This is a genomic window from Pseudomonas sp. Pmew2 (genome assembly GCF_058129885.1).
In genome coordinates this window covers 3,765,001-3,879,088 of sequence record NZ_CM176702.1, presented here as the reverse complement: position 1 = coordinate 3,879,088, position 114,088 = coordinate 3,765,001, and the positions used below count along the sequence as shown (strand labels likewise).

The following is a 114,088-nucleotide window of genomic DNA, read 5'->3' as shown; positions in this document are numbered from 1 at the left end:
GCCGGCAGCGCTCATCCGTTGGCGCGGCAACAGCAGGTTTCACTGGGGGAGCTGCAAAACGCTGAATGGCTGTTGCGTGAGCAGGGTTCGGGGACCCGGGAGGAGGTCGAGCACTTGTTGCTCAGGCATTTGCACGATCTGCAGGACATGCGCCAGATAGGCAGTTCTGAAGCGATAATGCGCACCCTTGCTCAAGGCATTGGCATCAGTTGTCTGTCCCGGCGTATCGTCGCCGATCTGCTGGTGAGCGGGGAGTTGCGCACACTCGCCAGCCCGCTGCCGCCGCTCAATCGTCGGTTCTTCATGATCACTCACCGCGACAAGTTCGTCTCACCGAGCCTGGAGCTGTTCAGGGAGGCCTGTCGGCAGTCTGCCGATCAGGCAGGCACGTTGCGCCATGGTTTGAGCCACAACGTCAGCCCGAGCAGCAAAGCGCCGTAAACACAGCTCAGGCCCAATTGCAGCCAGGTGTCGTGAAGCGGGTGCAGGAGCAGGGCGGCGAAGATCATCAGCAGGCTGGCCAGCAGCCAGTGACTGCGCCACGGCAAAACGCCGAGCAACGCCTGACGGCGCATCAGCAGCACGCCTGTGACCAGCGCGCCGCCCAGCGCCGCGATGGCGATACCGGTCAGGCCGAAGGCAAAGGGCAGCGTCGCCAGCAGCAGCGCGTTACACAGACTGCCGATCAACTCGCAGTTGAGCGGCAGGCGAGTGTCACCGGCGGCGTAGGCGTAGCGCGCCAGCAAGGCGTTCCAGGCACCAAACATCAGCGGCACGGCAAACCAGGCCAGCAGCTCAGGCAACGGACCCTCATGGCTCTGATTGGGCAGCAACAGGGTCACCAGCGCACCGGCCGCACCGATCAGCCCGGCTACGGCCGGCAGGGTCAGTAATGTGGCGCTGCCCAGCCCGCGTCTGAGTAGCGACAAACGCTGCTCGCCCGCGCTGCCGCTCATCAACCCGAGCAGTACCTGGTTCAGGCTCATCAATGCAATGAGCGGCAGGTTGATCAGTTTGCGCGCCAGATTGACCCAGGTTACCGCGCCTTCACCGAGCAACGACGCGACCATTCGCTCAAGCAAGGCAAGGCCCTGGCTGGCCAGGTTGCTGCTCAGCAGTGGACCAATGCGTTGCAGCAGTTCGCGCACGGCACCGGCTTCTGATTGCCACTGCCAGGGTCGCCATCCCGAACGATACAGGGCAGGCAACAACACGCCCGGCATAAGCACGCTGCCCAGTACGCACGCGCTGGCCAACCCGGTCGATGTTGCGGCGTGGCTGAACGTGGCGAGGTAGATAACGGGTGGCAGGTTGAACAGCAGCGAGCCGAGCCCGGCCAGTACGAAGCGCGAACGGGCCTGCAAAGGTACGCAGAACAGCGCGTGAAGCATGAAGCCGGGTGCGCACCAGGCCAGCCAGCGCAGGCCGCTGGCTGCCTGTGCATAGCCGTCGGCGTCCAGCCCCGGACCGATAAGACGCACCAGAAACCCGGCACCGATCGCCAGCACTGCGCTCAATGCCACCCCGGTCAATAACAAACGCGGTGCCATGCCGCCCAGCCAGCGTTGTTGCCGGTCAGCCGGACGTTGCTGATAAAGGGGCAGGGCGGCAGCGCTGAGCAGTCCTGCGGCCAGTGACATGCGCAGCGCTTCGGGCAAAAACATTGAGACCAGAAAGGCATCGCTCTGACTGCCGGCACCCCAGGCTGCTACCAACAGCCATTCACGGGCAAAACCGGCTGCCAGACCGGTGAGGGTGGCCAGTGTCAGCCAAAGTGTCGAGCCCAGCATCGCGCGCCCTGCCGATCAGTGAAACAGGGTGAACAGGCCTTTGCCGCCCACCTTGTAGTTGAGGCCGCGGGCGCGCTCACCCTTGACCTCGGCATTCGGCCCGCTGACGATCGCATACGGCGCGACAGGTTTGGACACCCCACTGTTGCCGCCCACTACCGCGCCTTCACCGATGTCTGCACCGAACGAGAGCAGCGCGCGGCTGCAGATCCATGCGTAGTCGCCGATGAACACCGGCCCGCCGACCGCCCAGAATTCGGGCTCGGCGAGGTCGTGTCCACCCGCAATAATCAGCACGTGTGAAGCGATGGTGACGTGATCGCCAATCACCAGCCCGCCACGGGCGTCAAGCTGGCAGTGCCAGCCCACGGTGGTGTCGTTGCCGATGCGCAGGCTGTCGACGCCCAGCACCTCGGTATTGCGCCACACAGTCGAACCCTTGCCGATTTTCGCTCCACCGATGCGCAACCACAGCAGGCGCAGGGTATGGCTGGGGATCTTGCAGATCAGGATGTTGTAAGCCTGTTCCCAGGTCCGCAACATGCGGTCACGCAGGGTCGGCCAGTTGATTCCGTACAAAGGAATCAGCGCACCCAGGGTTTCGCTGGACAGCAGCTTGTAGAAGCGCCGCGCCAGCGGGTTTTCGATTCTTGGTTCGATATTCAGGTAGCAGATGAACGACAGGGTGCGATCCTTGATACGTGTTTCAAAGCACACTTCGTTGTCCAGCATCCACTGGTAGGCGGCTTCCAGCTCTTCGAGCGGCACCGCCATCTTGCGCGCGTAGTCGGGCAGTGCCTCTCTGAGATTATGAGAATGCATCATGCGGTGTTTCATGAGGAGGCTCCCGGCTCGTGTGAGGCGTCAGGGTGTTGAGGAGTCGTTTCGGCCTTGGCGCGAAGGCGTCTGGTTTCGTGCAGGCTGATGCCGACAAATAGCCAGAACAAGGCAACCAGCACGCTGGTGAAACTGAAGTAGTGGTCAAACAGGCCGCTGAACAAAGCAGACAGCACGCCCGTGGTGCAGCCCAGCGCAATGGCGTTTTCCCGAGTCAGCACTACCCGGTCGCTGCCTGGGCGAACTTCTTTCCACCAACTGATGGTCACGGCGATGAACAGCAACATGCCCGGCAGGCCGATCTTGTAGATGAAGTTCAGCCACAGGTTGGAAATACCGAATTTTGTATAGCCCAGTACCGGCGGGTCGACCTTGAAGCCGATGCCGAACGGGAAGGTGGCGACTGCGTCGGGAAAATGACTGTATTCCAGGAAGCGAATCGCGGTACTGGCGTCGTCGGAGGTGAACAACCCCATCAGTCGGTCCTGCAGCGGCGGGTAGAACGCCAGCAGGAAAATACCGGCGACCAGTCCGCCCATCAACAGCCGTCCCAGATGCGGAATGCGTCGCCGGGCCATCAACAGCATCACGGCGATCAGGCTCAGCAGCGCGCCGCGTGAGCCGGTCAGCAACAGACCGATGGCACCCAGTGCCGCCACCGTCAGGCCCAGCCTGCGCGCCGAGCCGGTGCGCGTCATACCGAAGCAGAATGCCAGCGGCAGCAACATGGCCAGAGCACCGCCTGCCACGTTGGGGTGCATCCACGGTGAGCCCATGCGGCTGGCAAGCGAAAGCAGGCTCTCGCTCAAGATGTCTGCACCGCTGTAGCCCAGGCTGCCGAGGATCGGAATGATGGCAGTTGCCGAGCCTTTGGTCACATACACCGAGATCGACAGCACCAAAAGCAGCAAAGTCCCGCCGAGCAGCGCCATGACCGCCTTTTCCAGGGTCTTGAGGTCAGTCAGCAAGCGCGGTACCAGAAACAGGGTAGACAGGTTGAACAGCCAGCGAACCCAGTTGATCGGGCCGTTGCCGTCGGCGACGACGGTCAACTGGCCGACCAGAAACGGGAACGCACTGAACAGCATCAATGCCACCAGCAATTTTTCGGTGCTCAGCATTTTGGGCACAGTGTTGCGTTCCTGAAAGACTGCATGCAGCAGGTAGCTGGCCCAGGTCAGCATGATCAGCGCTTCGGACACCGTGGTACGAACGCCAATCTGAATTGTAGAGTAGGGCAGGAAGGTCCCGATCAGGCAGAACAGCACGAGCCCACGGACCGGGCGGCGAATGATCGTGGCCGCCGCTGCCAGACCGATTGCTGCCGCCACGACGAACGGTGCAGGCAGCATGCAGATCATCACACCGAATATCAGGCTGAACATCAGCCCCAGGGGTAAGGCCAGTGGCATCAGCGCAATTCCTCCAGTGTCGCGTGCACGCGTTCGCAAAAGGCTTTCAACTGGTAGCGTTCTGTCCATTCCCTGGCAACTGCGGGGTCCTCTTCGGGCGCATGCGACAACGTGCCCATCAGTCTGATCAGGTTGCCACTGTCGACAGGTGAAAAGCGCGGGCTGTCGGGCGGAGCGATTTCATCCAGCGAAGAGCCTGTGGCCACGGCAACCGGCGTGCCTGTGTTCAGTGCTTCGATCACCGGTAGCCCGAAGCCTTCGCTTCTGGACGGCTGCCAGAGTCGCTCGGCATTTTGGTAGACCGCGTGCAGTTCTGCATCGCTCAGGCCGCTGAGCACGTGCAGGCCCGGTAACTGGCGCTGGGCTTCGGTCAGCGGATCGTCGCCACCGACCAGTACCAGTTCCGGGGTGTCGACAAATTGCATGCGTGCGGTCTGCCAGGCATCCACGAACCACTTGATGTTCTTGCGCGGTTCGCGTGTGCCCACGCATAGCCAGTAACGCAGGGGCATTCGCAGTTGGCTGATATCAGCCGGCTCACCCTTGAAACCTTCTACCAGCAACGGCACCACGCGCAGCTTGCCTTTGACCTTGGGAAACAGGCGCGCGACTTCGTTGGCAGTGAATTGCGACGGCACCCAGATCTGGTCGGCCACTTTCAGCGACCAGGCAATCGAAAGGTAGTCGGTCAGCCGGTAAATCCTGGCTTTCAGTCGTGAGCCGTGACTGTTGTGCTGAGTGATCTGAAACAGATCGTGCAGCTGTAATACGTAGCGCATGTCAGCCGGTTTGCGCCCCAGCGGCAGGCCCATGTTGATGTTGGCGAAGTAGATCTGCACCCCGGCATCACGCAGGGCACCCGGCAGGAACATGCCTTCGAAGCGCAAGCGATCCGGCAGGCGATGCACCGAGTCCAGTGGTGCCGCCCAGCGTGGAGTGTGCATCAAACGGCGTACCGGGTGATCGTAGGGTGCCACGCCGAACAGCTGCAATTGCACGTCCGGATGTTCACGAAACGCCTGTTCCAGCGCGAAATTCTGGCGACCGATGCCGCTGATGGGGTAACCGGCTGCCGCGCGGTAGTCGAGTCCTATACGCATGAGCGCGATCCTTGCTTGGGGAGCGAAAAGCGGGTGTAGATCACTTCCAGCTGGGCGGCCGAAACGGACCAGTCGTGCCGGGCACGCACATAAACGCGGCCGGCTTCGCCAATCTGGTCGAGCCGTAACGGTTTATCGGTGTATTCAATGATCAGGGTTGCCAGCCCGGACGCGTCTTCGCTGCCCAGGTAATGTTCGCCATTGGTGACCGACAACCCGGAAACGCCTTGCGCGGTGGTGACTACCGGCAGTCCGGCGGCCATGGCTTCCAGCGTCTTGAGCTTGGAGCCGCCGCCCTGGCGCAGGGGCGCGAAGAACATTGAGGCACTGGCCTGCAAGACGCGCAGGTCAGGTACGAAACCCAGCCATTCGATACGCGGGTCAGGCCAGCGTTCACGCCAGGCTTCAGGCAGCCCGAAGCCGCCGATGGCAAAGCGCACAGCAGGTGCCTGAGCCCAGACCAGCGGCATGATTTCGTCCAGCGCCCATTCGATGGCATCGATATTGGGGCCATATTCGTAGTTGCCGATGAACAGCAGGCGATGGCTGTTTCGGTCCGCATGAACGCTGGCGTAGTAAGCGCAGTCGACGCTGTTGACGACATAAGACGTGGCCCTGCCGCTCAAGCGCGACAGCACCTTGGCGTCGTCTTCGGTGACCGCGATCAACTCGCCGGTCTGGCGAAATACCCGGGTTTCCCAACGCCGGTAGCGCCAGCGGTCATACACGGCGAAGGCATTGGCCCAGCGTGGCAGGCGGTCGTAACTGGCGGCGCCAAGGTCTGATTCAACATTATGTTCGGTCAGCACGAACGGTTTGCCTGAACGCTTGAGTACGCGTTCGAATGGCTGAAAGAAATAGGTGTGCTGCAACTGGATGATGTCCCAGTCCTCTTCAAGCAATTGCTCGAAGACTTTTTCCAGTTTCGGGGCGTAGCCGTTGACGCTGGCGAGCATCGGCGCAGGTGCAAACGCCACGGCCAGCAACGTGCGCAGGCTTAACAGCGGGCGTCGATCGATCACGATCAAGCGCTCCAGCCAGGGTTCCAGTGCCGAACGAGCGCTATCGTCCAGCGCGTTCTTGGACTGCACCAGCAGGGTGATGCGATGGCCGCGCGCTGCCAGATTGCGCAGCAAATGGTATTCCCGGGTTTTGCCGCCGCTTGTGGTAGGCCAGGGCAGGTAAGGGAGCGTCCATAGAATTCGCATACTTAGGGCTTCCATTCCAGAATTTGCAGAGTCGGCTTCAGCAGCAGAGTGACACCCTGGCTTGCGGACAATGGAGTGCGGCTGCCGCTCAGCGGGTCATGCACGACCGCGTCGGTGATGTTCGGGAAATTCAGCGAGGTGCCGGTCGCACTCCAGAACATCAGTAGATGAGTGCCATCGTCACGGGTCCACGGCACTGCGTAAAGATCGTCCGGTACACGGCTCACTGCGGGCGGCTCGGCGGGTTGCAGGCGCGGGCCGGTGATCTTGAGAAAATTCTGCAGTGCGGTGTAGACCGGTTTGGGGCTGGCTTGCAGGTCAAGCAGGCCGTAACCCTGATCGCGGGCCGAGGCGCGCTCATCCAGATCACTGAGATTGAACAGGAAGATGCGCTGGAAATCCATCGCACTCATCAGTGCCAGACGGCGCAGGGTGTAGTCGGCCTGACCTGAAGTGCCAATCAAATGTTGCATCTCCACTGGGCCTGCATAGCTTGACCAGCCCCATTCAGTGGCCCACACCTGCTTGACGCCATTGTTGTGCAGCAACTGGTTCATGGCATTGGCGCGCACCAGAAAATCGCGGTCCGGTAGCGAATCGCCTTCGGGGTACTCGGAATACGGATGGTATGCCGCCACGATGTTCTGCTGGCTCAGGCCATTATCGAGCAGGGCCTGCAGCATGTAGCCAGAGGTACTGTGCATCTGACTGTAATAAGCCATGCCCGCAGTGACGATGGTCTTGTCCGGCAGGGCGGCGCGAATCGCGCTGGCAGTGGTGGTCAGCAGGCGTCCATAGGCGGTCGGGTCCTCCTTGGGCAGCCAGACAATGTTCGGCTCGTTCCAGACCTGCCAGTTGTTCACCTGTGGATAGCGCTGGGCCAGGGCGGTCATGCGTGCGGCAAATACGTTGAAATCCGTGGGCGGATACTGATCGCGGCTTTTCGCACCGGCCGGTGCGCTGCTAGCGAAAGGTGCCGAGCCCACCAGATAAGCCACCGTGTTGTAGCTGTGCGCCTTGATTGCGGCCATGGCGGCATCCAGCTCGGTCAGTGCGTAGTGATCCTTTTGCGGCTCTATCACCGGCCAGTGAATGGTCAGGCGCACCCAGTTGAGGCCCAGTTCGTCCAGGCGGCTCATCTGTTGTTGATAGATATCAGGCGCAAAATACTGAAACTGCACGTTGACGCCCAGAAAGTCCGCCCAGACCACCTCGCGAGGTGCCTTGAGGACCGTTGCTGCCTGGGCCGCGCCAGTCATTGATGCGCTGAGCAGTGCGCTCGCGACGATTTGCCGGAATCTGGATGGACGCTGCATGTCACTTCTCCTCGCACGCCTGGCGGAATACATCCCGAAAATGCTCTGCGGTGTGGCTCCAGACTCTGGCCTTGCCCATGTGCGAGGCGTTTTCGGCCCATTTTTTGACCAGCTCCGGATCCGCGCAAGCTTGCGTCAGAGCCTTTGCCAGTCCGTCCACATCGCCTTGCGGATAGATCATGCCGTTGCCGTGCGAGACTTCTTCGGCAAACGAGCGTGCATTAGAAGTAATCACGCCCCTGCCACACGCCACCGCCCATGACAGCGCGCCGCTGGTGCCGCGCAGTTTGCCCAGAAGCTTCAGTTTGCTCGATTCGCGATAAGGCAGGACCATCACGTGATGGGCCTGGATTACCTGCGGGATCTGCTCGGCAGGCAGGTCCAGTTGCCAGTCGATCAGATCGACAAGGCCCAGTTGGCGGATACGCAGGCGCAGTTGCTCCAGGTAGCTGCCGGACGGGCCGAAGGCCATTTCCGGCTCGCTGCCGCCTGCCAGGGTCAGGCGTACGGTCGACCTCAACGCAGGCTGCGCGGTGAAAACGCTGGCCAGCGCATCAAGCAGGTCTTCGATTCCCTTGCCGCGATAAATGAAGCCGAAATACAGCAGGCGCAATGGCTTCAGAGGTGGTAGCGGGGCGGGAGCGATGGCGACGTTGCCGTGACTGATCACCGCCATCTGTGCGGTTTTCAGCCCCATGCGCTGACGCAGGCTCTGGCTGCCCGCCTGGGTCAGTGTCACCAGACGGGTCATGTGCTGCGCCAATTGCCGTTCTTCACGCAGGCACAGCGGGTCGGCCAGCACCGTCGCCATTTCCGGCAGCGGTGAGCGCATGCCGCTGGCGATCGATAAGGGCCACGGCAGTTTTTCGCGCCGCCACACCAGCCGCTCGGGATCGTGCACTGTCGCGGTCAGCGGCAGCTTCGGGAAGCGTCGACGCAAGGCACGCAGGGCCTGAAACTCTGCCAGCCGTCCGCCACCCAGTTCGGCATGGACCAGATCGATTTCGCTCCAGTCCGTTTCGGCCACGCGCCGTTCTGCGGCACGTGGATCGTTGCCGACACCCAGCAGCGGTGTACTGACCTGCAGGCCGAGGCTTTCGAGCGCATGCCGCAGGTGACCGGCATAATCGGCGATGCCGGTCTGCTCGGGTGGCAGCGGCGCAAGCAGGGCAATGCGCATCAGCCTCGGCTCCCGATCCGCTTGAGGAAGTTAAGTACCTGCTCCGGTACCTCGAAACGACGGCGGTTGATAATGATGCCGTCGACTTTCTTGAATGCGGTATTGAGGTTATTCAAGGTGTCTTCCAGCATCGGCACGGTGGTGTCTTCGGCACGCACCACCAACACGATCAGGTCAGCCTTGCGTAGCAGCACAAAAGCATCCTGATTGGCGGAAAGTGCCGAAGCGTTGATCAACACGATTTCGCCAGGGCTGGCCGGCCCGCGGCCTTCGGTGCGGACCTGATGACCCTGTTCGATCAGCAAGGTGCTGAGCCGCTCGATCACGAACGACACGCCAGCGCCGGACTTGACCGAGGTGAAGCCGATGGTCAGGCCGCGCTCGTCTACCTGATCGAGCGGCAGAATGCCGTATACCCGGTGCAAATTGGAGGTGAAGGCTGCACTGCGTTCCTGAGCGCGTTCCAGGTCGGGCAGGCTGGTCCAGACCGGGACGCCGAAGCTGCTCTCGATCTTGTCGCCGTCGTGGATGCGCTGGTCCAGCAGGTAGAAGAAGTACAGCGCCACGGCACCAACCACAATACTCAGCGGGAATGCCAGAAACAGCATCAGCAGGCTTTTCGGGAACACCCGGCTGGGGTTGAAGGTGGCGTCTTCGATGGTCGCGATATTGCTGATCTGGCTGTTGTCCAGCTCACGGTCAATACGCGATTTTTCCAGGCTGTCCTTGTACAGCGCATAGCTTTTCTCTGCCGCATCCAGTTCGTTCTGCAGGCGCGAAAGCTCCGGCTCCAGATTCAGTGCCTGCTGGCGGTCGCTTTCCAGCTGCGCGATCTGCGCATTTTGCTGAACGAGCTGGGTTTGCAGGCGCGCGTAGCTGGTCTGCTGATCGGCGTACACGTTCTGCATGCGGTTGTAGATGGGGTTGGGAGTGATGCTTTCAGAGCGCTGGACGGTGGCTTCCTGTTCCTTGAGCAGCTTCTTGAGGTTGTTGACCTCCTCATTGATCGCCCGGATTGGCGGCGCCTCTTCCTTGAACGAGCGGAGCATTTCCTGACGCTCCACTTCCTTGCCGTTGATGCGGTTCTGCAAGTCCTGGCGATTGGGGTTCAACGCCAGTTCGCGACCTGCCGAGACTGTCTTGGGCTGCTCTGCCAACTGCTTTTTCAGCAGGTCCAGGCCGGCCTTGGTAGACGCAATGGAACGGGTTGTATTGTTACGCTCGGTACGCAGATCGTTGAGCCCCTGCGAGGTATCTGCCAGGCGCTGGGAAATACTCACTGCGCTCAACTGGTTCAGGTAATTCTGGATTTGCTTCTTGTACTCGATGATGTTCGCGCCAGTCGTTTTCACTTCCGATTCATAGAACGCGTACAGGCTGACCCGGCCCAGTGTCTTGGTACGTTGCAATTGATACTCGGTGATCCAGGTCCTGAGCACGGTCTGGGCGATGTCCGGGTCGTTCCAGGTAAATCTCAGCTCCATCACCGACGAGCCCGGTTCGTGGCTGACCTTGAAGTTTTTCTCCAGATCCTCGGCCAGACGTTCGGCCTGCGAGCGGTGCTCCACCAGACCGATAAATTGCAGAACGTTGCGCACGCCGTTGACGACTGCCCCGACGACTGCCTTGAGGCCGTTCTTCACCGACGCCAGAATGCCGGTTTCGGGCGGCACCATAGACAGCTCGGCGAGGTATTTCTCGGACACTGCACGCATGATCGGCCGTCCGCTGAGCATGCGCTCTTCATCGAGCAGCGGATCACGCAGGCCGCTCGGTATCACGATGGCCTGACGGTCTGACAGCTCGATAGGCACAGTGCTGCTGTCGCGGCCGGGCTTGACTAACAGCAAAGCCGTGGACTCGTAGCGGTTGGGGAGCAGAAACGCGCCCAGAAGGATGATGACGAAGGTCGCCACCACGGTGATCCTGACTTCGCGCTTGAAAATGAACAGCAGGCGCAGCAGGTCGCGGAATGAGCGGATGTTGATCATGTCTGTTTCCCTGACAATTAATTGTTGTTGCGCAGCTCGTAGTTCATGCCCAGTCCGATCGACTTCGCGAAGGGGATCAGCTGGTTGAAATACAGGGATACGCCGTCAACCTTGTTGCCGACCGATGATTTGGGAACGAACACGATATCGCCACGTTTCAGCAGTACCGGCGCTGTAGGGCCACCCGCACCACCCGCCCAGAGAAACTTGCTGTAATCAAAGAAGTAGGTCTTGTAGAGCCCGTTTTCTTCCTGACGCAGCAGCGCGACCTGGCCGGCATCGGCATCCAGCGCTACACCGCCCGCGCCGACAATCGCCTGATCGAGATTGGTGGCGACATTGACCGGCAATGTCACCGAGTTGCGCACGGCACCGCCGACAAATACGGTATTGCCCGGTGACTGGGAAATGTTGATGGTCAGTGCAGTCTCGCGGTAGACATTCTGCAGCTTGCTTTCCAGCAGGTCATTCAACTGCTGGAGTGTCAGGCCCGCAGCCTTGATAGTGCCGATGTAAGGGTAGGAAAAGGTGCCGTCGTTGAGCACCTGAAACAGGGTCAGCTCGTAGATGGAGTTGGCGGTAAACGCCGAAATCGACGGTGCCTCGCCGCTGTTGCGCACGATTCGCAGGGTATCGCCAGGGCGGATTCTTTCCGGCGGCAGCGGTTTGCCCGCCAGTGCGCGACCTGCTGCCTGACCGGCTTCAATTTGCGCACGGTCATCCGGTAAGCCCACCCTGGACGGGGTGTTACATGCACTCAACAGCAATAAGCTTGCGATCAGCATCATGCTTTTCATTGGTCCTGAACTCCTGTCGAGCACAAATACGGCTCCCTTGCGGGTAATAAATTCATGTTGGCGGGTACTGCCTGTTCCGGTTGCTATCAATTGAAAACCGAGTGAATCAAGCGGCGTTTGCCGCTCGTGGATCAGCTCTTCACAGTCTTGTCGGGAACACGTCCGTAAATATCGGTGAAACGCACGATATCGTCTTCGCCCAGGTACTCACCGCTCTGCACCTCGATCATCACCAGGTCGATGACGCCCGGATTGACCAGCCGGTGCGTGAACCCCGGTTTGATGAACGTCGACTCGTTGGTATCAAGCATGAATTCACGCTCGCCGTTGGTGACGGTGGCCATGCCGCTGACCACGATCCAGTGCTCGCTGCGGTGATGGTGCATCTGCAATGAGAGTGATGCCTGCGGGCGAACCACAATGCGCTTGATCTTGAAACGCTTGCCTTCTTCGAGCACCGTGTAGGTGCCCCACGGACGCGTGACGGTGCGGTGCAGACGGTAGGCATCATGGCCCTGGCTCTTGAGCTCCTGAGCGATGACCTTGACGTCCTGACTGCGGCGTCCGTCTGCGATCAGCAAGGCGTCGGGGGTGTCGATGATGATCAGGTTGTCGAGGCCGATAGCGCCCACCAGACGTTTGGGTGAGTCGATGTAGCAATTGCTGACGTCATGCAGCACGGCTTCGCCATTGCAGTAATTGCCTTGAGCGTCGACGGGAGACAGCTCACGCACGGCCTGCCAGGAACCGATGTCACTCCAGCCGAGTTGGCAGGGCACTACGGCGACCTTTTCGGATCGCTCCATCAGCGCGTAGTCGATGGAAATGTCCGGGGTCAGGGCAAACGATTCGCTGTCCAGCTCGACTTGCAGTTCACGATTGCCTTCCTTTCGCGGGCTCGATGCCAGGCAACTGCTGACCGCATTCAGCACGTCAGGCGCGTGAGTACGCAGCTCTTGAAGCACGGCATCGGCACGCATGCAGAACATCCCGGCATTCCAGAAATGCAGACCACCGTCCACATAGCCCTGGGCGGTGACTGCATCGGGTTTTTCGACAAAACGGGCGACCTGACAGGCATCGGCGTCAAGTGCCGGGCCTTTTTCGATATAGCCAAAACCGGTTTCCGCTGCGGTCGGCACGATGCCGAACGTCACCATCCAACCCTCAGTGGCCAGCTTCTGCGCGGCCGTCACTGCTCTGGAGAATTCCTCGACATTGGTAATCAGGTGATCAGCAGGCAAAACCAGCAACTGCGCGTCATCGCCATACAGCTGGCTGACATGCAGCGCAGCGGCAGCGACCGCCGCTGCGGTATTACGCCCGAAGGGCTCGAGGATGAAATCCAGACGCGCATTGCCTTTGTTCAACTGGCGATAGTCGTCCACCGTGCGGAAGTACACTTCCCGGTTGGTAACCGTCAGCAGGCGGTCAACTCCGGGCAGACCGACCGCCCGCAGGAAGGTCTTCTGCAGCAGGCTCTGGCCGTCGGGAAGGCGCATGAACGGCTTGGGCATGGCTTCTCGCGAGACCGGCCACAGACGGGTGCCGGAGCCACCGGCGATGATGCAGGGAATAAGCGTGCTCATCAGTAAGCCTCGCGAGTGAATAGCACTGCAGGCACAGTGCGCATAAGGATGTACAGGTCGAACCAGACAGACCAGTTTTCGATGTACTCGAGATCGAACTCGACGCGTTTTTCGATTTTTTCCACGGTGTCGGTTTCACCACGATAGCCGTTAATCTGCGCCAGCCCGGTGATCCCCGGTTTGACGCGATGCCGCGACGTGTATTCTTTCACCGCCTGCTCGAACAAAATCCCTGCAGCCTTGGTGGCCGTCGCATGTGGGCGTGGCCCGACCATTGACATGCTGCCTGCCGCTACATTGAACAGCTGTGGCAGTTCATCCAGGCTGGTCTTGCGAATGAAGCGCCCGACCCGTGTGATTCTGGCATCGCCACGGGTGGTCTGGCGCTCGGCCGTTGCATCGGCCTGGTGCTGATGCATGGAGCGGAACTTGAATACTTCGATCAGGCGATTGTTGTAACCGTAGCGCTTCTGGCGGAAAAACACCGGGCCTGGGGAGTCGAGCTTGATCGCCAGCGCAACCAGCAGCATTACCGGTGACAACACCAGCAAAGCGAGCGACGACAGAACGATATCTTCGGCGCGCTTGATGAATGGAGACCAGCCACTGAGCGGCAGATCCGACGCATTGAACATCGGCAGCCGGGCCACTTCGGTAATGCGGTTGTGGGTATGCCGGAAGGCAATCATGTCCGGCACCAGCAACACGTTGACCGGTAGCCTGCGCAGTTCGCGAATGATGTAATCCATGCGGTTTTCCGCCGTCCAGGGCAGGGCGACCAGCACCTGGGTCACTTTCTCTTCGCGAATCAGCCGTTCCAGGTCGCTGGTATTGCCCAGCAGAGGCAGGTTGGCTACGGTCTTGGGCATGCGACCGATCCGGTCGTCGATAAAGCCGGTGACACCCGAACGGATGTCCTGATGCTCAAGCAGGTACTCGGCCAGGCGCAGGCCATTTTCTGTCGCGCCCAGAATCACAGCGTGTTGCAGGAATACACCCTTGCGCATCTGCCGCTTGAACAGCATCAACAGCAGCAGGCGAATGATGCCGAACAGCGCCAGGCTGGTCAGGTACCAGATCAGCGATTCTTCGGGAGAGAGATAGCCGAACAGCCCCATTGCCTGTTGCATGAACAGCAATAGCCCGAAGGCTGCGGTCCAGGCAACTGCCAGCGCGCCCATGCGCAGATCGTTGCTGAACAACGCTTCGGAATAGACGCCCATGGCCTGAAACACCAACACGCCGACAAAGCCGAAAAACAGCAGCATGGTCAGATAACCCTGCTGTGTTTCCGGGCCGTCATGCTTGATAAGCAGCATGATTGCAAGGCCGGGCAGAATGCAGGCAATGCCATGGGCCAGGCGAATACCGAAAAGAAAGTATTCGACCAGACTGGTGCGGGTGAGCGAAAGACTGTCGACCGGCTGCAACCTCATAGAACTCCCTTACTCCCTGTATGCGTCTGGATCCTGCTGATCCCAGGCGATTTGCAATGACGCGTTTGCAGCTTCAAATAGGCATCTGTTCACAGATAGTGTCCAAGCGTAGCCAGTTACGTGTCGAGGTCATGACGAATCTGGACTGTCTTTTGTGAATATCACTTTATATATGTCGTCCTGTTCCGAATTTTATTTAAGACTTTTCAACCATTTGTAGATGAAACTTCCCCCAAGTGAGGGACCTGCTGTCAGTAAAGCTCATGAAACAAATAGCGTCAGTACAAAGGTGTGCCAACTCTGATGCAATCGTTGCTCCAGAGCTTCTGCTTCCGGGTTTTGCCCAGTATTGGCGGGGGTTGATCTGTTCTTGATGACGTGAAAAAAATTTCTGTGACGGGTGGGCCTTTTTGACATGTGCGGGGTCACAGTCATGCGTCGTGCGAAATGTATGCGGGCGCTGATTACAGAAAGAGCGTCGCTCGCAGGCTTCAATTCGTAGGGTTCGTCAGAGGAGGTGTCATGACACAACGCAGGGCAATGCTCATTCTTCACGGTAAACAGGCGCTCAACGAAGACGTACGTGATGCCGTTGCAGACAAGCGCAAGCAGGGCTGGGAGCTGGACGTGAGGCTCACCTGGGAAGCTGGCGATGCCCAGCGCCTGGTTGGCGAAGCGCTGGCCGCCGGGCATCGGCATATCGTGGCGGGCGGTGGTGATGGTACCTTGCGAGATATCGCCGAGGCCCTGGCGCTGGCCGAAACACAAGCCAGCCTGACTATTTTGCCGCTGGGCACTGCCAACGATTTTGCCCGCGCAGCCGGGGTGCCTCTTGAGGTCTCCAAGGCTCTGCAACTGATGGACGTAGCACCGCGTGCCGTCGATCTGGGTGAAGTCGGCGGCAAACTGTTCCTCAACATGGCTACCGGCGGCTTTGGCAGTCAGGTAACGGCCAACACATCCGAAGACCTGAAAAAGGTATTGGGCGGCGCGGCCTATCTGTTTACCGGCCTGACAAGGTTCAGCGAATTGCATGCTGCCCACGGCGAACTCACCGGGCCGGATTTCCACTGGCGTGGAGACCTGCTGGCGCTGGGTATCGGCAATGGCCGGCAGGCAGGCGGTGGACACGAGCTGTGCCCGACCGCACTGGCCGATGACGGTCTGCTCGACATCAGTATCCTGCCCGCGCCTCAGGAAGTGGTCGGCACGCTGAGGAGTCTGCTGGAAGGCGGGCTGGGCATCGACAACATGTTCATTCGCGCGCGTTTGCCTTGGGTAGAACTCAAGTCGGCTCAGGGGCTGGACATCAACCTCGATGGTGAGCCGTTGTCTGGCGAGGACTTGCGCTTCGAAGCTCGGCCGGGCGCGCTTCAGGTGCATTTGCCGGCGGATTCTCCGGTGCTGAGCCGTGCACCGATGCTCAATCGTCCAGACTGATAATCCGCTCGCGAACGCAAAATAGTACCAGCCCGGCGACGTCGAATATCTGTAGCCGCTTCATGACCTGGGAGCGGTGGGTCTCGATGGTCTTGATGCTCAGTCCCAGGCCGACGGCAATCTCACGTGTGGACTTGCCGCGCACGATCAGACGCAGGATTTCCAGCTGGCGAGCGGTCAGGTGATACCGCTCCTTGGTCGCCTGGGCCCTGTCCGAGCGTGTTCCGCGCAGGGCGCGCTCGATAACGGTATGAGCGATGGCCGGGCTCAGGTAGCGTTCGTTGTTGCGCAGCGCTTCCAGTGCCTGTTCCAGTTCGGTCGCGGTGGTGTCCTTGAGCAGATAGCCGCGAGCCCCGATGTCGAGCGCACGCATGATCATGTCCGGATCGGTGTGCATCGACAGGATCAAGACCTTGCAATGTGGCTGTACTTTAAATAGTTGTTCAAGCGCCTCAAGGCCGTCGACGCTCTTCATCCAGATATCGAGCAGGATGATGTCGGGTTTGAGTCGCTGCGCCAGGCTCGACAACTGCGCGCCGTCCGCCGTTTCACCGATAATGGCGTAGCCCGGCATTTCTGCAACCAGCGCTCGCACGCCGGCTCTGATCAGGGAGTGGTCGTCGACCAGTAACAGATTGCAGGTCATTGTGGCTTCTTGTGTAAATGGGACCGCCGAGGCGTGCTTTCAGTCCCTGGTCAACCTTTAAGACGATTTGAAAGCAGTGAAGACAATAGGACGGAAAACCCTGACGTGACAACATCACTTCAATGACATTGCGTGTGTGATGCTCGACAGTCGAGCGTTATCGTTGGGTTGCATCCTTCACCGCTGCCGATTGCGAGGAAGCGCTGGCCAGCTTTTCCAACAGCTCCAGCTGTTCGTTGTTGTCCATCGTCAACTCACCCGTTTGCGGATCGAGAAGCTCGACCTGCCAGGACATCAGCATCAGGCAGTTTTTGACGGTCAGCAGGGTTTCCTGTGAGAGTTCATTGGCCTGGTCGCCGCTTTTCAATAATTGACACAGCTGACGTGAAAACTCGGCAATACAAGGCACAGGCGCGGCTTCCGCCTCCTGGGCCAGCGTGCGCAGGGTGGTCAGAAGGCAGCCGGTGGCGTCCTCGTCGTTGGGGATCAACTCCAGGTGCGAAAGACATTCTTCCGACTTGTACAGAAGTGCCTGAGAGGTGCTCAGGAACTGGTCGTGCTTATGCTGCCAATCGTTGTTGCTCAGCATCCTTTGTCTCCACTGATCATGGATAGCGAACTTCCGCCCGCGGCGAATGGCTGACAGTTAATGTCGATTTCAAACAAAAGTATGTAGGGCATTTCTGAATGTTGCCAGCGCCGCTTGATTACAAGGTTTGAAAAGCGGACACGAACCTGACGCCATTCTTGTATTGAGAATGGCGTCACAATAGTGGCAATTAGATGTCGATCATATCAGGTTATCCCCGATTGACTTTTTGTGCTTCTTTGATTTTTACCTTGAGCGACTGGGTATGTTCAGGCTTTTCCAGGACGCGCTCATCGTCGTATTTGTCTGGCAGGAAAGCGACACCAGTAAATCATGATGGTAAAGTGATATCAATACTGAGAATGGCCTTTCATCGCCATTAAGGTCCGGCTGGTTTCAGCCGATACAGGCTCAACAGACTCATCGTGACCATTGCTTCAGGAGCTAATAATGGCAGGCATTCTCGACACAGTAGATCAGCGCACACAACTGGTGGGCGAGAATCGCCTGGAAATCCTCATGTTTCGCCTTGCCGGTCGGCAATTGTTTGCGATCAACGTGTTCAAGGTCCAGGAAGTATTGCAGCTACCCAAGCTGACCCTCATGCCGCAACGCCACTCGTTCGTCTGTGGCGTAGTCAACCTGCGTGGCCAGACCCTGCCGGTGATCGACCTTTCCCAGGCCATTGGTATGCGGCCGCTGGTGCCGGGGCCTGGCAGCACGATCATCGTCACCGAGTACAATCGCTCGGTTCAGGCCTTCCTGGTCGGTGGTGTGGATCGCATCGTCAACATGAACTGGGACGCGATCATGCCGCCGCCGGCCAGCGCCGGTCGTCAGCATTACCTGACGGCGATCAGCAAGGTCGATGACCAACTGGTAGAAATCATCGACGTCGAAAAAGTACTTGCCGAGATCGTGCCGTACAACGCCAAGGTGTCCCGCGAGAAGCTCGAAGACCCGGTACTGGAAAATGCCCGTGGTCGTGAGGTGTTGCTGGTCGATGACTCCAAGGTGGCACTGGCGCAGTTGCGCGACACGCTGTCTCAATTGGGCCTCAAGCTGCACGTGGCCAGTGATGGTCTCAAGGCGTTGAACATGCTCAAGGGTTGGGCGGACGCGGGCGAGAACGTCCATGAAAAGCTGCTGATGGTATTCACCGATGCCGAAATGCCGGAAATGGACGGTTATCGCCTGACCACCGAGATTCGCAACGATCCGCGTTTGCGCAGTCTGTACATCGTTCTGCACACCTCGTTGTCCGGCAGCTTCAACGAATCGATGGTCAAGAAGGTCGGTTGCGACAACTTCCTCTCCAAATTCCAGCCCGACAAGCTGGTCGAAGTAGTGCGCGAACGTCTTTTGATGATTGGCTGATACCTCGCGCGATTGTTGATCGCGGATGCCTGCCGCTCCGGCTTCGGATAAGCTTCGATGTCTTCGTCAAAGCTTATCCCGCCATCAAAGGAACCGGCTCTCATGTTGCGTCTCAGCTCTCTCTATCGTTTCCCTCTCAAATCCTGCAAGGCGGAGACGCTGCAACGCGCGTCGTTCGACCAGTTGGGGTTGGCGGGGGACCGACGCTGGATGCTGGTCGACGAAAGCAACGGTCGGTTCTTCACTCAGCGCGCCCTGTCGCACATGTCCCAACTGACGGTGTTGTGGAATGCCCGCGGCGGTGTAACCCTTTCGGCACCCGGTTTCGAGCCTCTGGACGTCGCGGTTCCGCTGGATATCGAGTCAAACCTGCGCGGTGTGACAGTCTGGCGTGATTCGTTGCAGGTGCCGGACGCTGGCGATGTGGCAGCCGAATGGGTCAGCCGGTTTATTGGCAAGCCCACCCGCATGGTTTATCTGCCGGCAGAGCGTGCGCGCTGGCTGCCCGGGGGCTATCAGACGATTAACGATCGGGTGAGTTTTGCCGATGGCTTCCCGTTGCTGCTGATTGGTCAGGGCTCGCTCGATGACCTGTCGACCCGCCTGGGCAGGCCATTGGAAATGCTGCGCTTCAGACCCAATCTGGTGGTTGAAGGGGCCGAGGCCTTTGCCGAGGATGGCTGGAAGCGCATCCGTATCGGCGACATCGAATTCCAGCTACTCAAGCCTTGCGCGCGCTGCATTCTCACCACTATCGATCCCGCTACCGGCGAGCGCAGCCCGGATCGCGAACCCTTCGCCACGCTCAAGACCTATCGGGAAGTGGAGGGTAACGTGCTGTTTGGCCAGAACGTGGTCAACGAGGGGCTGGGCGAGCTTGAAGTGGGTATGCCGGTCGAAGTGCTGGAATAGGCGTTGCGTGGCGGCAGGAGTGCTCTGAGAAGCACTCCTGCCGACCGGTCACTGATCGTCGAAAAACCGCTCGTGCCAGTCAACCAGCGGCTGAGGCGAGTTGAGTTTCTGGCCATAGATCACCGAATAGGACAACACGTTCTGCACGTACTGGCGGGTTTCATCGAACGGTATGCTCTCTACCCAGACATCGAAGGCCAGGTGATTGGCACCTTTCAGCCATTGGCGTACGCGGCCTGGCCCGGCGTTGTAGGCGGCTGAAGCAAGCACGCGGTTGCCGTTGAACTGGGCATGCACCGAACTCAGGTAGGCGGCGCCCAGCTGAATGTTGGTGTCCGGGTCCAGCACCTGCTGCGGCGAGGCCAGCGGGATGCTGAACTTGCGGGCAGTTTCCTTGGCGGTGGCAGGCATCAACTGCATCAGCCCGCTGGCACCGACGCCCGAGCGAGCGTCATCCATGAAGGCGCTCTCCTGGCGCGTAATGGCGAATACCCAGCTTGAGTGCAGCCCACGCACCTTGGCTTCGCGTACCAGTGTGTCGCGATGGGCCATCGGGAAGCGGATGTCCAGATCATCCCAGTATTGCGCCTGGCTGATCGTGCGAATGGCCGGGAAATACCATTTCAGGTCGTAGGCCAGTTTGGCCTGGGCAACCATTTCGTCACGGTTGAACTGGCGGCTGACGTGATACCACTCGCGTCGTCCATCGACGATTTCGCCGCGATCATGAAACTCCAGCGCACGACGCACTCCAGGGGTATTGCGTACCTTGTTGATCAGCGCCTGGCTGAGCACCAGGGGCTTGTTGTTGAGCTGATAGGGGCTTTGTGTGCGATCGGCCGCCAGAAAACCGTAGAAGTCGCGTTCTTTGGCCACGTCCTTGTACAGAGCGGCAATCAGCGGGCTGTTGGGCTGCGCCAGTTCCAGAGAGCGGGCTTCCCAGTAACGCCAGCGATTGGTTGCAGCAAGGTCCTTGGGCAGTCGACGTGCCAGTTCGTAGGCATCTTCCCAGCGACCCAGCCGCAGCAGCAGACGCATACGCCACTCGGTAACCGTATTGTCGCGCAGCTCCGGGTCGTACCGGGTCATGACCTCCAGGGCGCGGTCGTCGTAGCGACGTGCCAGGGTCAGGCCGATTTCCTTGGCAATTTCCACCTGCTCTTCACGGGAGAAGTGCATGGTTGCCGCGTAGCCATCGAGCATCGACAGGGCTTTCTGCGGATCCTCCTTGGCCAGTCTGCGCAGGCCAAGGCCGACCACATCGGACATGGCTTCATCCACCGGCGCAAACTGCGCGGGGTTGTTGACCATTTCCGGCTTCTGGGCGACGGCCAGCAGCAGGCGTCCTTGCGGGGCCAGCGAGTTGAGACTGTTGACCAGTGTGTTGGCCAGGCTGTAATTGCGTGCCTGAGCGGCCAGTTTGGCCCGTTGCCAGCGTTTCTGCTCTGTCAACTGGCCTGCGGCTGCCCATTGCGCGAAAAAGCCGTCACAGGCGGCTGGCAGTGTCTTGCCGGTCATCCACAGTTTTTCTGCGCTGGCATAGCCTTCGGCACGCTTGTTGTTGCTCAACTGGTATTGGCCGTACAGGCAATCCAGTTCGACGAAATTCATTTTCGGGTCGTAGTACTTGACGAACGGTTGCCAGTCACCGCGTTCCGCCAGCCAGCGCAACCAGCGCAACTTCATCCAGTTGGCCTGTGGCAGGTCTCCATGCTCGGCAAGAAACTTCTCGATTTCCGCGTTGCTGGCAGTCTTCAGGCGCGCCGTCAGCTCGTCGTATTCGAGGTAGGGCTCCAGCGGATAATCGGCCAGCGCCGTGCTGTACATCTGATACGGGCCTGAATCGCCCTTGGCCAGCGCACGCTTGGCTTCGTCGTAATACTTGCGTTGTTGGTTGAGGTCTACCGCATGAGCAGTCTGGATGGCGGTGGTGGAGAGGAGCAGGCACGATAAAAAGCTGAACAAACGACTGCGCATGAGACTTCCGAGCAGATGAGTCGTGAAAAGTATTGCTAGCTTAGCCTTTTGCCAGCTCATGGTGAAAGCATTGCCGACGAGCTTGTCTCATATGGAAATAATTGTCGGTTATGAAGGGTATGTGGAAGTTGTCACGGGTGCCACGATTCCCGACATCCGCCGGTTATCTCAGGTAGAATGCGCGCCCGGTTTTTGGAGAAGCTCATGACCCTGCTCAAATTCAGCGATGTGTCCCTTGCTTTCGGCGCCATGCCGTTATTGGACAAGGTGTCCTGGCAGATCGCCCGTGGTGAGCGGGTGTGCATCATCGGCCGTAACGGCACAGGCAAATCCAGCATGTTGAAGCTGGTAAAAGGCGTTCAGAAGCCTGATGACGGGGCTGTCTGGCGTGCGCCCGGCCTCAAGATCGGCGAATTGCCCCAGGAATTGCCGGTAGCCGACGGACGGACTGTCTTCGACGTGGTGGCCGAAGGTCTGGATGGCGTCGGTGCGTTGCTGGCCGAATACCACCATCTGGCGCAGAACTGCGTCACCGAGGAAGACCTGAACAAGCTGATGCATGTTCAGCAGGACCTCGAAGCCCGTGATGGCTGGCGCCTGCAGCAACTGGTCGAGAGCACTCTCAGCCGCTTGCAGTTGCCTGCCGACAAGACCCTGGCCGAGTTGTCAGGTGGCTGGCGTCGCCGTGTTCTGCTGGCTCAGGCGCTGGTTTCCGAGCCGGATCTGCTGCTGCTCGACGAGCCGACCAACCACCTGGATATTGGCGCTATCGCCTGGCTTGAAGAAGCCCTCAAGGATTTCCAGGGTGCGGTGCTGTTCATCACGCACGACCGGGCATTCCTGCAAAACCTTGCGACCCGTATTCTTGAGCTGGACCGCGGTGGCCTGATCGACTGGGACGGCGATTACGCCAGTTTTCTGGTCCACAAGGAAGCCGCACTGGCAGCCGAAGAGACTGCCAACGCACTGTTCGACAAGCGTCTGGCTCAGGAAGAGGTCTGGATCCGGCAGGGCATCAAGGCTCGTCGTACCCGTAACGAAGGCCGCGTGCGTGCCCTGAAGGAGCTGCGTGTAGAGCGTAGCGAGCGCCGTGAGCGTACCGGCAAGGCCAATATCCAGCTCGATACTGCCGAAAAGTCCGGCAAGCAGGTCATGGTTCTCGACAACGTCAGCTTTGCCCATCCGGGTGGCCCGATGTTGATCAAGGATTTCTCCATGGTCCTGCAGCGCGAAGACCGTATCGGTCTGCTCGGCGCGAACGGCACCGGCAAGACCACATTGCTCAAGCTGATGCTCGACAACCTGCAGCCGACCGGTGGCAAGGTTGAAGTCGGTACGCGTCTCGATGTGGCCTATTTCGACCAGTTGCGTCACCAGCTCGACCTGGAAAAGACCGTGATCGACAACGTTGCCGAGGGGCGTGACTTCATCGACATCGATGGCCAGAGCCGTCATGTCCTGAGTTACCTGGGTGACTTCCTGTTCAGCCCGCAACGTGCCCGCACGCCAGTCAAGGCGCTGTCCGGTGGCGAGCGTGCCCGTCTGTTGCTGGCCAAGCTGTTCAGCAAGCCTGCCAACCTGCTGGTGCTCGACGAACCGACCAACGACCTGGACGTCGAAACTCTGGAGCTGCTCGAAGAGGTCTTGCTGACCTTCAAGGGCACCGTGCTGATGGTCAGTCACGACCGGGCATTCCTGGACAACGTCGTCACCAGCACGCTGGTGTTCGAAGGTGAAGGCAAGGTTCGCGAATACGTCGGTGGTTATCAGGACTGGCTGCGTCAGGGCGGTTCGCCGCGTCTTCTGGGTGTTGCCGACACCAAGTCGGGCAAGGCCGAACTGGCCAGCGCTGTGGTGCAGGCCGCACCGGTTGCCGCGCAGGACATGCCGGTCGCCAAGAAGAAGCTTAGCTACAAACTTCAGCGCGAGCTGGAGGCGCTGCCTGCACAGATCGATGAGGTTGAAGGCAAGATGGCCGTCCTGACTGCAGAAATGGCCGAGCCGGGCTTTTACCAGCGTTCTGCGGAACAGACTGCTGCCGTGCTGGCGCAGCTGGAAAACCTGCAGGCCGAGCTGGACAAGCTGCTGGAGCGCTGGGCCGAACTGGACGAGTGATCGCTGACGCGTTCGTGTGATGCAAAAAAGCCCGGGTAACCGGGCTTTTCGATGTAGCAGGTCAGATTACTCGGGCTTTTTAAGGCTCACTGCCAGCACATCGCACGGAGCACCGTGCAGGACGTCGTTGGCGGTGGAGCCAAGCAACAAGGCCAGGCCATGGCGGCCATGGCTGCCGACAACGATCAGGTCGCAAGCTTCGCTCTTGGCCAGCTTGTGGATTTCCTGTCGTGGCTGACCAAACACCATATGGCTTTCACTGTTTTCCAGCTGCGGGTACTTGAGTTTGAGCTTTCCGAGCTTTTCCCTGGCCTGATCGATCTGTTGTTGTTGCAATTGCGAAAGGTCCATCGGGACATCACCGCCAAATGCCATGGCGATTGGCTCGACGATGTGCACCACTGACAGTTTTGCTTCGCTGGCCTTGGCCAGCAAGCTGGCGCGACGGATGACCGGGTCACACTCATCGGTGAGGTCGATGGCAACCAGAATGTGTTCGTACGGCATGAGGGTGTCCTCCGGGAACATTGCGATGGTGGGAGTATGGCTCTTTCGTTCGCATCTGGGCAGACCCTTGTGCAAGCCATTGTTTTCAAAAATGTTGTGAGAAGTCCGAAATCGGCTTGGGGGCAAGAAATATGACGGTCTGGATAGTCCTGTCAATCATTGGTGTGATGCTGAGCCCGCTTGTGTGGTTGCGCCCGTCGCGTCATCAGAGCGGCAGGATGGCATTGCGCATGGAGGCGCGCCGTCTGGGAATGGGTATGCAGCTTGCCCCGCAAGAGTGGCCGCACTGGCTGACGAAAGAGCCGCCAAGCCCTTGCGCGCAGTACCATCGCCCGCGGCTGGGCTCGCATGCAGATGCCTGGGTTTACTGGCAGAGCGAGCCGGGCGTCTGGCGCAACCGCTGGCGTGAGGTCTGCGAAGATCCAAAGCTGCTGCCTCATCTGCAGACGTTGCCCGCAGATGCCTACAAGGTCGAAGCTGACGGGCAGATGGTTGCCGTGTACTGGGCGGAGCGGGGCGAGGCAGAAGTGTTGCAGCGTATTGATAAGCTGCTCAGGGAATTGGCCTGAGCCTGACTCTCAGGCATTAAATCGCAGGCATTAAAAAGCCCGATAACAACATCGGGCCGGGGTTGGCCAGGCAGGCCGATAATTCGTCGCGTGCCGACAGGCTTTCACCGCCATGTCGGCCTTCGCTGTTGCGCACCCGCAAATCAGCTGCATTGCGAGCCTCTTGTGGCGCAGTGTTGCGACTCTAGCCCTTTTGCTCCATTTTGTCGCGATTCCTGCAAATATTTTTTGTATGTGCCCTCAGGCGGTGCGTCCGCACCTGATTTTCCTGGCCTACAGCTGTCTCGTGTCACGCTCTCTAGATCAGGCTACAGCACCTGAGTTCGGCTACTATCACGCTGGCGAATGATGGCGGATCGCACACAGGCGTGGGCATTATGGAGTGCCTGCATATTCCCGCGAAAACGAATATTTTCGAGTGTTTAGTCGAATTGACAATCTCTCGGTTATGCCTGATGGTGTGCGTACCCAAATCAAACGGGCGTATGAAATGATCGTTTGGTCGTCAGAAGGCTCTGACAGAATCCTGGCTACCACGTCGCGGCGGGTAAACGTGTGATTTGGCGAGTTCATCGACGGCGACGTCGTAGCCCCGTCGGACATTAATGTCCGGCGGGTATTGTTCAGCTTCCATATTGTGGAGATCAGTTGATGATTTACGAAGGTAAAGCCATCACGGTTAAGGCTCTTGAAAGTGGCATCGTCGAATTGAATTTCGATCTCAAGGGTGAGTCCGTCAACAAGTTCAACCGCCTCACCCTCAATGAATTGCGTCAGGCAGTCGATGCAATCAAGGCCGATGCCTCGGTCAAGGGCGTGATCGTCAGCAGTGGCAAGGACGTGTTCATCGTCGGTGCCGACATCACCGAGTTCGTCGACAACTTCAAGTTGCCGGAAGCCGAACTGGTTGCGGGCAATCTGCAAGCCAACAGGATTTTCAGCGATTTCGAAGATCTGGGCGTGCCCACCGTTGTCGCTATCAACGGCATTGCGCTGGGCGGCGGTCTGGAAATGTGCCTGGCCGCAGACTATCGGGTCATCTCCAGCAGTGCTCGCATCGGTCTGCCCGAAGTCAAGCTGGGCCTATACCCTGGTTTCGGCGGTACTGTGCGTTTGCCGCGCATCATCGGTGCTGACAACGCAATCGAATGGATCGCGTCAGGCAAGGAAAGCTCCGCAGAGGATGCTCTGAAGGTTGGTGCCGTTGATGCGGTAGTTGCACCCGAGAAGCTTCAGGCCGCGGCCCTTGACCTGATTCAGCGCGCCATTTCCGGCGAGCTCGACTACAAGGCCAAGCGCCAGCCCAAGCTGGACAAGCTCAAGCTCAATGCCATCGAGCAAATGATGGCATTCGAAACCGCCAAAGGTTTTGTCGCAGGTCAGGCCGGACCGAACTATCCGGCACCGGTCGAGGCCATCAAGACCATCCAGAAAGCCGCCAATTTCGGTCGTGACAAGGCGCTGGAAATCGAAGCCGCCGGTTTCGTGAAAATGGCCAAGACATCTGCTGCGCAGAGCCTTATCGGCCTGTTTCTGAACGATCAGGAACTGAAAAAGAAAGCCAAGGGCTACGACGCAGTCGCCAAGGAAGTGAAACAGGCCGCCGTACTGGGCGCCGGGATCATGGGCGGCGGCATTGCCTATCAGTCGGCAGTCAAGGGCACGCCCATCCTGATGAAGGACATCCGCGAAGAAGCCATTCAGCTGGGTCTGAACGAAGCCTCCAAACTGCTTGGCGGCCGTCTGGAAAAAGGCCGTCTGACTGCGGCGAAGATGGCCGAAGCGCTTAACGCGATTCGTCCTACGCTTTCCTACGGCGATTTCGGCAACGTCGACCTGGTGGTCGAAGCGGTTGTCGAAAACCCGAAGGTCAAGCAGGCGGTACTGGCGGAAGTCGAAGCCAACGTGGGTGAGCACACCATTCTGGCGTCCAACACTTCGACCATCTCGATCAGCTTGCTGGCCAAGGCCCTCAAGCGTCCGGAAAACTTCGTCGGCATGCACTTCTTCAACCCGGTGCACATGATGCCGCTGGTGGAAGTGATCCGTGGCGAGAAGTCCAGCGAAGAAGCGGTCGCCACGACCGTTGCCTACGCCAGGAAAATGGGCAAGAACCCGATTGTGGTCAACGACTGCCCGGGCTTTCTGGTCAACCGCGTACTGTTTCCGTACTTCGGCGGTTTTGCCAGGCTGGTCAGCGCAGGCGTGGATTTCGTGCGCATCGACAAGGTCATGGAGAAATTCGGCTGGCCGATGGGGCCTGCCTACCTGATGGACGTTGTCGGTATCGACACCGGCCACCATGGCCGTGATGTCATGGCCGAAGGTTTCCCTGACCGGATGAAGGATGATCGCCGCTCTGTGGTTGACGCGCTGTATGAAGCCAAACGTCTGGGACAGAAGAACGGCAAGGGCTTCTACGCCTACGAGACCGACAAGAAGGGCAAGCCCAAGAAGGTCAATGACCCGGCTGTGCTGGATGTGCTCAAGCCGATCGTCTACGAACAGCGTGAAGTGAGCGATGAAGACATCATCAACTGGATGATGATCCCGTTGTGCCTGGAAACGGTTCGCTGCCTGGAAGACGGCATCGTCGAAACCGCTGCCGAAGCCGACATGGGCCTGATCTACGGTATTGGTTTCCCTCCATTCCGTGGCGGTGCGCTGCGCTACATCGACTCCATCGGTGTTGCCGAATTCGTTGCCCTGGCTGACCAATACGCCGAGCTGGGTGCCCTGTATCAACCGACCGCGAAGCTGCGTGAAATGGCCAGTAAAGGCCAGAGCTTCTTCGGTCAAGCGTCTTCCGAGGAATGAACGAATGAGCCTTAATCCAAGAGACGTCGTGATTGTCGACTTCGGTCGTACCCCGATGGGTCGCTCCAAGGGCGGCATGCACCGTAACACCCGTGCTGAAGACATGTCCGCGCATTTGATCAGCAAATTGCTCGAGCGCAACAACAAGGTTGATCCGGCTGAAGTCGAGGACGTGATCTGGGGCTGTGTCAACCAGACCCTGGAGCAGGGTTGGAACATCGCGCGCATGGCGTCATTGCTGACCCAGATCCCGCACACTTCGGCTGCGCAGACAGTAAGCCGTCTGTGTGGTTCGTCCATGAGCGCGCTGCACACCGCTGCGCAGGCGATCATGACCAACAACGGTGACGTGTTCGTCATCGGTGGTGTGGAGCACATGGGCCACGTCAGCATGATGCATGGCGTGGACCCGAACCCGCACATGTCCCTGCACGCTGCCAAAGCCTCCGGAATGATGGGCCTGACCGCTGAAATGCTCGGCAAAATGCATGGCATCACCCGCGAGCAGCAGGATGCCTTCGGCCTGCGTTCCCACCAGTTGGCCCACAAGGCGACGCTGGAAGGCAAGTTCAAGGATGAGATCATCCCGATGCAGGGGTATGACGAGAACGGCTTCCTCAAGGTCTTTGACTACGATGAGACCATTCGTCCGGACACCACCCTGGAAAGTCTCGCCGCGCTCAAGCCGGCGTTCAATCCAAAAGGTGGCACCGTGACTGCCGGTACGTCCTCGCAGATCACTGACGGTGCGTCGTGCATGATTGTCATGTCGGCGCAGCGCGCCCAGGACCTCGGTATCCAGCCTCTGGCGGTGATTCGCTCGATGGCCGTGGCCGGTGTCGACCCAGCGATCATGGGCTATGGTCCGGTTCCGGCAACTCAGAAAGCGCTCAAGCGTGCAGGCCTGACGATCGCCGATATCGACTTCATCGAGCTCAACGAAGCCTTCGCTGCACAGGCCTTGCCGGTGTTGAAAGATTTGAAAGTGCTCGACAAGATGAACGAGAAGGTTAACCTGCACGGCGGCGCCATCGCTCTGGGTCATCCGTTTGGGTGTTCCGGCGCGCGCATCTCCGGCACCTTGCTCAATGTCATGAAGCAAAATCGCGGCACCTTCGGTGTGTCTACCATGTGTATTGGTCTGGGGCAGGGCATCGCGACCGTTTTCGAACGCGTCTGATTCCTGTGTGTGATGCGAGCCGGGGCTTGGTGCCCCGGCTTTTGTTTTTTGAAAAAAATGAACCGCCCCGGGTTTCTCGGAGACCCTTTTGTTTGAGTCATGCCACCTGGGCAGACTCGGTGAGTTGCTGATAATAGATTGCTTCTGCTTCGACCGGTGGAATATGACCGATTGGCTCCAGCAGGCGGCGGTGATTGAACCAGTCCACCCATTTCAGGGTTTCCAGCTCCACCGCCCCCCGTGTGGGCCAAGAGCGTCGATGAATCACTTCAGCCTTGTAAAGACCATTGATGGTCTCAGCCAAAGCATTGTCGTAAGAGTCACCGACACTCCCGACCGATGGCTCAATACCGGCTTCGACAAGACGCTCGGTATAGCGAATGGACACGTACTGCACGCCACGGTCACTGTGGTGAATGAGTCCACCCTGCTTGACTGGGCGACGGGCGTAAAGGGCTTGCTCCAGTGCATCGAGTACAAAATCGGTACGCGCTGAACTGGACACCTTCCAACCGACGATGAATCGGGCAAAGACATCAATGATGAAGGCCACGTAAACAAAACCCTGCCAGGTACTGACGTAGGTAAAGTCCGATACCCATAGGGCGTTCGGGCACTCAGCCACAAACTGACGGTTGACATGATCCTGCGGGCACGGCCTGGCTTGGTCGCTGACCGTCGTCTTGACGGGCTTGCCGCGTACCACGCCTTGCAGGCCCAGCTCTCCCATCAGACGTTGCACCGTACAGCGGGCGACTTGCAGTCCGTCACGCAGCAATTGTCGCCAGACCTTGCGCACGCCATATACCTGGAAGTGCTCATCCCAGACTCGCTGGATGTGCTCACCCAGTTCCTGGTCACGCTGCGCACGCGCTGACTGCTGGCTGGGGTCAGCCTGCTGAGCAGCGTACCGGTAGTACGTCGACGGGGCGATTGGCAACACCTTGCAAATCGGCTCGACCCCGTAAGACTGGCGGTTTTCATCAATAAACGTCTTCATCGTTTGAATGGGCGGTCGAGCTCCGCCTGGGCAAAATAGGCTGAGGCCTTACGCAAGATCTCGTTAGCTTGACGCAACTGACGGTTCTCACGCTCCAAGAGCTTGACTCGCTCACGTTCGACTGTGCTCAGCCCATCACGCTGGCCGCTGTTGCGCTCAGATTGGCGAACCCACAGCCGTAATGTCTCGGGCGTGCAGCCGATCTTGGGGGCAATGGCACTGATGGTGGCCCACTGCGACTCGTACTCAGGAAGGTGTTCGAAAACCATCCTGATGGCCCGCTCACGGACCTCTGGGGAATACTTCGGTAGTTTTTTCATCGCTCCATCCTCTCAAAGGTTGGAGTCTCCGAGAAACCCGGGGCGGTTCAAAAGGTTTCTTCAGCCAAATTTTTTGAACGTGTTTACAAGAGGACCGCAGCATGCAACTGCAACCAGGGCTCTATCGCCATTACAAAGGCCCGCAGTACCGGGTTTTCAGTGTTGCCAGGCATTCCGAAACCGAAGAGGAAGTCGTGTTCTATCAGGCTCTGTACGGCGATTTCGGGATGTGGGTGCGTCCCTTGAGCATGTTTCTGGAGTCGGTCGAGGTTGACGGCGAGCACGTCCCGCGCTTTGCTCTGGTTGAGGCTGAACCCAGCCTGTTTCACCAACGTGAGAAGGAATTGCACAACAGGCTGTGCTTGACCTCACCTTGTAGCCACTATATATAGCGTGGCCTTTACAAGCTCCTCACTGTCTTTCATCTAGTTATTCAGGAATTTTCTGATCCATGGGCAAATCGCTGGTCATCGTGGAATCCCCGGCTAAGGCCAAGACCATCAACAAGTATTTGGGCAACCAGTACGTGGTGAAGTCGAGTATCGGCCATATCCGAGACCTGCCCACCAGCGGTTCGGCTAGTGCCGCCAAAGACCCTGCCGCCAAGCGTGGCAAGGCTGCTGCGGGCGAGGGCCCGGTACTGACGCCTAAAGAAAAGGCGCAGCGCCAGCTGGTCTCGCGCATGGGAGTCGATCCGGAACATGGCTGGAAGGCCAAGTACGAGATCCTTCCTGGCAAGGAAAAGGTCATTGAAGAGCTGCGCAAGCTCGCCAAGGATGCCGACACCATCTATCTCGCGACGGACTTGGACCGCGAAGGGGAAGCCATTGCCTGGCACCTGCGCGAAGCCATCGGCGGGGATGACAGCCGCTACAAGCGCGTGGTGTTCAACGAGATCACCAAGAAAGCCATTCAGGAAGCGTTTTCCAAGCCAGGCGAGCTGGACATTGCCCGGGTCAACGCTCAGCAGGCGCGTCGTTTCCTTGACCGCGTCGTAGGCTACATGGTCTCGCCGCTGCTCTGGCAGAAAGTGGCCCGTGGTTTGTCTGCCGGTCGTGTGCAGTCGGTTGCGGTGAAGCTGGTGGTGGAGCGTGAGCGTGAAATTCGCGCGTTCAACCCTGAAGAATACTGGGAAATCCACGCCGATCTGGGCACCGCCAAAGGCGCCAATGGGCGGTTCGAAGTGGCGCGTGAAAACGGCGAAGCGTTCAAACCGCTGAACGAAACCCAGGCCATGGTAGCCCTTGAAAAGCTCAAGGCGTCCAGCTACAGCATCGTCAAGCGTGAAGACAAGCCGACCAGCAGCAAGCCCTCGGCGCCGTTCATCACCTCGACCCTGCAGCAGGCGGCGAGCAATCGCCTGGGCTTCGGCGTCAAGAAGACCATGATGATGGCACAGCGCTTGTATGAGGCTGGCTACATCACTTATATGCGTACCGACTCGACCAATCTATCGGCCGACGCGGTAAGCATGGCGCGTGACTACATCGAAACCGAGTTCGGCAAGAAGTACCTGCCGGAATCGCCTAACGTCTACAGCAGCAAGGAAGGCGCGCAAGAGGCTCACGAAGCGATTCGACCTTCCGACGTCAACACCCACCCGAGCAAGCTTGCCGGGATGGAGCGTGACGCCGAGCGCCTTTACGAGTTGATCTGGCGTCAGTTCGTGGCTTGCCAGATGCTGCCTGCACAATACCTGTCGACCACTGTCACGGTCGCCGCAAGCGACTTCGAGCTGCGCGCCAAGGGCCGCATCCTCAAGTTCGACGGCTATACCCGTGCGTTGCCACAGATGGCCAAGCCGGGCGATGACGACGTTTTGCCGGACATGGCGCAGGGCGAAGCGCTGAAGCTGAACAAGCTCGACCCCAGCCAGCACTTCACCAAGCCGCCAGCGCGTTATTCCGAAGCCAGTCTGGTCAAGGAAATGGAAAAGCGCGGTATCGGTCGCCCGTCGACCTACGCCGCGATCATTTCGACCATTCAGGACCGTGGCTACGTGGCGCTGCACAATCGCCGCTTTTACTCGGAAAAAATGGGTGACATCGTCACCGGACGTCTGTCCGAAAGCTTTTCCAACCTGATGGACTATGGCTTTACCGCCGGGATGGAAGAAAACCTCGACGACGTGGCTCAGGGTGAGCGCGACTGGAAAAGCGTCCTGGACGAGTTCTACGGTGATTTCCGTAAAAAGCTCGACGTGGCCGAGGCCGCTGATGGCGGCATGCGTGCCAACCAGCCGGTGATGACCGATATCCCGTGCAAGGTATGCGGCCGCCCGATGCAGATTCGCACCGCCTCGACGGGTGTGTTTCTGGGGTGCTCCGGCTACAGCCTGCCGCCCAAGGAACGCTGCAAGGCGACTGTCAATCTGACCCCCGGCGACGAAATTGCCGACGATGACGAGGGCGAGTCCGAGTCGCGGGTTCTGCGCGGGAAACATCGCTGCCCGATCTGTAGCACGGCGATGGACGCGTATCTGCTCGACGAAAAGCACAAACTGCACATATGCGGCAACAACCCCGATTGCACAGGTTACGAGATCGAGGAAGGCACTTACCGGATCAAAGGCTACGAAGGCCCGAGTCTGGAATGCGACAAGTGCGGCAGCGAAATGCAGCTCAAGACCGGTCGTTTCGGCAAGTTCTTCGGCTGTACCAATCCGGAGTGCAAGAACACCCGCAAGCTGCTGAAAAGCGGCGACGCAGCACCACCGAAGATGGACCCGGTGAAGATGCCGGAGCTCAAGTGCGACAAGGTCGACGACACCTACATTCTGCGTGACGGCGCTTCGGGCCTGTTCCTGGCTGCCAGCCAGTTCCCGAAAAACCGTGAAACCCGTGCCCCGCTGGTTATCGAGATCGCGCCGCACAAGGACGAAATCGATCCCAAGTACCACTTCCTTTGCGAAGCGCCGAAGAAGGATCCGGACGGTCGTCCAACAGTGATCCGTTACAGTCGCAAGACCAAAGAGCAGTATGTCCAGACCGAAGTAGAGGGCAAGCCTACGGGCTGGCGTGCGTTCTACGACGGCAGCGCCTGGAAGGTTGAAGACAAGCGTTGATCGCAAGCGCCCGACGCAAACGTGTCGGGCGCTGTTTTCGACAGGCACGGCCTGCGGTGCCAGACTGATCCGGCGCCACAGGCTATGCTGTCCTCTATCCCATTGTTATGGAGAGTCTCGCCATGGCTCATGAGCTCTATACCCGTACCAACCAGAAGATCTATTTCGCAGGGCTTGCGCTCGACGCGTTGGGGAAGGCGGAGAAGGGGCAGGCGGTGAACGCGCCTGCATTGTTGCAGGCCGAGCGTGAGTCCGCCTTGTTTCATCTGTATGGCGCGCTGCTCGGCTTGTGCCACGAGATCGCGGGGTTCTACCGACTGCCGCAGGCCGGCTCGCGTCGTGCGGAGGACTTGTTGACTCAGGAAGTGCTGAACGCCATAGCAATTCCCGAAATGGCCGAGTTGGTTGAGCTTGCCCAGAACCGCCAGACATGGCTGGCTCAGTTGCTGACGGCCTATAACGCGTTGTATGAGCCGCCGCGTGCACCGAAAAAGCTCAAGGGTGACGTCACGCAGCCGATGATACAGGCTGTGAACCTGGACGCTGAGCCGGAGTCTGAACTGACACGTGAAGAGCTCGAAAACTGGCGTCAGCAACTCAAAGGGTTGGCCATCCGTTTTCGTGAAGGCCTGAGCGAGTGCTGAAAACCAATGAAGTGCAGGCTGGCAGGCTGTTACAATGCCCGCCTCTTGCGGAGTAACTGTAATGCCTACCTCTTTCCTGGAAATTGTCGAACTGCCTGACGGACGTATTGAACTGCGTCGTGCCGATGACGAGGGTTCTCTGGTGACGCTTGATTTCTCTGCGGATGCCAAAGCGTTCATGCAAGGTCAGCATGTTGAAGTCGCCAAGGCCATGTTGAGTGTGGGCGTACAGATGGCTGGCCGTCTGGCTGAGGGCGAAGTCGAGAAGGATGACGTGCCCCACGTCCTGCACTGATCGACGACCGGGCTTTTTAGCCCAGCCGGATGTTCAGGCTCTGTGCTTCCCCGATTTTTGCAGCACTGATCAATTGCTGACGCGCTGCGGTGCCAAGTGGATTGATCCAGCTCACAACCGTATGGCTACGGCCAAGTCTGAGTGCTTCGCGAGTCAGCTCCAGTACACTTTGTGTGCCGCGCGGCTCCAGTAGCAGAATCCGTTCCCTGTTGAGTCCTGCATCGCGCAACCAGGTCTGGGTCAGGCTTGAGGGTGGCGCAATCAGCGTCAGCCAGCGTGCGTCGATTTCTTCGCTCAGTTCCCGAAGGATAGGGGCCAGAAGGTTCAGGCAGTTCCCGGCGGCGCCGCGCAAAGACAGTTCACTGAAGAGTTCTGGCTCGTTGCCCCAGGGTGTTTCGACTGCATCGGCAAGCAGCGGGGCGATGGGCTGAGCCAGAAACGCCTCGAACAGTGGCAATTGTGAATGCGGTGCTTGATGGAACTGCATAACGCCTCCTTAGCGGCGAATGACGCCGACGCTCAAACCTTCGATCACCAGCTCCTGATCCTTGAGATCGACCTCGATAGGGGCGAAATCAGGGTTTTCAGCCAGCAGCCAGACTTTGCTGCCTTCACGCTTGAAACGCTTGACGGTGACTTCGTCGCCGATCCGGGCAACTACGATCTGGCCGTTACGTGCTTCGCGAGTGGTGTGCACCGCCAACAGGTCGCCATCCAGAATCCCGACGTCCTTCATACTCATACCGTGAACGCGCAGCAGGTAGTTGGCGCTGGGGTGGAAAAAGGAAGGGTTGATGTTGCAGGACTCTTCGATATGTTGCTGAGCCAGAATCGGCGCGCCAGCTGCTACGCGACCAATGACCGGCAGGCTGCTTTCATCCGGCCGTGCTTCAAAGCCGGGAATGCGGATGCCGCGTGAGGCACCAGGGGTCATTTCGATGGCGCCTTTGCGAGCCAATGCCTTAAGGTGTTCTTCCGCTGCGTTGGGCGATTTGAAACCCAGCTCCTGGGCTATTTCCGCACGTGTAGGTGGAAAGCCGTTGTCTTCCAGGCAGCGTTTGATGAAGCCCAGGATTTCAGCCTGGCGTGGCGTCAGTTTGATCATGATGGGCGCTCTGGCTTTTTATACAGTGACTGGGATTATATACAGTGAACGCGCGTTGGCAATCATCCTTTTTACTTTCGCTGCCAGGCGGTGCGATGTGTGGTTGCGAAGCCTTGCGTCAAAAAGCGCTGCATAAGCTGTCTGTTGTCATTTAACATCCAGTTTCGTGACTGTTCAGCCACAAAATGAACGGGTCCGCTTGACAAACGGGGCGCCTGATACGTATGTTTCAAACGTTCGTTTGTTAGGCAGAGAGCCATGGCCCAGTCGGAAACCGTTGAACGCATTCTTGATGCTGCCGAGCAGTTATTCGCAGAAAAGGGGTTTGCTGAAACCTCCTTGCGTCTCATCACCAGCAAGGCTTCGGTCAATCTGGCTGCGGTGAACTATCACTTCGGTTCGAAAAAGGCGCTGATTCAGGCGGTGTTCTCACGTTTTCTCGGCCCGTTCTGCATCAGTCTCGATCGCGAGCTGGAGCGTCGCCAGGCAAAACCCGAACACAAGCCGAGCCTGGAAGAACTGCTGGAGATCCTCGTCGAGCAGGCGCTTGTCGTGCAACCGCGAAGCGGTAACGACCTGTCGATCTTCATGCGTCTTTTAGGGCTTGCCTTCAGTCAGAGTCAGGGCCACCTGCGCCGTTATCTTGAAGACATGTACGGTAAGGTGTTCCGTCGTTACATGACGCTGGTCAACGAAGCCGCCCCCCGTATTCCGCCTATCGAGCTGTTCTGGCGCGTGCACTTCATGCTCGGTGCCGCTGCATTCAGCATGTCCGGCATCAAGGCCTTGCGCGCGATTGCCGAAACCGATTTTGGCGTCAATACCTCCATCGAGCAGGTCATGCGCCTGATGGTGCCATTTCTCGCCGCAGGTATGCGTGCCGACACCAGCGTCAGTGACCCGACAATGATCGCCGCTCAACTCAGGCCGCGCAGCAAGAGCAGCACCGGCACGCCTGCGGTCGCCAAGGCCTGACCCGCAAAGCCTTAATGTACCGGCGCATCGCATTGCGTCAGGCTTCAGGATCAAGCACCATGCCCGGATTGCAAATGGGCACTGGTGTGTAAGGGTTTTTTCTATGAGTTCTGGCCTGCAAGGCTCCCTGATGGTCGATGTCGCCGGCACCTGGCTGACCAGCGAAGACCGTCAGTTTCTGCGTCAGCCCGAAGTGGGCGGTTTGATTATCTTTGCCCGAAACATCGAGCATCCCCGTCAGGTTCGTGAACTGAGTGCGGCGATTCGCGCCGTTCGCCCGGACTTGCTGCTGGCAGTTGATCAGGAGGGCGGCAGGGTCCAGCGCCTGCGGCAGGGGTTCGTGCGTCTACCGCCGATGCGCGCCATTGCCGACAAGCCAGATGCTGTGCTGCTGGCCGAGCATTGCGGCTGGCTGATGGCCACCGAAGTATTGGCTGTCGGCCTGGACCTGAGTTTTGCTCCGGTGCTGGATCTGGACTACCAGCGCAGCGCGGTCGTCGGGACGCGTTCGTTTGAGGGCGACCCGGAGCGTGCTGCGCTGCTGGCAGGGGCGTTTATTCGTGGCATGAACGCGGCTGGCATGGCTGCGACCGGCAAGCATTTCCCTGGCCACGGCTGGGCCGAAGCCGACTCTCACGTGGCTATCCCGAATGACGAGCGCAGTCTGGAACAGATTCGCGCCAGCGATCTGGTGCCGTTCGCACGCCTGAGCCGACAGCTCGCTGCAGTGATGCCTGCTCATGTCATCTACCCGAAAGTCGATTCGCAGCCTGCCGGTTTCTCCAAGCGCTGGCTGCAAGACATCCTGCGCGATGAACTGAAATTTGACGGTGTTATTTTCAGCGATGATCTGTCGATGGCCGGTGCCCATGTGGTCGGTGATGCCGCCAGCCGTATCGAGGCTGCGCTGACGGCGGGTTGCGACATGGGGCTGGTATGCAACGACCGCGCTGCGGCAGAGCTGGCCCTCGGTGCGGCCCAGCGCCTGAAAGTCAGGCCTTCGCCGCGCATCGCGCGTATGCGCGGCCAGGCATCAGCCAGTACTGATTATCGGCAACACCCGCGCTGGCAGGCCGCGCTTCAGGCCCTGCGCGCTGCTCAACTGATCGATTAAGGATTTGCGATGACTGTTTACGCGATTATTGGTGGGACTGGCCTGACCCAGCTGGAAGGCCTGAACATTCGGCAGTCCTTGCCCATGAACACGCCTTATGGCGCACCTTCCGGCGAAATCCAGATTGGCGATTATGCCGGTCGCGAAGTGATGTTTTTGGCGCGGCATGGTCATCCGCACCGTTTGCCACCGCATCAGGTCAACTACCGGGCCAACATCTGGGCCTTGAAGCAGGCTGGTGCCGAAGCGATTCTGGCGGTCAATGCGGTAGGTGGCATACATCCTGCGATGGGCACCGGGCACTTTTGCGTGCCGCATGATCTGGTCGACTACACCAGCGGTCGCCAGCACACGTTCTTTGCCGATGATCTGGAAGAGGTCACGCACATTGACTTCAGCTATCCCTACAGCGAAGCGTTACGGGCGCGGCTGGTTGCAGCACTGGCCGCTGAAGGGTGCGAGTTCTCTGATCGGGGTGTCTATGCCTGTACTCAGGGGCCGCGCCTGGAGACGGTCGCCGAAATCATCCGCCTTGAGCGTGATGGCTGCGACATCGTCGGCATGACTGGTATGCCCGAGGCCGCTCTGGCCCGTGAGCTGGAGCTGGAATACGCCTGCCTGGCGCTGGTGGTCAATCCGGCAGCGGGCAAGTCGACCACTGTCATAACCATGGCAGAAATCGAACAGGCCCTGCGCGATGGTATGGGCAAGGTAAAAGCCACGCTCGCCCGGGTTCTGTCAGCCTCCTGACTTACAGCATGCGCTTGAGGGTATTGTCCTTGCGCAGAAGGTGATGCCAGAGCGCGGCGACTACGTGCAGGGCGATGACGTAATAGAAGATCGAGCCCAGCAGCTTGTGCACATCTTCGAACGTTTCGGCCCTGCGATCCGAGGTCGGCAGGGGCCAGGGTATCTGCAGGTCGGTGAGGGGAATGGGTAACGCGCCTTTTTCCACCATCACCGTCAGCAGACCCAATAAAGGCTGAGCGAACAGGAACGCATACAGCGCGTAATGCGTAAGTGTCGCGGCTAAGCGCAACGCGCCTTCAAGCGGCGGCGTTATGCCGGGCGGACGATGCCGTCGACGTTCGGCGACGCGGAAAAACGCCATGGCCAGAATCACAATCCCCACCCAGAAATGGCTCTGCACGACCAGTGTGCGGTATTCAGAACCCTTGCCAAACTGACTGCGGCTCAGAATCAGGGTATACGCCAGCACAATCAGTATGGCCATGACCCAGTGCAGCCATCTGGCTCGTGCGGTGTAGCGTTGAGAAGTCGGTGCATCCACGGTTGGATTCCTTGTCGCTTTTTTACAGGTCCCGTAAGCAGTTTAGGCAGTTGCCGGGATCCTGCGTTTCATTTGTACGCGTTTTTTTCAGCGTCAGATCAGTGCCATTGAATATGCCCGACTGAATATGGCAAATACGCAGCACAGGCGACACGGGACGGAACCTGTGCCGATGGGTGGCTTCATATGACGTGAATATTCACCCGGGAGCGAGTCTTGACCAGTGCCAATCCGCCTGTCGGCCCAGCAACGCCAGTGTCCGCCAGTGTTTCATTGAATGTACTGACCATGAACATGCACATGGGCTTTGGCATTTTCAATCGCCGCTTCATTTTGCCGGAGTTGCGTGAGGCTGTGCGTACTGTATCGGCCGATATCGTGTTTCTTCAGGAAGTGCACGGCGAGCACCAGAGCCATGCGCGCAGCGTCAAGGACTGGCCGACGATTTCCCAGTACGAGTTCCTCGCCGACAGCATGTGGAACGACTTTGCCTATGGTCGTAATGCGGTGTACCCGGATGGCGATCACGGTAACGCGCTGCTGTCCAAGTACCCGATCATCCAGCACGAGAACCTCGACATTTCCATTCATGGCACCGAGCAGCGCGGTTTGCTGCACTGCATCCTGGAGGTGCCATACGCCGGTCGGGTGCATGCGGTGTGTGTTCACTTGGGCTTGCGTGAAAGCCATCGGCGTCAGCAGCTCAACCTGCTCGCCGAACTGATGGAGCGTCTTCCCGAGGGTGAGCCGGTGATCGTTGCCGGTGATTTCAATGACTGGCGTCAGCGCGCCGATGCTTTGCTGGAGGGCACCGGGTTGCACGAGGTTTTTGTCGAGCGCTTCGGCGCGCCGGCCAAAAGCTTTCCGGCCCGCTGGCCGTTGCTCCGGCTGGACCGGATCTATGTCCGCAACGCGACTTCCCACAGGCCGAAAGTATTGTCCAGCCGCCCGTGGTCTCATCTTTCCGATCATGCACCGCTGGCGGTGGAGTTGACCTTATGAGTAATACGACAGGGCAGTGGTGTGATGGCAACTCGGTAGAGCTGCTGATCAACGGTGAAGACTTCTACGCCCGGGTGTTCGAGTGCATACGGGCCGCGCGCAAAGAGGTGTTGATCGAGACTTTCATCATCTTTGAAGACCGGATTGGCGAGGGCTTGCAACAGGCGTTGCTCCAAGCTGCGGCCAACGGCGCGAAAGTGGTTGTCACGGTAGATGACTACGGGACATCGGACCTGAGTTCGGTGTTTGTCAAAACCATGATCGATGCCGGTATTCAGATTCAGCTGTTCGACCCGCGTCCGCGATTCATGGGTATGCGCACCAACCTATTCCGCCGTCTGCACCGCAAGGTGGTCGTCATTGATGGCGAACTGGGCTTTATCGGCGGCATCAACTACAGCGTCGATCACATGACTGACACGGGGGTGACGGCCAAACAGGACTATGCCGTTCTGGTCCGTGGCCCGATTGTTGGCGATATTCACCACAGCGCGTTGAACATGCTCAGCAAGGTCGTTCGTGACAAATTGCCGCCCATTGCACTGAAGCTGGACCGCGCCGGTGACGCCAGCATGCTGCTCGCCGAGCGCGACAATGACGAGCACAGTACCGATATCGAAGAGCAGTACCTTGAGGCGATTCGCGCTGCGAAGCAACGGATCACCCTGGCCAACGCGTATTTTTATCCCAGCTACCGCTTTCTGCGTGAGCTGCGCAATGCATCACGGCGGGGCGTCAAGGTCACCCTGATTTTGCAAGGTCAGCCCGACATGCCGTTCGTGCGGGTCTGCTCGCGGCTGACCTACACCTACCTGCTGCGCGACGGCGTGGTCATTCACGAGTACAAGCAACGTGCATTGCACGGCAAGGTCGCGCTGATCGATCAGGACTGGTCCACCGTGGGCTCCAGCAATCTAGACCCGCTGAGCTTGGCGCTGAACCTGGAGGCCAATCTGTTCATCCGTGATCGCGGGCTCAATGAGCATCTGCAAAACCATCTGATGGAGCTTGCCGCTGCCCACAGCAAGCAGATGAGCCTCAAGGGCGCGGCGCGCGGCCAGTGGTGGCGTGCGCCGATGATCGTTTTAAGCTTCTTTTTCCTGCGGCGTTTTCCGGCCATTGCCGGCCTGTTCCCGGTTCACGGTGTGCGCCTCAAGCCGTTACGGGCCGGTGACGTGGTGCCGGAAGCGAAAGTCATCGAACAGCAACAGAACAACCACGAGATGGACCAGGAGAAAACTTCATGACTCAGGCCGCAAATGCAGCGCCGCGAAGTGCGCAGGGAGCCAAATGGAAATGGGCAAAGCGGATATTCAATCTGTTTTTCTTCATTGCTGTCCCGGTCCTGTTGTTTCTGCTGGTCAAGAACCTTGACTGGCAAGAGGTCAAGCAGGCGCTGTCGTCCTACAAGGCCAGCACTCTGGCCATTGCCGCTGTTGTGGCCTTTGCCAGTTATGCAACCTATTGCGGTTTTGACGTACTGGCGCGGTATTACACCCGCCACACATTGTCGATCAAACAGATCGTGCCTGTGACCTTTGTCTGCTACGCATTCAACCTCAATCTCAGTTCATGGGTTGGCGGCATCGCCTTGCGTTACCGGTTGTATTCCCGGTTGGGGCTGGACGTGTCGACCATCACCCGGATTCTGAGCCTCAGCCTGATTACCAACTGGCTGGGCTACATGCTGCTGGCCGGTTTCGTGTTTTCGATGCGTTTTCTGGAGTTGCCAGAGGAATGGTCGATCGGCACCACGACCCTGCAATTGATCGGTTTCGGACTGTTGGCCGTGTGTGTTGCCTACCTGTTGGCCTGCCGGTTTTCCAAAAAGCGCTCATGGACCGTTCGTGATCAGGAATTCAATCTACCGTCGATGAAGCAGGCCTTGATGCAGGCCAGCCTGGGGGCTCTGAACTGGTCGCTGATGGCTGCGGTGATTTACACGCTGCTGCCCGACAAGGCGTTTTACCCGGCGATTCTCGGTGTGTTGCTGATCAGCAGCATCGCGGGTGTCATTACTCACATTCCAGCCGGGCTGGGCGTGCTTGAGACTGTATTCATTACCTTGCTGGCTCACCAGTTCTCCAAGGGCAGTCTGCTGGCAGCTCTGATCGGCTACCGCGCCATTTACTTCCTGCTGCCGCTGTTGATTGCATTGGTGGTGTATCTGGTGCTGGAAAAACGCGCGAAGAAAATGGGTGAGAAGAACCAGCAGCGAATGGGGCAGGAAGCTAAGACCTGAGGGCCAGGAATCTCAGCCCTCAATCATCAAACCCGACCTGCTCGTGGATCTCGTCGACTTTCAGCTCCAGCCGATACGCCACTGCAATGAACAGTGCTTGGCACAGGCACAGGGTGGCGCTCAGCGAGCGGAAGGCGAACGAGCTGCCTTCATTGACCAGCAACACCGAGTTAGCACGCTTGGCCAGCGGCGACAGATTGCTGTCGGTGATGATCAGCGTCTTGGCCTGATGATGCTGGGCGATGCGTAGGCAATGCTGGGTTTCCTTGCCGTAGGGCGTGAAGCTGATGGCAATCACCAGATCGTTGGCACGCACGCTGCGCATCTGCTCTCGATAGCTGCCCCCCAGGCCCGATATCAAGTGAATACGCTTGTTGGTGTGTTGCAGGTTGTAGACCAGATAATCCGCCACAGCAAATGAGCGGCGCACACCCACCACGTAGATATTGTCGGCGTTGACCACCAGGTCTACAGCCTTTTCGAACTCATCGTCGTCCAGCTCTGCACTCAAACGCTCCAGCCCGGAGAGTGTTGCGCTCACGCATTCGCGTGCCAGATCACCCGAGTGGGCCTTCTGAGACTTATTGGCGATCATGCTGCGGATGCGTTGCTGGTAGTTCTGCACCGGCGTGGTCTTGTGCGTGTAAGCCTCGCGAAACAACGCCTGCATCTCACTGAAGCCGCTAAACCCGAAACGCTGGGAAAAGCGCACGATGGCCGACGGGTGGACTTCGCACTCGCGGGCAATGTCACTGATCCGGTCAACCATGATCCGGTCGCTCTGCTGGCTCATATAGCTGGCGATGCGCTTGAGCTGACGCGGTAAACCGTCGTACTCATCAGTGATCAGCCTTAGCAGGCCTTCGGCATTGGTCGGCGGCATGTCGACGCTCGTCTCGGGCAGAGTGGGCTGATCGGCGCGGGTCATATTCAAATCCTTTCTACCTGTTCTTTCAGGGCAATTTCTTACAGGGCAACATCTTTCAAGGTAACGCAGTTGTGTGCCCGACGATGGAGGCTGCCTTGGGCCGGGACGACTATAGCTTACCCGTCTGTGCATTGTGCCAGCACTTGAATAGCGGTATGGAAAAAATATTCCACTAAAAATAATTATAGAATAAATATTGATTGATGAGGCTCGACGTTTTACGCTGCATTCACAAAGCAGCGTGTACACATGATGCAGGCGCTGCAGGCTGATAAAAATAACAGGAGCCACCATGGGCCAGACACGCTTTGCCACTGGGCGTCAGTTGGATCTGATCTGCCTCGGACGCCTGGGCGTCGATCTTTATGCGCAACAAGTAGGTGCGCGGCTGGAAGACGTTTCCAGTTTCGCCAAATACCTGGGCGGCTCATCGGCCAATATCGCATTCGGTACTGCCAGGCTGGGGCTCAGGTCGGCCATGCTTAGCAGGGTAGGTGATGACCATATGGGTCGCTTCCTGGTCGAGTCGCTGGCCCGCGAAGGCTGTGATGTCAGCGCTATCAAGCGCGATCCCGAGCGCCTGACCGCCATGGTGCTGCTGGGGCTGAAAGACCGCGAAACGTTCCCCTTGGTGTTCTACCGCGAAAATTGCGCCGACATGGCTTTGCGCGCCGAGGACATCGACGAACAGCAGATCGCGTCGAGCAAGGCGCTGCTGATCACCGGCACGCATTTTTCTACCGATCAAGTGTTCAAGGCCAGCAGCCAGGCGCTCGACTACGCCGAAAAGCACGACGTCAAACGCGTGCTGGATATTGATTATCGCCCAGTGCTCTGGGGCCTGGCGGCCAAGGCTGATGGCGAGACACGTTTTGTCGCCGATCAGAAGGTCAGCCAGCATGTGCAGCGCATCCTGCCGCGTTTTGACCTGATTGTCGGTACTGAAGAAGAATTTCAGATTGCCGGCGGCTCTACCGATTTGCTCACGGCCCTGCGTACCGTGCGCGAACTGACGGCAGCAACGCTTGTGGTCAAGCTCGGCCCGCAAGGTTGCACGGTGATTCACGGTGCCATTCCTGAGCGGCTTGAAGACGGCGCAATCTACCCCGGCGTGCGGGTGGAAGTGCTCAACGTGCTGGGCGCTGGCGATGCGTTCATGTCCGGTTTTCTCAGCGGCTGGCTCAAGGATGCCAGTGACGAGCGCTGCTGCCAGCTGGCCAATGCCTGTGGCGGTCTGGTGGTATCGCGCCATGCCTGCGCGCCTGCGATGCCGACGCCTGCCGAACTGGATTACCTGTTCAGCAGCCCGCACCCCATTACCCGGCCTGATCAGGATGTTGTCCTGCAACGGCTGCATCAGGTCAGTGTGCCACGCAAGCAGTGGCGGCAGTTGTTCATCTTCGCCTTCGATCATCGCGGCCAACTGGTCGAGCTGGCCCAACAGGCCGGGCGCGACCTGAGCAGCATCAGCCAGCTCAAGCAACTGTTCGTGCAGGCGGTTGAGCGGGTCGAAGCCGGCCTGCGCCAGCGTGGCATCGAAGCCGATGTCGGGCTGCTCGCCGATCAGCGCTTCGGTCAGGATTCACTTAACGCTGCGACCGGTCGCGGTTGGTGGGTGGCGCGTCCGGTGGAAGTGCAGGGTTCAAGACCCCTGGCGTTCGAGCATGGCCGCTCCATCGGCAGCAATCTGCTCGCCTGGCCGCAAGAGCAGATCATCAAGTGCCTGGTGCAATATCACCCCGATGACGAGCCCATGCTGCGTCTGGAACAGGAAGCGCAGATCAAGGCGCTCTACGACGCGTCGAAAGTCAGTGGTCACGAACTGCTGCTGGAAATCATTCCACCCAAGGATCACCCCTCGTCTCATCCTGACGTGATGGTCCGGTCGCTGAAGCGTTTGTACAACCTGGGCATCTACCCGGCGTGGTGGAAGATCGAGGCGCAGAGCGCGCAGGTCTGGCAGCAGCTGGACGAGTTGATCCAGCAGCGCGATCCGTATTGCCGTGGCGTGGTACTGCTCGGGCTCAATGCGCCTGTCGAAGACCTCGCTGCCGGTTTTGCCGAAGCACGACACAGCCGCGTCTGCCAGGGTTTTGCCGTCGGTCGGACCATATTTCGCGAGCCAAGCCGGGCCTGGATGGCCGGGGAAATAGACGATGCGGCGCTGGTCAGTCGGGTGCAGAGCACCTTCAACTGGTTGATCGAGTCCTGGCGCGAAAGCCGCGCCTGACTCTTTCTTGATCTGACGTCGCGATAACAACAAAAAAGGTGCAGCCATGCCCGTTTCCATTTCCACACCCAGGATCCGCATCGGCATCAACCCGATCTCCTGGAGCAACGATGACTTGCCGGCCCTCGGCGGAGAGACGCCACTGAGCACCGCCTTGAGCGAAGGCAAAGCCATTGGTTACGAGGGCTTTGAGCTCAACGGCAAATTTCCGAAAGATGCCAAGGGGGTCGGCGATGTGCTGCGGCCCTATGATCTGGCGCTGGTTTCCGGCTGGTATTCAAGCCATTTGGCGCGGCGCTCGGTGGCCGAAGAAATCGAAGCCATTACCCCGCATGTGCAATTGCTCGCCGAGAATGGCGCTTCGGTACTGGTGTACGGTGAAGTGGCTGACTCGATTCAGGGGCAGCGCATTCCGTTGGTTGAACGACCGCGTTTTCACACCGATGCAGCCTGGCTTGAATATGCCGAAAAACTCACCGAACCGGCGCGTTTCACCCTGTCCCGAGGGGTACGCCTGGCGTATCACCACCACATGGGCGCTTACGTCGAGTCGCCACAGGATATTGATCGGCTGATGACACTGACCGGCAAGGAAGTCGGACTGCTGTTCGATTCGGGGCATTGTTACATGGGCGGCGGCGAGCCTTTGCAGGTGCTGAGCAAGCACATCGAGCGCGTCTGCCATGTGCATTTCAAGGATGTGCGCAAACCTGTGGTGCAACTGGCACGCAACAATCTCTGGAGCTTTCCGGACTGCATCATCAATGGCACGTTCACGGTGCCAGGCGACGGTGATATCGACTTTTCTGCGCTGCTCAAGGTGTTGTTGCAAGCCAGCTACAGCGGCTGGCTGGTGGTCGAGGCCGAACAGGACCCAGCGGTAGCGCCGAGTTATGTGTATGCCAAAAAGGGCTATGACACCTTGCGCCAACTGCTGGCCGATGCGCAATAAGGAGGATTGAACCATGAATCTGCTGACCAAGAGCAAACCCCAGGGCCGTGACATCGTGACGCTGGCGCCCGGCTCGCTCGAGTACGTGAACTTTGCCGCCTACCGACTGGAGGGCGGAGAGCGCCTGCCTCTCGCTGCAGAAGAAAACGAACTGTGCGTGGTCTTGCTGGCCGGGCACGCCAGCGTGAATGGCGAAGCACCGGGGCAGGGCGCTTTCAGTTGGGAAAACATCGGCGACCGGCAATCGGTGTTCGAGGAAAAATCGCCGTTTGCGGTCTACCTGCCACCGCATAGTCAGGCAGAGTTCGTTGCGCGTGGTCCGCTGCATCTGGCCGTATGCACGGCGCCGGGCGATGCGGGCAAACAGCTTGCGGCGCGGCTGATCATGCCGGGCAGCATGAAACGCAGCGTACGCGGCAAAGGGGCCAACACCCGTTACGTGTGCGACATTCTGCCGGACAGTGAACCGGCGCATTCGCTGCTGGTGGTCGAGGTACGGACTCCTTCGGGACATTCGTCCAGCTACCCGCCGCACAAGCACGACCGGGACAATCTGCCCCACGAGAGCTTTCTCGAAGAGACCTACTACCACCAGGTCAACCCGCCGCAGGGTTTCGTTTTCCAGCGGGTTTACACCGACGACCGCAGTATCGATCAGGCCATGGCCGTGGAAAACAATGATCTGGTGACAGTGCCCAAAGGTTATCACCCGGTGTCTGTGCCCTACGGTTACGAATCGTATTACCTGAACGTGATGGCCGGTCCGACACGCGCCTGGCAGTTCCACAACGACCCGCAGCACAGCTGGCTGCTGGATCTTTGATTTCCCCTTTTTACTCTGGAGGCATGAGATGAACGAGTCACCGGTAATCGGCCATTACATCAACGGACACCTGAATGACGGCGATGGTGAGCGTTACAGCGATGTCTTCAACCCGGCAATCGGCACTGTTCAAGCGCGCGTTGCGCTGGCCAGCGTGAAAACCGTGGATGAAGCGGTCGCTTCGGCCAAGGCTGCTTTTCCCGGCTGGGCCGATCAGTCCTCGCTGCGCCGGGCGCGGGTCATGTTCAAGTTCAAGGACTTGCTGGACCGGCACCACGACGAGCTGGCGCAGATCATTTGCCGCGAGCACGGCAAGGTGCTGTCCGATGCGCGTGGTGAAGTGGTGCGCGGTATCGAGATTGTCGAATTTGCCTGCGGTGCGCCCAGCCTGCTGAAAAGTGATTTCAGCGACAACATTGGCGGTGGTATCGATAACTGGAACCTGCGTCAGCCACTGGGCGTCTGCGCCGGGGTCACGCCGTTCAACTTTCCGGTCATGGTGCCACTGTGGATGATCCCTATGGCATTGGTGACCGGCAACTGCTTCATCCTCAAACCTTCCGAGCGCGATCCGTCGGCCAGCCTGCTGATGGCGCGCCTGCTCAAGGAGGCCGGTCTGCCTGATGGTGTATTCAACGTGGTGCAGGGCGACAAGGTCGCGGTCGATGCCTTGCTGCAGCACCCTGACATCGAGGCCATTTCGTTCGTCGGTTCGACGCCGATTGCCGAGTACATCCACCAGCAGGGCACGGCCCACGGCAAGCGCGTGCAGGCGCTGGGCGGGGCCAAGAATCACATGATCGTGATGCCCGATGCGGACCTGGATCAAGCCGCCGATGCCTTGATCGGGGCGGCGTATGGTTCGGCGGGTGAGCGCTGCATGGCGATTTCCATTGCAGTGGTGGTAGGCGATGTCGGCCAGCAACTGATCGACAAGCTGCTGCCGCGCATCGATCAGCTCAAGGTCGGCAATGGCATGCAGGCCGATTCGGACATGGGGCCGTTGGTCACCGCCGTGCACAAGGCCAAGGTAGAGGGTTTCATCGATCAGGGCGTCAACGAGGGGGCGAAGCTGATTGTCGATGGTCGCCACTTCAAGGTGCCGGGTGCCGAGCAGGGCTTTTTCGTCGGGGCGACGCTGTTCGACCACGTCACGCCGCAGATGCAGATCTACAAGGAAGAAATCTTCGGCCCGGTGCTGGGCATCGTCCACGTTGCGGATTTCGCCAGTGCCGTCGAGCTGATCAACGCACACGAATTCGGCAACGGTGTGTCGTGCTTTACCAGCGATGGTGGTGTGGCCCGTGCGTTTGCGCGGACCATCAAGGTCGGCATGGTCGGTATCAACGTGCCTATCCCGGTGCCCATGGCCTGGCATTCGTTTGGCGGCTGGAAACGTTCACTGTTTGGCGATCACCACGCGTATGGCGAAGAAGGCCTGCGCTTTTACAGTCGCTACAAGAGTGTCATGCAGCGCTGGCCGGACAGCATCGCCAAAGGCCCCGAGTTCAGTATGCCGACTGCCAAATAGCCTTCATCAATGGAATGTTGCGGAGAACAAGAACAATGAACCAACCTCTGCGTTTCGCCCTTAATCGAATGGTCGCGCCGCGCCTGTCTCTGGAAGGTTTCGTCGATCTGGCGGTGAAGCTGGGTGCCGATGCCATCGAGATTCGCAACGACCTCAAGGGTATCGAGATCGAGGACGGCACTGCACCCCAGGTCGTTCGTGACCTTTGCGCTGCCCGGGGGGTAAAGGTGCTGTCCATCAACGCCCTGTACCCATTCGATGTCTGGAATGAAGAGCGCGCAGCCCAGGCGACGAAGCTTGCGCAGTACGCTCGCGACTGCGGTGCGCGCGGTCTGGTGCTATGTCCGCTCAATGACCGTGCAGATCCGCGTAACGGCGCGCAGCGCGCTTCGGGGTTGCGCACCGCGTTGACTGCGTTGGCACCTATTCTTCGTGAGCACGGCATTCTCGGCTTCGTCGAACCGCTGGGCTTCGAGGAGTGCTCGTTGCGCCTCAAACGTCAGGCGGTGGACGCAATCAGGGCGGTGGGTGGGCTGGACGTTTATCGGCTGGTTCATGACACCTTTCACCACCACCTGGCCGGTGAGGTCGAGCTGTTTCCAGAGTTGACCGGGCTGGTGCATATCTCCGGTGTCGAGGATGCGCAGGCACCGCTCAACAGCATTCGCGATGGCCATCGCGTGCTGGTCGGCGAAGCTGACATTCTGGGTAATGCATCGCAGATCGAGCGTTTGCTGGACAGCGGCTATGAGGGCCATCTGTCGTTCGAACCATTCGCCGAAAGCGTCCATGCGCTGGCCGACATCCCTCAGGCGATAGCGGCGAGCATGACGCACTTGTCACGAGCCGTTTCGCAGCGTCACTGACGTCAGCCGTCAGGCCGCCTCAAACCCTGGCCACCTCAAACAACAACAAGGTGCGAACATGAGTACAACCCGACTGACCATGGCCCAGGCCCTGGTGAAGTTTCTCGATAATCAGTACGTCGAAGTCGACGGCGTGCAGAGCAAATTCGTCGCTGGCATCTTCACCATTTTCGGGCATGGCAACGTGCTGGGTCTTGGGCAGGCGCTGGAACAGGACAGCGGCGACCTGATGGTTCATCAAGGCCGTAACGAGCAGGGCATGTGCCACGCCGCCATCGGTTTTGCCAAGCAGCACCTGCGGCGCAAGATCTACGCGTGCAGCTCTTCGGTCGGGCCAGGCGCGGCGAACATGATCACCGCCGCCGCAACCGCCTCGGCCAACCGCATTCCGTTGCTGCTGTTGCCGGGGGACGTCTACGCCAGCCGCCAGCCTGACCCGGTGCTGCAACAGATCGAGCAGTTTCACGACCTGAGCATCAGCACCAACGATGCATTCAAGGCGGTGAGCAAATACTGGGACCGTATCAACCGTCCCGAGCAGTTGATGAGCGCGGCGCTCAATGCCATGCGCGTACTGACCGACCCGGCTGATACCGGTGCCGTCACGCTGGCGCTGCCTCAGGATGTGCAGGCCGAGGCCTACGATTATCCGGACAGCTTCCTGCAAAAACGTGTGCACCGTATCGACCGCCGCCCGCCCAGCAAGGCCATGCTTGACGACGCGTTGAAGCTGCTGGCCGGCAAGCGCAAACCGCTGCTGATCTGCGGTGGTGGCGTGCGTTATTCCGGCGCAGCCGATGCCTTGCAAGCCTTTGCCGAGCGCTTCGATATCCCGTTCGCCGAAACCCAGGCAGGCAAGAGTGCCATCGTTTCGGCGCACCCGCTGAACATGGGCGGCATCGGCGAAACCGGCACGGTGGCGGCCAATCGGTTGGCGAAAGAGGCGGACCTGATCATCGGCGTCGGCACCCGCTATAGCGATTTCACCACCGCGTCGAAATGGCTGTTCCAGAACCCGGATGTGCAGTTTCTCAACCTCAATGTCGGTGCCTTCGATGTGCAGAAGCTGGATGGCGTGCAGGTCCTGGCCGATGCGCAGGTGGCATTGCAGGCACTGACCGAAAGCCTGCAAGCCAGCGGTTACCGTGCTGCCTGGGACGATGCGCCGCAGACAGCCCGTGCGCAGCTGGATGCCGAGGTTGATCGCCTGTATGCGGTCGAGTACCAGAGCGAGGATTTCGTCCCGGAAATCAACGATCACCTGGATCCGGCCGTGCTGCGCGAGTTCATCGAGCTGACCGGCTCGTGTCTGACCCAGAGCGGCGTACTGGGCATCCTTAACCAGAACCTGCCTGCTGACGCAGTGATCGTTGCGGCCGCGGGCAGTTTGCCGGGCGACCTGCAGCGTGCCTGGCGCAGCACCGGGGTCGACACCTATCACGTCGAATACGGCTATTCATGCATGGGCTATGAGGTCAATGCCGCACTGGGCGTCAAGCTCGCTGCGCCGCACCGCGAGGTTTTCGCGCTGGTCGGTGATGGCTCTTACATGATGCTTCATTCAGAGCTGGCGACCTCGATTCAGGAGCGGCGCAAGATCAACGTGGTGTTGCTGGACAACATGACCTTCGGCTGCATCAACAACCTGCAGATGGAGCACGGCATGGACAGTTTCGGCACCGAGTTCCGCTTTCGCAATCCCGACACAGGCAAGCTCGACGGCGACTTTGTACCGGTGGATTTCGCCATGAGCGCTGCCGCCTATGGCTGCAAGACCTATAAGGTCAGCACCGCCGAACAACTGCGTCAGGCGCTCGTCGATGCGCAACGTCAGACGGTCTCGACGCTGATCGACATCAAGGTCCTGCCCAAGACCATGATCCACAAATACCTGTCGTGGTGGCGTGTCGGCGTTGCCGAAGTATCAACGACCGGCACCACGGCCCAGGTTTACGAAAAACTCAACCGCGAACTGGCCAAGGCTCGACAGTACTGATCACTGGTTATCGTTCAGCGCCCGTGACCCGTTCACGGCAACATCCAATAAAAAAAGGAACATGAAAATGGCATTGAAACTCGGCGTGATCGGTACAGGCGCAATCGGTCAGGATCATATCCGGCGTTGCAGCAAAACGCTGGTTGGCAGTCAGGTAGTAGCGGTCACCGACATCAACCTGGAGCAGGCAGCCAAAGTGGTGCGCGAGCTGGACATCGGCGCCGAAGTGTATGCCGATGGCCACGCGCTGATTGCCGCGCCCGACGTCGAGGCGGTGCTGGTCTGTTCCTGGGGCCCCAGCCATGAAGAGTACGTGCTGGCGGCCATTGCCGCAGGCAAGCCGGTGTTCTGCGAAAAGCCTTTGGCCGTTACCGCCGAGGGTTGCCGGCACATTGTCGAGGCCGAGATCGCCAGCGGCAGGCGTCTGGTTCAAGTGGGCTTCATGCGCCCCTATGATCAGGGCTATCGCGCCCTGAAATCGGTGATCGACAGCGGCCGTATCGGCGAACCGCTGATGCTTCACTGTGCGCACCGCAACCCTCGGGTCGGCGAGAACTACAAGACCGACATGGCGATCACCGACACGCTGATTCATGAACTCAATGTGCTGCGTTGGCTGCTCAACGATGACTATGTGTCGGTACAGGTGGTGTTCCCGCGCAAGACCAGCAAGGCCCTTGCGCACATGAAAGATCCGCAGATCGTGATGCTGGAAACGGCCAGAGGCACGCGCATCGACGTCGAAGTGTTCGTCAACTGCCAGTACGGCTACGACATCCAGTGTGAAGTGGTCGGCGAGAGCGGCATTGCCAAACTGCCTGAGCCTTCCCAGGTGCAGTTGCGTAGCGAAGCGAAATTGTCCAACGCGATCCTGATGGACTGGAAAGACCGGTTCATTGCCGCCTATGACGTCGAGTTGCAGGACTTCATCGATGGCGTTAACGCCGGCACGATTTACGGACCTTCTGCCTGGGATGGCTATGCCGCTGCGGTGGCCGCCGATGCCTGTGTGCAAGCGCAGAACAGTGGAGCAGTCGTGCCGATTGCCCTGGAGATGCGTCCCGCGTTTTATGACTGACAGAGGTGTCTGGAATCGGGCTGTCTTTCAAACAGTAAAAGGGAGGGCATCATGCGCATCGCACTGGATCCTTATATGTATCGCCACCTGTCGCTGGGTGCGATGGTCGATAAGACGGCGGAACTGGGCTACGACTACATAGAGCTTTCACCGCGCGAAGATTTCATGCCGTTCTACAAGTACCCGCGCGTGGATCGTGCGCGAATCAGGGAGTTTCGCAAAGCCCTGAGCGATGCTGGTGTGAAACTCTCCTCGCTGTTGCCGCTGTACCATTGGGCTGCGCCGGATGAAGATTTGCGTATTGCAGCGGTGCGCAACTGGAAGCGCGCCATTCAGGTGGCCGTGGAAATGGACTGCGACCTTATGAATACCGAGTTCAGCGGACAATCCGATCATGCACTGGTGTGCGAAAACCAGTTCATGAAATCCATGGATGAACTGATGCCGTACTTCGAGCGAGAAGGCATCCGGCTCGATATCCAGGCGCATCCTTATGACTTCTGCGAACGTAACAACGAGTCAGTCGACATCATTCGCGGCCTGGACCGGGACTGGATCAATTACCTGTATGCCGCGCCACACACCTTTTTCTACGATGATGGCGTGGGGGACATTGCCTCCATGCTGCAGTACGCAGGTGACAAGCTCACCCACCTGATCATTGCCGACACCTATAATCACCGGGCTTCGTCCAACCTGCGCTACATCGTCAACCCGCCTGGCGTCACGGCAACGGTGCATCAGCATCTGGACATCGGGCAGGGCGAGGTGGACTGGGACGCGTTCTTCTCGACATTGCGGGACATTGATTTCGACGGTATTGCCACAGTGGCCGTATTTGCCTGGGAGGAGCGTGCAGATGAATCGAGCCGATTCATGCTGGAGCGGGTCAAAAGCGAGCTGCTTCGTTGAAACGGTGGCATCCAATACACGACCGATGGCTGCGGCCATGAGGTTCATGGACTACAGGAGATATCCATGCGAGCAGGGCTGGTGGGCTACGGCAAAGGCGGGCGTTACTTTCATGCAACGCTGATTTCGAGTTTGCCCGGTGCCACATTTGCAGGCGTTGTCACCCGTTCACCCGAGCGAAAACAGGAAGTGGTCAACGATCATCCCGGCGTGGCAACCTTCGACACGCTGGCCGAGCTGGTCGCTGCCGGGGTAGATGTGGTGGTGATTTCCACGCCCCTGGCTTCGCGCCGAGCGTTGATCCTTGAAGCGATAGAGCTGGGCGTCGGGGTGGTCAGCGACAAGCCCTTTGCCAGCGACGCCGCCCAGGCGCGCGAGCTGGTGGAAGCGGCCGAACGGCGGGGCGTGCTGCTTAGCGTTTATCAGAATCGGCGCTGGGATTCCGACTTCCTCACCGTACGCAAGTTGATCGACAACAAGGCGCTGGGGCAGATCAGCCGGTTCGAGTCCAGTATCGAGCGCTATTCGCCACGCTCCGTAGGCAAGGCCAGCGGTGGTGGCATGCTGCGTGATCTGGGCAGTCATCTGGTGGATCAGGCACTGGTACTGTTCGGGCCGGTCGAGCGGGTGTATGCAGAATTGCAGTTCGCTACGCCGCAAGACGAACTGGACCACACGTTCTTCGTGTCCTTGAGGCACGCCAGCGGTGTGACTTCGCACCTGTCAGGCAGTTGTCTGCAAAATACCCCCAAGCCGCGTTTCAGGGTCAGTGGATCAAAGGGCTGTTACAGCGTCGAAGGGCTGGACGGTCAGGAGGAGGCTGCGTTTGCCGGCCTCACGCCACGGTCCGAGGGCGAGCGCTGGGGTGTCGAAGAGCATCGGCGCTGGGGCTGGTTCGAGCAGGGTGACCATCGCGAGCGTGTGCCTTCGGAGCGCGGTTGCTGGCTTGAGTTCTACCGCCTGTTGCAGAGCGCCGTTGACGAGCAGGGCGGTAATCCGGTTGATCCTCATGATGCCATCGCATCGGCACAGGTCATGGATGCAGCTCGCTTGAGCGCCAGTGAAGGGCGGGTTGTGGTGTTGTAATCATCGCGTGCCACGCTGCACATTCAAGCCTGCCATCGGACAAAGCCCGACGCCTGACAAGCGTCGGGCTTTGTCGTATGTGCAGCCGAATAAAAATGAAATGGAATAAAATTCTAAAATCAGTTGAATTGGAAAATATTTTCCAATAGAGTCTTTTTCAGGTTACCGACTATCGAATCACTCGGGCTTTGAAGGTATTTCAAGTCACGAGATGCACACCAACAAAAACAAAACAAAAGATAGGTACTGTCGATGAAAACCCCTACCTCTGGCCTCACCGCCAAGCGTTCTGCCACCTCTTCATTCTGGATTCGGACCATGGAGCGATTTCTCACAATCGTTGCCCGTGGCATGTGCGTGCAACACAAGGACGCGCAACTGTTCTGCATTCCTGGAGCGACCGGGATCCGCCTGTCACGCTGATTCGCTGCATCCGAACAACAATAATTTGGAGACAGATCCTCATGAAGACCAAGATTGCTTTGACCTCATTGGCCATGGCGCTGATGTTGGGCAGCGGTGCAGCTTTGGCCGATATCAAGATCGGTGTGGCCATGTCGCAGTTCGATGACACCTGGCTGACCTACCTGCGTGACGACATGAATGCCAAGGCCAAAGCCATGTCCACGACCGAGAAAGTGGACCTGCAGTTCGTCGATGCCCGCGCGGACGTCAACAAACAGCTCGACCAGGTCAAGGACCTGATCAACAAGAAAGTCGACGCCCTGATCGTCAATCCTGTCGACACCGCTGCCACTGCACGGATCACCAAGGACGCGGTCGCCGCCGGCATCCCGCTGGTCTACGTCAACCGCCGCCCTGACGATCCGAAACTGCCAGCAGGCGTCGCCACCGTTACGTCGGATGACATGGAGGCAGGTCGACTACAGGCGCAATACATCGCCGACAAACTGAAAGGCAAGGGCAGTGTCATGATTCTTCTGGGTGACCTGGCCAACAACTCCACGCAAAACCGCACCAAGGGCATCAAGGAGGTGTTGGCCAAGTACCCGGACATCAAGATAGATCAGGAGCAGACCGGCATCTGGCTACGCCAGAAGGGCATGGACCTGACCAACGACTGGCTTACCCAGGGCCGTAAATTCAACGCGGTGCTGGCCAACAACGATGAAATGGCCATTGGCGCGGCGATGGCGCTGAAGCAGGCAGGCGTGGATGTGGATAAAGGCAGCGTGTTAGTCGCCGGTGTCGACGGTACGCCAGACGGGCTCAGCGCCGTTACCAAGGGCGACCTCGCAGTCTCCGTTTTTCAGGATGCCAAGGGCCAGGCCGACGGGGCGATTGATGCCGCCGTGAAAATGGCGAAAAAGGAAAAGGTCGAGCCCCAGGCGATCATCATCCCTTATCGCCTGATTACGCCTGAAAACGTCGCCACCTTCAAATAACAGCAATCGGCAGGCCAGGGAGGATCGTTCCTCCCGCAGCCTGCCGCTTGAGGAGTTGTGATCATGTTCGGTTCAGCTACTGCCAACCCGCCCGCACAACGCGATCTGCCGTCCAGTGACAGCGATAGCCCGACGCCGGATGCCCAGCCGCCTTATCTGCTTGAAATCAGCCATATCAGCAAGGGCTTCCCCGGTGTCATCGCGCTCAACGACGTCCAACTGCGTGTGCGCCCTGGCAGCGTGCTGGCGCTGATGGGCGAGAACGGTGCCGGAAAGTCAACGCTGATGAAAATCATCGCTGGCATCTACCAGCCGGACTCGGGCGAAATCCGTTTGCGTGGCAAGCCGATTCGCTTCGAGACGCCACTTTCGGCCCTGCAGGCCGGCATTGCGATGATCCATCAGGAGCTGAACCTGATGCCGTTCATGAGCATCGCCGAGAACATCTGGATCGGTCGCGAACAGCTCAACGGTCTGCACATGGTCGATCACCGGGAAATGCACCGCTGCACTGCCGAACTGCTGGAGCGCCTGCGCATCAGGCTCGATCCCGAAGATCTGGTGGGCAACCTGAGTATCGCCGAGCGGCAGATGGTCGAGATCGCCAAAGCTGTGTCATATAACTCGGACGTGCTGATCATGGATGAGCCGACTTCGGCCATCACCGAAACCGAAGTCGCTCACCTGTTTTCGATCATCAACGACCTCCGCGCTCAGGGTAAAGGCATCATCTACATCACCCACAAGATGAACGAAGTCTTCGAGATTGCCGACGAAGTAGCGGTTTTTCGCGACGGCGCCTATATCGGCCTGCAGCGCGCCGAAAGTATGGACGGCGACAGCCTGATCACCATGATGGTGGGGCGTGAGTTGACCCAACTGTTTCCCGAGCGGGAAAAGCCGCCAGGCGAAGTGCTGCTTTCAGTCAGCAACCTGTGCCTGAACGGCATTTTCAAGGACGTGAGTTTCGATTTGCGTGCCGGAGAGATTCTTGGCATTGCCGGATTGATGGGGTCGGGCCGGACCAATGTGGCCGAGACCCTGTTCGGCATAACCCCCAGCGACAGCGGCGAGGTACGCTTTGATGGCGCTTCGGTACACATTGCCGACCCGCATCAGGCCATTGAGCTGGGTTTTGCACTATTGACGGAAGACCGCAAGTTGACTGGGCTGTTTCCATGCCTGTCGGTGATGGAAAACATGGAAATGGCCGTGCTCGCCAACTACGCCGGTAATGGTTTCGTGCAACAGAAGGCACTGCGTGCGCTGTGCGAGGACATGTGCAAAAAACTTCGGGTCAAGACCCCGTCACTGGAGCAGTGCATCGACACCTTGTCGGGCGGTAACCAGCAGAAAGCGTTGCTGGCACGCTGGCTGATGACCAACCCCAGAGTACTGATTCTGGATGAGCCCACCCGCGGCATCGACGTGGGGGCCAAGGCGGAAATCTATCGCCTGATCTCCCTGCTGGCCAGTGAAGGCATGGCCGTCATTATGATCTCTTCAGAGCTGCCGGAAGTCCTCGGTATGAGCGACCGGGTGATGGTCATGCACGAAGGCGAAATGATGGGGATCCTCGATCGAGGCGAAGCGACCCAGGAAAAAGTCATGCATCTGGCCTCCGGCCACAAGGTTCATTGAGTTCGCACTACAGGGCTCGGTAGAAGAAGAACAAAAGGGGAACGAACATGAGCAACGCGATTTCGCAAAACAAACCAGCCTTGGCACCGACCAGGAACAAACGGCGGCTGCCAACCGAGCTGAGTATTTTTCTGGTGCTGATCGGTATCGGTCTGATCTTTGAGCTGTTTGGCTGGATCGTCCGTGATCAGAGCTTTCTGCTCAACTCCCAGCGTCTGGTACTGATGATCCTTCAGGTGTCGATCATCGGCTTGCTGGCCATCGGCGTGACTCAGGTGATCATTACCACAGGCATCGACCTGTCGTCCGGTTCGGTGCTGGCACTGTCAGCGATGATTGCCGCGAGCCTGGCGCAAACCTCGGACTTCTCCCGGGCGGTATTTCCTTCCTTGACCGACCTGCCCGTGTGGATTCCGATCGTGGTCGGGCTCGGAGTCGGGCTGCTGGCGGGTGCCATCAACGGCAGCATCATTGCCATAACCGGTATTCCGCCATTCATTGCCACGCTGGGCATGATGGTCTCCGCGCGTGGCCTGGCGCGCTTCTACACCGAAGGTCAGCCGGTGAGCATGCTCTCTGACTCCTACACGGCTATCGGACAGGGCGCGATGCCGGTGATCATCTTTCTGGTGGTGGCGGTGATCTTCCACATTGCCCTGCGTTATACCAAGTACGGCAAATACACCTACGCCATCGGCGGCAACATGCAGGCTGCGCGTACTTCCGGGATCAACGTCAAGCGCCACCTGGTTATCGTCTATAGCATCGCCGGGCTGCTGGCCGGGCTGGCAGGGGTGGTTGCCTCGGCACGTGCCGCAACCGGGCAGGCCGGAATGGGCATGTCCTATGAACTGGACGCTATCGCTGCCGCAGTCATCGGCGGCACCAGCCTGTCCGGTGGAGTAGGGCGAATCACCGGCACTGTGATCGGTGCGCTGATTCTCGGCGTAATGGCCAGTGGTTTCACCTTTGTCGGCGTAGACGCTTATGTTCAGGACATTATCAAAGGCCTGATCATTGTAGTGGCGGTGGTAATCGATCAATATCGCAACAAGCGCAAGACCAAGCGCTGATATTCAATAATCTGCATCAAAGGGCCTTTTTCAGGCCCTTTTGTGCGTTGAATGTTGCAGGAACCGATTAGCTGTCAGCAGGTCAGAGCCTCATCAAGCAGCATGCTGGCCGGGTCTTTCGCCCGCATTTCAAGGGTTTTACGGCAATTGTTGTACAAAAATCCTTCAATTGTGTTGCCGAGCCCGCTAGCCGGCATTAGACTGCCGCCCCTCGTAAATTGAGTGCCAGGTGGCGCTTGGAGATTATTGGTTTGCACGGCAACGTCAAGCCGCTCCTCAATGCACGTTTTTTTATAGAGAAATAAATGACAAAGGAAAAGTTGCTGGCCATGTCGGCCGATGACTACATGAACGCCGAGCAGCACGCTTTCTTCGTCGAGCTGTTGCAGGGCATGAAGGTCGAGATCCACGAGCGAATCGAGCAGAGCCGTATTGCGATCGAGAGCCTGGACACGCCTGCCGACCCTGCAGACGCCGCTTCGGTTGAAGAGGAGCGTCACTGGCTGGTCAATGTGATCGACCGCGACCAGCGCATGCTGCCCCAGTTGGAAATGGCACTCTCGCGTATTGCCGACGATACCTTCGGCTGGTGCGATGACAGCGGTGAGCCAATCGGCCTGAAGCGTCTGCTGATCAGCCCGACCACCAAATATTGCATCGAGGCGCAAGAGCGCCACGAGCAGATCGACAAGCATCAGCGCCAGGCCTGATACGCAGGCAGCAGCTGAGTGACCGAACCGGGAGGCAAGCGATTGCCTCCCGGTTTTGTTGTGCCCGGAATTTGTCCAAAACGTATTGCTCGCTACGACCAACGGGGCATGGCATAAGGCCGTTATCTAGCGTTTAATAAACGTAATAATGATAAATACCGACGGGGTGACGCAGCATGGCCGAGAACCTATCCATGGCAGCCGGATTACCACTGGCCGATGCTCGCGGCGCTGCGTCGAAGTGGTGGGTGCCAGCGGTGCAAAGTGTCGTGTTGTGCCTGCTCTTCGCCGCCATGAGCGTTATCGGTTTGTCTCTTTATATCGTCATTCCCGCAGCGCTGCTGGTCGCCTGGCTGCCGCTTTTGTTGCGCAGAAGGCAGCCTGGCTTGCAAGTCGAGGCAAGTGACAGTGATATCGCGCTGCTGACCCGCGACCTGTCGCGCACCACTAGCCACAACGCACTGTCGGCCGCTCAGGTGGCATTTTCTGTCGGGCAACTGGCGGGCAAGGTGCAGTCGCAGTTGGGTGCTGCCGGACAGATAGTCAACAGCGCTGAACAGATGATTGCGACCGAGCAGCAGACTGCCCAGTTGAGTCAACAGGCATTGGTTGCAGCCAGTGAGGCGCGCCAGCGCAGCGAATCGGGAAGCGGCGTTCTGAATGAGTCCATCGAGCGCATGCACCTCTTGAGCAAGCGTGCTGTCGGCAGTCGTGAGTTGATCGAGGCGTTGAGCCAGCGCAGTGAAGAAATCCAGCGTGTGACGCTGGTCATTCAATCCATCGCCAGCCAGACCAACCTGCTGGCGCTCAATGCGGCCATCGAAGCTGCCCGGGCAGGTGAGCACGGGCGCGGTTTTGCGGTGGTCGCTGACGAAGTACGCGGGCTTGCGGGCCGTACTGCCAGTGCTACCGGGGAAGTCGGGCAGATGGTGGCCGATATCCAGCAACGCACCGCACAGGTGGTGGAGCAGATTCGCGAGCTGTCTTCTGATCTCGATGCGGGGGTCGAGCAGGTCGAGCTGACCGGACAGCATCTGGGCAATATCGCCCGGCTTGCGATTGAGGTGGAAAGCCAGGTCAGCGAAATTGCTCAAGGCGCGAGGAGCAACCAGGACCAGTTGGCCAGCCTGTTCGATGCTGTCGAGCACATGCGCAGTGATCTTGCCGTCAGTGATGAACAAACCCGGCAACTGGCCAAAGCCGCAGTACAGATGGAGGGGCAGGCCGAGACCATCAGCCAGCGGCTGGCTCAGGTCGGTCTGGATGACTATCACCAGCGTATCTACGACCTGGCCCGCGAAGGTGCGCGGCTGATCGCGGAAAAATTCGAGGCTGACATTGTGCAGGGGCGCGTCAGCCTGGATGACTTGTTTGATCGCAACTACAAACCCGTCCCCAATACCTCACCCACCCGCTTTACCACGCGTTTTGATCGCTACACCGATCAAGTATTGCCGGCATTGCAAGAACCGTTGCTTTCGCGCCATGAAGGTCTGGTATTCGCCATTGCCTGCACGCAGCAAGGGTATGTGCCGACGCACAACAACGCTTTCAGTCAGCCTTTGACCGGCGATGCGACGGTGGACAATGCGCGTAATCGAAGCAAGCGCAAGTTTGATGATCGTACCGGCATTCGCTGCGGCAGCCATCAACAGCCTGTTCTGCTGCAAACCTACACCCGGGACACCGGCGAACTGATGCACGACCTGTCTGTGCCTATTGTGGTCAACGGGCGACATTGGGGTGGTCTGCGCCTTGGGTACAAACCGCAAAGCCGCTGATTCTTTAAAACAGGCGGCTCAGGTTAGATCAAGTATTAAATAACCTGCCCGGTTGGTTTTTCTGTTTGGTGAAATTGCGGGTTCTGAAACCCGTTTGCACAAACGTGTAGGTGTTTGTTTATAAATAATAAATACCTGACGACAGAAGTTGTAGGAATACTCTGAATACACGCTGCATGACTTGACTGATCACCGTCTTTAAGCAAGCTGTTTAAATCAACGTTATTTACGTTTTGATTTAAGTGCGGCCTTTTCTTGGCCTGCCTCTAAGGATGGAAAAGATATGAACGATAAATGGAGTGCCGAACAAACAGCAGCAATCTCGGATGTGGTAACGCGGCGTGTTACCGCACGGATCGGAATTTTCTTCGACGGCACGGGAAATAATCGCGTCAACAGCCAGATCGGGGCTGACTGTCAGGCATTGATTGAAATGAATGGTGGTCAGCACATTAAAGAGTGTGCGGGTCGTCATGTTCATCCTGGCAGTAGTTATAGTAATGATCTGAGTAATATAGCCAGGCTGGTTGATCTTTATCGGCTGCAACGTGTCGCCGAAAATGACAGTGCAGGCTTGAATGTGTACTACCCGATCTATGTAAGCGGGGCGGGTACTACCTCCGGCGGGCGTGATTCGGTATGGCCGGGACAGAGTTTCGGCCGTGGCACCACTGGTGTGATATGCAAAGTGGAAAATGCATTCAGAAAGCTTGAAACGGTATTGAAGGCATTTCCACACGACAACCCGGATTGTGTACTGGAAGCGCTTGAACTGGACATATTCGGCTTCAGTCGAGGGGCTGCGTCGGCCAGGCACCTGGCCAACGAAATCCTGAAACAGCGGGCAGGAATGCTTGAGCCGATACTTCAAAGCCGCAAAGTCAGGCTGAGTGAGCATTTCAGCTGGCGCAACGGCAGTGTACAGCTCAAGGTTATCGGCCTGTTCGACACGGTCGCCGCCATCGGCAGTTTCAGGGATATGGGCAATACCCGGGACGCGAGCAACAGGAGGGTCAATCTGCACCTGCCGCCGGGTTGTGCCCAACAGGTGCTGCATCTGGTTGCTCGTGATGAATCACGGCGCAACTTCGCGCTTAACAGCGTCCTGCCGGAATGGCCGAAAGAAATCGTTTTACCCGGTGCCCATTCCGATATCGGCGGTGGTTATCCTCCTCAGATGGAAGAAAGCGTGTTGCTCACGCGTCCGCAAAGCAGCCTGGTCAACCGTGACAGCCCGTGTGAGGCGGCGCCTTGCTGGAAGAACGCCCAGGCCCTGTTAAGTACCATGAGCCGGGATGACTGGATCGACCCGCTGGACAGACAGGCATTTCTGAGGGTTCAGACCTGCGAAAGCAAATGTTACCCGTGCAGAAAAAACCTGAGTGGCATGAAAACGATCGTTGCTGCAGTGGGTATGAACCGCCAGGTCTTTGGTCACTTGTCGAGGGTGTCGTTACAGGTCATGCATGCACTGGCCTGTGATGAGGGGGTACCTTTCGACCCGGTGCCGAACAGCCCTGAATTTCAGCTTCCTCCCGAGCTCGAAGGCATTTCAGCCCGCCTGATCGATTATGCGCGAGGCGGGCCTTACTTACTGGACAGTCATGAAGAGCAGCTATTGCGCTGGCGCTATATCCATCAGTCTGCGCACTGGAACGCAGTGGTGGGCAGAATGGGCACCTTTAGTGACGCTGTTTTTGTGCATGCCCCGCAACCGGGTGGCAGGACATTGCACCCCAATGTCGGCCAGCCCGGTTATCCGCAATAGGAATCAACGCCCGAGTGGTTCACTCGGGCTTTTTGTGAAGGCGCACATTCAGTTCGTCGACCACCATCGCCCATTCGGCATCCTCATGCAGCTGCTCCTTGAGAAAGTCAGCCTGCCGCGGCGTCCAGAAGTCGGCATCAATCAGCTTTACGTCGTCAGGCAGGGGGTGGCTGGCGATGAACGCTTCGATGCTCTCATCGTCCGAATCCAGTGCCAATTGGGCGAACAGGTCGTTGATGGTCGTTGTAGTCTGTTCCATGTCATCTCCTCGCCGGGGGATATCCCCGTCTTCATCAGTTCTTATGGGAGTGGCCGACGCACGCAAGAGTTCGATGCATTTGGCCTTATGAGAAGATGGCCTTTTGTGCTCTGCCTACAAGTGATATGTTTCCAGTATAGCCGAATGCACATCGATCGCCTGGCTGGAACCCGTCCAGCCTTTAAGTCGTGGTCAAGCTGGCCGCCGGTTTCAGGGCTCCAGCGCTTTTGCGACACTGCAGTGTACAAAAGGTATATATCCCGTAGCTGCCATGAGCCGGTAGAATCCGCCACCCGCCTGCACAAGGTTTGCGGTGGCGCTTTCAGCGCTTCCGCGTGCAGCGTGCCGGAAAAAATCCGGTCGCTTGACGCGGTCTATGGATTAACCACTTTCTTGACTGCCCTGACATCAGGCAGCCTCATTTTTATGTTTGAGGGTTTGTACTTTGGCTGTAAGTAATCTGGATACCCATGCCTTGTTCGTGCTCGGCGATCTCCGCGCACAGTTGGTCAAGCAGTTTCAGTCCCGTTTTGTCTACATCACCGAGCAGTCAGCCGAAGGTATTTATATCGCTGAAATCGACACCGAAACCGCTCTGGTCGTCGACGACAAGCCGCGCCTGGAGCTCAAGGTGGGCGATCATTTCCGCGCGTCGGTATTGCCAAGCCGTGAAGGCGGCAAGCTCGAATTGAAATTCCGTGAAATCAAAATGACTGTGTATGGATTGGGCGAATATGCATTCGTCGATATCCCTGAAGGCCACGGAATTGTGTTCAAGGAAGGTCAGGCTGTGGTCATGGTGTTTGCCGCAAAAGAGCAGCTGCAGACCGGTATGAGCAAGGTTCTCAAAGGCGCAGTCGGCAAGGCCGCCAAATGGCGCAAGGGCGAGCTGACCTTCAAGGCCAGCGAGTAACGCTGGCCAGGCTGAAGATTCAGCCGCCTGCCGATTCTCCATTGCCAGTGCCGCTACTGACTTCTGCGGGCACATCGTCACCGGCCATGCGCTTGCGGAACAGCGCCGTACGTGCCAGCAGCAGCGTGGTCACAGGTACGGTGATTGCCAGCAGCACCGGAATCAGCCAGGCGTGAATCACCGGCTCTGCCTTCAGTGCAGAGAAATAGATGATCGACGCCAGCGCAACGCACCAGGCGCCCAGCGTCGACGCGAGGGCTGGCGGGTGCATGCGCTGGAAGAAGTCCTTGAGGCGCAGCAGCCCGAGGGCACCGGTCAAGGCAAACAGACTGCTGGCGATCAGCAGCCCGGCGGTCAGTATCTCAGCCCAGAAGGGCACGGTGTTCGGCAGTCCGGTCATTCGATCACTTCTCCGCGCAGCAGGAATTTGGCCAGAGCGAAGGAGCCGACAAAGCCGAACAGGGCAATCAGCATGGCGGCTTCGAAGTACGTGTCACTGGCGTAACGGATGCCGAGCACCAGCATCATCAGCATGGCAATGATGTACAGGTAGTCCAGCGCCAGCACCCGGTCCTGGGCTGAGGGACCCTTGAGCAGGCGCAGCAGGGTGATCACCATCGCCAGGGCGAAGATCAGCAGGCTGATCAGGATCGCGTTGTCGAGCAATGCACTCATTGAAAGATCTCCATCAACGGTCGCTCATAGGTGGTCTTGAAGTGTTCGATGAATTGCGCTTCATCCTCCAGATCAAAAACATGCATCAGCAGCACACTGCGATCCAGCCCCAGTTCCGACCATACCGTTCCGGGTACGACCGTGGTGACCATCGCCAGCGCGGCGAGGCCATGGGCATCGTGCAGGTCCAGCGGGATACGCACGAAAGCCGAGCGTGGCGGACGACTTTCGAGCCGCCATACGCTCAAACCGACCTGAAGATTGGACACCACCACATCCCACCCGACCAGGCACAGAAACTTCAGGATTGTGCCAGGTTTGCGGATGCGCACCGGCAGCGGGCGCAGTGGTGCCATCAGCAAGGGCGCGAGCAAGCCCAGCACCGCACCCAGTAGCAGGTGGCCGGGGCTGATCGACAGGTTCAGCACCAGCCACAACAGCCACAGTGCCAGAGAAAGCAGAGGAGCCGGAAACAGGCGCTTCATGGCTGCCCCTCCGAACTGATTTCCTGGCTGGTAGGGCCGGGTATCGGACGTGTGGCAAGGACCGACTGCACATACTGCTTGGGCTCATGCAGCGCGGCGGCGGTGTCCTGGGTATAGCGCAACAAGGGCTCGGCCTTGAACGTCAGCGCAACGCAGAGGCCCAGCAGGATAATGATCGGCAAGCATTCATTGCGTCGCAGCAACGGCGAAGGGCGCTCGTGTGGTGTCCAGAAGCGCTGTGTGCCAAGCCTGGAAAAAGCGATCAGCGACGCCAGCCCGGAGAAGATCAGCAGGCCGATCAGCATCCATGCCGGGGTCGAGAGCGCTTCGTCCTGCGCGACGTCCAGCCCCAGCGGGTTCATCAACGCGCTGAGCAGCGTGAGTTTGCCGATGAACCCCGATAGCGGTGGCATGCCGATAATCAGCAACGCGCAGGCGATAAAGCTCAGGCCCAGAAATGCCATGGTCATGGGTATGACCTGACCGACTACGACTTTCTGCTCGTCGTCCAGGTTGGTGCCGGGTGGCGGATGCAGCGACTCAAGGATGCGGGGCAGTTGATCCACGTCGTACTCCAGAGGGATCTCGTTGGCCGAGCGGGAACGCTCGACCAATTCGCCCAGCAGGAACATTGCGCTCAGCGCCAGCGTCGAGCTGACCATGTAGAACAGCGCACCCGAAGTCAGGCTCGGCTGGGCAAAACCGACCGCTGACAGCAGAATGCCCGCTGATACCAGTATGCTCAGGCTGGCGAGGCGCTCCAGGCGCTGGGCAGCGATGATTGCAATAGCAGCGGTGAAAATCGTCGCCATGCCGCCGTAGATCAACCAGTCGCCGCCGAAGAATGCCGAGGCCCCGGCCTGACCGGAAAACAGTAGTGTCCACAGGCGTAGCAGGGTGTAAACGCCCACTTTGGTCATGATCGCAAACATGGCCGCTACCGGCGCGCTGGCTGCCGAATAGGCCGGGACCAGCCAGAAGTTCAGCGGCCACATACCTGCCTTGGCCAGAAATGCCGTGGCCAGAATGGCAGCGCCTGCATGCAGCAGGCCCAGATCGGACTCTGCCACTTGCGGGATCTTGATCGCCAGATCGGCGAAGTTAAGCGTGCCGGTTACGCCGTAGATCAGCGCAGCGCCGATCAGGAACAGCGACGAAGCCAGCAGGTTGATCGAAATGTAATGCAGGCCGGTCGACACCCGCGCCCGGCCGGAGCCATGCAGCATCAAGCCGTATGACGCTGCCAGCAGCACTTCAAAGAATACGAACAGGTTGAACAGGTCGGCGGTCAGGAATGCGCCATATAGCCCCATAAGCTGGATCTGGAACAGTGCGTGGAAACTGGCACCGGCCCGGTCCCAGCGCGCCAGCGCGAACAACAGGGCGCAGACACCGATTATGCCGGTCAGCACCAGCATCAGTGCCGACAGGTGATCTACCACCAGCACGATACCGAACGGCACACCCCAGTTGCCTGGCAGGTAGACACCGATCGAACCACTGCTGCCGCTGTGCTGCACCCAGAGAAACAGCACCACGGAAATGCCCAGCCCGAGGATGCTGGAAAACAGATTGATACGTCCCTTGAGCGGCCGATGCTTTTCGCCCAGCCAGAGCATCAGCCCAGCGGTCAGCAAAGGCAGCAGGATCGGCGCAATGATCAGTTGATTCATCCAGCTCATGCCTTGGGCTCCCGGCCATCTACATGGTCGGTGCCGGTCAGGCCTCTGGAGGCGAGCAATACCACCAGAAACAGCGCGGTCATGGCGAAGCTGATGACAATGGCGGTCAGTACCAGCGCCTGCGGCAATGGATCAGTGTAATTGAGCAGGTCTTGGGGAATGCCGTCCTTGATGATCGGTTCTCTGCCGATGAACAGGCTGCCCATGCTGAAAATGAACAGGTTGACCCCGTAGGACAGCAGGCACAGCCCCATGACCACCTGAAAGGTGCGTGGGCGCAGGATCAGCCAGACGCCCGAGGCGGCCAGCACGCCGATGGCGATTGCAATGACTTCTTCCATCAGAGGATTCCTTGCGGGTTGGCAACGGGCTTGGGCAGTTGCGTCGGACGGTGGCTGCGCACCGACTGGTGAGCCAGTGCGGTAAGGATCAGCAGCGTCGAGCCAACGACCACGGCGTACACGCCGACATCAAAGAACAGCGCACTGGCAATGTGAATATCGCCCAGAACCGGCAAATCGACGTGCGCGGTGTGCGTGGTCATGAACGGATAACCCAGCACCATGGAACCGGCTCCGGTCAGAACCGCGCACAACAGGCCTGTGCCCATCCAGCGTAACGGGCGCAGGCTCATTTGCGCCTCGACCCATTGGGTACCTGCCACCATGTATTGCAGAAGGAACGCCACCGACATCACCAGACCGGCCACAAATCCGCCACCTGGCTGGTTATGACCACGAACGAACAGGTACATCGAGATGATGAAGGCAATCGGCAACAGTAATCGCACCAGCGCTGCCGGAACCATCATGAAACCGAGTGCGGTATCGCTGGCACTGCGCGGGTTAACCAGATCAGTCACCACGTCACGGGCCAGCAGGCGTTGCTGTGTGGGCAGCAGAATGCTTTCCTTCGGCGGGCGGAAGCGTCGCAACAGGGCAAACACTGTCAGCGCTACCGCCGCCAGCACGGTGATTTCGCCAAACGTATCGAAGCCGCGGAAATCCACCAGCATCACGTTGACCACGTTGGTACCACCGCCCTGAGGCAGCGCGCGGCTCAGGTAAAAGGACGAAATAGCGTTGGGTGTCTGACGGGTCAGCATGGCGTAGGACAATATCGCCATACCCAGGCCGACAAGAACCGCCAGCCCGAAGTCGCGTATTCGCCGGGTACGAGCGCGCAGGCGCGCGCTCAATGGGGCGACGTCTTCATTGCGTCGCGGCAGCCAGCGCAGACCGAGCAGGATCAGTACCGTCGTCACTACCTCCACGACCAGTTGAGTCAGCGCCAGATCAGGTGCCGAGAACCAGACGAAGGTGATGCAGGTCATCAGGCCGCAGACGCTGACCATGACCAGTGCCGCCAGACGGTGATACTTGCCTTGCCAGGCTGCACCTATTGCGCAGGCAATTGCGATAAGCCAAAGCGTGACAAACACCCCGGAGCCCGGAATCTTCGGGCGGTCGCCCCAGGTCAGGCCACTGAAATACATCGGGATGAAGCCGCCCAGTACGGCTGCCAGTACCAGCAGAAACAGTTGCGGCTGCAAGCGACGAGTGCTGACCTTGCGCTCGAAACGCCGCGCCCAGTGCATCATCACTACCTGGCTGCGTTCGAAAAAGCGCTTGCCGTTGAGTCTGCCCACCAGCGGCGGGGCAGTAATGCGCTCGTGCTTGAGAGGTTTGCGCAGCAATAGATACAGGATGATACCGCCAGCCATCGCCACCAGGCTCATGACCATCGGCAGGTTCCAGCCGTGCCAGATCGCCAGGCTGTATTCGGGCAATGTTCCGCCGACTACTGGACGCGCAGCGGCGGCGAGCAGGGGAGCGACCGATTGCGCCGGGAAAATCCCCACGATCAGGCACGTCAGCACCAGCAGTTCTACCGGCGCACGCATCCAGCGCGGCGGCTCATGCGGCAAGTGCGGCAGGTCCTTGGCCGCCGGACCGAAAAACACATCGACCGTGAAGCGCAGCGAATAGGCAACACTGAATATCCCGGCGATGGTCGCGATCACTGGCAAGGTAATTTCGACCCAGGCAGTGGCGGAAATGAACACGGTTTCGGCAAAGAACATTTCCTTGGACAGAAACCCGTTGAGCAGCGGCACGCCTGCCATCGATGCACTGGCGACCATCGCCAGTGTTGCGGTGTAGGGGAGCAGCTTCACCAGCCCACTGAGACGCCGGATATCTCGCGTTCCGCTCTCGTGGTCGATAATCCCGGCGGCCATGAACAGCGAGGCCTTGAAGGTAGCGTGGTTGAGAATGTGAAAGACCGCAGCTACCGCAGCCAGCGGGCTGTTGAGGCCCAGCAACAGCGTGATCAGGCCCAGATGACTGATGGTCGAGTAGGCCAGCAGGCCCTTCAGATCATTTTGGAAGATGGCCGCGTAGGCACCCAGAATCAGCGTGCAGGCACCTGCGCCGCTGACGATCCAGAACCATTGTTCAGTGCCGGACAACGCAGGCCACATTCGTGCCATGAGAAACACCCCGGCCTTGACCATGGTCGCCGAGTGCAGATACGCCGACACGGGTGTAGGGGCGGCCATTGCGTGGGGCAGCCACAAATGGAACGGGAACTGGGCGCTTTTGGTCAGCGCGCCGATCAGAATCAGGGTCAGTAACACCGGGTACAGGGCATGCGCACGAATCGCGTCGCCGGAGGCCAGGACACGGTCCAGGTCGTAACTGCCGGCCACATGGCCGAGGATCATCATGCCGGCCAGCAGCGCCAGCCCCCCCGCGCCGGTGACCATCAGCGCCATGTACGCGCCGCGCCGTGCATCGGCGCGGTGGTGCCAGTAGCCGATCAGCAGGAACGAGAACAGGCTGGTCAGCTCCCAGAAAAACACGATCTGAATCAGATTGCCGGACATCACCAGGCCGAGCATGGCGCCCATGAAAGCCAGGAAAAACGCGAAGAAACGCGGTACCGGATCATCTGGCGACATGTAGTAGCGGGCATAGAGCGAGACCAGCGCACCAATGCCCAGCACCAGCATCGAAAACAGCCAGGCGAAGCCGTCGATACGCAGAACGAAGTTCATCCCCAGGCTCGGCAGCCAGAAGTACTCTTCGCGAATAACGCCGCCGTCGGCGATCTGCGGGAACCACAATGCCATCTGGATAGCGCCGATGAGGGCGACCAGACCGGCCAAAAACGATTCTGCGTTACGCGCGTTGTGCGGCAAAAAGGCCGCCAGACAGCTGCCGATGAAAGGCAGAAGCAGTAGAACTATCAGGGACATAGGCTTCTAATCTGCAGGGGAATGTCAAGCATCATACGTGCCAGACACCCCGACACCAAAGGGACTGTTTCCGAAATTTCCTACAAAAAGTGTCTGCTGTTTTTAAGACAGCAAAAAGTTGTCACGGGACATGTGTTTCACGGCGCACAATAGCCGCCGTTCACTCGGCTTTGCGCATGCCATCTTCTTCAGCAAGGCTCTGTTCACCGGGGGCAGAACGCCGCTTCATTTCGCTGACGATCACCCCGGCCACAATCAGTGCTGCGCCCAGCAGGGCGATACCCGGCAAGCGCTCCCCGGCAAGTCTTCCGACAATCCCGGCCCAGACCGGTTCACCGGCATAAATCACGGTGGCGCGTGTAGGCGAAACACTTTTCTGTGCCCAGTTCATGGCAATCTGGATCGCCGCACTCATGGTCCCAAGTCCCACGGCACTGAGCACCAGCAACCAGGAAAAGTCCGGCAAGTGTTCCTCGGTTGGAACGATCATCAGAAATGCCAGCGCTGAAGCAGTGGCCAGTTGCACCACCGTGACTCGACGCACATCGACCTCACCGGCATAGGCGCTGATCATGATGATCTCGGCGGCAATGGCCACCGTGCTGATCAGCGTCACGATTTCGCCGGAACTGAGTTGCAGGGATGCGCCTTGCGGCCCCGCTACCAGCATCAGCCCGGTGAAAGCCAGGATGATGCCCAGTGTCGGCATCAATCCTGGTCGTCGACCGAGTACCAGCCATTGCAACAAAGGCACGCAGGGCACGTAGAGTGCCGTGATGAACGCGGACTGGCTGCTGGGGATAGTCTGCAGTCCGATCGTCTGCAAACCGTAACCGAGCATGATCGCGGTGCCGATGAAGACGCCCGCCTTGAGTTCGAGGAAGGTAAGACCGCGCAGCACCTTTATTGAAAACAGCGCTACGATAAGCGCTGCGGCGGCAAAGCGCAGGCCGACGAAGAACATCGGCCCGCTGACGGTCATCGCATGCTGGACCAGCAGAAAGGTGCCTCCCCAGAGCATGGTGATCAGAATCAGTACGGCTTCTGCCTTGCTGATGCGGGGTATGCGGCTGATAGACTTCATGTCAGCTCCTGGTTCCTGTTAATTGCCATGCGCGCGGTGAAAGGCGGAACAACCTGACAGTGTCCCTGGGCTGGGCAGTATAATGCGCAACGGTTTGATGTGAGCACCTGCATGCACAAAGAAAACTCCCAGCGCCCTCCGGTGCTGCAGCACGTCAGCCAGAACGTCCGGCGTCTGCGTAACAGTGCGGACCTCAGCCAGACGGCTCTGGCGGAAAAGTCCGGAGTCAGCCGACGCATGCTGGTCGCTATCGAGGCCGGCGAAAAAAACGTCAGCCTGGCGACACTCGACCGCGTGGCCGAAGCCTTGGAAGTGGCGTTCAGCGACCTGATCCAGGCACCTGAAAATCGTGATTACAGCCGCATCAATGAGCTGGCATGGGCCGGTACGATCGTCGGCAGCAAGGCGGTGCTGCTGGCCAGGGCCGTTGCCCGGCGCGAGGTGGAGTTGTGGGAATTCTGCCTGCAGCCTGGGGACGCCTATGTCTCGGAGGCCGATCCCGATGGCTGGAGTGAACAGGTCTACGTCGTCGAAGGGCATCTGACGTTGCGCTTTGCCGACCCTGCGGCCGTGCAGCAGGTCGGGGCGGGCGAGTTCTTCATGTTTCCCAGCAACCAGCCGCACCGCTACTGCAATGACGCCGATGTGCCCCTGCGCTTCGTGCGTAATGTCGTGCTCTGACCTTTCCGATTCTTTATCGCAACTCGACCGAGGCGCTGTTCGATGACCGAAGATTCCCACCAGACGGCTGACATTCTGATCATCGGCGGCGGTCTGAGCGGCACCATGCTGGCGGCGCAACTGTTGCGCAGACCGGGCCAGCGCCGAATCCTGATTATCGAAACCCGCAGCGAACTCGGCCGGGGCGAGGCCTACAGTGCGACGGAGCCGGGCCATACACTCAATGGCAACGCTGCGCGGATGAGCGTCGATCCGGATAATCCGGATGACCTCACCCAGTGGCTGACTGACTATCTGGCCGCCGGGGGCTGGCCTGAAGCTTATGAGCAGAGGGTCCCGGTCGCCGAACTGTTTCCGCCACGCGGTGTGTTCGGGCTTTATGTTCAGCAGCGACTGCGTGAAGCCCTAAGCGCTGCTGAAGCCTTTGGCTCGACCGCCGTGCATGTGCCTGGCGAGGCAGTCGACCTGCAGGTCCATGAAGGTGGGGTCAGTGTCTCGCTGGCTGACGGCCGTAAGTTGCGCGGTAGCCGTGCCGTGCTGGCGACCGGCATGTACGCGGCTTCACGCACCCCGCGACGCGATTCGAACGAGCTGAACACGGCAGCGCTGGACCCTTGGGATGTGGCGGTGATGAAAAAGCTTGATCCGCAGTCAAAGGTGCTGATCATCGGTTCGGGGCTGACCATGGTCGATGCGCTGGTCTCACTGGAAAAGGCCGGGCACCGCGGGCCGATTCAGATCTATTCCCGGCATGGCCTGCTGCCCCATGTGCGGCGCCAGCCACCGGAATGGTCTGATTTCCTGGCGCAGGACCCGAGTATCCGCAGCACTCGCCAACTGGTAAGCAAGGTGCGCGAGCAGTGCGAGCTGGCCATCGAAAGCGGCATTGACTGGCAGGCCCCGCTGGACACCGTGCGCGCCAACGTTGGCAGGCTGTGGAATCAGGCCAGTGACAGGCAGCGCCGCCAGTTTGTCCGTCATGTACGGCCATGGTGGGAGAGTCATCACCATCGCTCGCCGCCACCCAGCGCCGCACTGCTGGCGCAACTGATCAGGCAAGGTCGGCTGAGCATTGACGCCGCTTCGTTGCAGGCTGTTGCGAGCCTGCCGTCAGGCCAGGTGCAGATCAGCGTGCGTCGGCGCGGTGATAGCGAACCGACGCAGATCGTTGGCGATGCCTTGATCAACTCTACCGGCATCGAGTACGACTGGCGACGCGTGGATCGCCCGTTGCCTCGGCAATTGCTGCTGCGAGGTTTGATTCAGCCCGGACCGCTGGCGCTGGGCATTGCTGCCGACGCCGGTGGCGCGGTGCTGGACGCGCAAGGTCGCTGCTCGTCACGCCTGTTCGCCATGGGCCCGCCACTGCGCGGCATGTGGTGGGAAAGCACCGCAGTGACCGACGTGGCGATTCAGGCCAAGGCTCTGGCGATGCGTTTGTCGTGAAGTGCCGCGTGATCAGGAGAGGACGCAGAGCGTCCAGAAAGGCATACCCACGCGGAGCATGGGCACGATAGCGTTCCTGCGGACAGCGCTCATTCCTCACGCTCCAGCGTGGGAATGCCGTTCATGACGCTCCGCGTCATCGGTCTGGATCTTCACACCGACAAATGCAGCATCCGGTCGCCCTGTATATTTTCACCCGGCCTGCGTTTGTTGACCGCCAGCTCACCGATCTTGATCAGACGAGTGCGCGTCACGTTGCGGGTCAGGCCCAGCAGGCTGGCGGTGTGTACCTGGTTGTGATGGCAGTAGCGATACGCGGTCCTGAGCAACGTGTCTTCGACCTTCTCGTGCAAGGCACCTGCCTGTTCTTCAAACAGCTTTTGGAACGCCCGATTGAGCAACTGTTCGGCTGACTCGTCAGCCGGATTCTGTTCGTCCTGACGCTCGATCCTCAGGTTCGACAGGCGCAGGTCGTCACGCTGAATAACTCCGTCGCGGCAGACCAGCAAGGTGTGATGAATAACGTTTTCCAACTCGCGAATATTGCCCGGCCAGCTGTAGGTCTTGAGCTTGTGCTCGGCTTCGGCGCTAATGCGCACCGGGCCATGGCGCAGACGCTGGCTGTAGACCTCTATGAAATGCCGGGCCAGCGGCAGGATATCGCCGGGCCGGTCGCGCAGCGGGCTCAATTCCAGATTGACCACGTCCAGCCGGTAGTAAAGGTCCTCGCGAAAATGCCCGGCATTGATGGCTTTTTCCAGTTGTACGTTGGTGGCTGCGAGCACCCGCACGTCAATCGGCACGCTCTTGCGCGAGCCCAGGCGGACCACTTCACGTTCTTGAAGTACGCGCAGCAGCTTGACCTGGAGAGTCATGGGCAGGTCGCCGATTTCATCGAGAAACAGCGTGCCGCCATTGGCCTCTTCGAACCAGCCGGCCTTCGCGCTGATCGCGCCGGTGAAGGCGCCTTTCTCGTGGCCGAACAACTCGGCCTCGATCAGGTTCTCGGAGAATGCTCCGCAGTTGACCGCCACGAACGGTTTGTCGCGACGGGCACTCAGTTCGTGGACGTGCCGTGCCACCAGTTCCTTGCCAGTGCCGGTTTCACCAATGATCAGTACGCTGGCATCGCTGGGCGCCACCTGGCGTACGTGAGCGAGCAGATCCTTGGATTTGGGGTCCTCGAATACCTGCGCAGTGGCTCTGATCGAGGTCGCCAGCGCAGGCGAGTGCGGTAAGGTCAGCAGTTGCCCTGACATCACTTGGCCTGCGGGGGCAGATCGTTGGCGATCATTTCGCCGAACGGGCCCGTCAAATTGGTGATGCCGCGCCCGGCGAGGCTGGCGTAAGGCTCAGGCAGCAGCGGGAAGACCAGTTCGGCAAAGCGGTACGCTTCTTCCAGGTGCGGGTAGCCCGAGAAAATGAAGCTCTCGATGCCCAGGTCTGCGTATTCCTTGATGCGTGCCGCGACTTCCTGCGGGTTGCCGACCAGTGCCGTGCCAGCACCGCCACGAACCAGACCCACGCCCGCCCACAGGTTAGGCGCGATTTCCAGGTTGTCGCGGCGTCCGTCATGCAGCGCAGCCATACGGCGTTGACCTTCGGAATCAAAGCGCGAGAAAGATTTCTGGGCCGCAGCGATGGTTTCGTCGCTGATGTGTTCGATCAATGTGCTGGCGGCTTTCCAGGCTTCTTCACTGGTTTCGCGCACGATGACGTGCAAGCGAATGCCGAACTTTACGGTACGACCTTTGCGGGCTGCCCGTTCACGCACATCGGCCAGCTTTTGGGCCACAGCTGCCGGAGGTTCGCCCCAGGTCAGGTAAACGTCCACCTGATCGGCCGCAAGGTCATGCGCGGCATCGGAAGAGCCACCAAAGTACAGCGGCGGATAGGGCTTTTGAATCGGTGGATACAGCGCTTTGGCATTCTGCACGCGCAGGTGCTTGCCTTCGAAGTCGACTGCTTCGCCCTGTAATACGCGACGCCAGATCTTCAGGAATTCGTCGGTGACTTCATAGCGTTCGCTGTGATCGAGGAAGCTGCCGTCGCCACGGTTCTCGTCCGGGTCGCCACCAGTCACCACGTTGATCAGCAGTCGGCCGCCGGATAAACGATCCAGCGTGGCCGCCATGCGTGCCGAGACGGTAGGGGAGATGATTCCCGGACGGATCGCCACCAGGTACTTCAGACGCTCGGTCAATGGCACCAGTGCCGAGGCGATGACCCACGAGTCTTCGCAAGAGCGACCGGTCGGAATCAATACCCCGTAATAGCCCAGGTCATCGGCGGCCTGCGCCACCTGTTTCAGGTAATTGAGGGTGACGGGACGTGCGCCCTTTGTCGTGCCCAGATAATGGCCGTCGCCGTGAGTCGGAAGAAACCAGAAAACGTTCATGACAAATCCTTGGGAGTGATCAGCTAAGTGAAAGCTGACGGGACCAACTGTTGATTCGCAGACAGTTCGCCAACAGCGTTCGGGGTGGGGCCATTTATAGAACGTCTGATTTATTCCGCAAAAGAACGTTAAACCATATTTTTAGATCTTAAACGCATATGTGACTTGAAAAATCCTGCTTCTCTTTGCGCGAACCCCTCTACTACAAGGCTTTGACGGCTGTAAGCATCCCGTTAATACAGTTCGCACCAAAAGCCAAAACGTTGACAGTCAGATTGCCAAGATGAAAAACGGGCTGCGCCTGCGCGGATTTTCCGGCACTCGTCAGGCTGTCGAAACTTTTGTTCGACCGGTCCAGTCACTTTTTCAGGATCAACAGGAGTCAGACCATGGCAAGGGCAATCTGGAAGGGCGCAATCAGCTTCGGGCTGGTGCATATACCGGTCGCATTGGTGTCGGCGACAACGTCAACCAGTGTCGACTTCGACTGGCTCGATAAACGCAGCATGGACCCGGTCGGCTACAAGCGGATCAACAAGGTCACCGGCAAGGAAGTCACCAGCGAAAACATCGTCAAGGGCGTGGCGTACGAGAAGGATCGCTATGTGGTGCTCAGCGAGGAGGAAATTCGTTCCGCGCACCCCAAATCGACGCAGACCATCGACATATTCGCCTTTGTCGACAGCCAGCAGATTCCTTTGCAAAACATCGACACGCCTTTTTTTCTGACCCCGGATAAACGCGGCGAAAAAGTCTACGCGCTGCTGCGCGAAACCCTTGTCGACACCAAAAAGGTGGCGCTGGCCAATGTCGTGCTGCATACCCGCGAACACCTGGCGGCGGTCATGCCGCTGGAGTCGGCGCTGGTCATGGTGATCCTGCGCTGGCCTGCCGACGTGCGTGAGCTGGACACACTGGAACTGAGCGACGCAGTGACGGACGTACAGTTGAACAAAAGTGAACGCGACATGGCCAGGCGTCTGGTCAAGGACATGAGCGCCGACTGGCAGCCTGAGCAGTACCGCGACACTTTTCAGGACAAGATCATGCACCTGGTCAAAACCAAGGCAGACGAAGGCGAGATCGAGGATGTCGAGACGGATCCGGCCGAGGAAGAGCGCAAAAGTGCCGATGTCATTGACCTCACCGACTTGCTGCGACGCAGCCTGGCGGGCAAGGGTGGCGCCAGTAAAGGCAAAGCGAGCAAGCCCGCAGCAAAAGAAAAACCTGCTGACAAGGCCGCGGCCAAGCCCAAGCGGCCCGCAGCCCGCAAGAAAACCAGCAAAGCCTCTTGAGCCAGACGGAGACACCGGACATGGCCAAGCCCGCCAGTGAATACACGCGCAAGCGCAATTTCGCCATCACCTCCGAGCCTGCCGAAAGCACGCGCAAAGGCAAGTCTTCGTCCAAGGCCAAGGCGCTGGGTTTCGTGATTCAGAAGCATGACGCACGCAACCTGCACTACGACTTTCGACTGGAGCTGGATGGCACGCTCAAGAGCTGGGCGGTGCCCAAAGGCCCGAGCCTGGACCCCAAGCAAAAACGTCTGGCGGTGCATGTTGAAGACCACCCGCTGGACTATGCCGATTTTGAGGGCAGCATCCCGAAAGGGCAGTACGGCGGCGGTGATGTGATTGTCTGGGACCGTGGCGTCTGGCAGCCGCACGGTGATCCGCAAAAAACCTATGAGGAAGGCAAACTCAAATTTACCCTGGTCGGCGAGAAGCTCAGCGGCGACTGGGCGCTGGTGCGCACGCGGCTCACGGGCAGCGGCAGCAAGGAGCAGTGGCTGCTGATCAAAGAAAAGGACGCCATTGCGCGACCTGCCGCCGAATATGACATCACTCTGGAGCAGCCGCAGAGCGTGATCAGCGGCGCGCACCTAGGGGCAGGGCGTGCAGCGCCAGCGAAGCCAAAAGCCAGCGCCGCAAACGAAAAAGCCAAAGCCGGTGCAGCGAAGCCTGCGCGCAAGCCCGCGCAAAAGAAGTCGAAAACGGTTTTCCCGGAAACCCTTTCGCCGCAACTGGCCACGTTGGTAGATGCACCGCCAGCGGGTGACTGGCTGTATGAGATCAAGTTCGATGGCTATCGCATTCTGACCCGCATTCAGGGCGACGAAGTGCGCCTGTTCACCCGTAACGGCCACGACTGGACCGAACGGCTGCCCGAGCTGGTCAAGGCGCTCAAGGGCCTGAAATTGCAAAACAGTTGGTTCGACGGCGAAGTAGTGGTTCTCGACGAGCAAGGGTTGCCCGACTTTCAGGGGTTGCAGAATGCCTTTGACGCAGGGAACAGCAAAAACATCCTGTATTACCTGTTCGATATGCCGTTCCTGAGTGCGGAGGATCTGCGTGAAGTACCCCTTGAGCAGCGCCGCGACGCCTTGAAGCAAGTGCTCGACGCCCAGCGCAGTCGCTTGCTGCGTTATTCGGATGCGTTTCAGGCCGGGCATCAGGATATTGTGGAAAGCGCTGCGGCAATGGGCCTGGAAGGTGTCATCGGCAAGCGGGCCGGCAGTGTTTATATCGGCAAGCGCAACGCCGACTGGATCAAACTCAAATGCCGGTTGCGTCAGGAACTGGTGATCGTCGTCTACACCGCCCCGCAAGGCAGCCGCTCGGCCTTCGGAGCCTTGTTGCTGGCGGTCAATGAGGGCGATGAAGGACTGGTCTATGCCGGGCGGGTGGGCACCGGCTTCAGTGAGGTGACGCTTGAACAGCTTTATCAACAACTCAAACCGCTGCAGCGCAAGGATTCACCTCTGGCGAAAAAGCTGACCTCGGCTCAGGCCCGTGGCGTGCAGTGGGTAGAGCCGCAACTGGTCTGTGAGGCGGAGTTCGCCCAGTGGACCCGCGAAGGCATTGTGCGACAAGCCGCATTTGTCGGGTTGCGCAGTGACAAGCCTGCCAGTGAGGTGGTGCGCGAAGACGCTCAGCCCGCCAGGGTTGCCAGCCAGACCCGGACGCAATCGACATCGGCAGCGCCGCGTTCAGGCAAGAAAACCGCTGCCGGCAAAGGCAAAGTAGACGTTGCGGGCACCGGCATCAGCCATCCGGATCGGGTGATCGACAGCAAGACCGGCACCAGCAAGGTCGAACTTGCGCAGTTCTACGCGTCTATTGCCGAATGGATTCTGCCGTATCTGAACAAGCGTCCTGTGGCATTGTTGCGTTGCCCGGAAGGCATCGACGGCGAGCAGTTCTTCCAGAAGCACGCCGAGCATCTTGCGATTCCACACATCAAACAGCTGGATCGTGCTCTGGACCCCGGGCATGCCGCGCTGATGGAGATCGATTCATTGCAGGCGCTGGTCGGTGCCGCGCAAATGGGGGCCATCGAGTTGCACACCTGGGGCGCTACGCGTGACAGGATCGAAACGCCGGATCATTTTGTACTGGACCTTGATCCCGACCCGGCGCTGCCCTGGCGCAGCATGATCGAAGCCACGCAAATGGTGCTCGCCGTGCTGGAGGAACTTGGGCTGGAAGCTTTTCTCAAGACCAGCGGCGGCAAGGGCATGCACATCATCGTGCCATTGGCGCGGCAGGCTGACTGGGACACGGTTAAAGCCTTCTCCAAGGCTATCGCCGAATTCGTCAGCCGTCAGTTGCCCGAACGCTTCACCGCGACCATGGGGCCGAAAAACCGGGTAGGGAAAATTTTCATTGATTACCTGCGCAACAGCCGTGGCGGAAGCACCGTGACTGCATATTCGGTGCGCGCCCGGCCAGGTTTGCCGGTCTCGGTGCCGATTGCTGTGGATGAACTGGCAGGCCTGAAATCCTCGGCGCAGTGGGACATCACCAACCTTGCGCAGCGTTTAAAGAAACTCAAGGCCGACCCGTGGGCAGGCTACAGCAACCGCCGCAAAATCACGCAAAAGATGTGGAAGCAGTTGGGGGCGAAACGGCCCTGACACACCCTGTTTCTTTGGTTGTATGGCCGACATGCCAGGCATGTCGGCCTCAGGCTTGAGGGTCAGAGTATCCGGTACAGCAATCGCTCGACCCGCACACGGCTGACGCGCTTGAGGAATTTGCGTACCCCTTCGGGATAATTGGCCAGTGTGTCGAGTTCGTCGTACTGGTTGACGCGTTGGGTGTTGCGCATCAAATGGGCGATTTCCGCCTCGCGCGTTTCGCTCCACTGGCCCTGCGGATCATCGATCAGCAAGGCGTTTTCCAAATCAAGATTGAAGGCGCGAGGGTTCAGGTTGTTGCCTGTCAGCAGCGTATAGCGCTGATCGACCCAGATGCCTTTGAGGTGGAACGTATTATCGCCGTGTTTCCACAGGTGCACGTTGAGGCGGTTCTGCGCGATTGCCTTCTGATGCTTGTGGGCAAAGCGTCGCAGGCTGATTTCATACAGATAGGGCAGGGCCGAGATCACCTTGAACGGCTCGTCCGGGTCGATGAAGAAGTCGTTGGCGGTTTTGTCACCAATGATGATATCGACCTGCACACCGCGCTTGAGCGCCCGATTGATTTCGCGGGTGACCGCCACCGGCAGGTTGAAATACGGCGTGCAGATGGTCAGCTGGATCTTGCTCGAGGCGATCAGGTCGCAGATGGCACGATTCAGATTGTTACGCGGCCCGACGCCCAGCAGCGGAATCACCCGCAGCTCGCCGTTTTCCTTTTCGCCTGCTGAAGTGTCGTACGCAGCGCGTTTCAGGTCCGCACGAAAAGCGCGAATCTCGCTGCGAATGCTGCGCGAGCCAGGTGGCGATTGCAGGTCGAGGCGGTGCACCGCCGGTGAGGGGAGTATTTCGCGCTGCACCAGGTTCTGGAAAGCGTCGGCCAGTGGCGCACTTTCGATCAGGTGGTAACGGTCCAGACGGTATTTGTCGAGCTTGTGCAGGTAGACGTTGTTGATGCTTGCGCCACTGTAGATCACACAATCGTCGATCACGCTGCCCTTGAGGTGCAGCACGCCGAATAGCTCACGGGTTTGCACCGGCACGCCGTAGATCGGCACTTCTTCATCGTATTCAAGGTTCTGCGCCTGATACCAGGTCGAGTTGCCCGGTTGCCGCCCGGCACCGATCAGACCCCGCTGCGCGCGGAACCAGTCAACCAGCACCACGACATCCAGCTCGGGCCGTGCAGCCTTGACCGCGTACAGTGCGTCGAGGATCTCCTGACCAGCTTCATCCTGTTGCAGATACAACGCGATGATATAGATGCGCCGGGTGGCCGAAGCGATCCTTTCCAGCAGACAGCGCCGATAGTCGGCGGCAGAAGGAACAATGGAGATTGCACCGCTTGGCAAGGCAAAACCACGAAGTGCTGCCAGTGTCGAGCGTCGGAAAGTGGATTGCATAGGCCTCTCGATGGGAAAACCAATAGCGTACGAGCTTACACGAGAGTCGCACTCAGGTGGCTGTCCCCTACCTGTTTCAAAGCATTGCTGTGTGAGACGTAGCGATGAGCGTTGGTTATGTGACGCCCTGCACACAAATTAATGATAAGCATTCCCAGTAACATATGGTAGCATTTCGCATCCACTGAGTCGGTCATCTCCAGGAAGGTTTCTTCCGATCTCGCTCATCTCGTCAGCAGGACCTTTTCATGCACATCCCATCGATCCCGATGCGCCTCACGTTGCTCGCATTTTGCTGTTCCATTGGTTCTCCGGCCTGGGCCGCTACTGCTGCCGCCAGTCAGCAGGAAGGCCCGATGGTTCTCGGAGAGACCGATATCAGTGCCGACAAGGCCGACCCGCACGCGCTACCGCCCGTGTACGCAGGAGGGCAAGTGGCTCGCGGCGGGCAGTTGGGTGTTCTGGGCAATGCCGACGTCATGGACGTGCCGTTCACCATGACCAGCTACACCGAACAATTGATCGAGGACCAGCAGGCTGAAGACATCGGCGATGTGCTGCTCAATGATGCATCGGTTCGCCAGTCAAGCGGCTATGCCAACGCCTCAAAGATCTTCGTCATTCGTGGCCTCAAACTGACTACCGATGATATTTCCTACAACGGCCTTTACGGCGTGCTGCCACGCCAGATCATCTCCACCGATGCGCTGGAACGGGTTGAGGTTTTCAAAGGCCCCAATGCCTTCATCAACGGCGTAACACCGACCGGCTCCGGTATTGGCGGCGGCGTAAACCTGCAACCCAAGCGCGCTCAGGACACGCCGACACGGCGTTTTACCACCGACATCAGCAGCGACGGCCGGGTCGGCGAGCACCTGGACCTCGGCCAGCGCTTTGGCGAAGGCAATCGATTCGGCGCACGCCTCAACCTGTCTCAGCGCGAAGGCGAGACCGGCGTTGAAGACGAAGAGCATCGCAGCAAGCTGTTCGCGCTGGGGCTTGATTATCAGGGTGACAACTTCCGTCTTTCCGGCGATTTTGCCTAGGGTCTGTTCCCGTTTCGACGTAACCCATTGATCTCTATGAGAACAGGCCCGTATTGTTGGAGTTCTCACACAACACCAATACGAGCCTGCAATGCCCCGATTAATGCTCAGTGATGAGCACTGGCCGAAGCTTCGAGAAATTTTGCTGCACGAATCGATCTACAACAAGCGAGATTTGCGCACCACGGTTGAAGGCATGCTGTACCGCATGCGTGTGGGTTGCCCTTGGCGAGACCTGCCGAAAGCGTTTGGAAACTGGAGCAAGGTCTACAAGCGGTTCAATGCCTGGTCTGCTTCAGGCAAGTGGGTCAAGGTGCTTGAGGTGCTGATGACCGATCCTGACATGGAGTGGGTTTTCATTGATGGCAGTTATGTAAAGGCTCATCAGCACAGTGCAGGTGCTGCCAGCACGCAGGACCAGGCCATCGGAAAAAGCCGAGCCGGTAACACCAGCAAGATTCACCTGGCTGTAGACGCTTGTGGGCTGCCCATTGCATTTGACGTGACCGGAGGCCAGACCAATGATTGTTCGCAGGCGGCCTCGTTGATTGCCAAGATGCCCAATGCAGAAGTGATCATTGCGGACAAGGGCTACGACACTGAAGCGATACGCGCTCAGGTCGAGCAGCAAGGCAGCAAAGTGGTGATTCCACGAAAGCGCAATTCTCTGAAAGGGAACGCAGATCTGGACAAAGGGTTATATCGCAATCGACATCTCGTAGAAAACGCCTTTGCCCGGTTGAAGCATTTCCGGGCGGCGGCTTCTCGGTTCGACAAACTCAAGAGAAACTATGAAAGCGTCATAGCAATGGCCTGCGCTTTTCTGTGGCTGCCAATGTGAAACGGGAACAGACCCTACCAGAAGCAGCGCATCAATCAGAATCGCAACATGGTGTTCGTTGGCAGTGGCCTGACCCGTGTGCCGCATGCACCGGATGCCGACACCAATTACGCGCCGAACTGGACCTGGACCGAAACCGAAGACACCTTCGGCATGAGCCGGGCCGAATACGACCTCAACGATGACTGGACGCTGTACGCCGCAGCCGGTGCCAAGCACACCCGTGAAAACGGTATCTATGGCTCGCCGACTATCAATGACGCCGCAGGCAACATCACGGCGTCACCGTCTTCCATTCCGCATGACGAAGACAACAAGACAGCCATGGCCGGCATCAACGGCAAGCTGCAGACCGGCGCGGTCAGTCACAAGGTCAACTTCGGTCTGTCCGGCATCTGGACCGAGCAGCGCAGTGCCTACCTGTTCGACAGTCCGGCTGGCAGCAACCTGTACAACCCAGTGGAAACAACACGTCCTGCGCTGGACAGCTTCTCGGGTGGCGATCTCAGTGACCCCGGTATCGTCGGCAAGAGCCGTATGCGCAGCGTAGCGTTCTCCGACACGCTGGGCTTTTTCGATGATCGCCTGCTGCTGACCGCAGGCCTGCGTCGCCAGCAACTGCGCGTCCAGGGCTACGACTATGGCAGCGGCCCGCGCAACGCACTGTATGACGAGGCAATCACCACGCCGGTCTACGGGCTGGTGTTCAAGCCTTGGCGCTATGTGTCGTTCTATGCAAACCGCATTGAAGGCCTTGCGCAGGGGCCGACGGCGCCGAGCACCGTGACGATCAACCCTGGCGAGGTGTTCGCGCCGGCGCGTTCAAAACAGATTGAAGCGGGCGTGAAGCTGGATATGGGTACTTTCGGCGCAAGCCTGGGTGTATACCGTATCGAACAACCGACTGATGGCTACCAGATTCAGGATGGCAGCGGAACGCGCTACGTCCGTGATGGCGAGCAGCGCAACCGTGGCGTGGAAATGAACGTGTTCGGCGAGCCCGTCAGCGGCCTGCGTCTGCTGGCCGGTCTTACTCTGATGGACACCGAGGTGAGCGGCACGTCGGGTGGCAGCAACGATGGCAACAGGGCCATTGGTGTGCCGACCTTCCAGTTCAACGCGGGTGCCGATTGGGATGTGCCAGGCGTCACGGGCGCAGCCATCAATGCGCGCATGCTGCGCACCGGCGGGCAATATGTCGACGCTGCCAACAATCTGAGCATTCCGACCTGGAACCGCTTCGATCTGGGCGCGCGCTATACCTTCAACGTTGCGCAAAAGGACGTCACGCTGCGTGCCAACGTCGAAAACCTGATGAACAAGGATTATTGGGCATCGGCCAATGGGGGTTATCTGACTCAAGGCGAGCCACGCACCTTGAAGCTGTCCGGCACCATCGATTTCTGATCAATCGGCGCTGGCCGCATCGCAGGATGCGGCCAGCCAGTCGATCAGTAGCCGTTACGCTTCAGAATCGTCTCGATGCTCTCTTTCGCCGGCCGCCCGTAGAACTTCAACAGTTCGGCAGTGCGGTTGGTGAAGAAACCGTCAACCCCGTCATTGCTGATCCGCTTGAAGTCCTCTGCGTCGTCCACCGTGTAAGGGTGGATCACCATGCCTTTCTCGTGGGTCAGGTTGTTCATCCAGGGTTTGACCAGGTCCATGTAGCTCTGATCGCCACCCTTGGCCAGTTGCGAAGAAGGGCCGGTGCCGATCGCACCATGAGCCTTGGCCCAGTCAATCCACTTCTGGAATTCCTCCGGAGACTTGACCTCCTGCGCTGCGTAGTAGCTGGCCTTGTCCTTGGCCCCCGAGTCTTTGAACGCGACGCCGGATTTAGGCTCTATCGAGCCTTCGCCAATCCACAGCAGCATGACCTTGGGCACTTTCGGCATTTCTTTTTGCAGCAGCTCCAGGCTCTGCTTCTCGAACGTCTGCAATACCACACGCCCTGGCATGTGTGCGACGTTCACATGACCAGCCGCCGCGGCCGGACGCTGAGCCAGCCAGCCACGTTTGGTCAGCACCTTTTTAAGGTCGGCTTCGACACCGGGAAACTTGTTCGGCACCTTGGTCTCTATGTACAGCCCAGGCTTGTTCGCGCCGCCCTCGGCGATGTCGATGACCTCATCCAGCGTCAGGATCTGCAATCCGCTGTAGCTCGCGCGCGCCCGGTCGGGGTAAGCCTTGTTGAACCATGAGCCGGCGTCCAGTTGCTTGAGCTCCGCCAGGGTGAAGGTGCTGACCGGGTCCTTGACCCGTGTCGGGAACACTTCGGCAATGTTGGTCGTACGTTCCAGTACGTCATCGTGCAGTGCTATCAGCACGCCGTCTTTAGTGCGCTGGATGTCCATCTCCAGATAGTCCGCGCCCAGGTCGCGTGCCAGGGTATAGGCCGGAATGGTCTCTTCCGGAGCGTCGAACGAAGCTCCGCGATGGGCGATTACGGCTGGCCAGGGCAGACCGTATTTTTCGCTCAGCACCTTGCCCGGTGCATCCGCCGCCGCTGCCATACCGGATGACAGCATCAGGCCCGACATGACCGCTGCGGCCAGGAGGGTCTTTTTCAACAGGGTTGTGGTCGACAGAGTGGCGGAAAATCCTTGCATGGGCGGTTGGTTCCTTATGGATGGAAGGCGTTCTACTGCACCAGCGAATACCGTTACTGGTCACAGCGCTGCACGCAACGATAGCGCACTATCGCGTTGGCGAGGTTGCTTGTGCCTCAGTCTGTCCGGCAAATGCGTCCACTTTATGAACGCCTGGCGTTATCGCGAAAGGTTTTTTTCCAACGAGCGCCATTGGCTATGCACAAGCGCACCGAGTCGCGTTACTGTCAGCGTTTTGCTGACCGAACGGGAGTGCGCATGACAACGGTATTGGTGCTGGTGGAAAATCTGGACATGTATTTGCCGATTCTGGAAAGCAGCGGTTATCAGTTGATTCGTGCGCCGACGGCCGAACTGCGCGCCGAGGCAATTGCTGCACACGGGAAGAGCATCAGCGCCGTGATGACGCGTGGGCCACTGGGTTTTTTCGCCGAGGAAATGGATGCACTGCCGAACCTGCGCATCATTTGCGTGAGCGGTGCCGGCTACGAGAAGGTTGATTTGCCCGCCGCGCAGGCACGCGGCATCACCGTGACCAATGGTGCAGGCGTCAACGCCGCCACAGTGGCTGACCATACGCTGGCGCTGTTGCTGTCGCTGGTACGCGACATCCCGCAGGCCGATGCGTCGGTACGCCGTAGCGAATGGCGCAAGGTGGTTCGACCGTCGCTGGCAGGCAAGCGCTTGGGAATCGTCGGACTGGGAGCGGTTGGGCTGGCGATTGCCAGGCGTGCAGCCGCGTTCGACATCGCCATCGGCTATCACAATCGCAAACCGCGCACCGACTGCGATTACACCTGGCACGCCACCGCACAGGCGCTGGCTGCGGCGTCGGATTTCCTGATCATTGCCACACCCGGTGGCAGTGGCACGCAGCACTTGATCGATGCCGGTGTGCTTGAAGCGCTGGGCCCTGACGGCTTTCTGGTCAACATTGCGCGTGCCAGTGTGGTGGATACCCATGCGCTGGTCAGTGCACTTCAGAGCGAGCAGATTGCCGGGGCTGCGCTGGATGTGTTCGACGATGAGCCCGCTGTGCCGGACGTACTCAAAACGCTGGGCAATGTTGTGCTTACGCCCCATGTCGCAGGCCTGTCGCCCGAGGCTTCCAGAGACAGTGTGCAAATGGTCAACGATAACCTGCTGGCGTTCTTTTCCGGGCAGCCGGTGCTGACGCCGGTAACTGGCTGAAGAAACGTGCAGCGCTGCACGCCAGGCATTGCTGCAATGCCCATTCTGCTGGTTTTGCTGCCTGTTTATAGTCCGCCCGGGTTATACGAAATCGAACAGGGGGCAGGGCATGGGCACAGTCAATAACGTACGCAACACTTTGCAGATCGGGCTGGTGGGCGATTTCAACGCCGATGTGCCAGCCCATCAGGCCATTCCCCTGGCGTTGGAGATGGCGGCTGAGACCGTTCACGTGCCGGTCAGCTTCGAATGGCTACCGACGCCACAGATCGGCAGCGTTGCACGGCTTGGCGAATTCGACGGTCTGTGGTGTGTACCGGCCAGCCCGTACCTGGACATGCAGGGCGCTTTGACGGCCATTCGTTTCGCACGCGAGCGTCTCGTACCGTTTCTGGGGACGTGCGGCGGCTTTCAGCACGCACTGGTGGAGTACGCCCGCAATCAACTGGGCTGGACAGACGCCGAGCACGGCGAAACTGCGCCGCAGGCGGCAAACTTCATCATCGAACCATTGAGCTGCTCGCTGGTTGAATCCGTGGCGGCGATTCACCTGCAACCCGACACTTTGATTGCCCAAGCCTACGGCACGCTGAATATCGAGGAGCGTTATCACTGCCGCTACGGTCTGCGTCGTGAGCTTGAGCCAGCGCTGTTCGGCGATGCATTGAAAGTCAGCGGCCGCGGCCCTGAAGGCGAAGTGCGCAGTATCGAATTGCAGGGCCACCCGTTCTTCGTCGCCACGCTGTTCCAGCCGGAGCGGGCTGCGTTGCAGGGCAAGGTATCTCCTGTGGTTGCTGCGTTCGTCCGCGCGTGCAGCCAGGCCGCGCAGAGGAATCGATCATGATGGCAGCGCGCTTTCCCACACCCTACTTTGCGGTGGTGTTCACCTCACTGCGTACGTCTGAAGAGGGTCAGGCGTACGCAGACGCGGCGCAGCGGATGGTAGAACTGGCCAGGCAGCAGCCCGGCTTTCTGGGCGTGGAATCGGCTCGCGGCGAACACGGACTGGGCATCACCGTGTCCTACTGGAGCGACGAAACCGCGATTCTGGCCTGGAAACAGCAGGCCGATCACGCCCAGGTCCGCGAACAGGGACGCGCGCGCTGGTATCAGGCGTTCACCACGCGAATCTGCAAGGTCGAGCGTGACTACTCGTTCAATGGCTGACGATCAGGGCATTACCGGTGGCGTATAGACCAGCGTAGTGCCCAATGCCCAGAGCAGAAACAGCACCAGCGGCGTATGGACCAGCAACTGCACGAACGAGAAACCGATCAGGTCACGTGCCTTGAGGCCCAGTACGCCCAGCAGCGGCAGCATGTAGAACGGATTGATCAGGTTGGGCAGCGCTTCGGCTGCATTGTAGATCTGCACCGCCCAACCGAGGTGATACTGCAGGTCGTTGGCGACTTGCATCACGTAAGGCGCTTCAATGATCCACTTGCCGCCGCCCGACGGAATGAAAAAGCCCAGAATGGCCGAATAGACGCCCATTAGAATGGCGTAGGTGTCGTGGGAGGCAATGCTGGTAAAGAATGTCGAGATGTAGTGCGCCAGGGTCTGCGCATCAGCGCCTTTGACTGTGGTCAGTAACGCAGCGATCGAGCCGTAAAGCGGGAATTGAATCAATACGCCGGTGGTGGTGGGCACGGCCCGCGCTACGGCATCCAGAAAGCTGCGTGGTCGCCAGTGCAGCAACGCTCCGAGCATGATGAACAGAAAATTGTAGGTGTTGAGCCCGGAAATTGCGGTGATCGCCGGTTTGCTCGAAAACTCGCTGAACAGCCAGCCGACCCCCAGCAGCACCATCAGGATGATCAACAGCGGGCTGTATTCCAGCCATTCGCCCGGCCGTGTGCGAGGTGCCAGTGGCGGCAGGCTGAATGCCGGGTCGACACCGCAGGCTTTGGCGTCACGGGCGCTGTTCGGGCCAGGGGCGGTGGCATAGGCCACGATCAGCGATATGACTACCAGCGCGGCGAGCATGACCCCGGATTGCCAGAGAAAGATGGTTTCAGTGAAAGGGATCACGCCGGTTATCGCCAGGATCGACGGCGGCAGACTGGCCGGGTTGGCCTGCAACTGTGCCGCCGAAGACGACAGCCCCAGCGCCCAGACTGCGTCCAGCCCCAGATACGCGGCAGCACCGGCTGCGCGATAATCCATGCGCAGGTCGGTACGGCGGGCGAGGGCGCACACCAGCAGGCCGCCGAACACCAGTGACAGCCCCCAGTTGAGCAGCGAAGCCAGCATGGAAATCAGCGCCACCCATGCCACTGCCGAACGACCGTTACGCGGCACCAGGGCCAAGCGGTCGATCAGGCGCACCGCGGGCGGCGAACTGGCCACGACGTAACCGCCGATGACCACGAAGGCCATTTGCATGGTGAACGGAATCAGACTCCAGAACCCGTCACCGAACGCTTTGGCGGCCTCAGCCGGGCGTGCGCCAATGGCCAGTGTTGCCAGTGTGACGATGACCACCGCCAGCGCGGCAAATACCCATGAATCGGGAAACCAGCGTTCAGCCCATGCGGCGCAGCGCAAGGCGAATCGGGCAGAGCGGCTTTCTTCTATGTTGGCGGCCATCGGGGGCACCTCTTTTTGTAATTATTATCGGGGAGTTACTTGAACAGCCGACTATTGCGGACGCAGAGCGTCCAGAACGACAAATCCTGTGAGAGCGCAGAGGCCAGTACAGTCCCTGGATATCGAGTGTTTGAACCAATGTCTTCGTGAGCAAGCTCACTCCCACAACTGTCCGGAATCTGTGGGAGCGGACTTGTCCGCGAACTGCCGGGAACCGGCAGCAAAACGAAATCATAGAATCTCCCACAGAGATGTATCCATCCTGCTCGAAGATGCCCGCGTTCAGAAACTCATCTCGATCACATCATCCGGCACAATCAGCCTGCCCGCGGTTTTTGCCACGATTTCTTCCACGCTGACCCCCGGCGCACGTTCGCGGAGGATGAAGGCACCGTTGTCGATTTCCAGATACGCCAGGTCAGTCAGAACCTTGCGGATGCAGGCCGCGCCGGTCAGTGGCAGGCTGCAGCGGGGCAGCAGTTTGGATTCGCCATCCTTCGAGGCATGGGTCATGGTCACGATGATGTTGTCGGCACCTGCCACCAGGTCCATCGCTCCGCCCATGCCTTTGACCAGCTTGCCGGGGATCATCCACGACGCGATATTGCCCTCGACATCCACCTCGAAAGCGCCGAGCACAGTCAGGTCTACATGACCGCCGCGGATCATGGCGAAGGATTCGGCCGACGAGAAAATCGACGCGCCGATACGCGCCGTAACCGTCTGTTTGCCAGCATTGATCATGTCAGCGTCTATGGTGTCTTCGGTCGGAAATGCGCCCATGCCCAGCAGACCGTTTTCCGACTGCAACATGACGTCGATGTCGTCCGGTACATAGTTGGCCACCAAGGTCGGAATGCCAATGCCCAGGTTTACGTAATAACCGTCCTTGAGTTCACGGGCGACGCGTTGAGCCATTTGTTCGCGAGAAAGTGCCATGGTCTGAAATCTCTTTGTTGTTGTATGGCCGAGCTGCTCTGTCAGGATTTTCTGACGGTGCGCTGTTCAATGCGCTTTTCGAAGGTGCCCTGAATCACCCGGTCGACGTAAATGCCAGGCGTGTGGATCTGAGTAGGCAAGAGTACGCCGGGCTCGACGATTTCCTCGACCTCGACCACCGTGACTCGTCCAGCAGTGGCTACTACCGGGTTGAAGTTCTGCGCGGTGTGACGATAGATAACGTTACCGAAGTGGTCGGCTTTCCAGCCCTTGACCAAGGCGAAGTCGCCGGTGATGGCCTCTTCCAGGATCACATTGCGGCCATTGAACTGCCGGGTTTCCTTGCCTTCAGCCACTGGCGTGCCATAACCGGTCGCGGTGTAGAACGCAGGGATGCCCGCGCCGCCTGCGCGCAGTTTTTCTGCCAGGGTGCCTTGCGGGGTGAGTTCGACTTCCAGCTCGCCGCTGAGCAACTGCTTTTCGAACAAGGCGTTTTCGCCCACGTAGGACGAAATCATTTTCCGGATCTGCCGGTCCTCAAGCAGGATGCCCAGGCCGAAGCCGTCAACGCCACAGTTGTTGGAAACGACGGTAAGGCCCTTGATGCCCATACGCTTGATCTGCGCGATGAGGTTTTCCGGAATGCCGCACAGACCGAAACCACCGCAGAGTACCGTCATGTTGCCGGTCAGCCCGGCAAGGGCTTCTTCGTAGGTCGTTACTCGTTTATCGAGTCCAGCCATGTTGATCCGCCTTTTATAGTTGTTGACCGACAGTCGCACTGTCGGAGGATCGGGTGACTTGCATCTTCTCTCGGGTCGACTGATTTGTTAATTTTGTTTTACTGATCAATTGATAAGAAAAACAAATATATGAACGTCAAGCAGCTTCGGGCTTTTCTGGCAGTTGCGCAGTACCTGAGCTTCGCCCAGGCCGGGGAACGACTGAACATCTCGCAACCGGCGTTGAGCCTGACCGTCAAGAGCCTTGAGGAGGACCTTGGCGGGCAATTGCTGACACGCACTACACGTAACGTCGGCCTGACACCCGAGGGCGAAACCCTGTTGCCGCTGGCGCGCCAGTTGCTGGCTGACTGGGACAACACCGAAGAGCTGTTGCGACAGAGGTTTACCTTGCAAACGGGCCGGGTTTCGGTCGCCGCCATGCCGTCGTTTGCCGGCAATCGATTACCGGCAGCGCTGAAGGTGTTTCGCGGGCGCTACCCACGGGTCAATGTCGCGGTGCATGACGTGATCAATGAACAGGTGCTGGAGATGGTGCGTCACCGCCGTGTCGAGCTGGGCATCGGCTTTGAGCCCGAGTCGAACAACGCGTTGTCGTTCACTCCGTTCTACAGGGATCGTTTCGTAGCCGTGGTCTCGAAGGATTCGCCGCTGGCCGGGCTTGGCGAAGTGTCCTGGGCCGAGCTGTTGGGCGAAGACTTCATTGCCCTGCAAAGGCCTTCGGCTGTGCGTTTGCTACTGGAGCAGGCCATCGAGCCGATGCACGGCAAACTGGCAGTGGCGTTTGAAAGCCATCAGCTGTCCACCATCGGGCGCATGGTTGCCAATGGCTTGGGTGTCAGCGCGGTGCCGTCGCTGTGCATCGGGCAGATGCAGGAACTGGGTGCTTGCTGCATCGCGCTGGTAGGACCGCGTATCGAGCGTCGTATCGGCCTGATGATGCTGGCCGATCACAAGCTTTCCGCTGCGGCTCAGGCGTTGCGCGAGGTATTGATCGAGGATGCTCGCAACAGTCGATAGCGACTATCACGGCGGATGATTTTTGCTGCGTCGGGGGCGGGCGTAACCTTGCGTCATTCCTGAAATGAAGCCTGCCCCGGAGGCCCCAGATGAACCGTATACTTGCCCTTGCGCTTGTCCTCACATTCACCGTTGCATTGCTCTCCGGCTGCTCCACCCACCATGCTGTCGAGCAGCGTCCCTTCAGCGCCGAAGAAAGCCATCAACTGGCGCTTGAAGACCTTAACCGGCGCGGCCTGTCGTTTGATGAATACCAGGCACGCAAGGCGCAATTGATGGCTGATCCGCAGGCACAGCAGGCGCGCGAATTCGATGATAAAGGCGAAGCAAGCGTTGACCTGAATGTGACTGGCCAGCAGCCACAAGGTTAACAGTCCGCTTTAAAAGAGTTTTTTATCAAACTGTACGGTAATAATTACCGGTCAACTGTCCGTGTGTTTCTTGCAGCGCCTTCTATAGGGTAAGTGCCTGACCCACTGATCCGGACAAGCTGTATGGTGCTCTCTTTCGATTTGCTTCTTGCCTTCACACTCTTCGCGTTCGTCACCTCTATTACCCCCGGCCCGAATAACATGATGCTGCTGGCCTCGGGCGTCAATTTCGGTTTCAGCCGTACGTTGCCGCACATGCTGGGTATCAGCATCGGTTTTTTTGTCCTGGTGCTGGCCGTCGGTTTCGGGCTGGGTAGCGTGTTCAAGGCATGGCCGCTTCTCTACACCATCCTGCGCTATGTCGGCGCCGCTTATCTGTTGTACCTGGCGTGGAAAATCGCCACGTCAGGTCCTGCCTCCGATAACGTCGACAGTCAGGGCAAGCCGCTGAGTTTCATGAGTGCAGCGCTGTTTCAATGGGTCAACCCCAAGGCCTGGATCATGGCGATTGGTGCCATTAGCACCTACACGCCGATGCAGGGCTATTTCTACAATGTGGTGGTGATCTCGGCGGTGTTTGCGCTGATCAACCTGCCCAGTGTCGGCATCTGGGCAGGCTTTGGCAGTTTGTTGCGCAATGTTCTGCGTGACCCGCTGGGGTTGCGCATCTTCAACGGCGTGATGGCCGTGCTGTTGGTGGCCTCGTTGTATCCGCTGTTTGTCGAGCATTGATGCCGGGCTATAAAGCCAGTTGCAAATGCCCGCCGGCCTGCTTGTGACGTGCCTGCAAGCGACGTTGCAGGCCGTGATGGAAATGCTCCAGCCCCTCATGCAGGCGCTCGGTGAGGATTTCGTCCAGGGTGCCGCCTTCTTCGTTGTCGTCGTAGCTGATCTGGGTATCGATGGCGAAGATGCCGTGCAGCACTTCCTGCGATTTGAGCGCCGACAGTACCGGTTTGAGGGCGTAATCCACGGCCAGCATGTGCGCGATACTGCCGCCGGTGGCCAGCGGCAGGACTACTTTGCCATGCAGTGCGCGCTCGGGGAGCAAATCGAGCAGGGTTTTCAGTGCGCCTGAAAATGACGCCTTGTAGACCGGCGTACCAATCAGCAGGCCATCTGCTTGCCTAACCGCTTCGATAAATTCCAGCACTTGCGGGCTGTCGAAGCGGGCGAAAAGCAGGTCCTCGGCATTGAAGTCGCGTATGCGCAGCGTGGTGACTTCCACCCCGTGGCTTTGCAACCAGCGGCTGGCATGGGCCAGCACTACGCCGGAACGGGATTTTGGGGAGGGGCTGCCGGAAAGTGAAACAACGAGCATATGGGATTTCCTTGCGATAAGCGTGTGTCTGTAAAGCAGCTTGTGTGCCAGCCTTCGCAAGGTCCGGTGATGGCCCGCAGGCATTGGGCTTGCGCGCTTTTCATACCGATGGTGCGGCGTTGCCATGCTGACGAAAAGCCAGCCAACTGTTGAACGACTGTTGCTCAGGCAACAGTTTCGCGTTGTTCGGCGGGCCAAAAAAATTCCCGCAAAACTGCTTGCAGGAAGATTTTCAAAGCGACGTCAGAGTCAGTTGCGGAACGCTGCTCCGGTCTGCACCACACTGGCCGAACCGAGCAACTGGCTGATGAATCGGCTCCAGCGGGTGATATCGGCTGGGCCGACAAATACCACATCCTGCGCCTTGAGCTCGAACTGCCCCGCCAGCAGGTAGGCGGTGGGCTTCCTGGCATTGAGGTGGTAAACGGTGGAGGTCGCTTCGGCAAAGTTTTCCGCACCGCGTATCACATACACCGCATCGCCATCTGCGCTGTCCGGGCTGAGGCCGCCGGAGTTGCCCAGCGCCTCCAGCAACGTCAGGCGGGTGGTGCCGAAGGAGATCACTTGCGGGTTACGTACTTCGCCCAGCACGTAGATCTTGTTTCGCGAATTGCTGTTCAAGTGGAGGTAATCGCCATCCTTCAGGAAGATTCTGCTCAGTTGCGAGTCTTTGCGGTTCAGCGAGTCGATGTCGATCAAGTAATCGCGGCCATCGCGGCGCAGGGTCAGACCGGCGAGGTTGGCATCGGTCAGGTCGACGCCCGCGACGCTCACGGCCTGCACCAGGCTCAACGGAATGTTGGTAATGGGTTGCGGGCCGGGCACTTTGAAGGAACCGGACAGGAGTATTCGCTGACTGTTGTAGCGCAGCACTTTGACGTCGACCTTGACCTCGGTGTATTGCGGCGCCAGCCCCATGCGCAACTGCTCGCGCACTTCGCTCACCGTTCTGCCGCTCGCGCGGATTCGTCCGACGTAGGGGAAGTAGAGCGTGCCATCGTTCAGCACTTCCCGGGTGTTGGCATCCAGCTGGTCTTGCGAGCCTGGCGCGGTCAGTTCCGGGTGTTCGAACACGGTGACCAGCAAGGTATCGCCAGCGCCAATCACGTATTCCGGAGTCTTGTAGTCAAGCAGCGCCTGCGGCAGTGCCTTGGCATCTGCGGTGGCGCGTTGTTGCTGTTGCTGAAGACTTTTCGGTGTGACCTCGACCAGTTGCGCCCGGGGTTCGTCTGGTTTAACGGTGGTAACGTCGTCCGGGGTCATGTGCTGCCCCGGGGCGAATGCGCAGCCTTGCAGCGCCAGGCTGGTGAGCAGTAAAGCAACTAACCTTGGATTCATTGGGTTTTTCCTTTCATGGCATTGCTCCTTTCTTTCGGCGTACCGACGAATTTCGGCGCGTTCGTTCACTCAGGGGAAGCGTCAGAATGCGTTCTTGTTGACGAAGCCTTTGAACAGCGTCAGCAGAATGATTTTGAGGTCGAGCCAGATCGACCAGTGCTCGATGTATTCCAGGTCGAATTCCACGCGCATGCGCATCTTGTCGAGTGTGTCGGTTTCACCGCGCCAGCCATTGATCTGCGCCCAGCCGGTGATGCCGGGTTTGACCTTGTGGCGCAACATGTAGCCGCTGACCTGTTTGCGGTACTGCTCGTTATGGGCGATGGCGTGAGGGCGCGGGCCGACGATGGACATGTCGCCGTGCAGCACATTGAAGAACTGCGGCAGTTCATCCAGCGAAGTGCGCCGCAAAAATGCCCCCAGCGGCGTTACCCGTGCGTCATTGCGCGTTGCCTGAAGCACCACATCGGCGTTTTCCTGAACGTTCATGCTGCGAAATTTCCAGACCATGATCGAACGGCCGTCCAGTCCGTAGCGGCGCTGGCGAAACAGCACCGGGCCCGCAGAGGTGAGCTTGATGGCCGCAGCGATGGCCAGCAACGGCAGGGCGATCAGCAGCAGAATCAGACTGGACAGGACGATGTCTTCGGCGCGCTTGACCAGGCTCCAGGCACCGTCCATGGGCGAATCGAAAATGCTGATGCTGGCCAGGCCATTGATGCTTTCACTGCGGGCATGCAGCAGGTCGAACATGAACACGTCGGGAATCAGGTACACCGAGGCGGTGGTGTCGCTCAAGCCGGTAATCAGCTCGCGCAATTGCGGCTCGGCGCTGAACGCGAGGGTGATGTACACCTTGTCTATCCGGCTTGCGCGGGCATCTTCGATCAACTGGTCCAGATCACCCAGCACTGGCAGACGGCGTTTTTCGGCCAGCAGATTCATCTGCTGCGGATGCGAGTCGTAGAACCCCAGCAGGTTCAGCCCCATCCACGGCGCAAGGGAGATGGAACGCGCCAGTCGCTCACCGACCTGGCCGGTCCCGACAATTGCCACCCTGCGCGTATTGAAGCCGTGCCGACGCAGCCTGTGCAGGGCCAGGCGGATCAGCAGTCGATAGCCGCACAGCACCGCAAGCGCCAGGGCGAACCAGCTCATCTGGCCGTTATCGGGCAATTGCGTCTGGTTGAGCAGCAGGCTGTTCAGTGACAGCAGGGTGATGAAGGTCATCGCCCAGTAACTGAAAACCTTGGTCAATTCGCGCAGGATGCGCTCGCCACGCCATGAACCATATAGCTGGTGATATTCGCTGACCCAGTGAAATACCAGTACCGCGAGAATGATGTGCGACCAGGCCTCGATGCTGTCGCTGACCTGCAGCCCGGTTTGCCAGTAACCGATCAACACGATGATAATCAGGTCCAGCAGACGATGGGCGAGCGACAGCGCTGACTGATGGGCATGCAGAATGCCGCGGACGGAAGTGCGCATTGGAGGGGCTCGCTCAGACGGTTTTTATGGGGACGACACGGCCTGGCAGTTCGCTGCCCGGGACCGGCGCTGGTTGAGCGACGCGGTGCGGGTGGGGCAGGCGAGCCAGATGCACAAGATGCGAGGTGGCCAGACGGTTCTCGACGAAGGCTTTGATCTCCTGCTCGAAACGCGCCACCGAAAACCGTTCGGCGTTGGCCCGGCAGGCCTGCGGCGAGATGCGTGATTGCGCAGCTTCAAACTCGCCGATGGCGGCGCTCAGCGCTGCCACGGTTTGCTGCCGGTAGAGCACGCCGGTCGGTTGCGGTTGATCCAGGCCGTGCACGGTCTCCATGATGCCGCCCTTGCCGAACGCGATTACCGGCGTGCCGCAGGCTTGGGCTTCAACCGGGCTGATGCCGAAATCCTCCTCGGCGGCGAAGACGAACGCCTTGGCGCTGCGCATATGTTCCAGCAGTACCGCGCCAGGCTGGAAACCCAGCAGCGTTACGTTAGGGTCTGTTCCCGTTTCGACGTAACCCATTGATCTCTATGAGAACAGGCCCGTATTGTTGGAGTTCTCACACAACACCAATACGAGCCTGCAATGCCCCGATTAATGCTCAGTGATGAGCACTGGCCGAAGCTTCGAGAAATTTTGCTGCACGAATCGATCTACAACAAGCGAGATTTGCGCACCACGGTTGAAGGCATGCTGTACCGCATGCGTGTGGGTTGCCCTTGGCGAGACCTGCCGAAAGCGTTTGGAAACTGGAGCAAGGTCTACAAGCGGTTCAATGCCTGGTCTGCTTCAGGCAAGTGGGTCAAGGTGCTTGAGGTGCTGATGACCGATCCTGACATGGAGTGGGTTTTCATTGATGGCAGTTATGTAAAGGCTCATCAGCACAGTGCAGGTGCTGCCAGCACGCAGGACCAGGCCATCGGAAAAAGCCGAGCCGGTAACACCAGCAAGATTCACCTGGCTGTAGACGCTTGTGGGCTGCCCATTGCATTTGACGTGACCGGAGGCCAGACCAATGATTGTTCGCAGGCGGCCTCGTTGATTGCCAAGATGCCCAATGCAGAAGTGATCATTGCGGACAAGGGCTACGACACTGAAGCGATACGCGCTCAGGTCGAGCAGCAAGGCAGCAAAGTGGTGATTCCACGAAAGCGCAATTCTCTGAAAGGGAACGCAGATCTGGACAAAGGGTTATATCGCAATCGACATCTCGTAGAAAACGCCTTTGCCCGGTTGAAGCATTTCCGGGCGGCGGCTTCTCGGTTCGACAAACTCAAGAGAAACTATGAAAGCGTCATAGCAATGGCCTGCGCTTTTCTGTGGCTGCCAATGTGAAACGGGAACAGACCCTAGGCGCCTGCCTGGCAATGGCCTGCGCCTTGGCCAGGTCCGGTCCGTCACCGATCATGATCAGGCGTTTGTCCGGCATGGCGGCGAAGGCTTCGACGATCATTGGCATGCGCTTGTAGGGCACCATCCGCGAGGCACACAGGTAGAAGTCCCCACGCGCGCCTTGGGGGGTGAAACCGAGCGTGTCCACTGGCGGATAGATGACGGTGGAGTCACGTCGATACGCCTTCGAGATGCGTGCGCCGATAAAGCCCGAATTGGCAATGAATGCGTCCACACCGGTCGACGTACGTTGGTCCCACAGGCGCATGTAATGCAGGACCAGGCGCGCCAGACTGCCCTTGATTCCCTTGCCCAGCCCTGATTCCTGCAAGTATTGGTGCTGCAAGTCCCAGGCGTAGCGAATTGGCGAATGCACATAGCTGATGTGCAGTTGGTCCGGGCCGCAAAGCACGCCCTTGGCCACTGCGTGGCTGCTGCTGATGATCAGGTCGTAGCCGGAGAGGTCCAGTTGCTCGATGGCCAGCGGCATCAGCGGCAGGTAGCGTGAATAATGTTTGCGCGCGCCGGGAAGTTTCTGGATGAACGTTGTTCTGGCTACCTTGCCGCGTAGCTGCGCGCGGTCCTGATCGCTGAGAAAGTCGATGACTGCAAACAGATCCGCATCGGGCCAGATGTTTATCAGGGAAGCAAGCACGCGCTCGGCACCGGCGTAACTCACCAGCCAGTCGTGGACAATAGCAATTCTCATGGGCGTTCCTTGCTGTAATGGCCCGCGCTACTGCGGATGCGACAGGGCGCATGCTGGCGTTACTGTTGTGGGTTCAGGGTTTGCCTGCGGACGACTCGGGTACGACATGGCGCTTGCTCTGCGACGCAGGAGCAGACTCCAGCAGCGCATCGATACGCTGGGAAAGGCGTTGCGCGGAAAGGTCCCAGGAAAAACGCTGCACGTTATGCAACCCCTGAGCACGCAGCGCATTGCGCAACGGCGCATCCACCAGCACGCGCTGCATTGCTGCGGCCATGTGGCTGACGTCAAGCGGGTCGAAATACAATGCGCTGCCTTGCAGGACTTCCGGGATCGAAGCGGCATTGGCGGCCAGCACCGGGCAACCGCAGGCCTGGGCTTCAAGCGGCGGAATGCCGAACCCCTCGTAAAGCGAAGGAAATACGAACGCGACGGCACCCTGATATTGGCTGATCAGCTCGGCATCGCTGAGTCGCCCCAGAAAACGGATGCGCGGGTCACGGCAGGCGAGGTGTTGCAGATCAGGGTCGGCGAACAGTGCGCTGGCTGCGCCGACGATATGCAGTTGCAGGTCGGTGTGGCCACGCAAACTCAGAAATGCCTGAATCATCCGGTTGAAATTCTTGTGTACGGCGGGTGAGGAAACTGCAAGCAAGTATTTCGGCTGATCGACAGGTGTCGGCCCCGGCGTGAATTCGGCACTGACCGCAGCGGGTACGACCAGCACCTTGTCCTCGGCGTAGCCATAGAACGAGGTTATTTCCCTTCGCGAGAAGTTGCTGCCGGTGATCAGCGTTCTGGCGCGTGACAGCAGAATCGGGGTGATGGTCCGATAGGCCAGGCGGAATAGCCGGGTGTAGCTTTGCGGATAGCGCACATAGGTGATGTCGTGGTGAGTCGCTATCTGGTTGCCATAGAACATTGGCCCTGTGTTGCTGACTGAAATCAGCAGCGGGCTGCCCTGACGTTTCAGGTGAAGCGGCAGGTCGATCTGCTCCCACATATGCCCGGTGGAATGACCGATGCACTGGGCCTCCAGTGCGCTGGCACAGTCATGCAGCCTGATGGTGCGCGGAGCGACGAATACCAGATCGTCGCGCAGCCGCTTCAGGGCTCTGCACATCTGCTCTGCGTAACGCTGTACACCACTGACATCCTGGGTGAGGAACCGTGAATTGATGACAATCATCTCGAGCATCCTGCTGATGAGGGTGATCTGGCTGGTGCCAGGTTCTGTCCTTGAACGGGCTTGATGGGGCAGATTGCGCCCCGTTACTGTGTGACGTATGTACGGCGGTCCTGCAGGGTCTGGGCAAAGATGCTTTCGTACTGGTCCAGCATCAGGTCCAGGCTCATTAACGACGCGACACTGTTGCGTGCCTGGCTGCCGAGGCGTGCCAGCAGTTCCGGTTGCTGGTGCAGCTTGAGCATTGCCAACCCCAACGAGTCCGGGTCATCGGGATTGCACAGCAGACCGTTTAGAGGTTCCTGGATGATTTCCGTCAACCCGCCCATGCGGCTGGCGATGACGGGCAGGGCGTGTGCGCAGGCCTCGACGGCCACCATGCCGAACGGCTCATTCCACAGGGAGGGGACGATTGCCACGTCGATCTGGCGGTAGAAGTCTTCGGGCTTCTGGACGCCGACAAAGCTGATGTCCGGTGATGTGGCCATGGCCCTGAAGTGCTTTTCATCAGATGCCTGCCCACGCCCGGCAATCTGCAGGGTGGCTTTGAACGGCAGATGCTGAAATTGATCAATCAACCATCCCAGCCCCTTGTTTGTGGACAGCGTGCCCAGGTAACCGAAGCGCAACGGTGCATCATCGGCGGGTGCCTTGGGCTGCCCCGAAATCGGTGGAGTGAACGGGCTGGCGTTATGCACTACGTAACCCCGCGCGCCTTTGAAATAGCCCTGCGCCTGCAAGGTGTCGAGCATGAAGCGGCTGACACCCACGACCGTGTCGACCTGTTCTGACAGCTGTGCATGATTGCTGCGCAACTGCGAGCACATCGTGCATTGGCGCTGACAGCTATGACCCTTCTTGAACATGGTGCTGGCCGGGCAGAGCAAGTAAAAGTCATGCAGGACCTGCACGATCGGGCGATTGGCCCCGGTTATTTCGTCCCACGCCGACACCGACCAGCCGGTGAGGTTATGGCACACCACCAGCTCCGGCTGCTCCAGTTCCACCACTCGCCTCACGTACTCGCGCATGCCGGCGTTGTAGCGATCGCGCCAGTGCCAGGCAAGCCGCGCCAGACGGCCCGGACGCTGGGCGATGAAGTGCCAGTACCGGTTGAGCAGGCCGGCGCGATAGACCTTGACCCGATTGACCTCTGCCAGCTGCAGGCCGGGCCGATCAGTGGTGGCCAGCACGGCGACGCTGTGTCCACGTTGCTGCAAGCCCTCGACAGTACGTTGCAGAATGATCTCTGCGCCGCCGCCGATATCGGGCGCATAAAGACTGCTGATAAACAGTATCTTCATAGCGGGTAGGCCTTGTTCAGGCCCAGCACGCTGGCTTCCCCGTCGTGAATGGCGTCGTTGAGCAGGTTCAGGCGCGCATCGGCGTCATAGCGCCAGGCATATAGGCTCAACAGGCAGAGAAATACCTGGCGATTGACTTGATAGAGCAGTGGGGAGGACGCCCAGATATGCCTGTCGAACCACGCCTGGTTACGCGCGGCGTAATAAGCGCGCAGGTCCGATCCGCCCGACAAGTAGCTTTCATAGACGTTGCGGGTGCGCGCCTTGATGTTCCATGAGTCCTCGAGATCCTCCAGCAGCGCTTCGGGGACCAGAAATACCTTCCCGCCACCGTCGGTAATGCGCCAGGTGTATTCGGTGTCATCGCTGTACAGCTTGAGCGCGTCCAGTGGCAGTCCGATCTTCTTGTACAGGCTGCGATGGGCCAGTAACCCCCCGTAGGTGGCGAAAGGGAGCTGCACCCGTTCCGGCATGGGCACGCTGGCACCGGGCTTTCCGAAGGGCAGGCGTCGCCAGATCTTGTATGGCAACTGGGCGATGTGAAAGCCGAAGAAGCTTGAGCGCCGCTGAATTGCGTAACGCAGCGGTACACCCGCGGCGATGTCCGCTTGATGCGTGGGGCGAAAGCCGAGCGCTGCGCAATTGTCCTGGCCGTCGACCGTTTCCCGTTCTTGCAAAGACCGGTGCAGCACCTCAATGGCATGGGTGGTCGGCGCGTTATCGTCGTCCATCAGCCAGATGTAATCGTCGCCGTTTTCCAGCGCGGCCTTGATGCCTGTCGAATAGCCGTTGGCCGAGCCGGTGTTGTCAGGCAGCCAGATCACCTGAACCCGCTCGGGCCACTCATCGCACAGCGCCTGCAATGGTGCGATAGAAGCGTTGCTGACAATGATCACACGACCAATTAGCGGGCTCTCCAGTGAGCGGCTGATCAATATGTGCAGATAGCTGAAACGGTCACCATAGGTGAGCGTCACCAGGGTGATCTGGTGGGGCATGGTGTGGTTCCGGGGCTGGTTAAGCAGGCTGAGACGCATGTTTCAGGCACACGCCTTGGGCAGTTTCCTACAGGTGCGGCAGGCCTTACGCGCGGGCTTCGACCCTTGACAGGCTGCTGATGGGCAACACCATTTTTTGCTGGCGTTGCAGCATGTTGAGCAGAATCACCGCACGCTCGGTACCGTCTCCGCTCAGAAAGATGGCTTCCACATCACTCCAACTGCCCGTCGTGATCATTACCGGATCACCTTGAATAAATCGTGCTTTGGGCGCAGGTGTGGAGAGTCGCTGGCGGATCTGCTCGATCAGATGATCGCGGACCGGCACCGGGTGCCCGCCGAACGTCACAATGCGCGAGACGCCGCGTGTGGAGCGAATCGGGTACCAGTTGTCCTGTACCTGATCCATCTGAATGAACAGGTAACCGGGAAACAAAGGCTCGTCGGCCTGAACCCTGGCAGCGGTTTTTTTCACATCGACCTGCAGCGGTCGGTAGCACTGGAAATGCTGGCGTCGCAAATGCTCTTCGGCGCGGGCTTCCTGACGCGGTTTGGTCTGGATCAGATACCAGCGAGCTTCCTGGGCGGAGAGGGCCATGATTAATTCCTTTTAAATGAAACAGCTCAGTGAACGGCAGGCGTCAATACGGGTTATCGGGGCGCAGGGTGGTAGTTGTAGCCATAGGCCGCGTAGTCGTAATCGGACGTCGTGGCCTTGCGCACCACCGCGTTGAAAATGGCACCCTTGATCAGAATTCCGTTCTGGCCCAGGCGGCGCTTGCAGGCTTCGATTTCCTGGGCGGTGGTCATGCCGAAACGAGCAACCAGCAGACAGGTACCTGCCTGGCGACCCACCAGCGTCGCGTCGGTCACAGCGAGGATGGGTGGCGTGTCAATCAGGATCAGGTCATACAGCGGCGACAATTCGGCCAGCATCCTGTTGAAGTTGTCATGCATCAGCAGTTCCGAGGGGTTGGGTGCCGCGAAACCACAGGACATAAAATCCAGATGCCGGACCCGCGTCTGATGGATGACTTCGGTGCACCGCAAGCGGGCGGCCAGCGTGTCGGACAGACCGTGTTTGGGCTGCAGGCCAAAGAGCCGATGCAGGTAGCCTTTGCGCATATCGGCATCGATCAGCAGAACCCGCCTGCCGGTCTGGGCAATGATGGTTGCCAGATTGCTCGATACAAACGATTTGCCGGCGCCTGGTGTCGGGCTGGATATCATCAGTACGTTGTTACGCGCCTCCAGCATGGCGAAGTGCAAGCTGGTACGCAGGCTGCGCAGCGATTCGATGGCCAGCTCGCCGGGTGCGGCAATGCTCAGCAGTCTTGAATCCTTGCTGTCCTGATCGCGCTTTTCCAGGCGTTCCTGCTGACGCGAATGGGGCAGTGATGCGTAGACCGGCATACCCAGACTTTCGATGACTTCGGCGCTCTCGATGCCCCGATAGAACGCCTGGCGCACGAATACGATGGTCATCGCGACCAGTGCGCCGATCAGCGTGGCGATCAGCACAATCAGCGTTTTCATCGGTTTGACGGGTTTCTCGACATTGGTGTCGGCGTTGTCGATGACCCGCACATTACCAATGCTGCCAGCACGCAGAATGTCCTGCTCCTGACTCTTGTTGAGCATCAATGTGTAGGTCTGGCTGATGACCTGCATATCGCGGGTCAGACGCAGCAACTCCTGCTGGGTCATGGGCAGCGCATCGATCTTCTTCAACAGGCCTTGTTTCTGTTGTTCCAGCTGGTTCATCTGGCTCATCAGGCTGCGATAGGTCGGGTGCTCACGGGTGTACAACCGTTCCAGCTCTACACGCCTGAGTTTCAGTTCGGAAAGCATCGAGTCGAGGCTGACCACCTGATCAAGCACGCCTTTGGTTTCGATGCTCAGGTCCACCGACCTGGCGCTGGTCTGGAAGGTGTTCAGCGCAGTCTCCGCGTCCTCCAGCTGTTTGCGCACGGCAGGCAACTGCGAGCGTAGAAACTGCAGCCGCTGCGCGGCCTCGGCCGAACTGCGCTCCACGTTCTGGCGTACATAAAGATGGCTGACTCCGTCGAGAATCCGGTTGGCCCGCTGTGCGTCCTGGTCCTCAATGGACAGGTAGATGATGCCCGAGTCCCGGCCTGCTTCGGCGATTTTCAACCGGTTCTGATAAACCAGCGCGGTGCTGAGCGTGCGCTGTCTGGAGACACTGAAATCGGTACCGGGACGCGCCCGCAGCGCAGCGACCTGAATCTTCACCCCGTTGCCTTCGACAATGCGGTTGATGGTGCCGCCAAGCAGCAGATTGTGCTCGTTGTCGTAGAGCGAGAACTGGCCAGGCTTACCTGCGGTGAGGGTGAGTTTTTCGCCAAGCAGGTGCTCCGGCACCTCCAGTTGGAATACCTCGATTTTCTCGCCACCCCACGCGTATTGCGTCAGGCCGAATAACGGCTTAGCCAATTCACCGTCGCGCACTGGCTTGAAGGTACGGTATAGGTAAGGGCCGATTACCGGAAAGAAATCAGGTGTCTGCAGCGTATTGAGCTTCAGATCGTCGACGACCTTGCCCAACAATGCGCGCGACTTGATCAGCTCGATCTCGGTGGTCGCCTGCGACACTGACAATGGCTTGGCGCTGACCTCCGGGGTGCCCTCGATGCCGATTTTTCGGGGCTCTATCTGGATCATGGCGGTGGCCTGATACACCGGAGTGGCCAGAATGGCATAGCCCAGACCGATCAGAAAAAACAGGCTGACGGTCCACAGGATCAGCGCTTTGTGATCGAACAGCATGCGCAGGACCGCTGCCAGATCAATCCGGGAGTCCTGGTGGAAATCCAGCGAAGGACGGTTCATGACGGTCATTTATCCTGTTGCTCCTGACTGAAAATGAGGAAGCCAGTCGTCAATGCAGCGTGAGAGCTGCGTGTAGGTCTGTTCAAAGGCTGATGCGGGACGTCGGTAAGGGTCGGCGATGTCGAGCGGGTGTTGCCATTTACCGATCAGAAAGGCTTTGCCGCGTACTTCGGGTGCGAGTTTGAGGACGTCGGCAAAATGTGCCTGCTCCATCAGCAGAATCAGGTCGGCCTGGCGTAGCAGATCACGGCTCATCTGCCGAGCTGCATGGCGCTGCGGCTGTACCCGGTGCGTTTGCAGAACCTGCCGAGCCGCCGGGTCGATGGACGAACCTGACAGCGCGGCGATGCCTGCTGACTGAACGCGCACCTGCGTGGCCTCCAGGCGTTGATGCAGTATCGCGACGGCCATCGGGCTGCGGCAGATGTTGCCGACGCACAACACCAGTACGTTACTGAACATGTGCTTTGCCACTGGTCTGGAACAGGCGTCTGCTCAGGTTGACGACAACATTGCCGGCCACTTTCCACAACGTCTGCAGTTTGTGGCGGGGGGCGAGCGCGGCCAGCGAGAGGCACACCGTCTGCATCAGGAAGTGTTCGTACAGGGGCTGATTGCCCAGACGATTGTAATAGTTGGCCAGGCTTGAACAGGTCTGCAGGTTCATATGCAATTTGCGTTTGTCGCTGCGCATGGAAAACACGCCGCCGGGGTGCAGCCGATAGGCAGCCGGCTTGATCTGCGCCATGAACTTGCCTTTGCCGTAGGCCCCCAGCAATGACCACCAGCACATATCGTTCAACGGTGCACCGCACATGCTCAATTCGGGCGGTATTGTGCTGAACACATTGCGAAAGCAGACGGTCAGGGTCGACAGGCGTCTGGCCTGTTGCAGCTCCAGCGCCGTAGCGTCGCTGCGCAGCAGGCCTTGCAGTTGCACGCCATACTGGCCGTATTCGTCGAAGGCGAACGCGTCGTGATAGGTGATGACGTAATCGGCATGGCTCTCGAGAAAGTCCACTTGCAACTGTAGCTTTCGCGGATCAGTCCAGTAATCGTCGGCTTCGCAGTAGGCGATGTAACGGCCGCGGGCTTCGGCGAACAGGCCCGGAACGCAAGGTGCGCCCTGACTGTACTGGTTGACCTGTTGATAGAAGGGCCGAATGATCGTCGGATACCGCTCGGCGTAGTGCGCAATGATGCGTGCAGTGCTGTCCGTGGATGCATCGTCGTTGATCAGGATTTCGAACCTGAAATCGGTCTGCTGTGACAGAAACCCGTCCAGTGCCTGAGCAATGAAGGCCTCCTGGTTGTAGGCGGGGCATATGATGCTCAGCAACGGCGGTGCCATGCAGGCCTCGTCGGTATTTTTTGCAGTGTCGTCCATGGCTCAGGTACTCGGTTTGCTGAACAAAACATAGATTTTTGACGCTAGCGGCCCATGGCTTGCCGCCACCAGTGCCAGAGTGACAAGGCCGCTGGCGGCGAGCGCCAGCAGCAGGCTGCCACGGCTTTCATCGGCAATCAGATGGAACACAGGCGCGCTGATCGCCAGGCCCGCAGCGGTCATCGCACTGATCCGCAGAATGTCGCTCAACCATTGGCGATGAAGGCCCGGTGCCAGGTGCCGATGGACGATGACGGGCCATATGGCGAAGGACGTCGCACGCAGAAAAAACCACGCCAGCGCTGCGCCGTAAACGCCTTGATAATGGATAGCCACGAACATTACAGGCACGCTGATCAGTGTCGAAATCACGCTGTACCACAGGTGCAAGTGCATTTGGCCATAGGCGTATTGCAGGTAGAACTGGAAAGCACTGGCAGCCATGATTCCGCTGCCCAGCGCGTACCAGCCCAGCACCGGTCCACTCCAGCGCGCAGCTGTGTGATCACCCGTCCAGGCGATAATCAGCGGCTCGGCATACAGGGCAATTACGCCTGCCAGAGGGAACAGAAAGGTACAGGCAAGGCGATTGGCTGCCAGAAACAACGTGTGCATGTCGTCGCGCCTACCTTCGGCCACCAACACAGTCAGGCGCGGCAAGAGCGTCTGAACCAGCGGGTTGCTCAGCATCACGATGCCCGTGGCGATCAACGCAACCAGTGAGAAGTAGCCGTACTGGTCCAGTGGCAGCAGATTCGACAGCAGCACCTTGTCCACCTGAGTCAGCACAATCCACAGCACTGCGCTTAACGACAGACTGGCGGCGAAGGGCAGCAGCGGCTTGATCAGTTGCCAGTCCAGGCCGGTCAGCCAACGCGGCGCAGGCATCAGCCTGCGGGCTTTGCTGGCAAAAAGCAGGGCTTCGAGCAGCCCGACCACGAGCTGAAATACAAAAAAGTCTTGTGGGTCTCGGGAGAACTGACTGACCAGCAGCAAGCCGCCGAAGTAGCGCAGCGTTGCAATCGACACATTGGCAGCGTTCAGCCAGGCATGCTGCTCAAGGCCCTGAATGGCGCTTTTATAGAGTGTCGAATACAGGCGCAAGGCGATGACGATGCCCATCAAGGTGATGCAATGCGCCAGAGTGTCGGGTTGCAGCGTATTGGCGTTCAACCATTGTGCTGCGATCCAGGGACTGGCGACATGGACAAGCAGGCCGCAGAGCATCGTGATCGGTAGAAATATCAGTTCGAATGAGCGCAGTAGACGGCCCAGGCTTTTCTCGCTCACGGGAGTGCCTTGCTGATGTGCCACTGCGCGCACCAGGCTGGGAGACAGTCCCGCGTCCAGCAGTTGCAGCCAGGCTTGCAGCAGGGTGAAGAAACCGATCAAGCCGTAGGCCTCGGCACCCAGATGGCCCAGATAAAACGGCATGATCAGAATCCCGACCAACATTACATAGGCCTGTCCGCTGTAGTTCAGGACGGTGTTGCGAATGATCGAACGGCTGCGAATGACCGGGCTTGTGTCACGCATGATAGTCAGCAGACCCTGGCAGCGGAGCAAGCCGGGTAGTCCATATCTGTCACAGCACAGGTTTCGATCAGCGTGCGTATGACCAGGTCCTGCTCGCTTTTCAGCAGGCCGGGATAGATCGGCAGGCACAGCACTCGTTCGCTCAATGCTCTGGACACAGGCTGGCCGGGCTGTGGCTGCAGGTATTCAAGGGTGTCCAGTGAGGGGTAAAAATAGCGGCGAGGGTTGATCTTGCGCAGGTTGAGCGCGGTGCGCACCGTCAACAGCTGTTGCTCGTTACGCAGCGCCACCGGGTAATAGCTGTTATTGAGTTCGCTGTCGGCCTGGGGGTTTTGCAGATCCAGGTAGCTTTCCAGCGCTGACGTATAGCGGTGAGCGATTTGCGCGCGCTCTTCAAGGATGTTGCCTATGTTGTCGAGAATGCACAGCCCCATGGCTGCGGAGAATTCATTGAGCTTGGCATTGATGCCGATGCCGTCGATTCGGTCTACTGCCGATATGCCAAAGTTGCACATCAGGTGGGCGCTTCTGGCCAGTTCGTCGTCGTTGGTGATGATCGCGCCGCCTTCGATCGTGTGAAACAGTTTGGTGGCGTGAAAGCTCAGGGTGCTGATATCGCCATGGTTGAGCACCGACTGGCCTGCATGGCGCACGGCAAATGCATGTGCGCCGTCATAGATCACCTTGAGCTTATGTTCACGGGCAATTTGCTGAATGGCTTCTACGTCGCAAGGATTGCCAAACACGTGGGTGCCCACGATTGCTGTGGTGTCTTCGACGATGCTGCGTTTGATGTGTTGCGGCGAGATATTCCAGGTGTCCGGATCGATATCGGCAAAGACCGGGCGAATACCTTCCCATTGCAGCGAGCTGCTGGTGGCGACGAAACTGAATGGCGTTGTAACAGCGCTGCCGCTCAACCCCAGAGCCCGATAGGCAACCTGCAGGGCCAGGGTGCCATTGTTGGTCAGAATAATGTGTTTGACGCCCAGATAGTCCTTGAGCCGGTCCGTCAGTTCCTTGGCCAGCGGGCCGTGATTGGTCAGCCAGCCACGGGCGTAGATACCTTCGACGTAGCGTTTGAACTGGTCGATATCACCCAGATACGTCTTGGTCACATTAATCATCGAAGCCTCCATGTTTCTCTGAATCGGGGTGTTGCCGAGTGCGTGACCGGACATCTTTTTTTGCGTGCAGGCGCTGCATTGCTTCAGGCAACGCTACCGCCACACCGAACGCGTTCAGCACTTTAAAAATAGATTGGGGAGTCAACAGACATCCGCCGGCGCCTGATGAGCACCGTGGAAATAACTGACAGCGTGGGACGGAACCGCGGTCGACTTCGGCTTGATTATCCCGACGCCATGCTCTGCGGCATGTGCGTGACAACGGAATGCGCCTGACGGTCCTATATATCGGTCGCGGCAGGGTATCTGTCAAATTATTTCGTCAGATTTCTGTTATATTTTTGATAAATGGTAGAGCAGATTTTATAACTATATGATTCATAAGTGTGTCAAAAAAATATCATCTTGCAGGTGTATTTAAATGACACGCTGAACGTGCTTTGCAAGACGTCAATAAAGTCGCTGGATTTTACAATCTGCGCCTCTTTATATTTCCAATTGATCTATTTAAATATCAATTAATAATTTTTTGTTCTATTCGGTTTGGTGCATGATCGTGTTCATGGACTGCAGGCAGGAGAACGAACATGAAAGAGCCAGTGCTGTATTTTGATTACGCCGCCACTACGCCTGTGGACGAGCGTGTTATCAGGGTCATGGTCGATTGTCTGGGTGTGTCAGGCAATTTTGGCAACCCTGCATCCAGCGCTCATTCATTCGGACAAAAGGCCCGCGTTGCGGTAGAAATTGCCCGTGAGCAGGTTGCCCGTCTGGTAGGTGCTCAGGCCTCGCAGATCATCTGGACCTCCGGTGCCACCGAATCCAGCAATCTGGCGCTCAAGGGCGTGGCTCAAGAACGCGCGAAGAGGCAGGCAGCATTCGCCGGAGGCAGATCCGGTCATATCATCACCAGTCAGATCGAACACAAGGCAACCCTTGATACTGCGCGGCAACTTGAGGAAGAGGGCGTCGAGGTTACCTGGCTGGCACCGGACAGCGATGGCCTGATCAGCGCCGACGCGGTCAGTGCCGCTTTGCGCGATGATACGTTTCTGGTCTCGCTGATGCTGGTCAACAACGAACTGGGTACAGTCAACGACATCGCGGAAATCGGCAGGCGGGTAAGGGCTCACGGCGCATTGCTGCATGTCGACGCTGCGCAGGGCGCTGGCAAGTTGCCGATTGACTTGAGTCAGCTCGCGGTAGACCTGATGTCGCTTTCTGCACACAAAATCTACGGGCCCAAAGGGATTGGCGCGCTGTATGTCGGCCCGCGCGCGCAGCAACGGGTTCTCGCCCAGATTCACGGAGGCGGGCATGAATGTGGTCTGCGCTCCGGCACCCTGGCGACGCATCAGATTGCCGGGATGGGTGCGGCCTTTGCCCTGGCGGCCGAAGTGCTTGAAGAAGAAGTTGTTGAAATACAGCGGCTCAATAGTCTTCTCTGTGAGCGACTGGCCGATATTCCGGGGGTGTGTATCAACGGCAGTCCCACCCAGCGGATTGCCCACACCCTCAGTTTTACGTTTACCCACAACGATCTCGACATAGCAGCGCTGGGCGACAGACTTGCCTTCTCTTCCACCTCGGCCTGTAACTCGGCGAAGAACCTGCCTTCACACGTCCTGCTGGCTCTGGGACTGAGTCCGCAGGCTGCCGGCCAGACCATACGTCTGAGCCTGGGGCGCTTCACTCGTGATCAGGATATCGAGCGTGCGGTCGAGTCGATTCATGCCTGTCTGATTCAGCCAGCGTTCTGGGCGGTTGCTCAGTCTCGATGAGTGCTCCATTATCTGAACCGGTGAAAGCAGTCAATTTCCGGGTCAGCAGGAGAGTCAATGAGCACGCAATCCAATGCCAGTTCAGAAGTGGCAGAACGTTTGGCGCAAACCCGCGCCTTGATGAGCAGGGAGCGCATCGATGCCTATCTGGTGCCGTCAGCGGATCCGCACCTCTCCGAATACCTGCCCGGCTATTGGCAGGGGCGCCAGTGGCTGTCGGGTTTTCACGGCTCGGTCGGTACACTGATCATTACCCAGGACTTTGCAGGCATATGGGCTGACAGTCGCTATTGGGAGCAGGCAACCAAGGAACTGGCAGGTAGCGGTATCGAACTGGTAAAACTGTTGCCCGGCCAGCAGGGTCCGCTTGAATGGCTGGCAGACGAAGCCAAAGCCGAAAGTGTGGTTGCCGTTGACGGGGCGGTCCTGGCCGTTGCCTCTTCGCGCACTCTTGCAAGCAGGCTTTACGCGCGCGGTGCCCGCCTGCGTACGGATATCGATCTGCTCACCGAGCTGTGGCAGGACCGTCCCGCCTTGCCGTCTCACCCAATCTACGAACACTTGCCTCCTCAGGCATCTCTGGACCGTGGTGAAAAACTGGCTCGTGTTCGCCAGATCGTTGCCGAGCGAAACGCTGACTGGCACTTCATCGCAACACTGGATGACATAGCCTGGCTGTTCAATCTGCGTGGCGCTGACGTCTCCTACAATCCGGTTTTCATAGCCTTCGCCCTGATAGGCCCGTATAGCGTCACGCTATTCGTGGACTCACGGAAAGTGCCGGACTCGGTGCGTTCGCGTCTGGAGCGCGACGGTATCAATCTCATGGAGTACACGCAGATTGGCGCAGCCTTGCGCGAGCTGCCGAAAGACGCACGACTGCTGGTTGACCCGGCGCGTGTTACCTGCGGCTTGCTCGATTATCTGGACAGTGAAGTCACGCTGGTCGAAGGGCTTAATCCGAGTACGCTGCTGAAGTCGCAAAAAACCGAGACCGATGCCGGTCATATCCGTCAGGCAATGGAGCAGGATGGTGCGGCACTCTGTGAGTTCTTCGCCTGGCTGGACAGCGCGCTGGGACGTGAGCCCATCAGCGAAGTGACGATTGATGAAAAGCTTACTCAGGCACGGGAGCGACGTCCGGGATATGTTTCACCCAGCTTTGCAACCATTGCAGGGTTCAATGCCAACGGCGCGATGCCGCATTACCGAGCGACTGAAGCTGAGCACGCGCAGATAGAAGGTGATGGCTTGCTGTTGATCGACTCGGGCGGTCAATACCTTGGTGGCACCACCGATATCACGCGCATGGTTGCGATCGGAACGCCGAGTGCCGAGCAGAAGCAGGACTGTACGCGGGTTCTCAAAGGCGTTATTGCGTTATCGCGCACGCATTTTCCCAAAGGCATTCTTTCGCCGTTGCTGGATGCCATTGCCCGAGCGCCAATCTGGAGTGAAGGCGTAAACTACGGTCATGGCACCGGGCATGGTGTCGGGTATTTTCTGAACGTCCACGAAGGGCCACAAGTTATTGCCTATCAGGCACCTGCAACGCCGCAGACAGCAATGCTCCCAGGCATGATCACGTCTATTGAACCTGGTACTTACCGGCCCGGGCGCTGGGGTGTGCGCATCGAAAACCTGGTGATTAATCAGGAAGCGGGCACTACCGATTTCGGCGAGTTCCTGCGTTTTGAAACCCTGACGCTTTGCCCGATCGATACGCATTGCATCGAGGTCTCGATGTTGAACGAGGAAGAGCGCACCTGGTTGAACGATTACCACGCTCACGTTCTTGCGCGATTGAGCCCTCTACTGCAGGGTACAGCGCTGTTGTGGTTGCAGGCACGCACGGTCGCTGTCTGATATCTCGAAGCGCGTTACCGCAGGCTCAGTCCTGCGGTAACGGATCCGTCAGTGGCGTGCTTTTTCTACAGACAATGATCATGCTGCGGCTGGTATAACCAGCGGGGTTGAGGCCGAACGGATAGTCTTCCGGCTCTTCTGTGGCATCGCCCGATTTTGCGATGACCTTGAACGTCCTTGACGCACAGGCGTTGGTCGCAAGCTCATAGCATTTGGCCCAGGAAGACGTCAGGCCGGAGCAGTTGATGTGAATGCCGCGCTTGCTTTGCTTGACGGGTTTGGATGTAGCTGCACAACCTGCCACAGCCAACATGGCCAATACGATAAAAATGTATTTCATTCCTTTCCTTAGCGGGCCATTGCTGATCGCGATCCATCCGGTTGACTGGATCATGAGTCGGTAAAACTGTGACGCAAAACTCTCGAACATGAGTAGGTCAGGCGTAAACATGGCGCATGCGCTCAACAAATGCTAGTGCCATGTCGCTTCTTGACCTTGTGACTGCTTGGTCAGTTCAGTCGGCAGGGACCAATTGAGGTTTTGTGTTTGCAGAACCAAGGGTGGCGCCGATGGACGCGAAGATGATTGCGCCAATTGCAAGCCATTGGGTCAGTGAAAGGCTCTCGTGAAGAAACACCAGACCTGACAGCGCTGCGAAGACAGGCTCCAGGCTTGCCAGTGTGCCGAATGTGCGTGCCGACATTCGCGTCAGCGCGATCATTTCCAGGCTGTAGGGCAGGGCGGTCGACAGAATGGCGACACCCAGCGCTGCCGGTACCAATGAAATGTCAGATAATGCAGAGCCTGCGTGTATCACGCCGACAGGTCCGATGAAGAGTGCGGCAATCATTACGCCAAGCGCGGCGGTCTGTACGCCGTTGTCTGCACCTGCTTTATGCCCGAACACTATATAAGCGGCCCAGCACACTCCGGCCCCCAGGGCATACGCAGCGCCGAGCAGATCAATCGCTTCGTTCGAGGTCCCGAGGGGGATCAATAGCAATAAGCCGATGACTGCCAGCGAAACCCATAGAAAATCGATGGGCTTGCGCGAAGACAGCAGAGCTACAGCCAGTGGACCGGTGAACTCCAGCGCGACCGCGATTCCCAAAGGCGCAGTCTGCAACGACATATAGAAAAGGAGGTTCATGCTGCCCAGCGCAATGCCGTAGATCACCACAGTGCGTAGCGATTTTGCGGTCAGATTCGCTCGCCATGGGCGCAGGATGGCGATAAGGATAAGGCTCGCAAATACCAGCCTCAAGGTCGTGGTGCCTTGCGCGCCCACTACGGGGAAAAGACTCTTTGCCAGTGACGCGCCGCTTTGAATGGAGATCATGGCGATCATCAGCAGCCCTAGGGGGAAAAAGGCGGACGCTATAGTGTGGGGTTTCTCAGACATTTTGGTTGTACATCCTGGGTGTGATCCGGGCGCTGATAATCGAACATGATGCGCAACAATCGATGCATGGGCAATATATTGCGCAATCTTTGCTTTTCCTTCTACATAGGCAATCACGAAACGGGCAATTTCGGTGATTTTGAAATTAACGGTTGACGGCCTCTGTGATCTGTCTATAATTCGCCCCACTTCCGGCGCAGACGGAAACGAAAAAGCCTTGTAGATCA

General features: G+C 58.8%; 98 protein-coding genes, 4 pseudogenes and 1 other annotated feature (1 of these 103 cut by a window edge). Of the genes and pseudogenes, 51 read left to right on the top strand and 51 right to left on the bottom strand.

Going from position 1 to position 114,088, the window contains the following annotated elements:
• Positions 1–441: the final stretch of a LysR family transcriptional regulator gene (locus AC4ANK_RS17680; RefSeq protein ID WP_460384885.1), read on the top strand. Its footprint begins 510 nt before the window's first position; the window shows 441 of its 951 coding nt (coding positions 511–951); its start codon lies off the left edge, out of view; the stop codon is at positions 439–441.
• On the opposite strand, the gene AC4ANK_RS17675 is transcribed toward AC4ANK_RS17680, so the two are convergent.
• The 11 genes from AC4ANK_RS17675 to AC4ANK_RS17625 form a co-directional block, all read right to left on the bottom strand.
• A complete protein-coding gene (locus tag AC4ANK_RS17675; protein ID WP_460384887.1) occupies positions 378–1,790 on the bottom strand; it encodes a lipid II flippase MurJ in 1,413 nt (470 codons plus the stop codon). The two genes, AC4ANK_RS17680 and AC4ANK_RS17675, sit on opposite strands and share 64 nt — an antisense overlap.
• Before the next feature lie 15 nt (positions 1,791–1,805).
• Positions 1,806–2,627 carry an acyltransferase gene (locus AC4ANK_RS17670; protein WP_002554128.1) on the bottom strand — a complete coding sequence of 274 codons (822 nt, stop codon included), beginning with the start codon at positions 2,625–2,627 and terminating at the stop codon, positions 1,806–1,808.
• Positions 2,624–4,039 (bottom strand): O-antigen ligase family protein, encoded by a 1,416-nt coding sequence (locus AC4ANK_RS17665; protein ID WP_031594878.1) that lies wholly within the window; start codon positions 4,037–4,039, stop codon positions 2,624–2,626. The genes AC4ANK_RS17670 and AC4ANK_RS17665 overlap by 4 nt, the downstream gene beginning before the upstream one ends.
• Positions 4,039–5,139, bottom strand: coding sequence for a glycosyltransferase family 4 protein (locus tag AC4ANK_RS17660; RefSeq protein ID WP_002554126.1), 1,101 nt, complete (start codon positions 5,137–5,139; stop codon positions 4,039–4,041). The genes AC4ANK_RS17665 and AC4ANK_RS17660 overlap by 1 nt, the downstream gene beginning before the upstream one ends.
• On the bottom strand, positions 5,130–6,347 hold the full coding sequence (locus AC4ANK_RS17655; RefSeq protein WP_002554125.1) for a glycosyltransferase family 4 protein: 1,218 nt from the start codon (positions 6,345–6,347) through the stop codon (positions 5,130–5,132). The genes AC4ANK_RS17660 and AC4ANK_RS17655 overlap by 10 nt, the downstream gene beginning before the upstream one ends.
• A 2-nt stretch (positions 6,348–6,349) precedes the next feature.
• A complete protein-coding gene (locus tag AC4ANK_RS17650; protein WP_002554124.1) occupies positions 6,350–7,663 on the bottom strand; it encodes a cellulase family glycosylhydrolase in 1,314 nt (437 codons plus the stop codon).
• 1 nt (position 7,664) lies between these two features.
• Entirely contained in the window at positions 7,665–8,843 is a 1,179-nt protein-coding gene (locus tag AC4ANK_RS17645) for a glycosyltransferase (RefSeq protein ID WP_002554123.1), read from the bottom strand.
• On the bottom strand, positions 8,843–10,834 hold the full coding sequence (locus AC4ANK_RS17640; protein ID WP_002554122.1) for a GumC family protein: 1,992 nt from the start codon (positions 10,832–10,834) through the stop codon (positions 8,843–8,845). The genes AC4ANK_RS17645 and AC4ANK_RS17640 overlap by 1 nt, the downstream gene beginning before the upstream one ends.
• Before the next feature lie 17 nt (positions 10,835–10,851).
• Complete coding sequence (locus AC4ANK_RS17635; RefSeq protein WP_002554121.1) at positions 10,852–11,631, bottom strand: polysaccharide biosynthesis/export family protein; 780 nt, start codon at positions 11,629–11,631, stop codon at positions 10,852–10,854.
• A 131-nt stretch (positions 11,632–11,762) separates the two neighbouring features.
• Positions 11,763–13,220 carry a mannose-1-phosphate guanylyltransferase/mannose-6-phosphate isomerase gene (locus AC4ANK_RS17630; RefSeq protein ID WP_002554120.1) on the bottom strand — a complete coding sequence of 486 codons (1,458 nt, stop codon included), beginning with the start codon at positions 13,218–13,220 and terminating at the stop codon, positions 11,763–11,765.
• Entirely contained in the window at positions 13,220–14,656 is a 1,437-nt protein-coding gene (locus AC4ANK_RS17625; protein ID WP_005732642.1) for an undecaprenyl-phosphate glucose phosphotransferase, read from the bottom strand. Before AC4ANK_RS17625 ends, AC4ANK_RS17630 begins: the two co-directional genes overlap by 1 nt.
• Before the next feature lie 522 nt (positions 14,657–15,178).
• Here AC4ANK_RS17625 and yegS point away from each other — a divergent pair.
• Positions 15,179–16,096 carry a lipid kinase YegS gene (yegS, locus tag AC4ANK_RS17620; protein ID WP_002554118.1) on the top strand — a complete coding sequence of 306 codons (918 nt, stop codon included), beginning with the start codon at positions 15,179–15,181 and terminating at the stop codon, positions 16,094–16,096.
• Here the strand turns inward: yegS and AC4ANK_RS17615 are convergent.
• Both AC4ANK_RS17615 and AC4ANK_RS17610 read right to left on the bottom strand, forming a co-directional pair.
• Entirely contained in the window at positions 16,080–16,742 is a 663-nt protein-coding gene (locus AC4ANK_RS17615; protein ID WP_002554117.1) for a response regulator, read from the bottom strand. The two genes, yegS and AC4ANK_RS17615, sit on opposite strands and share 17 nt — an antisense overlap.
• A 157-nt stretch (positions 16,743–16,899) precedes the next feature.
• Complete coding sequence (locus AC4ANK_RS17610) at positions 16,900–17,331, bottom strand: hypothetical protein (RefSeq protein ID WP_002554116.1); 432 nt, start codon at positions 17,329–17,331, stop codon at positions 16,900–16,902.
• A 450-nt stretch (positions 17,332–17,781) separates the two neighbouring features.
• Here AC4ANK_RS17610 and AC4ANK_RS17605 point away from each other — a divergent pair, with 450 nt between their 5' ends.
• Positions 17,782–18,708: a chemotaxis protein CheV gene (locus tag AC4ANK_RS17605; RefSeq protein WP_002554114.1), complete on the top strand. Its 927-nt coding sequence runs from the start codon at positions 17,782–17,784 to the stop codon at positions 18,706–18,708.
• Positions 18,709–18,810: 102 nt separating this feature from the next.
• Positions 18,811–19,620 (top strand): MOSC domain-containing protein, encoded by an 810-nt coding sequence (locus AC4ANK_RS17600; RefSeq protein ID WP_005732645.1) that lies wholly within the window; start codon positions 18,811–18,813, stop codon positions 19,618–19,620.
• Between the two features lie 48 nt (positions 19,621–19,668).
• Here AC4ANK_RS17600 and AC4ANK_RS17595 read toward each other — a convergent pair whose 3' ends face one another.
• Entirely contained in the window at positions 19,669–21,597 is a 1,929-nt protein-coding gene (locus tag AC4ANK_RS17595; protein ID WP_002554112.1) for a transglycosylase SLT domain-containing protein, read from the bottom strand.
• Between the two features lie 204 nt (positions 21,598–21,801).
• Here AC4ANK_RS17595 and AC4ANK_RS17590 point away from each other — a divergent pair, with 204 nt between their 5' ends.
• On the top strand, positions 21,802–23,712 hold the full coding sequence (locus AC4ANK_RS17590) for an ATP-binding cassette domain-containing protein (RefSeq protein WP_002554111.1): 1,911 nt from the start codon (positions 21,802–21,804) through the stop codon (positions 23,710–23,712).
• A 66-nt stretch (positions 23,713–23,778) separates the two neighbouring features.
• Here AC4ANK_RS17590 and AC4ANK_RS17585 read toward each other — a convergent pair whose 3' ends face one another.
• On the bottom strand, positions 23,779–24,219 hold the full coding sequence (locus AC4ANK_RS17585; RefSeq protein ID WP_002554110.1) for a universal stress protein: 441 nt from the start codon (positions 24,217–24,219) through the stop codon (positions 23,779–23,781).
• 131 nt (positions 24,220–24,350) lie between these two features.
• Between AC4ANK_RS17585 and AC4ANK_RS17580 the strand changes: the two genes are divergently transcribed.
• The 3 genes from AC4ANK_RS17580 to fadA all read left to right on the top strand — a co-directional run bounded on the left by AC4ANK_RS17580 (position 24,351) and on the right by fadA (position 28,785).
• Entirely contained in the window at positions 24,351–24,788 is a 438-nt protein-coding gene (locus AC4ANK_RS17580; protein WP_002554109.1) for a hypothetical protein, read from the top strand.
• A gap of 651 nt (positions 24,789–25,439) precedes the next feature.
• Complete coding sequence (fadB, locus tag AC4ANK_RS17575; RefSeq protein WP_002554107.1) at positions 25,440–27,605, top strand: fatty acid oxidation complex subunit alpha FadB; 2,166 nt, start codon at positions 25,440–25,442, stop codon at positions 27,603–27,605.
• A gap of 4 nt (positions 27,606–27,609) precedes the next feature.
• Positions 27,610–28,785: an acetyl-CoA C-acyltransferase FadA gene (gene fadA / locus AC4ANK_RS17570; protein ID WP_002554106.1), complete on the top strand. Its 1,176-nt coding sequence runs from the start codon at positions 27,610–27,612 to the stop codon at positions 28,783–28,785.
• A 97-nt stretch (positions 28,786–28,882) separates the two neighbouring features.
• Here fadA and AC4ANK_RS17565 read toward each other — a convergent pair.
• Positions 28,883–30,105 (bottom strand): IS3-like element IS51 family transposase gene (locus AC4ANK_RS17565; RefSeq protein WP_095178853.1). Its coding sequence is split into 2 segments (ribosomal slippage): positions 28,883–29,820 and positions 29,820–30,105, totalling 1,224 coding nucleotides; the frame shifts between segments, so codons are not numbered across the junction.
• Positions 29,711–29,827 (bottom strand) — a sequence feature (AL1L pseudoknot). (Overlaps the previous gene by 117 nt.)
• A 101-nt stretch (positions 30,106–30,206) precedes the next feature.
• On the opposite strand from AC4ANK_RS17565, the gene AC4ANK_RS17560 reads away from it, so the two are divergent.
• From AC4ANK_RS17560 to AC4ANK_RS17545, 4 genes are all read left to right on the top strand, one after another.
• On the top strand, positions 30,207–30,497 hold the full coding sequence (locus AC4ANK_RS17560) for a DUF1653 domain-containing protein (RefSeq protein WP_002554105.1): 291 nt from the start codon (positions 30,207–30,209) through the stop codon (positions 30,495–30,497).
• A 59-nt stretch (positions 30,498–30,556) separates the two neighbouring features.
• On the top strand, positions 30,557–33,169 hold the full coding sequence (topA, locus tag AC4ANK_RS17555; protein WP_002554104.1) for a type I DNA topoisomerase: 2,613 nt from the start codon (positions 30,557–30,559) through the stop codon (positions 33,167–33,169).
• Between the two features lie 122 nt (positions 33,170–33,291).
• Positions 33,292–33,813 carry a DUF6586 family protein gene (locus tag AC4ANK_RS17550; protein ID WP_002554103.1) on the top strand — a complete coding sequence of 174 codons (522 nt, stop codon included), beginning with the start codon at positions 33,292–33,294 and terminating at the stop codon, positions 33,811–33,813.
• Between the two features lie 61 nt (positions 33,814–33,874).
• Positions 33,875–34,108 carry a hypothetical protein gene (locus AC4ANK_RS17545; RefSeq protein ID WP_002554102.1) on the top strand — a complete coding sequence of 78 codons (234 nt, stop codon included), beginning with the start codon at positions 33,875–33,877 and terminating at the stop codon, positions 34,106–34,108.
• Positions 34,109–34,124: 16 nt separating this feature from the next.
• On the opposite strand, the gene sulA is transcribed toward AC4ANK_RS17545, so the two are convergent.
• On the bottom strand, positions 34,125–34,595 hold the full coding sequence (gene sulA, locus AC4ANK_RS17540; protein ID WP_002554101.1) for an SOS-induced cell division inhibitor SulA: 471 nt from the start codon (positions 34,593–34,595) through the stop codon (positions 34,125–34,127).
• 9 nt (positions 34,596–34,604) lie between these two features.
• Entirely contained in the window at positions 34,605–35,213 is a 609-nt protein-coding gene (lexA, locus tag AC4ANK_RS17535; protein ID WP_002554100.1) for a transcriptional repressor LexA, read from the bottom strand.
• 258 nt (positions 35,214–35,471) lie between these two features.
• Here lexA and psrA point away from each other — a divergent pair, with 258 nt between their 5' ends.
• From psrA to AC4ANK_RS17520, 3 genes are all read left to right on the top strand, one after another.
• Positions 35,472–36,188 carry a transcriptional regulator PsrA gene (psrA, locus tag AC4ANK_RS17530; protein WP_002554099.1) on the top strand — a complete coding sequence of 239 codons (717 nt, stop codon included), beginning with the start codon at positions 35,472–35,474 and terminating at the stop codon, positions 36,186–36,188.
• A gap of 115 nt (positions 36,189–36,303) precedes the next feature.
• Positions 36,304–37,302 carry a beta-N-acetylhexosaminidase gene (gene nagZ, locus AC4ANK_RS17525; protein ID WP_170947350.1) on the top strand — a complete coding sequence of 333 codons (999 nt, stop codon included), beginning with the start codon at positions 36,304–36,306 and terminating at the stop codon, positions 37,300–37,302.
• A gap of 9 nt (positions 37,303–37,311) precedes the next feature.
• Positions 37,312–38,052 (top strand): S-methyl-5'-thioinosine phosphorylase, encoded by a 741-nt coding sequence (locus AC4ANK_RS17520; protein WP_002554097.1) that lies wholly within the window; start codon positions 37,312–37,314, stop codon positions 38,050–38,052.
• 1 nt (position 38,053) lies between these two features.
• On the opposite strand, the gene AC4ANK_RS17515 is transcribed toward AC4ANK_RS17520, so the two are convergent.
• Positions 38,054–38,593 carry a cytochrome b gene (locus AC4ANK_RS17515; RefSeq protein ID WP_002554096.1) on the bottom strand — a complete coding sequence of 180 codons (540 nt, stop codon included), beginning with the start codon at positions 38,591–38,593 and terminating at the stop codon, positions 38,054–38,056.
• 216 nt (positions 38,594–38,809) lie between these two features.
• Between AC4ANK_RS17515 and AC4ANK_RS17510 the strand changes: the two genes are divergently transcribed.
• From AC4ANK_RS17510 to AC4ANK_RS17500, 3 genes are read left to right on the top strand one after another with little or no spacing between them, the layout of a single operon-like run.
• Positions 38,810–39,595: an endonuclease/exonuclease/phosphatase family protein gene (locus AC4ANK_RS17510; RefSeq protein ID WP_002554095.1), complete on the top strand. Its 786-nt coding sequence runs from the start codon at positions 38,810–38,812 to the stop codon at positions 39,593–39,595.
• A complete protein-coding gene (clsB, locus tag AC4ANK_RS17505) occupies positions 39,592–40,842 on the top strand; it encodes a cardiolipin synthase ClsB (RefSeq protein ID WP_002554094.1) in 1,251 nt (416 codons plus the stop codon). The genes AC4ANK_RS17510 and clsB overlap by 4 nt, the downstream gene beginning before the upstream one ends.
• Positions 40,839–41,837 carry a lysylphosphatidylglycerol synthase domain-containing protein gene (locus AC4ANK_RS17500; RefSeq protein WP_002554093.1) on the top strand — a complete coding sequence of 333 codons (999 nt, stop codon included), beginning with the start codon at positions 40,839–40,841 and terminating at the stop codon, positions 41,835–41,837. The genes clsB and AC4ANK_RS17500 overlap by 4 nt, the downstream gene beginning before the upstream one ends.
• 19 nt (positions 41,838–41,856) lie before the next feature.
• On the opposite strand, the gene AC4ANK_RS17495 is transcribed toward AC4ANK_RS17500, so the two are convergent.
• Positions 41,857–42,765, bottom strand: a complete 909-nt coding sequence (locus AC4ANK_RS17495; RefSeq protein ID WP_002554092.1) for a MurR/RpiR family transcriptional regulator — start codon at positions 42,763–42,765, stop codon at positions 41,857–41,859.
• Between the two features lie 292 nt (positions 42,766–43,057).
• On the opposite strand from AC4ANK_RS17495, the gene AC4ANK_RS17490 reads away from it, so the two are divergent.
• From AC4ANK_RS17490 to AC4ANK_RS17415, 16 genes are all read left to right on the top strand, one after another.
• Complete coding sequence (locus tag AC4ANK_RS17490; RefSeq protein WP_002554091.1) at positions 43,058–44,995, top strand: bifunctional 5-dehydro-2-deoxygluconokinase/5-dehydro-2-deoxyphosphogluconate aldolase; 1,938 nt, start codon at positions 43,058–43,060, stop codon at positions 44,993–44,995.
• A 46-nt stretch (positions 44,996–45,041) separates the two neighbouring features.
• Positions 45,042–45,947 (top strand): myo-inosose-2 dehydratase, encoded by a 906-nt coding sequence (gene iolE / locus AC4ANK_RS17485; RefSeq protein WP_460384900.1) that lies wholly within the window; start codon positions 45,042–45,044, stop codon positions 45,945–45,947.
• A 13-nt stretch (positions 45,948–45,960) separates the two neighbouring features.
• The gene (gene iolB, locus AC4ANK_RS17480; RefSeq protein WP_002554088.1) at positions 45,961–46,770 is read left to right on the top strand and encodes a 5-deoxy-glucuronate isomerase; all 810 of its coding nucleotides are present in this window, start codon (positions 45,961–45,963) and stop codon (positions 46,768–46,770) included.
• A gap of 28 nt (positions 46,771–46,798) precedes the next feature.
• On the top strand, positions 46,799–48,301 hold the full coding sequence (locus AC4ANK_RS17475) for a CoA-acylating methylmalonate-semialdehyde dehydrogenase (protein ID WP_002554087.1): 1,503 nt from the start codon (positions 46,799–46,801) through the stop codon (positions 48,299–48,301).
• A 35-nt stretch (positions 48,302–48,336) separates the two neighbouring features.
• The gene (locus AC4ANK_RS17470; RefSeq protein WP_002554086.1) at positions 48,337–49,167 is read left to right on the top strand and encodes a TIM barrel protein; all 831 of its coding nucleotides are present in this window, start codon (positions 48,337–48,339) and stop codon (positions 49,165–49,167) included.
• Between the two features lie 58 nt (positions 49,168–49,225).
• Entirely contained in the window at positions 49,226–51,163 is a 1,938-nt protein-coding gene (gene iolD, locus AC4ANK_RS17465; protein WP_002554085.1) for a 3D-(3,5/4)-trihydroxycyclohexane-1,2-dione acylhydrolase (decyclizing), read from the top strand.
• A gap of 67 nt (positions 51,164–51,230) precedes the next feature.
• The gene (gene iolG, locus AC4ANK_RS17460; RefSeq protein WP_002554084.1) at positions 51,231–52,241 is read left to right on the top strand and encodes a bifunctional inositol 2-dehydrogenase/D-chiro-inositol 1-dehydrogenase; all 1,011 of its coding nucleotides are present in this window, start codon (positions 51,231–51,233) and stop codon (positions 52,239–52,241) included.
• A 51-nt stretch (positions 52,242–52,292) separates the two neighbouring features.
• The gene (locus AC4ANK_RS17455; RefSeq protein WP_002554083.1) at positions 52,293–53,153 is read left to right on the top strand and encodes a sugar phosphate isomerase/epimerase family protein; all 861 of its coding nucleotides are present in this window, start codon (positions 52,293–52,295) and stop codon (positions 53,151–53,153) included.
• 66 nt (positions 53,154–53,219) lie between these two features.
• Positions 53,220–54,239: a Gfo/Idh/MocA family protein gene (locus tag AC4ANK_RS17450; protein ID WP_002554082.1), complete on the top strand. Its 1,020-nt coding sequence runs from the start codon at positions 53,220–53,222 to the stop codon at positions 54,237–54,239.
• Positions 54,240–54,491: 252 nt separating this feature from the next.
• A complete protein-coding gene (locus AC4ANK_RS17445) occupies positions 54,492–54,662 on the top strand; it encodes a hypothetical protein (RefSeq protein WP_154618444.1) in 171 nt (56 codons plus the stop codon).
• Between the two features lie 41 nt (positions 54,663–54,703).
• The gene (locus tag AC4ANK_RS17440) at positions 54,704–55,645 is read left to right on the top strand and encodes a sugar ABC transporter substrate-binding protein (protein WP_004665734.1); all 942 of its coding nucleotides are present in this window, start codon (positions 54,704–54,706) and stop codon (positions 55,643–55,645) included.
• A 63-nt stretch (positions 55,646–55,708) separates the two neighbouring features.
• The gene (locus tag AC4ANK_RS17435; protein ID WP_002554080.1) at positions 55,709–57,286 is read left to right on the top strand and encodes a sugar ABC transporter ATP-binding protein; all 1,578 of its coding nucleotides are present in this window, start codon (positions 55,709–55,711) and stop codon (positions 57,284–57,286) included.
• A gap of 47 nt (positions 57,287–57,333) precedes the next feature.
• Complete coding sequence (locus tag AC4ANK_RS17430) at positions 57,334–58,359, top strand: ABC transporter permease (RefSeq protein ID WP_002554079.1); 1,026 nt, start codon at positions 57,334–57,336, stop codon at positions 58,357–58,359.
• Between the two features lie 305 nt (positions 58,360–58,664).
• Entirely contained in the window at positions 58,665–59,069 is a 405-nt protein-coding gene (locus AC4ANK_RS17425) for a TraR/DksA family transcriptional regulator (protein ID WP_460384905.1), read from the top strand.
• Between the two features lie 176 nt (positions 59,070–59,245).
• On the top strand, positions 59,246–60,850 hold the full coding sequence (locus AC4ANK_RS17420; RefSeq protein WP_010197581.1) for a methyl-accepting chemotaxis protein: 1,605 nt from the start codon (positions 59,246–59,248) through the stop codon (positions 60,848–60,850).
• 283 nt (positions 60,851–61,133) lie between these two features.
• Positions 61,134–62,618, top strand: coding sequence for a T6SS phospholipase effector Tle1-like catalytic domain-containing protein (locus AC4ANK_RS17415; RefSeq protein WP_460384907.1), 1,485 nt, complete (start codon positions 61,134–61,136; stop codon positions 62,616–62,618).
• Between the two features lie 19 nt (positions 62,619–62,637).
• Here the strand turns inward: AC4ANK_RS17415 and AC4ANK_RS17410 are convergent, their stop codons facing one another.
• The gene (locus AC4ANK_RS17410; RefSeq protein WP_002554074.1) at positions 62,638–62,877 is read right to left on the bottom strand and encodes a DUF2789 domain-containing protein; all 240 of its coding nucleotides are present in this window, start codon (positions 62,875–62,877) and stop codon (positions 62,638–62,640) included.
• Between the two features lie 445 nt (positions 62,878–63,322).
• On the opposite strand from AC4ANK_RS17410, the gene AC4ANK_RS17405 reads away from it, so the two are divergent.
• Complete coding sequence (locus AC4ANK_RS17405) at positions 63,323–63,790, top strand: hypothetical protein (protein ID WP_002554073.1); 468 nt, start codon at positions 63,323–63,325, stop codon at positions 63,788–63,790.
• 19 nt (positions 63,791–63,809) lie between these two features.
• Here AC4ANK_RS17405 and AC4ANK_RS17400 read toward each other — a convergent pair whose 3' ends face one another.
• The 7 genes from AC4ANK_RS17400 to AC4ANK_RS17370 all read right to left on the bottom strand — a co-directional run bounded on the left by AC4ANK_RS17400 (position 63,810) and on the right by AC4ANK_RS17370 (position 70,975).
• The gene (locus AC4ANK_RS17400; RefSeq protein WP_002554072.1) at positions 63,810–64,190 is read right to left on the bottom strand and encodes a Na+/H+ antiporter subunit G; all 381 of its coding nucleotides are present in this window, start codon (positions 64,188–64,190) and stop codon (positions 63,810–63,812) included.
• On the bottom strand, positions 64,187–64,465 hold the full coding sequence (locus AC4ANK_RS17395) for a K+/H+ antiporter subunit F (protein WP_002554071.1): 279 nt from the start codon (positions 64,463–64,465) through the stop codon (positions 64,187–64,189). The genes AC4ANK_RS17400 and AC4ANK_RS17395 overlap by 4 nt, the downstream gene beginning before the upstream one ends.
• Complete coding sequence (locus AC4ANK_RS17390) at positions 64,462–64,950, bottom strand: Na+/H+ antiporter subunit E (RefSeq protein WP_002554070.1); 489 nt, start codon at positions 64,948–64,950, stop codon at positions 64,462–64,464. Before AC4ANK_RS17390 ends, AC4ANK_RS17395 begins: the two co-directional genes overlap by 4 nt.
• On the bottom strand, positions 64,947–66,632 hold the full coding sequence (locus AC4ANK_RS17385; protein WP_002554069.1) for a monovalent cation/H+ antiporter subunit D: 1,686 nt from the start codon (positions 66,630–66,632) through the stop codon (positions 64,947–64,949). Before AC4ANK_RS17385 ends, AC4ANK_RS17390 begins: the two co-directional genes overlap by 4 nt.
• Positions 66,629–66,973 carry a Na+/H+ antiporter subunit C gene (locus AC4ANK_RS17380; RefSeq protein WP_002554068.1) on the bottom strand — a complete coding sequence of 115 codons (345 nt, stop codon included), beginning with the start codon at positions 66,971–66,973 and terminating at the stop codon, positions 66,629–66,631. Before AC4ANK_RS17380 ends, AC4ANK_RS17385 begins: the two co-directional genes overlap by 4 nt.
• A complete protein-coding gene (locus AC4ANK_RS17375) occupies positions 66,973–69,891 on the bottom strand; it encodes a monovalent cation/H+ antiporter subunit A (RefSeq protein ID WP_460384911.1) in 2,919 nt (972 codons plus the stop codon). The genes AC4ANK_RS17380 and AC4ANK_RS17375 overlap by 1 nt, the downstream gene beginning before the upstream one ends.
• A 160-nt stretch (positions 69,892–70,051) precedes the next feature.
• Complete coding sequence (locus AC4ANK_RS17370; protein ID WP_002554066.1) at positions 70,052–70,975, bottom strand: DMT family transporter; 924 nt, start codon at positions 70,973–70,975, stop codon at positions 70,052–70,054.
• A gap of 111 nt (positions 70,976–71,086) precedes the next feature.
• On the opposite strand from AC4ANK_RS17370, the gene AC4ANK_RS17365 reads away from it, so the two are divergent.
• Together AC4ANK_RS17365 and AC4ANK_RS17360 are read left to right on the top strand one after the other, a co-directional pair.
• Complete coding sequence (locus tag AC4ANK_RS17365) at positions 71,087–71,656, top strand: helix-turn-helix domain-containing protein (RefSeq protein ID WP_002554065.1); 570 nt, start codon at positions 71,087–71,089, stop codon at positions 71,654–71,656.
• Between the two features lie 42 nt (positions 71,657–71,698).
• Complete coding sequence (locus AC4ANK_RS17360) at positions 71,699–73,102, top strand: FAD/NAD(P)-binding protein (RefSeq protein ID WP_002554064.1); 1,404 nt, start codon at positions 71,699–71,701, stop codon at positions 73,100–73,102.
• Between the two features lie 152 nt (positions 73,103–73,254).
• On the opposite strand, the gene AC4ANK_RS17355 is transcribed toward AC4ANK_RS17360, so the two are convergent.
• Together AC4ANK_RS17355 and ssuD are read right to left on the bottom strand one after the other, a co-directional pair.
• A complete protein-coding gene (locus AC4ANK_RS17355; protein WP_010203637.1) occupies positions 73,255–74,361 on the bottom strand; it encodes a sigma-54 interaction domain-containing protein in 1,107 nt (368 codons plus the stop codon).
• Positions 74,361–75,500: an FMNH2-dependent alkanesulfonate monooxygenase gene (gene ssuD, locus AC4ANK_RS17350; protein WP_002554062.1), complete on the bottom strand. Its 1,140-nt coding sequence runs from the start codon at positions 75,498–75,500 to the stop codon at positions 74,361–74,363. The genes AC4ANK_RS17355 and ssuD overlap by 1 nt, the downstream gene beginning before the upstream one ends.
• Before the next feature lie 389 nt (positions 75,501–75,889).
• Between ssuD and ku the strand changes: the two genes are divergently transcribed.
• Positions 75,890–76,795 (top strand): non-homologous end joining protein Ku, encoded by a 906-nt coding sequence (gene ku / locus AC4ANK_RS17345; protein WP_002554061.1) that lies wholly within the window; start codon positions 75,890–75,892, stop codon positions 76,793–76,795.
• 20 nt (positions 76,796–76,815) lie between these two features.
• A complete protein-coding gene (gene ligD, locus AC4ANK_RS17340) occupies positions 76,816–79,416 on the top strand; it encodes a DNA ligase D (RefSeq protein ID WP_460385179.1) in 2,601 nt (866 codons plus the stop codon).
• A 62-nt stretch (positions 79,417–79,478) separates the two neighbouring features.
• On the opposite strand, the gene pssA is transcribed toward ligD, so the two are convergent.
• Positions 79,479–80,822, bottom strand: a complete 1,344-nt coding sequence (gene pssA, locus AC4ANK_RS17335; protein ID WP_002554059.1) for a CDP-diacylglycerol--serine O-phosphatidyltransferase — start codon at positions 80,820–80,822, stop codon at positions 79,479–79,481.
• Between the two features lie 248 nt (positions 80,823–81,070).
• On the opposite strand from pssA, the pseudogene AC4ANK_RS17330 reads away from it, so the two are divergent.
• The 3 genes and pseudogenes from AC4ANK_RS17330 to AC4ANK_RS17320 all read left to right on the top strand — a co-directional run.
• Positions 81,071–81,865 (top strand): annotated as a pseudogene (locus AC4ANK_RS17330) (TonB-dependent receptor plug domain-containing protein); the annotation flags it as partial.
• A gap of 94 nt (positions 81,866–81,959) precedes the next feature.
• Entirely contained in the window at positions 81,960–82,709 is a 750-nt protein-coding gene (locus AC4ANK_RS17325) for an IS5 family transposase (RefSeq protein ID WP_460382697.1), read from the top strand.
• Positions 82,710–84,116 (top strand): annotated as a pseudogene (locus AC4ANK_RS17320) (TonB-dependent receptor); the annotation flags it as partial.
• A 44-nt stretch (positions 84,117–84,160) separates the two neighbouring features.
• Here AC4ANK_RS17320 and AC4ANK_RS17315 read toward each other — a convergent pair.
• Positions 84,161–85,318 (bottom strand): glycerophosphodiester phosphodiesterase, encoded by a 1,158-nt coding sequence (locus AC4ANK_RS17315; RefSeq protein WP_002554057.1) that lies wholly within the window; start codon positions 85,316–85,318, stop codon positions 84,161–84,163.
• A 258-nt stretch (positions 85,319–85,576) separates the two neighbouring features.
• On the opposite strand from AC4ANK_RS17315, the gene AC4ANK_RS17310 reads away from it, so the two are divergent.
• The 3 genes from AC4ANK_RS17310 to AC4ANK_RS17300 all read left to right on the top strand — a co-directional run bounded on the left by AC4ANK_RS17310 (position 85,577) and on the right by AC4ANK_RS17300 (position 87,676).
• Entirely contained in the window at positions 85,577–86,509 is a 933-nt protein-coding gene (locus tag AC4ANK_RS17310; protein ID WP_002554056.1) for a 2-hydroxyacid dehydrogenase, read from the top strand.
• 109 nt (positions 86,510–86,618) lie between these two features.
• On the top strand, positions 86,619–87,353 hold the full coding sequence (locus AC4ANK_RS17305) for a CTP synthase C-terminal region-related (seleno)protein (RefSeq protein ID WP_002554055.1): 735 nt from the start codon (positions 86,619–86,621) through the stop codon (positions 87,351–87,353).
• A complete protein-coding gene (locus AC4ANK_RS17300; protein ID WP_002554054.1) occupies positions 87,350–87,676 on the top strand; it encodes an antibiotic biosynthesis monooxygenase family protein in 327 nt (108 codons plus the stop codon). Before AC4ANK_RS17305 ends, AC4ANK_RS17300 begins: the two co-directional genes overlap by 4 nt.
• 3 nt (positions 87,677–87,679) lie before the next feature.
• Here the strand turns inward: AC4ANK_RS17300 and AC4ANK_RS17295 are convergent, their stop codons facing one another.
• The 3 genes from AC4ANK_RS17295 to AC4ANK_RS17285 all read right to left on the bottom strand — a co-directional run bounded on the left by AC4ANK_RS17295 (position 87,680) and on the right by AC4ANK_RS17285 (position 90,780).
• Positions 87,680–89,098: a short-chain fatty acid transporter gene (locus AC4ANK_RS17295; protein WP_002554053.1), complete on the bottom strand. Its 1,419-nt coding sequence runs from the start codon at positions 89,096–89,098 to the stop codon at positions 87,680–87,682.
• A 282-nt stretch (positions 89,099–89,380) separates the two neighbouring features.
• Positions 89,381–90,037, bottom strand: coding sequence for a CoA transferase subunit B (locus AC4ANK_RS17290; RefSeq protein WP_002554052.1), 657 nt, complete (start codon positions 90,035–90,037; stop codon positions 89,381–89,383).
• Positions 90,038–90,078: 41 nt separating this feature from the next.
• Complete coding sequence (locus AC4ANK_RS17285; RefSeq protein WP_031594889.1) at positions 90,079–90,780, bottom strand: CoA transferase subunit A; 702 nt, start codon at positions 90,778–90,780, stop codon at positions 90,079–90,081.
• 129 nt (positions 90,781–90,909) lie between these two features.
• Between AC4ANK_RS17285 and AC4ANK_RS17280 the strand changes: the two genes are divergently transcribed.
• The 3 genes from AC4ANK_RS17280 to AC4ANK_RS17270 all read left to right on the top strand — a co-directional run bounded on the left by AC4ANK_RS17280 (position 90,910) and on the right by AC4ANK_RS17270 (position 92,903).
• Positions 90,910–91,800 (top strand): LysR family transcriptional regulator, encoded by an 891-nt coding sequence (locus tag AC4ANK_RS17280; protein ID WP_002554050.1) that lies wholly within the window; start codon positions 90,910–90,912, stop codon positions 91,798–91,800.
• Positions 91,801–91,889: 89 nt separating this feature from the next.
• A complete protein-coding gene (locus tag AC4ANK_RS17275) occupies positions 91,890–92,171 on the top strand; it encodes a hypothetical protein (protein WP_002554048.1) in 282 nt (93 codons plus the stop codon).
• Positions 92,172–92,294: 123 nt separating this feature from the next.
• A complete protein-coding gene (locus tag AC4ANK_RS17270; protein ID WP_004661013.1) occupies positions 92,295–92,903 on the top strand; it encodes a LysE family translocator in 609 nt (202 codons plus the stop codon).
• A gap of 7 nt (positions 92,904–92,910) precedes the next feature.
• Here AC4ANK_RS17270 and ssuE read toward each other — a convergent pair whose 3' ends face one another.
• The 4 genes and pseudogenes from ssuE to AC4ANK_RS17250 form a co-directional block, all read right to left on the bottom strand.
• Positions 92,911–93,492 carry an NADPH-dependent FMN reductase gene (gene ssuE, locus AC4ANK_RS17265; RefSeq protein WP_002554046.1) on the bottom strand — a complete coding sequence of 194 codons (582 nt, stop codon included), beginning with the start codon at positions 93,490–93,492 and terminating at the stop codon, positions 92,911–92,913.
• Positions 93,493–93,741: 249 nt separating this feature from the next.
• Positions 93,742–94,830, bottom strand: coding sequence for a polysaccharide biosynthesis/export family protein (locus tag AC4ANK_RS17260; protein ID WP_002554045.1), 1,089 nt, complete (start codon positions 94,828–94,830; stop codon positions 93,742–93,744).
• A gap of 81 nt (positions 94,831–94,911) precedes the next feature.
• Positions 94,912–96,321 carry an undecaprenyl-phosphate glucose phosphotransferase gene (locus AC4ANK_RS17255; RefSeq protein WP_031594891.1) on the bottom strand — a complete coding sequence of 470 codons (1,410 nt, stop codon included), beginning with the start codon at positions 96,319–96,321 and terminating at the stop codon, positions 94,912–94,914.
• 13 nt (positions 96,322–96,334) lie between these two features.
• Positions 96,335–96,817 (bottom strand): annotated as a pseudogene (locus AC4ANK_RS17250) (glycosyltransferase); the annotation flags it as partial.
• A 90-nt stretch (positions 96,818–96,907) separates the two neighbouring features.
• Here AC4ANK_RS17250 and AC4ANK_RS17245 point away from each other — a divergent pair.
• Entirely contained in the window at positions 96,908–97,657 is a 750-nt protein-coding gene (locus AC4ANK_RS17245) for an IS5 family transposase (protein ID WP_460382697.1), read from the top strand.
• A gap of 10 nt (positions 97,658–97,667) precedes the next feature.
• Here the strand turns inward: AC4ANK_RS17245 and AC4ANK_RS17240 are convergent.
• The 10 genes and pseudogenes from AC4ANK_RS17240 to AC4ANK_RS17195 form a co-directional block, all read right to left on the bottom strand.
• Positions 97,668–98,423: pseudogene (locus AC4ANK_RS17240) on the bottom strand (glycosyltransferase); the annotation flags it as partial.
• Positions 98,424–98,496: 73 nt separating this feature from the next.
• Positions 98,497–99,612: a glycosyltransferase family 4 protein gene (locus tag AC4ANK_RS17235; protein ID WP_002554041.1), complete on the bottom strand. Its 1,116-nt coding sequence runs from the start codon at positions 99,610–99,612 to the stop codon at positions 98,497–98,499.
• Positions 99,613–99,695: 83 nt separating this feature from the next.
• Positions 99,696–100,913, bottom strand: coding sequence for a glycosyltransferase family 4 protein (locus AC4ANK_RS17230; RefSeq protein WP_002554040.1), 1,218 nt, complete (start codon positions 100,911–100,913; stop codon positions 99,696–99,698).
• Positions 100,910–101,911 carry a glycosyltransferase gene (locus AC4ANK_RS17225; RefSeq protein WP_460384919.1) on the bottom strand — a complete coding sequence of 334 codons (1,002 nt, stop codon included), beginning with the start codon at positions 101,909–101,911 and terminating at the stop codon, positions 100,910–100,912. The genes AC4ANK_RS17230 and AC4ANK_RS17225 overlap by 4 nt, the downstream gene beginning before the upstream one ends.
• A gap of 85 nt (positions 101,912–101,996) precedes the next feature.
• Complete coding sequence (rfaH, locus tag AC4ANK_RS17220) at positions 101,997–102,509, bottom strand: transcription/translation regulatory transformer protein RfaH (protein WP_002554038.1); 513 nt, start codon at positions 102,507–102,509, stop codon at positions 101,997–101,999.
• Between the two features lie 53 nt (positions 102,510–102,562).
• Positions 102,563–104,770 carry a polysaccharide biosynthesis tyrosine autokinase gene (locus tag AC4ANK_RS17215; RefSeq protein WP_060410126.1) on the bottom strand — a complete coding sequence of 736 codons (2,208 nt, stop codon included), beginning with the start codon at positions 104,768–104,770 and terminating at the stop codon, positions 102,563–102,565.
• Positions 104,771–105,223: a low molecular weight protein-tyrosine-phosphatase gene (locus AC4ANK_RS17210; RefSeq protein WP_002554036.1), complete on the bottom strand. Its 453-nt coding sequence runs from the start codon at positions 105,221–105,223 to the stop codon at positions 104,771–104,773.
• Positions 105,213–106,148 carry a glycosyltransferase family 2 protein gene (locus tag AC4ANK_RS17205; protein ID WP_002554035.1) on the bottom strand — a complete coding sequence of 312 codons (936 nt, stop codon included), beginning with the start codon at positions 106,146–106,148 and terminating at the stop codon, positions 105,213–105,215. The genes AC4ANK_RS17210 and AC4ANK_RS17205 overlap by 11 nt, the downstream gene beginning before the upstream one ends.
• Before the next feature lie 3 nt (positions 106,149–106,151).
• Positions 106,152–107,684 (bottom strand): lipopolysaccharide biosynthesis protein, encoded by a 1,533-nt coding sequence (locus tag AC4ANK_RS17200; RefSeq protein WP_002554034.1) that lies wholly within the window; start codon positions 107,682–107,684, stop codon positions 106,152–106,154.
• Between the two features lie 5 nt (positions 107,685–107,689).
• Positions 107,690–108,811, bottom strand: coding sequence for a DegT/DnrJ/EryC1/StrS family aminotransferase (locus AC4ANK_RS17195; RefSeq protein ID WP_031594893.1), 1,122 nt, complete (start codon positions 108,809–108,811; stop codon positions 107,690–107,692).
• A 587-nt stretch (positions 108,812–109,398) separates the two neighbouring features.
• Between AC4ANK_RS17195 and AC4ANK_RS17190 the strand changes: the two genes are divergently transcribed.
• The gene (locus AC4ANK_RS17190) at positions 109,399–110,592 is read left to right on the top strand and encodes a cysteine desulfurase family protein (RefSeq protein WP_002554033.1); all 1,194 of its coding nucleotides are present in this window, start codon (positions 109,399–109,401) and stop codon (positions 110,590–110,592) included.
• A gap of 57 nt (positions 110,593–110,649) precedes the next feature.
• Positions 110,650–112,458 (top strand): aminopeptidase P family protein, encoded by a 1,809-nt coding sequence (locus AC4ANK_RS17185; RefSeq protein ID WP_002554032.1) that lies wholly within the window; start codon positions 110,650–110,652, stop codon positions 112,456–112,458.
• A 25-nt stretch (positions 112,459–112,483) separates the two neighbouring features.
• Here the strand turns inward: AC4ANK_RS17185 and AC4ANK_RS17180 are convergent, their stop codons facing one another.
• Both AC4ANK_RS17180 and rhtA read right to left on the bottom strand, forming a co-directional pair.
• On the bottom strand, positions 112,484–112,798 hold the full coding sequence (locus AC4ANK_RS17180) for a hypothetical protein (RefSeq protein WP_002554031.1): 315 nt from the start codon (positions 112,796–112,798) through the stop codon (positions 112,484–112,486).
• Between the two features lie 175 nt (positions 112,799–112,973).
• Complete coding sequence (gene rhtA / locus AC4ANK_RS17175) at positions 112,974–113,861, bottom strand: threonine/homoserine exporter RhtA (RefSeq protein WP_460385181.1); 888 nt, start codon at positions 113,859–113,861, stop codon at positions 112,974–112,976.
• Between the last annotated feature and the right edge of the window lie 227 nt (positions 113,862–114,088).

Bases quoted from the DNA above. Each gene is read 5' to 3' on its own strand.
- AC4ANK_RS17310 (WP_002554056.1), top strand. From the start codon at position 85,577: ATGACAACGGTATTGGTGCTGGTGGAAAATCTGGACATGTATTTGCCG.
- ligD (WP_460385179.1), top strand. From the start codon at position 76,816: ATGGCCAAGCCCGCCAGTGAATACACGCGCAAGCGCAATTTCGCCATC.
- AC4ANK_RS17205 (WP_002554035.1), bottom strand. From the start codon at position 106,148: ATGGACGACACTGCAAAAAATACCGACGAGGCCTGCATGGCACCGCCG.
- topA (WP_002554104.1), top strand. From the start codon at position 30,557: ATGGGCAAATCGCTGGTCATCGTGGAATCCCCGGCTAAGGCCAAGACC.
- AC4ANK_RS17200 (WP_002554034.1), bottom strand. From the start codon at position 107,684: ATGCGTGACACAAGCCCGGTCATTCGCAGCCGTTCGATCATTCGCAAC.
- AC4ANK_RS17245 (WP_460382697.1), top strand. From the start codon at position 96,908: ATGCCCCGATTAATGCTCAGTGATGAGCACTGGCCGAAGCTTCGAGAA.
- AC4ANK_RS17490 (WP_002554091.1), top strand. From the start codon at position 43,058: ATGGGCCAGACACGCTTTGCCACTGGGCGTCAGTTGGATCTGATCTGC.
- AC4ANK_RS17195 (WP_031594893.1), bottom strand. From the start codon at position 108,811: ATGATTAATGTGACCAAGACGTATCTGGGTGATATCGACCAGTTCAAA.
- AC4ANK_RS17580 (WP_002554109.1), top strand. From the start codon at position 24,351: ATGACGGTCTGGATAGTCCTGTCAATCATTGGTGTGATGCTGAGCCCG.
- AC4ANK_RS17185 (WP_002554032.1), top strand. From the start codon at position 110,650: ATGAGCACGCAATCCAATGCCAGTTCAGAAGTGGCAGAACGTTTGGCG.
- AC4ANK_RS17470 (WP_002554086.1), top strand. From the start codon at position 48,337: ATGAACCAACCTCTGCGTTTCGCCCTTAATCGAATGGTCGCGCCGCGC.
- AC4ANK_RS17215 (WP_060410126.1), bottom strand. From the start codon at position 104,770: ATGACCGTCATGAACCGTCCTTCGCTGGATTTCCACCAGGACTCCCGG.
- AC4ANK_RS17615 (WP_002554117.1), bottom strand. From the start codon at position 16,742: ATGACCTGCAATCTGTTACTGGTCGACGACCACTCCCTGATCAGAGCC.
- iolG (WP_002554084.1), top strand. From the start codon at position 51,231: ATGGCATTGAAACTCGGCGTGATCGGTACAGGCGCAATCGGTCAGGAT.
- AC4ANK_RS17315 (WP_002554057.1), bottom strand. From the start codon at position 85,318: ATGCAAGGATTTTCCGCCACTCTGTCGACCACAACCCTGTTGAAAAAG.
- iolB (WP_002554088.1), top strand. From the start codon at position 45,961: ATGAATCTGCTGACCAAGAGCAAACCCCAGGGCCGTGACATCGTGACG.
- AC4ANK_RS17430 (WP_002554079.1), top strand. From the start codon at position 57,334: ATGAGCAACGCGATTTCGCAAAACAAACCAGCCTTGGCACCGACCAGG.
- AC4ANK_RS17290 (WP_002554052.1), bottom strand. From the start codon at position 90,037: ATGGCACTTTCTCGCGAACAAATGGCTCAACGCGTCGCCCGTGAACTC.
- AC4ANK_RS17210 (WP_002554036.1), bottom strand. From the start codon at position 105,223: ATGTTCAGTAACGTACTGGTGTTGTGCGTCGGCAACATCTGCCGCAGC.
- AC4ANK_RS17600 (WP_005732645.1), top strand. From the start codon at position 18,811: ATGTTGCGTCTCAGCTCTCTCTATCGTTTCCCTCTCAAATCCTGCAAG.
- AC4ANK_RS17500 (WP_002554093.1), top strand. From the start codon at position 40,839: ATGACTCAGGCCGCAAATGCAGCGCCGCGAAGTGCGCAGGGAGCCAAA.
- AC4ANK_RS17610 (WP_002554116.1), bottom strand. From the start codon at position 17,331: ATGCTGAGCAACAACGATTGGCAGCATAAGCACGACCAGTTCCTGAGC.
- sulA (WP_002554101.1), bottom strand. From the start codon at position 34,595: ATGCAGTTCCATCAAGCACCGCATTCACAATTGCCACTGTTCGAGGCG.
- AC4ANK_RS17445 (WP_154618444.1), top strand. From the start codon at position 54,492: ATGAAAACCCCTACCTCTGGCCTCACCGCCAAGCGTTCTGCCACCTCT.
- ku (WP_002554061.1), top strand. From the start codon at position 75,890: ATGGCAAGGGCAATCTGGAAGGGCGCAATCAGCTTCGGGCTGGTGCAT.
- AC4ANK_RS17235 (WP_002554041.1), bottom strand. From the start codon at position 99,612: ATGATTGTCATCAATTCACGGTTCCTCACCCAGGATGTCAGTGGTGTA.
- AC4ANK_RS17300 (WP_002554054.1), top strand. From the start codon at position 87,350: ATGATGGCAGCGCGCTTTCCCACACCCTACTTTGCGGTGGTGTTCACC.
- AC4ANK_RS17295 (WP_002554053.1), bottom strand. From the start codon at position 89,098: ATGGCCGCCAACATAGAAGAAAGCCGCTCTGCCCGATTCGCCTTGCGC.
- AC4ANK_RS17260 (WP_002554045.1), bottom strand. From the start codon at position 94,830: ATGAATCCAAGGTTAGTTGCTTTACTGCTCACCAGCCTGGCGCTGCAA.
- AC4ANK_RS17590 (WP_002554111.1), top strand. From the start codon at position 21,802: ATGACCCTGCTCAAATTCAGCGATGTGTCCCTTGCTTTCGGCGCCATG.
- AC4ANK_RS17365 (WP_002554065.1), top strand. From the start codon at position 71,087: ATGCACAAAGAAAACTCCCAGCGCCCTCCGGTGCTGCAGCACGTCAGC.
- AC4ANK_RS17275 (WP_002554048.1), top strand. From the start codon at position 91,890: ATGAACCGTATACTTGCCCTTGCGCTTGTCCTCACATTCACCGTTGCA.
- AC4ANK_RS17255 (WP_031594891.1), bottom strand. From the start codon at position 96,321: ATGCGCACTTCCGTCCGCGGCATTCTGCATGCCCATCAGTCAGCGCTG.
- AC4ANK_RS17520 (WP_002554097.1), top strand. From the start codon at position 37,312: ATGACTGTTTACGCGATTATTGGTGGGACTGGCCTGACCCAGCTGGAA.
- AC4ANK_RS17420 (WP_010197581.1), top strand. From the start codon at position 59,246: ATGGCCGAGAACCTATCCATGGCAGCCGGATTACCACTGGCCGATGCT.
- fadA (WP_002554106.1), top strand. From the start codon at position 27,610: ATGAGCCTTAATCCAAGAGACGTCGTGATTGTCGACTTCGGTCGTACC.
- AC4ANK_RS17400 (WP_002554072.1), bottom strand. From the start codon at position 64,190: ATGACCGGACTGCCGAACACCGTGCCCTTCTGGGCTGAGATACTGACC.
- AC4ANK_RS17230 (WP_002554040.1), bottom strand. From the start codon at position 100,913: ATGAAGATACTGTTTATCAGCAGTCTTTATGCGCCCGATATCGGCGGC.
- AC4ANK_RS17415 (WP_460384907.1), top strand. From the start codon at position 61,134: ATGAACGATAAATGGAGTGCCGAACAAACAGCAGCAATCTCGGATGTG.
- AC4ANK_RS17655 (WP_002554125.1), bottom strand. From the start codon at position 6,347: ATGCGAATTCTATGGACGCTCCCTTACCTGCCCTGGCCTACCACAAGC.
- AC4ANK_RS17375 (WP_460384911.1), bottom strand. From the start codon at position 69,891: ATGTCCCTGATAGTTCTACTGCTTCTGCCTTTCATCGGCAGCTGTCTG.
- AC4ANK_RS17395 (WP_002554071.1), bottom strand. From the start codon at position 64,465: ATGAGTGCATTGCTCGACAACGCGATCCTGATCAGCCTGCTGATCTTC.
- AC4ANK_RS17630 (WP_002554120.1), bottom strand. From the start codon at position 13,220: ATGAGCACGCTTATTCCCTGCATCATCGCCGGTGGCTCCGGCACCCGT.
- AC4ANK_RS17225 (WP_460384919.1), bottom strand. From the start codon at position 101,911: ATGCCCCACCAGATCACCCTGGTGACGCTCACCTATGGTGACCGTTTC.
- AC4ANK_RS17595 (WP_002554112.1), bottom strand. From the start codon at position 21,597: ATGCGCAGTCGTTTGTTCAGCTTTTTATCGTGCCTGCTCCTCTCCACC.
- AC4ANK_RS17190 (WP_002554033.1), top strand. From the start codon at position 109,399: ATGAAAGAGCCAGTGCTGTATTTTGATTACGCCGCCACTACGCCTGTG.
- lexA (WP_002554100.1), bottom strand. From the start codon at position 35,213: ATGATCAAACTGACGCCACGCCAGGCTGAAATCCTGGGCTTCATCAAA.
- AC4ANK_RS17390 (WP_002554070.1), bottom strand. From the start codon at position 64,950: ATGAAGCGCCTGTTTCCGGCTCCTCTGCTTTCTCTGGCACTGTGGCTG.
- AC4ANK_RS17410 (WP_002554074.1), bottom strand. From the start codon at position 62,877: ATGGAACAGACTACAACGACCATCAACGACCTGTTCGCCCAATTGGCA.
- AC4ANK_RS17475 (WP_002554087.1), top strand. From the start codon at position 46,799: ATGAACGAGTCACCGGTAATCGGCCATTACATCAACGGACACCTGAAT.
- AC4ANK_RS17645 (WP_002554123.1), bottom strand. From the start codon at position 8,843: ATGCGCATTGCCCTGCTTGCGCCGCTGCCACCCGAGCAGACCGGCATC.
- AC4ANK_RS17285 (WP_031594889.1), bottom strand. From the start codon at position 90,780: ATGGCTGGACTCGATAAACGAGTAACGACCTACGAAGAAGCCCTTGCC.
- AC4ANK_RS17370 (WP_002554066.1), bottom strand. From the start codon at position 70,975: ATGAAGTCTATCAGCCGCATACCCCGCATCAGCAAGGCAGAAGCCGTA.
- AC4ANK_RS17305 (WP_002554055.1), top strand. From the start codon at position 86,619: ATGGGCACAGTCAATAACGTACGCAACACTTTGCAGATCGGGCTGGTG.
- AC4ANK_RS17280 (WP_002554050.1), top strand. From the start codon at position 90,910: ATGAACGTCAAGCAGCTTCGGGCTTTTCTGGCAGTTGCGCAGTACCTG.
- AC4ANK_RS17665 (WP_031594878.1), bottom strand. From the start codon at position 4,039: ATGCCACTGGCCTTACCCCTGGGGCTGATGTTCAGCCTGATATTCGGT.
- ssuD (WP_002554062.1), bottom strand. From the start codon at position 75,500: ATGAACGTTTTCTGGTTTCTTCCGACTCACGGCGACGGCCATTATCTG.
- AC4ANK_RS17640 (WP_002554122.1), bottom strand. From the start codon at position 10,834: ATGATCAACATCCGCTCATTCCGCGACCTGCTGCGCCTGCTGTTCATT.
- iolD (WP_002554085.1), top strand. From the start codon at position 49,226: ATGAGTACAACCCGACTGACCATGGCCCAGGCCCTGGTGAAGTTTCTC.
- AC4ANK_RS17605 (WP_002554114.1), top strand. From the start codon at position 17,782: ATGGCAGGCATTCTCGACACAGTAGATCAGCGCACACAACTGGTGGGC.
- AC4ANK_RS17495 (WP_002554092.1), bottom strand. From the start codon at position 42,765: ATGACCCGCGCCGATCAGCCCACTCTGCCCGAGACGAGCGTCGACATG.
- AC4ANK_RS17650 (WP_002554124.1), bottom strand. From the start codon at position 7,663: ATGCAGCGTCCATCCAGATTCCGGCAAATCGTCGCGAGCGCACTGCTC.
- AC4ANK_RS17560 (WP_002554105.1), top strand. From the start codon at position 30,207: ATGCAACTGCAACCAGGGCTCTATCGCCATTACAAAGGCCCGCAGTAC.
- ssuE (WP_002554046.1), bottom strand. From the start codon at position 93,492: ATGCTCGTTGTTTCACTTTCCGGCAGCCCCTCCCCAAAATCCCGTTCC.
- AC4ANK_RS17450 (WP_002554082.1), top strand. From the start codon at position 53,220: ATGCGAGCAGGGCTGGTGGGCTACGGCAAAGGCGGGCGTTACTTTCAT.
- AC4ANK_RS17425 (WP_460384905.1), top strand. From the start codon at position 58,665: ATGACAAAGGAAAAGTTGCTGGCCATGTCGGCCGATGACTACATGAAC.
- AC4ANK_RS17385 (WP_002554069.1), bottom strand. From the start codon at position 66,632: ATGAGCTGGATGAATCAACTGATCATTGCGCCGATCCTGCTGCCTTTG.
- AC4ANK_RS17545 (WP_002554102.1), top strand. From the start codon at position 33,875: ATGCCTACCTCTTTCCTGGAAATTGTCGAACTGCCTGACGGACGTATT.
- AC4ANK_RS17625 (WP_005732642.1), bottom strand. From the start codon at position 14,656: ATGAGGTTGCAGCCGGTCGACAGTCTTTCGCTCACCCGCACCAGTCTG.
- AC4ANK_RS17435 (WP_002554080.1), top strand. From the start codon at position 55,709: ATGTTCGGTTCAGCTACTGCCAACCCGCCCGCACAACGCGATCTGCCG.
- AC4ANK_RS17180 (WP_002554031.1), bottom strand. From the start codon at position 112,798: ATGAAATACATTTTTATCGTATTGGCCATGTTGGCTGTGGCAGGTTGT.
- pssA (WP_002554059.1), bottom strand. From the start codon at position 80,822: ATGCAATCCACTTTCCGACGCTCGACACTGGCAGCACTTCGTGGTTTT.
- AC4ANK_RS17440 (WP_004665734.1), top strand. From the start codon at position 54,704: ATGAAGACCAAGATTGCTTTGACCTCATTGGCCATGGCGCTGATGTTG.
- AC4ANK_RS17455 (WP_002554083.1), top strand. From the start codon at position 52,293: ATGCGCATCGCACTGGATCCTTATATGTATCGCCACCTGTCGCTGGGT.
- AC4ANK_RS17360 (WP_002554064.1), top strand. From the start codon at position 71,699: ATGACCGAAGATTCCCACCAGACGGCTGACATTCTGATCATCGGCGGC.
- AC4ANK_RS17270 (WP_004661013.1), top strand. From the start codon at position 92,295: ATGGTGCTCTCTTTCGATTTGCTTCTTGCCTTCACACTCTTCGCGTTC.
- AC4ANK_RS17585 (WP_002554110.1), bottom strand. From the start codon at position 24,219: ATGCCGTACGAACACATTCTGGTTGCCATCGACCTCACCGATGAGTGT.
- rhtA (WP_460385181.1), bottom strand. From the start codon at position 113,861: ATGTCTGAGAAACCCCACACTATAGCGTCCGCCTTTTTCCCCCTAGGG.
- AC4ANK_RS17380 (WP_002554068.1), bottom strand. From the start codon at position 66,973: ATGGAAGAAGTCATTGCAATCGCCATCGGCGTGCTGGCCGCCTCGGGC.
- fadB (WP_002554107.1), top strand. From the start codon at position 25,440: ATGATTTACGAAGGTAAAGCCATCACGGTTAAGGCTCTTGAAAGTGGC.
- AC4ANK_RS17355 (WP_010203637.1), bottom strand. From the start codon at position 74,361: ATGTCAGGGCAACTGCTGACCTTACCGCACTCGCCTGCGCTGGCGACC.
- yegS (WP_002554118.1), top strand. From the start codon at position 15,179: ATGACACAACGCAGGGCAATGCTCATTCTTCACGGTAAACAGGCGCTC.
- AC4ANK_RS17635 (WP_002554121.1), bottom strand. From the start codon at position 11,631: ATGAAAAGCATGATGCTGATCGCAAGCTTATTGCTGTTGAGTGCATGT.
- AC4ANK_RS17660 (WP_002554126.1), bottom strand. From the start codon at position 5,139: ATGCGTATAGGACTCGACTACCGCGCGGCAGCCGGTTACCCCATCAGC.
- rfaH (WP_002554038.1), bottom strand. From the start codon at position 102,509: ATGGCCCTCTCCGCCCAGGAAGCTCGCTGGTATCTGATCCAGACCAAA.
- AC4ANK_RS17670 (WP_002554128.1), bottom strand. From the start codon at position 2,627: ATGAAACACCGCATGATGCATTCTCATAATCTCAGAGAGGCACTGCCC.
- psrA (WP_002554099.1), top strand. From the start codon at position 35,472: ATGGCCCAGTCGGAAACCGTTGAACGCATTCTTGATGCTGCCGAGCAG.
- AC4ANK_RS17675 (WP_460384887.1), bottom strand. From the start codon at position 1,790: ATGCTGGGCTCGACACTTTGGCTGACACTGGCCACCCTCACCGGTCTG.
- AC4ANK_RS17325 (WP_460382697.1), top strand. From the start codon at position 81,960: ATGCCCCGATTAATGCTCAGTGATGAGCACTGGCCGAAGCTTCGAGAA.
- iolE (WP_460384900.1), top strand. From the start codon at position 45,042: ATGCCCGTTTCCATTTCCACACCCAGGATCCGCATCGGCATCAACCCG.
- AC4ANK_RS17550 (WP_002554103.1), top strand. From the start codon at position 33,292: ATGGCTCATGAGCTCTATACCCGTACCAACCAGAAGATCTATTTCGCA.
- clsB (WP_002554094.1), top strand. From the start codon at position 39,592: ATGAGTAATACGACAGGGCAGTGGTGTGATGGCAACTCGGTAGAGCTG.